General features: G+C 62.6%; 101 protein-coding genes and 14 pseudogenes (1 of these 115 running past the window's edge). 51 read left to right on the top strand and 64 right to left on the bottom strand.

Features of this window, described 5'->3' with window-relative positions; genetic code table 11:
• Positions 1-681 carry the start of an acetolactate synthase 3 catalytic subunit gene (locus OKW28_RS34595; RefSeq protein WP_429452101.1) on the bottom strand. 1,083 nt of this gene lie to the left of the window's left edge, so the window shows 681 of its 1,764 coding nt (coding positions 1-681); its start codon is at positions 679-681; its stop codon lies beyond the left edge, outside the window.
• A gap of 356 nt (positions 682-1,037) precedes the next feature.
• Here OKW28_RS34595 and OKW28_RS34600 point away from each other — a divergent pair, with 356 nt between their 5' ends.
• The 11 genes from OKW28_RS34600 (at position 1,038) to OKW28_RS34650 (ending at position 11,596) form a co-directional block, all read left to right on the top strand.
• Entirely contained in the window at positions 1,038-1,601 is a 564-nt protein-coding gene (locus tag OKW28_RS34600) for an RNA polymerase sigma factor (RefSeq protein ID WP_090803748.1), read from the top strand.
• Positions 1,598-2,029 (top strand): DUF3619 family protein, encoded by a 432-nt coding sequence (locus OKW28_RS34605; protein ID WP_429452103.1) that lies wholly within the window; start codon positions 1,598-1,600, stop codon positions 2,027-2,029. The genes OKW28_RS34600 and OKW28_RS34605 overlap by 4 nt, the downstream gene beginning before the upstream one ends.
• A gap of 16 nt (positions 2,030-2,045) precedes the next feature.
• Positions 2,046-2,813, top strand: coding sequence for a DUF3106 domain-containing protein (locus OKW28_RS34610; protein WP_429452104.1), 768 nt, complete (start codon positions 2,046-2,048; stop codon positions 2,811-2,813).
• 21 nt (positions 2,814-2,834) lie between these two features.
• Positions 2,835-3,359 (top strand): RDD family protein, encoded by a 525-nt coding sequence (locus OKW28_RS34615; protein WP_429452106.1) that lies wholly within the window; start codon positions 2,835-2,837, stop codon positions 3,357-3,359.
• A gap of 770 nt (positions 3,360-4,129) precedes the next feature.
• Entirely contained in the window at positions 4,130-5,071 is a 942-nt protein-coding gene (locus tag OKW28_RS34620; RefSeq protein ID WP_429452108.1) for a UDP-2,3-diacylglucosamine diphosphatase, read from the top strand.
• A gap of 48 nt (positions 5,072-5,119) precedes the next feature.
• Complete coding sequence (locus tag OKW28_RS34625; RefSeq protein ID WP_184059774.1) at positions 5,120-6,151, top strand: glycosyltransferase family 4 protein; 1,032 nt, start codon at positions 5,120-5,122, stop codon at positions 6,149-6,151.
• A gap of 20 nt (positions 6,152-6,171) precedes the next feature.
• Positions 6,172-6,855, top strand: a complete 684-nt coding sequence (locus OKW28_RS34630; RefSeq protein WP_429452110.1) for a diacylglycerol kinase — start codon at positions 6,172-6,174, stop codon at positions 6,853-6,855.
• Positions 6,856-7,135: 280 nt separating this feature from the next.
• Positions 7,136-7,861, top strand: coding sequence for a TetR/AcrR family transcriptional regulator (locus OKW28_RS34635; protein WP_018419991.1), 726 nt, complete (start codon positions 7,136-7,138; stop codon positions 7,859-7,861).
• Between the two features lie 2 nt (positions 7,862-7,863).
• Positions 7,864-8,451 (top strand): TIGR00730 family Rossman fold protein, encoded by a 588-nt coding sequence (locus OKW28_RS34640; RefSeq protein WP_429452112.1) that lies wholly within the window; start codon positions 7,864-7,866, stop codon positions 8,449-8,451.
• Between the two features lie 65 nt (positions 8,452-8,516).
• Positions 8,517-9,263, top strand: a complete 747-nt coding sequence (locus OKW28_RS34645; RefSeq protein WP_429452116.1) for an SDR family oxidoreductase — start codon at positions 8,517-8,519, stop codon at positions 9,261-9,263.
• 281 nt (positions 9,264-9,544) lie between these two features.
• Positions 9,545-11,596: an ArnT family glycosyltransferase gene (locus OKW28_RS34650; protein WP_429452118.1), complete on the top strand. Its 2,052-nt coding sequence runs from the start codon at positions 9,545-9,547 to the stop codon at positions 11,594-11,596.
• A gap of 54 nt (positions 11,597-11,650) precedes the next feature.
• Here OKW28_RS34650 and OKW28_RS34655 read toward each other — a convergent pair whose 3' ends face one another.
• The 15 genes and pseudogenes from OKW28_RS34655 to OKW28_RS34725 form a co-directional block, all read right to left on the bottom strand.
• On the bottom strand, positions 11,651-12,295 hold the full coding sequence (locus OKW28_RS34655) for a DUF924 family protein (protein ID WP_429452120.1): 645 nt from the start codon (positions 12,293-12,295) through the stop codon (positions 11,651-11,653).
• Positions 12,288-12,701 carry a group II truncated hemoglobin gene (locus OKW28_RS34660; protein WP_429452122.1) on the bottom strand — a complete coding sequence of 138 codons (414 nt, stop codon included), beginning with the start codon at positions 12,699-12,701 and terminating at the stop codon, positions 12,288-12,290. Before OKW28_RS34660 ends, OKW28_RS34655 begins: the two co-directional genes overlap by 8 nt.
• 37 nt (positions 12,702-12,738) lie before the next feature.
• Positions 12,739-15,230 (bottom strand): annotated as a pseudogene (locus tag OKW28_RS34665) (ABC transporter permease).
• A gap of 101 nt (positions 15,231-15,331) precedes the next feature.
• Complete coding sequence (locus OKW28_RS34670; protein ID WP_090805650.1) at positions 15,332-15,943, bottom strand: DUF4126 domain-containing protein; 612 nt, start codon at positions 15,941-15,943, stop codon at positions 15,332-15,334.
• A 232-nt stretch (positions 15,944-16,175) separates the two neighbouring features.
• On the bottom strand, positions 16,176-16,496 hold the full coding sequence (gene sugE / locus OKW28_RS34675) for a quaternary ammonium compound efflux SMR transporter SugE (protein WP_184072024.1): 321 nt from the start codon (positions 16,494-16,496) through the stop codon (positions 16,176-16,178).
• Positions 16,497-16,598: 102 nt separating this feature from the next.
• Positions 16,599-17,297 carry a two-component system response regulator KdpE gene (kdpE, locus tag OKW28_RS34680; protein ID WP_429452124.1) on the bottom strand — a complete coding sequence of 233 codons (699 nt, stop codon included), beginning with the start codon at positions 17,295-17,297 and terminating at the stop codon, positions 16,599-16,601.
• Positions 17,290-20,184: a DUF4118 domain-containing protein gene (locus OKW28_RS34685; protein WP_429452126.1), complete on the bottom strand. Its 2,895-nt coding sequence runs from the start codon at positions 20,182-20,184 to the stop codon at positions 17,290-17,292. Before OKW28_RS34685 ends, kdpE begins: the two co-directional genes overlap by 8 nt.
• A gap of 151 nt (positions 20,185-20,335) precedes the next feature.
• Positions 20,336-20,914: a potassium-transporting ATPase subunit KdpC gene (kdpC, locus tag OKW28_RS34690; RefSeq protein ID WP_429452128.1), complete on the bottom strand. Its 579-nt coding sequence runs from the start codon at positions 20,912-20,914 to the stop codon at positions 20,336-20,338.
• Positions 20,915-20,953: 39 nt separating this feature from the next.
• Complete coding sequence (kdpB, locus tag OKW28_RS34695; protein WP_429452130.1) at positions 20,954-23,065, bottom strand: potassium-transporting ATPase subunit KdpB; 2,112 nt, start codon at positions 23,063-23,065, stop codon at positions 20,954-20,956.
• A 93-nt stretch (positions 23,066-23,158) separates the two neighbouring features.
• Entirely contained in the window at positions 23,159-24,964 is a 1,806-nt protein-coding gene (gene kdpA / locus OKW28_RS34700) for a potassium-transporting ATPase subunit KdpA (RefSeq protein WP_429452132.1), read from the bottom strand.
• Positions 24,961-25,053, bottom strand: a complete 93-nt coding sequence (gene kdpF, locus OKW28_RS34705; protein WP_013088901.1) for a K(+)-transporting ATPase subunit F — start codon at positions 25,051-25,053, stop codon at positions 24,961-24,963. Before kdpF ends, kdpA begins: the two co-directional genes overlap by 4 nt.
• Entirely contained in the window at positions 25,053-25,163 is a 111-nt protein-coding gene (locus tag OKW28_RS34710; protein ID WP_018431541.1) for a hypothetical protein, read from the bottom strand. The genes kdpF and OKW28_RS34710 overlap by 1 nt, the downstream gene beginning before the upstream one ends.
• 180 nt (positions 25,164-25,343) lie before the next feature.
• Entirely contained in the window at positions 25,344-26,318 is a 975-nt protein-coding gene (locus tag OKW28_RS34715; RefSeq protein WP_429454552.1) for a quinone oxidoreductase family protein, read from the bottom strand.
• 46 nt (positions 26,319-26,364) lie between these two features.
• Positions 26,365-26,754 (bottom strand): methylglyoxal synthase, encoded by a 390-nt coding sequence (locus OKW28_RS34720; RefSeq protein WP_013088898.1) that lies wholly within the window; start codon positions 26,752-26,754, stop codon positions 26,365-26,367.
• Between the two features lie 86 nt (positions 26,755-26,840).
• Positions 26,841-27,620 carry an SDR family oxidoreductase gene (locus OKW28_RS34725; protein WP_429452134.1) on the bottom strand — a complete coding sequence of 260 codons (780 nt, stop codon included), beginning with the start codon at positions 27,618-27,620 and terminating at the stop codon, positions 26,841-26,843.
• A 216-nt stretch (positions 27,621-27,836) separates the two neighbouring features.
• Here OKW28_RS34725 and upp point away from each other — a divergent pair, with 216 nt between their 5' ends.
• The 14 genes and pseudogenes from upp to OKW28_RS34795 form a co-directional block, all read left to right on the top strand.
• Positions 27,837-28,487, top strand: a complete 651-nt coding sequence (gene upp / locus OKW28_RS34730; protein ID WP_026225693.1) for a uracil phosphoribosyltransferase — start codon at positions 27,837-27,839, stop codon at positions 28,485-28,487.
• Between the two features lie 600 nt (positions 28,488-29,087).
• Positions 29,088-29,816, top strand: a complete 729-nt coding sequence (locus tag OKW28_RS34735; RefSeq protein WP_018419973.1) for a YebC/PmpR family DNA-binding transcriptional regulator — start codon at positions 29,088-29,090, stop codon at positions 29,814-29,816.
• Positions 29,817-29,920: 104 nt separating this feature from the next.
• On the top strand, positions 29,921-31,204 hold the full coding sequence (gene purD, locus OKW28_RS34740) for a phosphoribosylamine--glycine ligase (protein ID WP_429452136.1): 1,284 nt from the start codon (positions 29,921-29,923) through the stop codon (positions 31,202-31,204).
• 293 nt (positions 31,205-31,497) lie between these two features.
• The gene (gene hemF, locus OKW28_RS34745; protein WP_429452138.1) at positions 31,498-32,421 is read left to right on the top strand and encodes an oxygen-dependent coproporphyrinogen oxidase; all 924 of its coding nucleotides are present in this window, start codon (positions 31,498-31,500) and stop codon (positions 32,419-32,421) included.
• Between the two features lie 43 nt (positions 32,422-32,464).
• Complete coding sequence (locus OKW28_RS34750; RefSeq protein ID WP_429454553.1) at positions 32,465-33,187, top strand: nicotinate-nucleotide adenylyltransferase; 723 nt, start codon at positions 32,465-32,467, stop codon at positions 33,185-33,187.
• 4 nt (positions 33,188-33,191) lie between these two features.
• Positions 33,192-33,641: a ribosome silencing factor gene (gene rsfS, locus OKW28_RS34755; RefSeq protein WP_018419969.1), complete on the top strand. Its 450-nt coding sequence runs from the start codon at positions 33,192-33,194 to the stop codon at positions 33,639-33,641.
• A 36-nt stretch (positions 33,642-33,677) separates the two neighbouring features.
• Complete coding sequence (rlmH, locus tag OKW28_RS34760) at positions 33,678-34,148, top strand: 23S rRNA (pseudouridine(1915)-N(3))-methyltransferase RlmH (RefSeq protein ID WP_429452140.1); 471 nt, start codon at positions 33,678-33,680, stop codon at positions 34,146-34,148.
• 255 nt (positions 34,149-34,403) lie between these two features.
• Positions 34,404-35,033: a Maf family protein gene (locus tag OKW28_RS34765; RefSeq protein WP_429452142.1), complete on the top strand. Its 630-nt coding sequence runs from the start codon at positions 34,404-34,406 to the stop codon at positions 35,031-35,033.
• A gap of 9 nt (positions 35,034-35,042) precedes the next feature.
• Positions 35,043-36,512, top strand: a complete 1,470-nt coding sequence (rng, locus tag OKW28_RS34770) for a ribonuclease G (protein WP_090803712.1) — start codon at positions 35,043-35,045, stop codon at positions 36,510-36,512.
• Between the two features lie 318 nt (positions 36,513-36,830).
• Complete coding sequence (locus tag OKW28_RS34775; protein WP_429452144.1) at positions 36,831-37,820, top strand: tyrosine-type recombinase/integrase; 990 nt, start codon at positions 36,831-36,833, stop codon at positions 37,818-37,820.
• Positions 37,821-38,318: pseudogene (locus tag OKW28_RS34780) on the top strand (ISNCY family transposase); the annotation flags it as partial.
• A gap of 68 nt (positions 38,319-38,386) precedes the next feature.
• On the top strand, positions 38,387-38,776 hold the full coding sequence (locus OKW28_RS34785) for a transposase (RefSeq protein WP_187639741.1): 390 nt from the start codon (positions 38,387-38,389) through the stop codon (positions 38,774-38,776).
• Positions 38,773-39,672 (top strand): integrase core domain-containing protein, encoded by a 900-nt coding sequence (locus OKW28_RS34790; protein WP_187639742.1) that lies wholly within the window; start codon positions 38,773-38,775, stop codon positions 39,670-39,672. Before OKW28_RS34785 ends, OKW28_RS34790 begins: the two co-directional genes overlap by 4 nt.
• Before the next feature lie 56 nt (positions 39,673-39,728).
• Positions 39,729-39,941 (top strand): annotated as a pseudogene (locus OKW28_RS34795) (ISNCY family transposase); the annotation flags it as partial.
• On the opposite strand, the pseudogene OKW28_RS34800 reads toward OKW28_RS34795, so the two are convergent.
• The 14 genes and pseudogenes from OKW28_RS34800 to OKW28_RS34865 form a co-directional block, all read right to left on the bottom strand.
• Positions 39,942-40,310 (bottom strand): annotated as a pseudogene (locus tag OKW28_RS34800) (MBL fold metallo-hydrolase); the annotation flags it as partial.
• A 73-nt stretch (positions 40,311-40,383) separates the two neighbouring features.
• Positions 40,384-41,781 (bottom strand): MmgE/PrpD family protein, encoded by a 1,398-nt coding sequence (locus tag OKW28_RS34805; RefSeq protein ID WP_429452146.1) that lies wholly within the window; start codon positions 41,779-41,781, stop codon positions 40,384-40,386.
• Between the two features lie 3 nt (positions 41,782-41,784).
• Positions 41,785-42,045, bottom strand: coding sequence for a DUF2783 domain-containing protein (locus OKW28_RS34810; RefSeq protein WP_429452148.1), 261 nt, complete (start codon positions 42,043-42,045; stop codon positions 41,785-41,787).
• A gap of 10 nt (positions 42,046-42,055) precedes the next feature.
• Positions 42,056-43,720, bottom strand: coding sequence for an FAD-dependent oxidoreductase (locus tag OKW28_RS34815; protein WP_429452150.1), 1,665 nt, complete (start codon positions 43,718-43,720; stop codon positions 42,056-42,058).
• 98 nt (positions 43,721-43,818) lie between these two features.
• Positions 43,819-45,513, bottom strand: a complete 1,695-nt coding sequence (locus OKW28_RS34820; RefSeq protein ID WP_429452152.1) for an MFS transporter — start codon at positions 45,511-45,513, stop codon at positions 43,819-43,821.
• A 195-nt stretch (positions 45,514-45,708) separates the two neighbouring features.
• The gene (gene fahA, locus OKW28_RS34825; protein WP_429452154.1) at positions 45,709-47,028 is read right to left on the bottom strand and encodes a fumarylacetoacetase; all 1,320 of its coding nucleotides are present in this window, start codon (positions 47,026-47,028) and stop codon (positions 45,709-45,711) included.
• Between the two features lie 2 nt (positions 47,029-47,030).
• Positions 47,031-47,669: a VOC family protein gene (locus OKW28_RS34830; protein WP_429452156.1), complete on the bottom strand. Its 639-nt coding sequence runs from the start codon at positions 47,667-47,669 to the stop codon at positions 47,031-47,033.
• Positions 47,670-47,690: 21 nt separating this feature from the next.
• Positions 47,691-49,511 carry an FAD-dependent monooxygenase gene (locus OKW28_RS34835; RefSeq protein ID WP_429452158.1) on the bottom strand — a complete coding sequence of 607 codons (1,821 nt, stop codon included), beginning with the start codon at positions 49,509-49,511 and terminating at the stop codon, positions 47,691-47,693.
• A gap of 3 nt (positions 49,512-49,514) precedes the next feature.
• The gene (locus OKW28_RS34840) at positions 49,515-51,032 is read right to left on the bottom strand and encodes an AMP-binding protein (RefSeq protein WP_429452160.1); all 1,518 of its coding nucleotides are present in this window, start codon (positions 51,030-51,032) and stop codon (positions 49,515-49,517) included.
• Positions 51,029-52,195, bottom strand: a complete 1,167-nt coding sequence (locus OKW28_RS34845) for an acetyl-CoA acetyltransferase (RefSeq protein ID WP_429452162.1) — start codon at positions 52,193-52,195, stop codon at positions 51,029-51,031. Before OKW28_RS34845 ends, OKW28_RS34840 begins: the two co-directional genes overlap by 4 nt.
• Positions 52,196-52,375: 180 nt before the next feature.
• Entirely contained in the window at positions 52,376-53,488 is a 1,113-nt protein-coding gene (locus OKW28_RS34850; protein ID WP_429452164.1) for a LuxR C-terminal-related transcriptional regulator, read from the bottom strand.
• Positions 53,489-53,779: 291 nt separating this feature from the next.
• Positions 53,780-54,232 (bottom strand): cupin domain-containing protein, encoded by a 453-nt coding sequence (locus OKW28_RS34855; RefSeq protein ID WP_429452166.1) that lies wholly within the window; start codon positions 54,230-54,232, stop codon positions 53,780-53,782.
• A 694-nt stretch (positions 54,233-54,926) separates the two neighbouring features.
• Positions 54,927-55,124 (bottom strand): annotated as a pseudogene (locus OKW28_RS34860) (hypothetical protein); the annotation flags it as partial.
• Position 55,125: 1 nt separating this feature from the next.
• Positions 55,126-55,515 (bottom strand): annotated as a pseudogene (locus tag OKW28_RS34865) (carboxylate--amine ligase); the annotation flags it as partial.
• A gap of 763 nt (positions 55,516-56,278) precedes the next feature.
• Here OKW28_RS34865 and OKW28_RS34870 point away from each other — a divergent pair.
• Positions 56,279-57,595 (top strand): MFS transporter, encoded by a 1,317-nt coding sequence (locus OKW28_RS34870; protein ID WP_429452168.1) that lies wholly within the window; start codon positions 56,279-56,281, stop codon positions 57,593-57,595.
• 328 nt (positions 57,596-57,923) lie between these two features.
• Here the strand turns inward: OKW28_RS34870 and OKW28_RS34875 are convergent, their stop codons facing one another.
• On the bottom strand, positions 57,924-58,469 hold the full coding sequence (locus OKW28_RS34875) for an SRPBCC family protein (protein WP_429452170.1): 546 nt from the start codon (positions 58,467-58,469) through the stop codon (positions 57,924-57,926).
• Positions 58,470-58,615: 146 nt separating this feature from the next.
• On the opposite strand from OKW28_RS34875, the pseudogene OKW28_RS34880 reads away from it, so the two are divergent.
• Positions 58,616-58,809, top strand: a pseudogene (locus OKW28_RS34880) (IS5/IS1182 family transposase); the annotation flags it as partial.
• A 42-nt stretch (positions 58,810-58,851) separates the two neighbouring features.
• A pseudogene (locus tag OKW28_RS34885) lies at positions 58,852-59,130 on the top strand (IS6 family transposase); the annotation flags it as partial.
• A gap of 31 nt (positions 59,131-59,161) precedes the next feature.
• Here OKW28_RS34885 and OKW28_RS34890 read toward each other — a convergent pair.
• The 3 genes and pseudogenes from OKW28_RS34890 to OKW28_RS34900 all read right to left on the bottom strand — a co-directional run.
• Positions 59,162-59,755, bottom strand: a pseudogene (locus OKW28_RS34890) (IS6 family transposase); the annotation flags it as partial.
• Positions 59,756-60,011: 256 nt separating this feature from the next.
• A complete protein-coding gene (locus tag OKW28_RS34895) occupies positions 60,012-61,397 on the bottom strand; it encodes an MFS transporter (RefSeq protein WP_429452172.1) in 1,386 nt (461 codons plus the stop codon).
• 90 nt (positions 61,398-61,487) lie between these two features.
• Entirely contained in the window at positions 61,488-62,654 is a 1,167-nt protein-coding gene (locus OKW28_RS34900) for a M24 family metallopeptidase (RefSeq protein WP_429452174.1), read from the bottom strand.
• A 175-nt stretch (positions 62,655-62,829) separates the two neighbouring features.
• Here OKW28_RS34900 and OKW28_RS34905 point away from each other — a divergent pair, with 175 nt between their 5' ends.
• On the top strand, positions 62,830-63,825 hold the full coding sequence (locus OKW28_RS34905) for a LysR substrate-binding domain-containing protein (RefSeq protein WP_429452176.1): 996 nt from the start codon (positions 62,830-62,832) through the stop codon (positions 63,823-63,825).
• A 16-nt stretch (positions 63,826-63,841) separates the two neighbouring features.
• Here the strand turns inward: OKW28_RS34905 and iolB are convergent.
• A pseudogene (iolB, locus tag OKW28_RS34910) lies at positions 63,842-64,649 on the bottom strand (5-deoxy-glucuronate isomerase).
• A gap of 16 nt (positions 64,650-64,665) precedes the next feature.
• Here iolB and OKW28_RS34915 point away from each other — a divergent pair.
• Entirely contained in the window at positions 64,666-65,007 is a 342-nt protein-coding gene (locus OKW28_RS34915) for a hypothetical protein (RefSeq protein WP_429452178.1), read from the top strand.
• A gap of 144 nt (positions 65,008-65,151) precedes the next feature.
• A complete protein-coding gene (locus tag OKW28_RS34920; protein WP_429452180.1) occupies positions 65,152-65,610 on the top strand; it encodes a hypothetical protein in 459 nt (152 codons plus the stop codon).
• Positions 65,611-65,835: 225 nt separating this feature from the next.
• Here the strand turns inward: OKW28_RS34920 and OKW28_RS34925 are convergent, their stop codons facing one another.
• The 3 genes and pseudogenes from OKW28_RS34925 to OKW28_RS34935 form a co-directional block, all read right to left on the bottom strand.
• Positions 65,836-66,219 carry a hypothetical protein gene (locus OKW28_RS34925; protein WP_429452182.1) on the bottom strand — a complete coding sequence of 128 codons (384 nt, stop codon included), beginning with the start codon at positions 66,217-66,219 and terminating at the stop codon, positions 65,836-65,838.
• Positions 66,220-66,391: 172 nt separating this feature from the next.
• Positions 66,392-66,481, bottom strand: a pseudogene (locus OKW28_RS34930) (cytosine permease); the annotation flags it as partial.
• A gap of 36 nt (positions 66,482-66,517) precedes the next feature.
• Positions 66,518-66,631: pseudogene (locus tag OKW28_RS34935) on the bottom strand (cytosine permease); the annotation flags it as partial.
• A 637-nt stretch (positions 66,632-67,268) separates the two neighbouring features.
• On the opposite strand from OKW28_RS34935, the gene OKW28_RS34940 reads away from it, so the two are divergent.
• From OKW28_RS34940 to OKW28_RS34950, 3 genes are all read left to right on the top strand, one after another.
• Entirely contained in the window at positions 67,269-68,489 is a 1,221-nt protein-coding gene (locus tag OKW28_RS34940) for an ABC transporter substrate-binding protein (protein WP_429452184.1), read from the top strand.
• A gap of 107 nt (positions 68,490-68,596) precedes the next feature.
• The gene (locus OKW28_RS34945; RefSeq protein WP_429452186.1) at positions 68,597-69,475 is read left to right on the top strand and encodes a carbohydrate ABC transporter permease; all 879 of its coding nucleotides are present in this window, start codon (positions 68,597-68,599) and stop codon (positions 69,473-69,475) included.
• Complete coding sequence (locus OKW28_RS34950) at positions 69,463-70,275, top strand: carbohydrate ABC transporter permease (protein ID WP_429452188.1); 813 nt, start codon at positions 69,463-69,465, stop codon at positions 70,273-70,275. Before OKW28_RS34945 ends, OKW28_RS34950 begins: the two co-directional genes overlap by 13 nt.
• On the opposite strand, the gene OKW28_RS34955 is transcribed toward OKW28_RS34950, so the two are convergent.
• Positions 70,262-70,384: a hypothetical protein gene (locus OKW28_RS34955; protein ID WP_429402550.1), complete on the bottom strand. Its 123-nt coding sequence runs from the start codon at positions 70,382-70,384 to the stop codon at positions 70,262-70,264. The genes OKW28_RS34950 and OKW28_RS34955 overlap by 14 nt on opposite strands.
• On the opposite strand from OKW28_RS34955, the gene OKW28_RS34960 reads away from it, so the two are divergent.
• The 6 genes from OKW28_RS34960 to OKW28_RS34985 all read left to right on the top strand — a co-directional run bounded on the left by OKW28_RS34960 (position 70,334) and on the right by OKW28_RS34985 (position 77,055).
• Positions 70,334-71,320 carry an NAD(P)-dependent alcohol dehydrogenase gene (locus tag OKW28_RS34960; protein WP_429454555.1) on the top strand — a complete coding sequence of 329 codons (987 nt, stop codon included), beginning with the start codon at positions 70,334-70,336 and terminating at the stop codon, positions 71,318-71,320. The two genes, OKW28_RS34955 and OKW28_RS34960, sit on opposite strands and share 51 nt — an antisense overlap.
• Positions 71,321-71,323: 3 nt before the next feature.
• Positions 71,324-72,493 carry an ABC transporter ATP-binding protein gene (locus OKW28_RS34965; RefSeq protein WP_429452190.1) on the top strand — a complete coding sequence of 390 codons (1,170 nt, stop codon included), beginning with the start codon at positions 71,324-71,326 and terminating at the stop codon, positions 72,491-72,493.
• A 50-nt stretch (positions 72,494-72,543) separates the two neighbouring features.
• The gene (locus tag OKW28_RS34970; protein ID WP_429452192.1) at positions 72,544-73,422 is read left to right on the top strand and encodes an AraC family transcriptional regulator; all 879 of its coding nucleotides are present in this window, start codon (positions 72,544-72,546) and stop codon (positions 73,420-73,422) included.
• A gap of 49 nt (positions 73,423-73,471) precedes the next feature.
• Positions 73,472-74,932, top strand: coding sequence for a xylulokinase (gene xylB / locus OKW28_RS34975; protein ID WP_429452194.1), 1,461 nt, complete (start codon positions 73,472-73,474; stop codon positions 74,930-74,932).
• 605 nt (positions 74,933-75,537) lie between these two features.
• Complete coding sequence (locus tag OKW28_RS34980; protein ID WP_429452196.1) at positions 75,538-76,029, top strand: RidA family protein; 492 nt, start codon at positions 75,538-75,540, stop codon at positions 76,027-76,029.
• A 156-nt stretch (positions 76,030-76,185) separates the two neighbouring features.
• Positions 76,186-77,055, top strand: coding sequence for a TIR domain-containing protein (locus OKW28_RS34985; protein WP_429452198.1), 870 nt, complete (start codon positions 76,186-76,188; stop codon positions 77,053-77,055).
• Between the two features lie 264 nt (positions 77,056-77,319).
• Here OKW28_RS34985 and OKW28_RS34990 read toward each other — a convergent pair whose 3' ends face one another.
• Positions 77,320-77,649, bottom strand: a complete 330-nt coding sequence (locus OKW28_RS34990) for an Abi family protein (protein WP_429452200.1) — start codon at positions 77,647-77,649, stop codon at positions 77,320-77,322.
• Here OKW28_RS34990 and OKW28_RS34995 point away from each other — a divergent pair.
• Positions 77,615-77,814 (top strand): annotated as a pseudogene (locus tag OKW28_RS34995) (IS5/IS1182 family transposase); the annotation flags it as partial. The gene OKW28_RS34990 and the pseudogene OKW28_RS34995 sit on opposite strands and share 35 nt — an antisense overlap.
• 34 nt (positions 77,815-77,848) lie before the next feature.
• On the opposite strand, the gene OKW28_RS35000 reads toward OKW28_RS34995, so the two are convergent.
• A complete protein-coding gene (locus tag OKW28_RS35000; RefSeq protein ID WP_429452202.1) occupies positions 77,849-78,775 on the bottom strand; it encodes a LysR family transcriptional regulator in 927 nt (308 codons plus the stop codon).
• 86 nt (positions 78,776-78,861) lie between these two features.
• Between OKW28_RS35000 and OKW28_RS35005 the strand changes: the two genes are divergently transcribed.
• Positions 78,862-79,677, top strand: coding sequence for a sterol desaturase family protein (locus OKW28_RS35005; protein WP_429452204.1), 816 nt, complete (start codon positions 78,862-78,864; stop codon positions 79,675-79,677).
• Between the two features lie 176 nt (positions 79,678-79,853).
• Here OKW28_RS35005 and OKW28_RS35010 read toward each other — a convergent pair whose 3' ends face one another.
• The 11 genes and pseudogenes from OKW28_RS35010 to OKW28_RS35060 form a co-directional block, all read right to left on the bottom strand.
• Entirely contained in the window at positions 79,854-79,994 is a 141-nt protein-coding gene (locus OKW28_RS35010; protein ID WP_429452206.1) for a hypothetical protein, read from the bottom strand.
• A gap of 71 nt (positions 79,995-80,065) precedes the next feature.
• Positions 80,066-80,443, bottom strand: coding sequence for a VOC family protein (locus OKW28_RS35015; protein ID WP_429452208.1), 378 nt, complete (start codon positions 80,441-80,443; stop codon positions 80,066-80,068).
• A 432-nt stretch (positions 80,444-80,875) separates the two neighbouring features.
• Positions 80,876-82,321, bottom strand: a pseudogene (locus OKW28_RS35020) (NAD-dependent succinate-semialdehyde dehydrogenase).
• 204 nt (positions 82,322-82,525) lie between these two features.
• Positions 82,526-83,440 carry a LysR family transcriptional regulator gene (locus tag OKW28_RS35025; protein WP_429452210.1) on the bottom strand — a complete coding sequence of 305 codons (915 nt, stop codon included), beginning with the start codon at positions 83,438-83,440 and terminating at the stop codon, positions 82,526-82,528.
• 9 nt (positions 83,441-83,449) lie between these two features.
• On the bottom strand, positions 83,450-83,785 hold the full coding sequence (gene fdxA / locus OKW28_RS35030) for a ferredoxin (RefSeq protein ID WP_429452212.1): 336 nt from the start codon (positions 83,783-83,785) through the stop codon (positions 83,450-83,452).
• The gene (locus OKW28_RS35035; RefSeq protein WP_429452214.1) at positions 83,785-84,558 is read right to left on the bottom strand and encodes an enoyl-CoA hydratase-related protein; all 774 of its coding nucleotides are present in this window, start codon (positions 84,556-84,558) and stop codon (positions 83,785-83,787) included. The genes fdxA and OKW28_RS35035 overlap by 1 nt, the downstream gene beginning before the upstream one ends.
• Positions 84,555-85,736: a CaiB/BaiF CoA transferase family protein gene (locus OKW28_RS35040; RefSeq protein ID WP_429452216.1), complete on the bottom strand. Its 1,182-nt coding sequence runs from the start codon at positions 85,734-85,736 to the stop codon at positions 84,555-84,557. Before OKW28_RS35040 ends, OKW28_RS35035 begins: the two co-directional genes overlap by 4 nt.
• Entirely contained in the window at positions 85,733-87,118 is a 1,386-nt protein-coding gene (locus OKW28_RS35045) for an FAD-dependent oxidoreductase (protein WP_429452218.1), read from the bottom strand. The genes OKW28_RS35040 and OKW28_RS35045 overlap by 4 nt, the downstream gene beginning before the upstream one ends.
• A gap of 36 nt (positions 87,119-87,154) precedes the next feature.
• Complete coding sequence (locus OKW28_RS35050) at positions 87,155-87,841, bottom strand: ABC transporter permease (RefSeq protein WP_429452220.1); 687 nt, start codon at positions 87,839-87,841, stop codon at positions 87,155-87,157.
• Positions 87,842-87,994: 153 nt separating this feature from the next.
• A complete protein-coding gene (locus OKW28_RS35055) occupies positions 87,995-88,828 on the bottom strand; it encodes an ABC transporter ATP-binding protein (RefSeq protein WP_429452222.1) in 834 nt (277 codons plus the stop codon).
• 3 nt (positions 88,829-88,831) lie between these two features.
• The gene (locus tag OKW28_RS35060; protein ID WP_429452224.1) at positions 88,832-89,863 is read right to left on the bottom strand and encodes an ABC transporter substrate-binding protein; all 1,032 of its coding nucleotides are present in this window, start codon (positions 89,861-89,863) and stop codon (positions 88,832-88,834) included.
• A 483-nt stretch (positions 89,864-90,346) separates the two neighbouring features.
• On the opposite strand from OKW28_RS35060, the gene OKW28_RS35065 reads away from it, so the two are divergent.
• The gene (locus tag OKW28_RS35065; protein ID WP_429452226.1) at positions 90,347-91,474 is read left to right on the top strand and encodes a porin; all 1,128 of its coding nucleotides are present in this window, start codon (positions 90,347-90,349) and stop codon (positions 91,472-91,474) included.
• A 145-nt stretch (positions 91,475-91,619) separates the two neighbouring features.
• The gene (locus tag OKW28_RS35070; RefSeq protein WP_429452228.1) at positions 91,620-91,943 is read left to right on the top strand and encodes a dihydrodipicolinate synthase family protein; all 324 of its coding nucleotides are present in this window, start codon (positions 91,620-91,622) and stop codon (positions 91,941-91,943) included.
• A 70-nt stretch (positions 91,944-92,013) separates the two neighbouring features.
• Here OKW28_RS35070 and OKW28_RS35075 read toward each other — a convergent pair whose 3' ends face one another.
• The gene (locus OKW28_RS35075) at positions 92,014-92,256 is read right to left on the bottom strand and encodes a hypothetical protein (RefSeq protein ID WP_429452230.1); all 243 of its coding nucleotides are present in this window, start codon (positions 92,254-92,256) and stop codon (positions 92,014-92,016) included.
• Between the two features lie 375 nt (positions 92,257-92,631).
• On the opposite strand from OKW28_RS35075, the gene OKW28_RS35080 reads away from it, so the two are divergent.
• The 3 genes from OKW28_RS35080 to istB all read left to right on the top strand — a co-directional run bounded on the left by OKW28_RS35080 (position 92,632) and on the right by istB (position 96,402).
• Positions 92,632-93,606, top strand: coding sequence for an IS5 family transposase (locus OKW28_RS35080; protein WP_429452232.1), 975 nt, complete (start codon positions 92,632-92,634; stop codon positions 93,604-93,606).
• A gap of 492 nt (positions 93,607-94,098) precedes the next feature.
• Positions 94,099-95,622, top strand: a complete 1,524-nt coding sequence (gene istA / locus OKW28_RS35085; protein WP_429446574.1) for an IS21 family transposase — start codon at positions 94,099-94,101, stop codon at positions 95,620-95,622.
• A 12-nt stretch (positions 95,623-95,634) separates the two neighbouring features.
• Positions 95,635-96,402 carry an IS21-like element helper ATPase IstB gene (gene istB / locus OKW28_RS35090; RefSeq protein ID WP_429446572.1) on the top strand — a complete coding sequence of 256 codons (768 nt, stop codon included), beginning with the start codon at positions 95,635-95,637 and terminating at the stop codon, positions 96,400-96,402.
• A 1,499-nt stretch (positions 96,403-97,901) separates the two neighbouring features.
• Here the strand turns inward: istB and OKW28_RS35095 are convergent.
• On the bottom strand, positions 97,902-98,861 hold the full coding sequence (locus tag OKW28_RS35095) for a GlxA family transcriptional regulator (RefSeq protein WP_429452234.1): 960 nt from the start codon (positions 98,859-98,861) through the stop codon (positions 97,902-97,904).
• 109 nt (positions 98,862-98,970) lie between these two features.
• On the opposite strand from OKW28_RS35095, the gene OKW28_RS35100 reads away from it, so the two are divergent.
• From OKW28_RS35100 to OKW28_RS35110, 3 genes are all read left to right on the top strand, one after another.
• Positions 98,971-99,276 carry a putative quinol monooxygenase gene (locus tag OKW28_RS35100; protein WP_187637994.1) on the top strand — a complete coding sequence of 102 codons (306 nt, stop codon included), beginning with the start codon at positions 98,971-98,973 and terminating at the stop codon, positions 99,274-99,276.
• An 89-nt stretch (positions 99,277-99,365) separates the two neighbouring features.
• Complete coding sequence (locus tag OKW28_RS35105; RefSeq protein ID WP_184070408.1) at positions 99,366-100,124, top strand: alpha/beta fold hydrolase; 759 nt, start codon at positions 99,366-99,368, stop codon at positions 100,122-100,124.
• A gap of 171 nt (positions 100,125-100,295) precedes the next feature.
• A complete protein-coding gene (locus OKW28_RS35110; RefSeq protein ID WP_429452236.1) occupies positions 100,296-102,020 on the top strand; it encodes a cytochrome c biogenesis protein DipZ in 1,725 nt (574 codons plus the stop codon).
• A gap of 606 nt (positions 102,021-102,626) precedes the next feature.
• On the opposite strand, the gene OKW28_RS35115 is transcribed toward OKW28_RS35110, so the two are convergent.
• Positions 102,627-102,875, bottom strand: a complete 249-nt coding sequence (locus OKW28_RS35115; protein WP_429445243.1) for a hypothetical protein — start codon at positions 102,873-102,875, stop codon at positions 102,627-102,629.
• 315 nt (positions 102,876-103,190) lie between these two features.
• Positions 103,191-103,508 carry a DUF4148 domain-containing protein gene (locus OKW28_RS35120; protein ID WP_429443982.1) on the bottom strand — a complete coding sequence of 106 codons (318 nt, stop codon included), beginning with the start codon at positions 103,506-103,508 and terminating at the stop codon, positions 103,191-103,193.
• 740 nt (positions 103,509-104,248) lie between these two features.
• Between OKW28_RS35120 and OKW28_RS35125 the strand changes: the two genes are divergently transcribed.
• A complete protein-coding gene (locus tag OKW28_RS35125) occupies positions 104,249-104,593 on the top strand; it encodes a BON domain-containing protein (RefSeq protein WP_429452238.1) in 345 nt (114 codons plus the stop codon).
• Between the two features lie 804 nt (positions 104,594-105,397).
• Here the strand turns inward: OKW28_RS35125 and OKW28_RS35130 are convergent.
• Genes OKW28_RS35130 through OKW28_RS35165 form a run of 8 tightly spaced genes read right to left on the bottom strand, consistent with a single transcriptional unit; the run spans position 105,398 to position 115,257 of the window.
• Positions 105,398-106,333: an electron transfer flavoprotein subunit alpha/FixB family protein gene (locus tag OKW28_RS35130; RefSeq protein WP_429452240.1), complete on the bottom strand. Its 936-nt coding sequence runs from the start codon at positions 106,331-106,333 to the stop codon at positions 105,398-105,400.
• 13 nt (positions 106,334-106,346) lie between these two features.
• Positions 106,347-107,096: an electron transfer flavoprotein subunit beta/FixA family protein gene (locus OKW28_RS35135; RefSeq protein ID WP_429452242.1), complete on the bottom strand. Its 750-nt coding sequence runs from the start codon at positions 107,094-107,096 to the stop codon at positions 106,347-106,349.
• Positions 107,093-108,733, bottom strand: coding sequence for a GMC family oxidoreductase (locus tag OKW28_RS35140; RefSeq protein WP_429452244.1), 1,641 nt, complete (start codon positions 108,731-108,733; stop codon positions 107,093-107,095). Before OKW28_RS35140 ends, OKW28_RS35135 begins: the two co-directional genes overlap by 4 nt.
• The gene (locus OKW28_RS35145; RefSeq protein ID WP_429452246.1) at positions 108,730-109,953 is read right to left on the bottom strand and encodes a CaiB/BaiF CoA transferase family protein; all 1,224 of its coding nucleotides are present in this window, start codon (positions 109,951-109,953) and stop codon (positions 108,730-108,732) included. Before OKW28_RS35145 ends, OKW28_RS35140 begins: the two co-directional genes overlap by 4 nt.
• Complete coding sequence (locus OKW28_RS35150; RefSeq protein WP_429452248.1) at positions 109,946-111,724, bottom strand: FAD-binding protein; 1,779 nt, start codon at positions 111,722-111,724, stop codon at positions 109,946-109,948. The genes OKW28_RS35145 and OKW28_RS35150 overlap by 8 nt, the downstream gene beginning before the upstream one ends.
• A gap of 12 nt (positions 111,725-111,736) precedes the next feature.
• Positions 111,737-112,918, bottom strand: a complete 1,182-nt coding sequence (locus tag OKW28_RS35155) for an acyl-CoA dehydrogenase family protein (RefSeq protein ID WP_429452250.1) — start codon at positions 112,916-112,918, stop codon at positions 111,737-111,739.
• Positions 112,919-112,938: 20 nt separating this feature from the next.
• The gene (locus OKW28_RS35160) at positions 112,939-113,763 is read right to left on the bottom strand and encodes an HpcH/HpaI aldolase family protein (protein ID WP_429452252.1); all 825 of its coding nucleotides are present in this window, start codon (positions 113,761-113,763) and stop codon (positions 112,939-112,941) included.
• A gap of 12 nt (positions 113,764-113,775) precedes the next feature.
• Positions 113,776-115,257, bottom strand: a complete 1,482-nt coding sequence (locus tag OKW28_RS35165) for an NAD-dependent succinate-semialdehyde dehydrogenase (RefSeq protein WP_429452254.1) — start codon at positions 115,255-115,257, stop codon at positions 113,776-113,778.
• Positions 115,258-115,343: the final 86 nt, after the last annotated feature.

Raw genomic sequence — 115,343 nt, forward strand, 5'->3', positions numbered from 1 at the left:
GTAGATATACGGACGCTTCGCCGACAGCAGCAGCGACACCGCCTTGCGGATCTGACCGGAGTGGCCCTTCGTGACCGGGTTGTATGAGCGCAGCGAAACGCTCTTGATCGGCTCGTATTGGCACGGCGTCTTCGACACGTCCTTCGGAATGTCGATCAGCACTGGGCCGGGACGGCCGGTACGGGCGATGTAGAAAGCTTTCTTGACGGTGGCGGCGAGATCCCGCACGTCCTTCACGAGGAAGTTGTGCTTTACGCAGGGACGCGTGATGCCGACCGTGTCGCATTCCTGGAATGCATCCTGACCGATCGCGGCAGTCGGCACCTGGCCGCTGATCACGACCAACGGGATCGAATCCATATAGGCGGTCGCGATGCCGGTCACCGCGTTGGTGACGCCGGGGCCGGAGGTCACGAGACACACGCCGACCTTGCCGGTGGAGCGCGCGTAGGCGTCCGCGGCATGCACGGCGGCCTGCTCGTGGCGCACGAGCACATGCTGGAACTTGTCCTGCTTGTATAGCTCGTCGTAAATGTAGAGTACCGAGCCGCCGGGATAGCCCCAGATGAACTCGACGTCTTCGTCGGCCAGTGCCTTCATGAGCACGGTGGCGCCGATAGAGTCTGCTTCGCGATGGGGGGTCGTATCCGACGTGGAGAATTCCGCGCTGGGCATATTCATTGATTCACCTTTCGAATTTTCGGCAAAAAATTGATCGGGTGCTCTCTGCCGGGCTTGTGGCTCGGGTTCAAGCGGCGCGTCCAGTTGACAGGCGGGCTTCTTGGGCCACACCTCAATTGAGACAACTCACTTATGTTGCGAACCAGCGACGATAGCTTCAGACGCGCTCGCGGTCAAGAAAATATTGCCGTTGGCTCGCGCGTAGGAGCGCGCGACCGGACGGAATGTCGACTGTCGTGCAAATGCAAGCTTGAGCAGGTTTCACCCCTTTCGGAGCAAAAGTTTGTTAGCATCCGCGAGTTTTACGACATTTTTCGACCGATTACGCGCACGCTTGCTGCGCCGACCCCAACCGGATGGCATCAGACAAGGAACTCGCCGATTTTCTGGCGGGCGTCGAAAGGCGCGCATTCAAGCAGACGGTCTACGCCGTGCGGGACGACGATGCGTCCCTCGACATCGTGCAAGACGCGATGATCAAGCTCGCCGAGAAATACGGCGACCGTCCGGCGGCCGAGCTACCGCTGCTGTTTCAGCGTATTCTGCAGAATGCGACGCACGACTATTTCCGCCGTGCCAAAGTACGCAACACCTGGGTTAGTCTATTCTCGTCGCTCGGCAACGCCGACGACGACGAGTTCGATCCGCTGGAAACCTTCGAGGCCGAGGCGGGTTCGGCTGGCGCCGAGAGCAACGAACAGAAGCTCGAACGAGAGCAGGTCCTGCAGTCGATCGACAACGAGATCCAGAAATTACCGGCACGTCAACGGGAGGCGTTTCTCATGCGTTATTGGGAGGATATGGATGTCGCCGAGACTGCCGCCGCAATGGGCTGCTCCGAAGGCAGCGTGAAAACGCACTGCTCCCGGGCCACTCACACGCTGGCGCAAGCGCTCAAGGCGAAAGGAATCACGCTATGAGCTCCCTTGAAAACACAGAACTCGAGTTTGCGCGTCAACTGCGCCGCGCGCTCGACGAAAACACCGCCAGCCTCCCTCCGGCCACCGTCGGCCGGCTCGCTGCCGCGCGTCGTGCCGCGTTGGCGCGCAAAAAGCCCGAAGCCGTCAGCGCGCCGGGGTTCGTGCCTGCGTTCGCCGGCATACCGGCCGGGATAGCGGGGCTACCACAGGGAGGCTTCGAGCCGCGCCGCCGCTGGCCGCTGCGCCGCTTCGCGCTCGCGTGGCCGCTGGCCGCGCTGGTCGTGAGCCTGATCGGCATCGCGTACTGGGAAGATCACCAGCGCACCGCCGAACTTGCCGATATCGATGCCGCCATGCTAAGCGACGACCTGCCGCTCAATGCCTATCTCGACCACGGCTTCAACGCGTATCTTTCACGCGCCCACTGAGCGGGAGATTCCTCGGGTGAGTTACAAGCGCGGCCTGGCCGTTGTTTTCGGATGCGCGATCGCGGCCCTGGTGTCGTTTGTCGCGACCTATCCGCGCTTTCATCCGAGCCCATCGTCGGCGGGCAATCCGTCGCCCGGCGTCAACGTCGCCGCGCCCGCGCCCGCCCCGGCACTTTCCGTCGAATTGCCCGGCCTGCCGGGCAGCAATAGCCCCCTCGCGTGGTCACGCCTGAGCGCCGCCGACCACGCCGCGCTGGCCCCATTCGCATCGCAATGGGATTCGTTTAGCGACGAACGCAAGCGAAAGTGGATCAAGATTGCGTCGCGATACGCAAAGATGTCGCCGGATGCGCAAAAGCGTCTGCATGAGCGCATGAGTGAATGGGTGCGCATGACGCCCGATCAGCGCCGCATCGCGCGCGAAAACTACCAGGTTTCGAAGGAGTTGCCGCGCGAAGCGCGCCAGAACGCGTGGAAAGCGTACCAACAACTGCCCGAAGAAACGAAGGAGCGACTCGCCGCGAGCGAACACAAGCGTCGCCCCAGCGTCGTCAGCGCGCCGCCATCGGCTCGCAACGAGATCAAGGGCATCGACCGGTTCGTGAATGCGCGCGAGCACGGCGCCAGTGCTGCCGCGGCGGCGAGCGCCGCGCCGGCTGCCTCCGCGCCGGCCACGGCCTCGCTGCCGGCAACGCCTGCGATTCCGGCGGCGGGCAGCTTCGTACCGGCGACGCCGGTGCCCGTGTCGCCTGCCGAAGCGCCGGCAATCTTCCACGGCTCCTGATTCCGATCCCGAACCCATTACGTGTCCCAGCCGCTCGCCACCCCCACCCTGGCTGCCGCCGCACCCGGCGGCACGGCGCCCACCGTCCGGCGACGGCTCGCGGCACTGCTCTACGAAGCGGTCATTCTGTTCGGCGTCGTGTTTCTCGCCGGCTATCTGTTCAGCACGCTGACGCAGCAGCGTAACGGGCTCGCGCATCACAACCTGCTCGCCGGCTGGATCGGCCTCGTGGTTGGCGTGTACTTCGTCTGGTTCTGGACGCACGGCGGCCAGACGCTGCCGATGAAAACCTGGCGATTTCGGGTTGTTGGCGCTGATGGCGCGCCGGTTTCGGTTGGGCGGGCGATTGCGCGGTATGTGTTCGCCTGGTTGTGGTTTTTGCCGCCGCTGGCGTTGCATCCACTTCTTGGGTTGCGGGTGCCGCAGACGCTTGTTATTGCGGGCGTCTGGTTCGCGGTGTGGGCCGCGAGTGGGCGTTTTGATCCGCAGCGGCAGTTTTTGCATGATCGGCTCGCGGGGACGCGGGTGGTAGCGGTTGGGCGCTAGCGCGCGTGGGCGATGGGCCGAATGCGTTGCTCTCCTTGGGCGGGGTGAGGGCGGGGCTTTTTTCGTTGTTCTGGCTTTGTTGGCCTTTCCTTGCTTTGTTATCGGTCTATTAGCGTTGCCCCTGTGCGGGGCGGCACCTACTTTCTTTGCTGCTGCAAAGAAAGTAGGCAAAGAAGACAGCTAAAACCGCAAACTCTTAAGCGGGTCCTCGGTCTGCATGAGGTAGTGGTGCATCTGGAATCCGTGCTCCCGCACATTCGGCGCCAGTGACAAGGCCGTCATTCTTCCGGCAGCGCTACGCGCGCCGAAACCCCTTTTCAAAAACCACCGGTTGTTGCGGCGCATCGCCGAGGCGCAGCCGAGGGTCCCCGCTGCGCGGGCAAAACCATTGGTTTCCCAGGCAGACCCGTCCGCGACGCACGTAGTGCGGAGTGGGAGGGATGACGGCTTTGTCACGAACGCGGAATGTGCGGAAGCCCGGATTCCAGATGCACCACTACCCCTTCCAAGCTAGGGGACCCGCTTAAGAGTTGGCGGTTTTAGCTGTCTTCTTTGCCTACTTTCTTTGCAGCAGCAAAGAAAGTAGGTGCCGCCCCGCACAGGGGCAACGCTAATAGACCGATAAGCCAACAAGGAAAGGCCAACCAGGCCAGAACAACGAAAAAACAGGCCCCGCCAAGGCCCCTCCGTAATAAGAACTTCTCATGACTGTCACGCCGAAGTCACGCGCACCCGGCCCAATACGGGCACCGCCACTCGACGCGTGAGCCATGGACCCCAATACGTCCGCGACTTCCCTGTTTCGTCAAACCGGACCAAGCGTCGACCCCGTCGCGTTCCGGCCCGCTCCGGGTTCTACTCATCACGGCCTGCCGCAGCCCGCGACGCCATCACTCGATGCCCGCGCCGATCATCCCGATGACGGCCACGACGATCCGCATCGCTATCGCACGATCTGGCTCTCGGATATCCATCTCGGCTCGAGCGGCTGCCAGGCGGGATATCTGCTCGACTTCCTGCGCCACAACGAATCGGAGTACCTGTACCTCGTCGGCGACATCATCGACGGCTGGCAGTTGAAGAAAGGCTGGTACTGGCCGCAGGCGCACAACGACGTCGTGCAGAAAGTGCTGCGCAAAGCGCGCAAAGGCACTCAGGTCATCTACGTGCCCGGCAATCACGACGAAGCCGCGCGCCAGTTCTGCGACCTCGCGTTCGGCGACATCCACGTACGCGGCGAAGCGTTCCACACGACGCTCGCCGGCAAGCGGCTGTGGATCGTGCACGGCGATCTGTTCGACGGCGTGATCCAGCACGCGAAATGGCTCGCCTATCTCGGCGACACGCTGTACACGATGATCCTCGTGCTGAACCGCTGGTTCAACCGCATTCGCAGCAAGCTCGGATTTCCGTACTGGTCGCTGTCGCAATACCTGAAGCATCAGGTCAAGAACGCGGTCAACTTCATCTCGTCGTTCGAACGCGTAATGACCGACGAAGCGCGTCGCCGCGGCTGCGACGGCGTTGTCTGCGGCCACATCCACAAGGCAGAGATGCGCGAGATCGATGGCGTGCTCTATTGCAACGATGGCGATTGGGTCGAGAGTCTGTCGGCGCTCGTCGAGACTTATGAAGGCGAGCTCAAGGTGATCTTCTGGACTGCGCTGCGCGCGCCCCAGGCGGGCACGCAAAAAGCCCGCGCCACTGCCTGAGCACTTCCACTCTCCACTTCCACAGGGCCCGCAGCGATGAACAACGCGATGAAGATCATGATCGTCACCGACGCATGGGAGCCGCAGGTCAACGGTGTCGTACGCACGCTGAAGAACACCCGGCGCGAACTCACCGCGCTCGGCCATCAGGTCGATCTGCTGACGCCGCTCGAATTCCGCACCATCCCGTGCCCGACTTACCCGGAGATACGGCTGTCGTTGCTGCCGCGCCGCCGGCTGCGCGAGCGCATCGACCGTTTCGCGCCCGACGCGTTGCACATCGCGACCGAAGGTCCGCTGGGCATGGCCGCGCGCGCGTATGCGCTCGAACACAAGCTGCCGTTCACGACCGCGTATCACACGCGCTTTCCCGAGTACGTGCAGGCGCGCTTTCGCATCCCGCTCGCGGCGACCTACAGGTTTCTCCACTGGTTCCACAAGCCGTCGCTCGCGGTAATGGCGCCGACCCCCGTCGTCAAGCAGGACCTCGAGAAGTTCGGCTTCACGAACGTCGTGCTGTGGACGCGCGGCGTCGATCTCGAAATCTTCCGTCCGATGGACTCGAAGGTGCTCAACACCGCGCGGCCGATCTTCCTGTACGTGGGACGCGTGGCAGTCGAGAAGAACGTCGAGGCATTCTTGCAGCTCGACCTGCCCGGCTCGAAGTGGGTCGCGGGCGAAGGTCCGGCGCTCGCCGAACTGAAGTCGCGCTATCCGCAGGTCAACTATCTGGGCGTGCTGTCGCAGGCCGAACTCGCGAAGGTCTACGCCGCCGCCGACGTCTTCGTGTTTCCGAGCCGCACCGACACGTTCGGACTCGTGCTGCTCGAAGCGCTCGCATGCGGCACGCCGGTGGCCGCATATCCGGTCACCGGCCCGATCGACGTGCTCGGCGACGGCGGCGCCGGTGCAATGCACGAAGATCTGCGCGAAGCGTGTCTGGAGGCACTGAAGATCGATCGGTCGCATGCGCGCGCATGGGCCGAGCGCTTCTCGTGGGCAGCGGCGTCCGCACAATTCGCCGCGCATCTGAAGCCACTGCGCGACACGGCGTATCGTGAGGAAAGCGCCGCTGCGTGATGCGGCGCGCGGAGCCATCCATGCGAAGCAGTCGATCCAGCGCCGAAGGCGCGTCGAACGGCGCACTGCGCGCCGTCGAGTCCACCCGCGACACCACCAGCATCGAACCGTTCGACGACGTACGCGAGCCGGGTATGACCGGGCATGCGGATACCGTGCATCGGGTGAACGGCGCGAGAACCACGACCGGCGGCGCCAGCGTCGCGGGTGGCGTGCAACCTGACGCCACCCACGGCACGACTCGCGACTCAAGCCACGACGCCCCCAACGAACCGCTCAGCCCCGACGACCCGCTCGCCCCGCTGCCCTTCAATCCCTACAAAGGCAACCGCGGCCTCACGCGCGCATGGCACGCGATGAAAAACTCGCTGGCCGGTTTTCGCGTTGCGATTCGCGAGGAAAGCGCGTTTCGTCAGGAACTCACGTTGGCCGCGATCCTGATTCCGTGCGGCCTCGTGGTGCCCGTCGATCCCGTGTCGCGCGTGTTGCTGCTCGGCTCGGTGCTGCTCGTGCTGATCGTCGAGCTGCTCAATTCGAGCGTCGAAGCGGCAATCGACCGGATCTCGCTCGAACGTCACGAGTTGTCGCGCCGCGCGAAGGATCTTGGCAGTGCGGCCGTGATGGTCGCGCTCGGCATGTGTGTGATGACGTGGGGAGTCATCGTCGGGCCGCTGGTCGTCGGCTGGGTTCGCGCGTGGCTTTGAGGTTCGATGCGGGTTGAAGCGCACGCTTCGCCACGCCCCACAGGATGAAAATCCGCGCAGGCGGTTGGGTATTAGAACGCTCGGTTTATAATCGTTTAACGGTCTCACAGGAAAGCGCTCGCGCAAACGGATCCGCGCCTCGCCTCATCCTGCCCTTTCGGGGGGCCCGCCGCGTGTCGGCGGGTTCGGGAGAGCTCAAAATACCAACCGCATCCGGGTGGAACACGCAGCAGCGGCACGCCGCCACGCGCCCAGCCCGGCATAACCAGGGCCGGACGACATGGAAGCCAAACCTCCCCGCCGCACGCGCGAACGGATTCTCGAACTGTCGTTGAAGCTGTTCAACGAAATCGGCGAGCCGAACGTCACGACGACGACGATCGCCGAGGAAATGGAAATCAGCCCAGGCAACCTGTACTACCACTTCCGCAACAAAGACGACATCATCAACAGCATCTTCAGCCAGTTCGAGCAGGAGATCGAGAAGCGTCTGCGTTTCCCCGACGACCATCGCGCGACCATCGACGAGATGTGGTCGTATCTGCAGTACATGGTCGATTTCACGTGGCGCTACCGCTTCCTGTACCGCGACCTGAACGACCTGCTCGCGCGCAACCGCACGCTCGAGACGCACTTCAAGCAGATCATCAGCCATAAGGTGCGCTTCGCGAGCCAGTTCTGCGAACAGCTCGTCGCCGACGGCGAAATGGTCGCGACGCCGCAGGAAATGCAGGTGATCGCGACCAACGTCGGCGTGATCGGCACGTACTGGCTGTCATATCAGTTCGTGATGAATCCGCGCAAATACAACGAGCAGGAAGCGATCCGCGAAGAGCTGCATCAGGTCAGCGTGCAGATCGTCTCGCTGATGGCGCCCTACCTGCGCGGCCGTTCGCGGCAGCTGTTCGACGACCTCGTATCGGGCACGCTGCCCAAGCGCGAGTTCTACGACTACCTGCCGCCGCGTGAAGGCGCCGCGCCTCGCAACGAATCGAAGGACAGTTGAGCATGAAGTCGGTGTGTGTCTATTGCGGCTCCTCGATGGGAGCCAAGCCGTTGTATGCGCAGGCGGCGCGCGCGTTCGGCCGTGCGCTGGTCGAGGCCGATCTCGCGCTCGTCTATGGCGGCGGCAAGGTGGGGCTGATGGGCGTGATCGCCGATACCGTGATGGCCGAAGGCGGCCGCGCGATCGGCGTGATTCCCGAGCTGCTCGTCAGCAAGGAAGTGGGGCATAACGGCCTGACCGAACTGCACGTGGTGCCCGACATGCATCATCGCAAGAAGATGATGGCCGAGCTGTCCGATGCGTTCGTCGCGATGCCCGGCGGCGCGGGCACGCTCGAGGAGCTGTTCGAGGTCTTCACGTGGGCGCAGCTCGGCTACCACGGCAAACCGGTTGCACTCCTGAACACCGACGGCTTCTACGCACCGCTGATCGACCTGCTTCAGCACACGGTCGACGAAGGCTTCTTGCGCAAAACCTATCTCGACATGCTGCAGATCGACGCCGATCCGCTCGCGTTGATCGGCAAGCTGCAACGCTACGCGCCGCCCGCGCGCGACAAATGGGCGGCGGTCCGAAGCGACGCGATCTGAATCCCGGGTCCGCCGAACCCGAGCGAAGCGCGCCGCGCACGCACCACCCCAACGACGAGGTTGCGATGACGAAAGCTGTTCTGATCACCGGCGGCAGCCGCGGCATTGGCCGTGCCACCGCGCGTCTGCTTGGCGCGCGCGGCTGGTGCGTCGGCGTGAACTACGTGCGTGACCTCGCCGCCGCGCAGCAGACGGTCGCAGAGGTCGAACACGCGGGCGGCCGCGCGGTGCCGATCGCCGGCGATGTCGCGAACGAAACCGACGTGACCGGCATGTTCGATACGCTGCAGCAATCCTTCGGCCGCATCGATGCGCTCGTCAACAACGCCGGCATCGTCGCGCCGTCGAGCCAGCTCGCCGATATGGACTTCGCGCGTCTGAAACGCGTGTTCGACGTCAACGTGCTCGGCGCCTATCTGTGCGCACGGGAAGCGGCACGGCGCATGTCGACCCAGCGCGGTGGCGCGGGCGGCGCGATCGTCAATGTTTCGTCGGCGGCGGCGCGGCTCGGTTCGCCGAACGAATACGTCGACTATGCGGGGTCGAAAGGCGCAATCGACACGATGACGCTCGGCCTCGCGAAAGAACTAGGCCCGCAGGGCGTGCGCGTGAACGCGGTGCGTCCGGGCCTGATCGACACCGAGATCCATGCGAGCGGCGGCAAGCCCGAGCGCGCCGCGCAACTGGGCGCGACCACGCCGCTCGGCCGCCCCGGCCGCGCCGACGAAGTCGCCGAGGCCATCGTGTGGCTGCTCAGCGACGCGTCGTCGTACGTGACGGGCGCGCTGTTCGACGTCGCCGGAGGCCGCTGAGCGAATGCCGCACGCAACGGGGCGCAAGCCTTAAATACTCGGCGCGGTCCACTACGGCCGCGCCTTTCCCGCCCGCTCCCCCTTTCCTATTTCTCCACGAACCCGCGTCGATTTCTCATGAAACCGGCACAGCCACGCATCGAATGCGCGCGCGTTCGTTCGTGTGTAATCTTCAGTAATAATGCGGCGCTACAATCGGCCAGATCGTATGCATCCGCAGGCGACGTAAGCAAAACATGGTACGAGGCCAACGCCGCCGCGTACGCTGACCAGAGACTTCCATGCAAGACAAGCAGTCCACGCGCTGGCGCGCGCACAGTGCCAACGCGACGGCCCCGACCTCGACCGCTCCAGCAGGTGGCGCGCACGAGGCCGCGCTTTCCGCCAGCACCGCGCACCCGTTTGCCGGCGCGCAGACCCAGCCGGCGGCCGGGGACCCCGCGGCTTCGGCCGCGGCGGTATACGGCGCCGACACCGCCCATCCATCGGGCTCCGCCGTTTCAGCCGACCGCGCAACGCGCGGCCTGCAGCGTTGGCGCGCGCTCGCGGCGATCCGCCCGCTGCTGTGGCTCGTCGCGCTGGCGATCCTGTGCGCGTGGCTCGCCCCCGGCATTCTCGGCCACGAACCGTGGAAGCAGGACGAAACCTACACATTCGGCATCGTCCAGCACATGCTCGATACCGGCGACCTCGTCGTGCCGACCAATGCCGGCCAGCCCTTCGTCGAAAAGCCGCCGATCTACGATTGGGTCGCCACGGGCCTCGCGTGGATGTTCGGCCGCTATCTGCCGCTGCACGATGCGGCACGGCTCGCGAGTGCGCTGTTCGCGGGCCTGACGGTGTATTACACCGCACGGGTCGCGCGTCGCGCGGTCGCTGCGTCGAGCTGGTTCGACCTGCGCGTGATCGGCACGCTCGCGCTGTTCGGCGGCACGCTCGTCGTCGTCAAGCACGTGCACGACATGATGACCGACGTCGCGCTGATGGCCGGCGCCGCGCTCGGCTTTTGCGGACTGTTCGAACTCGTACTCGTGCATCTGCGTGACGACCCGCGCGCCGCGTCGTATTTGCCGATGCACGCGCAAGCCGCCCGGCAGACCAAACCGCTCGATGCCCGCGAGCGGCGTCACGCGATCATCAGCGGCGCGACGATGTTCGGCGCGGGCGTGGGCGTGTCGCTGCTCGCCAAGGGGCTGTTCGTACCGCTCGTGTTCGGCGCCACCACCTGCGCGGCGCTGCTGCTCTATCCCGCATGCCGCAGCCGCGGCTTCGCCGGCGGGCTCGGCCTCGCCGCGCTCGTCTGCGCGCCGTTCGCGCTGATCTGGCCGATCTGCTTCTACCTGCGCTCAGAGGCACTCTTCAAGGTGTGGCTGTGGGATAACAACGTCGGGCGTTTCTTCGGTTTTTCGGTCGCCGAGCTCGGCTCCGAAAACGAGAGCCACCTGTTCGTACTGCGCACCGTGCTGAGCGTCGGCTTTCCGGTCGTACCGCTCGCGCTGGCCGCGCTCGCCGGTGGCGCATGGCGGCGCTGGCGCGATCCGCGCGTCGCGTTGCCGGTGCTGTTCGCGGGTATCGGTTTCGCGGTGCTGCAAAGCTCGGCGACGGTTCGCGAGCTATACATCCTGCCGTTCATCGCGCCGCTCGCGCTGGTCGCGATGCAGGGCGTCGAACGTTTGCCGGCGCGCCTGCATACCGGCTGGGATATGGCTAGCCGAGTGCTGTTCGGCAGCGCGGCCGCGCTCGCGTGGATCGTCTGGTCGATCATGACGACCCCCGCGAGCACGCATGCGTCGCTGCATCTGCTCGGCCGCTGGCTGCCGCTCGACTGGGTGCTGCCGATTTCGCCCGCGCTGATCGTCGGCGCGCTGCTGCTGACGATCGGCTGGCTGTGGCTGCTGCCGTCGTTCAAGTACGCGGGCAAATGGCGCGGCGCGCTCAGCTGGTGCGCGGGCGCGATGCTCGTCTGGGGGCTCGTCAGCACGCTGTTGCTGCCGTGGCTCGACTACGCGAAAAGCTACCGCTCGGTGTTCCGGGACCTCCGCGCGAAGATGGATATCCAATGGAACGACGGTGACTGCATGGCAAGCTCCGGACTCGGCGAATCCGAAGCGCCGATGCTCTTCTACTACACGGGCATCGTGCATCAGCCGAGCGAAGATCCGCGCACGACCGCCTGCACCTGGCTCATCGAGGAAAGCCGCCGCGACAACGCGCGGCCGCCGGCCGGCAAATGGCGGCTGTTCTGGTCCGGTGCGCGACCGGGCGATTCGGATGAGCTGTTGCGCGTCTTCGTGCGCACGCCGATGGCGGGCAAGCTGCACGGCGACGAGTAGAGCCGCGCAACGCGTCGCGCCGGCCGAGTGCCTCGCGCGCGCGTCCGCGTCGATTCAGAACGACGAACCGGGCTCGCGCAGGAACGCGATCTCCTCGTCGCTCGATTCACGTCCGAGCAACCCGTTGCGATGTGGAAAGCGGCCAAATCGTTCAATCGCTTTCGCGTGGCGCAGCGCGTACTGATAGTAGCCGTCACCGCCCGGCTCCGCCGCAAGCTGTTTGAACAGACGCAGCGACTCCTGCTGGCTCGCGAGCGTTTCATCGTGCTCGAACGGCAGATACGCGAACGCGCGATGCTGCACGTCCGGCAACAGCCGATCGGCGCCGCTCGCGATGATCCGTTGCGCGGTTTGCAGCGCCTTGCCGTCGGTCGCGAAGGCGCGCGGCGTATTGCGATGGCAGTTGCGGGAAAACTGGTCCAGAACGATGACGAGCGCCAACGCACCCAACGGCGTGCTCTGCCATGCGTCGAGCTCACCCGCGTTCGCCGCATCGATCAGGTTACCGAAACGTACGCGCAGCATCGTATCGACGGCGTCATCGCGCTTGAACCAGAGCTTGCGCTCCGTGCCGTGCTCCGGCGTGCCCGGCGCGCCGAACCAGCAGTCGAGAACCTCGCGCGCCTGCGGCGCGAGCGCCGCATAGTCGGCTTCGACCGAGTACGGTGCCGAGGTGGCGTGCGGCGGCGTGTCAGCCATTGCGGTTGCGCATCCAGTCGGCGGTTTCGAAGAACGAGCCGAGCAGGCGCTCGCGCAGCGGTTCCGGCAAGCCGACATCCTCCATCGCCCATGCCATGCACCTCAACCACTGGTCACGCTCGCTCGACGCGATCGCGAACGGCAGATGCCGCGCGCGCAGACGGGGATGGCCAAAGCGGTCGATGTAATGATCGGGACCGCCGAGCCAGCCGCACAAAAACCAGAATAGCTTGTCGCGCGAACCCTCGAGCGACGCCGGATGCAGCGCGCGAATCCCGGCGAAATCCGCCTCGAGATCCATCAGGTCGTAAAACCGGTCGACCAGGTCGCGCACGCGCGTCTCGCCGCCCACCAGTTCGAAGGCCGTCGGCTTGTCCGAGGACACTTCGTCGTTCAAATCGCTCATACCCTGCTCAACAGCAAAAAGACATCACCAGGAAAACTCACGCATCGCGCAGCGACTGCAGCGCTGGCCGCGCCAGCACATGCCGCAAACTCAGCCACCCGCCGACACCGGCACACGCGATGCCGGCCGCAACGCCCACCGGCAGCAGCCACGGATCGAAGGCCAGATAAAACTCGAACACGTGCGTGGCCAGCATCGAGCCGACGATCTGCGCGCCGAGCGCCGCCATCAGGCCGGCAAGCGCGCCGACCGCGACGAATTCGGCCACCTGCACCGCCCGCACCTGACGATGCGATGCGCCCAGCGCACGCAGCAGCGCGGATTCTCGCATACGCTCGTCGCGCGTTCCGGCGAGCGCCGCGTACAGCACCAGCACGCCGGCCGCGAGCGTGAAGGCGAACAGGAATTGCACCGCGCCGATCACCTGCTGCAACACGCGCTGCACCTGCGCGAGGATCGGGCCGGTATCGATCGCGGTCAGATTGGGATAGGCGGCGATCAGGCCATCGATCGTCGACTGTTTGTCCACCGGCAGATGGAAGCTCGTGATGAAAGTCGCCGGAAAATCCTGCAACGAAACCGGCGGCATCAGCACGAAGAAGTTGACCTTGAAAGAACCCCAGTCGAGCTTGCGCACGCTCGTCACCGGCGCCTCGACAGTCAGCCCCGTCACGTCGAAGCGCAGCACGTCGCCGGGCTTCACGTTGATCAGCTTCGCGAGACCCTGCTCGATCGAGATCTGCGGCTTAGTCGTCTCGCCGAACCAGGTTCCCGCGGCGATCCGGTTGTCGTCGGGCAGTTGCGTCGTGTAGGACAGGTTGAACTCGCGGTCGACCAGTCGCCGCGCATCCTCGCCCTTGAACGAATCCGGATCGACCGCCTTACCGTTGATCGCGACGAGCCGCCCGCGCACCATTGGCGACAGCGCCGCGCCGGCGATGCCGTGCGCGTCCAGATACTGCGTGACCGCGTCGCGCTGATCGGGCTGGATGTCGATGATGAACTCGTTGGGCGCATCGGGCGGGGTCGATTTGCGCCAGCCCTGCACGAGGTCGTTGCGCGTCATCGCGATCAGCAGCAGGCACATCAGGCCGATGCCGAGCGCGGTGATCTGCAGCGCGCTGGTACTGCTGCGCCGCTCGAGCGACGCCAGCGCATAGCGCCAGCCGATGCCCGCATTGACGCGCTCGCTGCGCACCACGCGCGCGCCGCGCCCCACAACGCGAGCCGCGCGATGCCGGCGAACACCAGCAGCCCGCCCGCGAATCCACCCGCGACGATGCCCCCGAGCTTCAATTCCCCCGCGGCGAGTATCAGCAGCCCCGCGAACAGCACGATGCCGAACGCGTAGGCGGCCCACGCAGTGCGTCCCTCCTCGCCCCATTCACGCCGCAGCACGCGCACCGGCGGCACGCGCGTGAGCGGCAACAGCGGCGGCAGCGCGAAGCCGAGCAGCAGCACGAGGCCGGCCGCGATGCCTTCGAGCGCGGGCCACAGCGTCGGCTGCGGCAGCACCACGTCGATCAGGCCGCCGAGCCACGTCAGCAGCGCGAGATGCCCGAGATAACCGAGCGCCACGCCGAGCACGCCGCCGAATACGCCCAGCCCGACGAATTCGAGCGTGAACAGCGCACGCAGCGCGGCCTGGCTCACGCCGAGACAGCGCATCGCCGCGCAGCCGTCGAGATGCCGGCGCATATAGCGGTGCGCGGCCATCGCGATCGCGACGGCCGCGAGCAGCGCGGTCAACAGCGACACGAGCGTCAGGAAATGGCCCGCGCGATCGAGCGTCTGACGGACCTGCGGCTGGCCGTCCTGCAGCGACTCGAGCGCGACGCCGCGCAGCTTGCCGCCGTCGACGCGCTCATGCGCAAACTGCGCGAAGCGCGCGACCGCGTCGTCTGAACCGGCGACCAGCAGCCGGTACGTGACGCGGCTGCCATAGGTGATCAGGCCCGTCGACGGTACGTCAGTGGCATTCAGCATCAGGCGCGGCGAAAAGTTGACGAACGAAAAGCCGCGATCGAGCTCGCGCGTGATCAGCGCGCCGACCGTGAAGTTGCGATTGCCGACCTTCACCGCATCGCCGATCTTCAGCTTCAGCGCGTCGAGCAGCTGCTGGTCGACCCACACGGTGCCCGGCGCCGGAATCGACGTCGCCGGATGATCGGCCGCACCCGGCGCCGCCGCGATGCGCAGCGCCCCGCGCAACGGATAGCCGGGCGACACCGCCTTGACGGCGGCGAGCCGCGACGCCGGCTGCGCGCCGGTCGAATTGATCATGCTGGGAAAGATCGCCGTGGTGGCGGTGCGCAGGCCCAGGGCGTGCGCCTCGGCGGCGAATTGCGGATCGACCGGATGATCGGCGCGCACGATGAAGTCGGCGGCGATCATGCGCCGCGCATCGCGCTCGAGCCCCTGATGCAGCCGATCGCCCAGAAACCCGACGCTCGACAACGCCGCGACCGCCAGCACGAGCGCGAGCAGCAACATCGTCAGTTCGCCCGCGCGCCAGTCGCGCGCCGTCATCCGCATGGCCTGGCGCAACAGATCGATGCCGCCAAGCCGCCGCGCTGGTCTCGTGTTGGCGCGCGTTCTTGAACCCGCCTTGGATCCTGGTAGTGCTTCGCTCAATCGTGCCTGCTCCTCGCAAATCGCGACACCATGTGCGTGGCCATGCCGCGAAAACCGCCCTGCACGCCACGCCACAATCGCGGCAATGCCCACGCCGCGAGCAGCAGGAAGCCTACCATCAAGACCAGAAACACGAGCGGCACGAACAGCGCAAGCAGTACGCCGCCGACCACGAGGCCGTCCTCGGCGGTCGACGTGACGACGTTCGACACCGGCTCCGGCGACAGGTTGATCAGCGCGCGGGTACCCGCCTTCGCGAGATGCGCGGTGCCGGCGAGCGTGCCGCCCGCGAGCGCGGCAACGCTCAGCAGCGTCGGATCGGCGTGGCCGAGCGCGCCGGCGGCCAGCACGGCGCCGGCCGGAATGCGGATGAAGGTGTGGATCGCATCCCACAGCGAATCGAACGCGGGGATCTTGTCGGCGAGGAATTCGGCCAGCGTCAGCACGGCCGCCGCACCGATCACCCATGGCGATGACAGCGCGGACAATGTGTTCGGCAAGTGAATCAGGCCAAGACGTTCGAACACGCCGGCCAGGAGGACCGTCAGATAGAGGCGCAGACCGCTGCCCCATGAAAGGCCCGCTGCAAGTGAAAGTGATTCAAGCATGGCCGCCTCCACGCGCTCAGTGCGTGCCAGGCGCCGCGGCGGGAACGAGCGGGCGTTCCGCGCCGAAGCCGTCAGGCTCGCCAGGCCGGCCGCGCCAGCCAGGCCGCGGGCAATCTCAAGGTCGTTTCTGTCTCATTATAGCTACGATAATTCGCAGAACGTAGAGCGGCGAAGCCTTCGCTGTGGCTTGCAGGCAATGGCGGCCGCGCCCCGAGCGGACGTGGCCGCCCGGTCAGTGCCCCGACGACAGCTTCAGGCCGACGAGGCCGATCACGATCAGCGACGCACTGGCGACGCGCGCGACCGTCAACGCCTCGCCCATCATCACGACGCCGAAGATGAACGCGCCGACCGCGCCGATCCCTGTCCAAACAGCATAGGCTGTGCCGAGCGGCAACTGGCGCATCGCGAGCGCGAGCAGCACGAAGCTGCCGAGCGCGGTCACGACCGTGAAGATGGACGGCCACAAGCGGGTGAAACCTTCGGAAGTTTTGAGACCGGCCGCCCACGCGACTTCGAGCAGACCGGCAATCAGGAGAAGAAACCAGGACATCGACACAGCTCCATGAAAAATGGGGCCGTCCCCGATGATCGATGCTGGCGCAAGGTCGTCCTTACGTCGGGAGATTATAACGAAGCGGCATCGCGGACGAATTCACACCGCACCCACCAGCCGGTACCCGACGCCCGTCTCCGTGACGATATGCTCCGGTTGCGCCGGATCGCGCTCGAGCTTGCCGCGCAGATGCGCCATGTAGATGCGCAGATAGTGGTGACTCTCGACGTGCGACGGCCCCCACACGTCGCGCAGCAACTGTCGGTGCGTGAGCACGCGGCCCGCATGGCGCACGAGCGTCGCGAGCAGCCGGTATTCGATCGGCGTCAGATGGACCGCGGCGCCGTCGCGCGTAACCTGGCGCAGCGCGAGGTCGACGGTGACCGCACCGAAGCGCACCTGCGGCGATTCGTTCGCGCCGCCGTGATTGCGCCGCCGCAGATGCGCGCGGATCCGCGCAAGCAACTCGGACACGCCGAACGGCTTGGTCAGGTAATCGTCGGCGCCGGCGTCGAGCGCGGCGACCTTTTCGCTTTCCTGGGTGCGCGCCGACAGCACGATCACCGGCAGCTCGCTCCAGCCGCGCAGCTCGCGGATCACGTCGAGGCCGTCGGTGTCGGGCAGGCCCAGATCGACGATCACGAGATCGGGCTTGCGCGTCGCTGCTTCGACGAGCCCCTGCTTGCCGGTCTCGGCGTCGTACACGGCGATGCCCTCGTCTTCGAGCGCCGTGCGCACGAAGCGGCGAATCTGCTTCTCGTCTTCGATCAGAACGACGGTGATGCTCAGGTCACTCATGGGTGGGTCGGGTGAGCGGGTTGAGGTCGGCGGCGGTGTCGGTGTCGGTGGCTGCGCCTTCGTCTTCGAGCGTATCAAACGTCTCGGGTGCGTCGGGCGGCGTCTTGACCGGCAGCGTGAACCAGAAGCGCGCGCCCTCGACGCGGCTATCCGCCGCCATCCGGTTGAGCGCGCCGATTGTACCGCCGTGCGCCTCGACGATCGCGCGGCAGATCGCGAGCCCAAGGCCGATGCCTGGTTTCGCCGACTCCTTCTCGCCGCGCGTGAACTTCTCGAACACGCGCGCTTCCATGCCGGCGGGCAGGCCGGGGCCGTTGTCGTCGATCGTGATGCGCACGAACGGCGTGCCGTCCGCGTCGATCTGCTGCGCGCCGATCGCGAGCGGCGTGCCGGACGCCGTGTATTTGGCCGCGTTCTCGAACAGGTTCGAGAACAAGCGCTCCATCAACACCGCGTCGAGATGCAGCAGCGGCAGATCGGCGGGCAGCGTAACCTGCACCGGATGACCCGCGAGCACACGCTTGCACGCTCGCAGCGCGGCGCCGACGGTCTCCTCAAGCAGCGTCCATTGCTGGTTCAGTTGCAGGCTGCCGGCCTGCAAGCGCGCCATGTCGAGCAGATTCGTGACGATGCCGGTCATGCGCAGCGCTTCTTCGTGGATTGCGTCGACGAGTTCGTCGTCACGCCGCGCGGCGGATTGCGCGTCGGTCCGCAAAGAAACATCCGCCTCGCCTTCTGTCCGCCCCTGTCCCGCCTGCCGCCCCTGCGCGAGCATCGACGAAAACCCGACGATCGTCGTCAGCGGCGTGCGCAGATCGTGCGAAATCGCCGACAGCAGCGAATTGCGCAGCCGCTCCGACTCCATGTTGACGAGCGCATCGCGCGCGATATCGACGTAGTGCACCCGTTCGAGCGCGAGCGCGATCTGCGCGGCGAACGCATCGAGCATGCGGCGCTGTTCGGGCACGGTCAGCTCGCGCTCGTCACGCACGACCACCGCGAGCACGCCGCGCGTGCGCATCGGCGCCTTCAGCGGCAGATACAGCGCCGCGGCGGCCGGCAGCGTATCGGTGCCGTGGCCGGCCGGCTTCTGCTGATCGTAGACCCACTGGCCGACGTCCAGATCGAGCGCGTCGCCTTCGAGCGTGATCGCCGCGTCGGGGTCCTCGATCTTCTGTTTGACCTGGTCGGCGCTGTCGGGCAGCAGGATCGCGACACGCGCGCCGAACACCTCGCTCACGTGCCGGGTGCCGATGCCGACGATCTGCTCGGTCGCGAGCGCCGCGGCGAGCTCGCGCGCCATCTCGTACATCGCTCCGGTGCGCTGCTCGCGGCGTCGCGCGACGCTCGCCTCGTGGCGCAGGCTCGAAGTCAGATGGCTGATCACGAGCGAGGTCAGCAGCATGCCGAAGAACGTCAGCAGGTATTGCGTGTCGGAGACCGACAGCGACATGCGCGGCGGCACGAAGAAGAAATCGAACGCGGCGACGCTCGCGAACGACAGCACGACACCCGGCCCGCGCCCGATCTTCACCGCGGTGAAGATCACGCCGAGCAGATACAGCATCACGAGGTTGGTCAGATCGATGCGGTCGATCAACTGGCTCGACAGCAACGTGATCGCCGCGCCGATCGCGAGCGCGAACGCGTACGCGCGCGGCGGCGAGCGACGCTCGCGGGCCGCGCTCAACGCCTCGCGCCACGCGTTCGCGGTCGTGTTCAACAGCCGCCGCTGCTCGCCGCCGTCGCGCTCCGACGACACGCGAATCAGCGTGAGATCGAGATCGCCGCTCTTCTCGGCGATGCGCTCGCCCAGCGGCCGGCGCAGCCAGCGGCTCGCGGCCGTGCGCGACGATGCGCCCGCCACCAGCTTCGATACGTTGCGCGCCTGCGCGTAACCGATCAGCGCGTCGAGCGCATCGGTGGCGGCGAGCGTCGCAGTTTCGGCGCCGAGTTCGGCGGCGAGCTTCAGCGCGTTCAGCGTGCGTTCGCGTCGGGCGTCGGGCAGGCGCTGCAACGCGGGCGTTTCGACATAGACCGCGAGCCAGTCGGCCCTCAGACTCGCGGCGAGGCGCGCCGCCGAGCGCACCAGCGCCGGCGCTTCGGGACCAGGACCGACGCACACCAGCAGCCGCTCGCGCGCCTGCCAGATACGCTGGATCGAACGATCGGCGCGGTACTCGCGCATCTGCGCGTCGACCCGATCGGCGGTGCGGCGCAGCGCGAGTTCGCGCAGCGCGATCAGGTTGCCCTTGCGAAAGAAGTTGCGCACCGCGCGCTCCGCCTGCTGCGCCATGTAGACTTTGCCGTCGCGCATGCGGTCGAGCAGTTCCTCGGCCGACAGATCGACGAGCGTGACTTCGTCGGCATGGTCGAACACGCGATCGGGGACCGTCTCCCACACGCGGATGCCGGTGATCTGGCCGACCACGTCGTTCAGACTCTCGAGGTGCTGCACGTTGACGGTCGTATAAACGTCGATGCCCGCATCGAGCAGTTCGTAGACGTCCTGCCAGCGCTTCAGATGGCGCGCGCCGTGCACGTTCGAATGCGCGAGTTCGTCGACGAGGATCAGTTGCGGCTTGCGCGCGAGCGCGGCGTCGAGATCGAACTCGCCGAGCTTGCGGCCGCGATACTCGATATGCACGAGCGGCAGCACGTCGAGCCCCGCGAGCAACGCGGCGGTTTCGCTGCGCCCGTGCGTTTCGGCGATGCCTACCAGCACGTCGACACCCTCTTCCTGGCGGCGGCGCGCGGCCTGCAGCATCGCATAGGTCTTGCCGACGCCGGCCGACGCGCCGAAGAAAATCTTCAGCCGGCCGCGCTGGCGTTTTTCTTCGTCGCGCTGCAACTTGTCGAGCAGTTCGTCAGGATCGGGGCGGTTCATGCTCAGTGGTTGTCATAGTCGTGCGAGCGGCGGTGTCTGCATGGTCGCACGGCCCGCGCCGACCCGCAAATGGCGGCGCGGCGCCACGCGGACGCCGCTGTTTCAGCGATGAACCGCAAACGCGGCTGGTGCGTCGTCGATGCGTTCAGTCTCAGCCGCGCTTCATTTCATCGAGCGCGAGATTGAGCTTCAGCACATTCACGCGCGGCTCGCCGAGCACGCCGAACTGGCGCCCCGTCGTGTAGCGCTCGACGAGCGCCTGCACGTCGTTCGGCGCGAGGTGACGGGCCTGCGCGACCCGCTCGAGCTGATACGCGGCCGCGGCCGGACTGATCTCCGGATCGAGCCCGCTGCCCGACGACGTGACCAGATCGACCGGCACCGGCTTCGACATGTCGGTGCCCGCCGCCTTCAGCGCCGCGAGACGGCCCTTGATCTCGTCGAGTAGCGCGGGGTTGTTCGGCCCGAGGTTCGAGCCGCCCGAGCTTTGCGGGTTGTACGGCATCGGGCTCGTCGCCGACAGCCGGCCCCAGAAGTACTGGGGCGCGTCGAACTGCTGGCCGATCAGCTGTGAGCCGACCACCTTGCCGTTCTGCTCGATGAGGGTGCCGTTGGCCTGTTCGTGGAACGCCGCCTGGCCGAACGCGGTCATCACGGCGGGATATGCGAGTCCTGTGACCGCGGTCAGCACCGCGAAGATCACGATCAGCGGACGGAACAGATTTTTCATGATGGGTCTCTTTCCCTTTTCATCACATGGTCACTGCGCTCAAACCCAGCCGAACGCGGCGAGCACCATATCGATCAGCTTGATGCCGATGAACGGCACGATGATCCCGCCAAGGCCATAGATCAGCAGATTGCGGCGCAGCAGGATCGCAGCGCCTAGCGCGCGATAGCGCACGCCCTTCAGCGCCAGCGGAATCAGCAGCACGATGATCAGCGCGTTGAAGATCACCGCCGACATGATTGCCGAGGTCGGCGTCGCCAGATGCATCACGTTCAGCGCATTCAACGCCGGATACGTCGACGCGAACGCGGCCGGGATGATCGCGAAGTACTTGGCGAGGTCGTTGGCGATCGAGAATGTGGTCAACGACCCGCGAGTCATCAACATCTGCTTGCCGATCTCGACGATCTCGATCAGCTTGGTCGGATTCGAATCGAGGTCGACCATATTGCCGGCCTCTTTTGCCGCCTGCGTGCCGGTGTTCATCGCGACCGCGACGTCGGCCTGCGCGAGCGCGGGCGCGTCGTTGGTGCCGTCGCCGGTCATCGCGACCAGACGCCCTTCGGCCTGGTGCGCGCGGATCGTCGCGAGCTTCGTTTCGGGTGTCGCTTCGGCGAGGAAGTCGTCGACGCCCGCTTCGGCCGCGATCGCGGCGGCGGTCAGGCGGTTGTCGCCCGTCACCATCACGGTCTTGATGCCCATCTTGCGCAGTTCGGCGAAGCGCTCCTTGATACCACCCTTCACGACGTCCTTCAACTCAATCACGCCGAGCACGCGCGCGCCCTGCTCGCCTTTCTCGGCGACCACCAGCGGTGTGCTGCCGCGTCGCGCGACATCGGCGACCGCGTTGCTGACTTCATTCGGGAAACGGCCGCCGTTCGCTTCGACATAGTGCTTGACCGCATCGGCCGCGCCCTTGCGGATTTCACGGCCATGAGTCCCGCAGGGAGTCCCTTGAGGAGACAGATCGACGCCGCTCATGCGGGTCTGCGCCGTGAACGCGAGAAACACCGCATGCAGCGAGGCCATATCGCGCTGACGGATATTGAAGCGCTGCTTCGCGAGCACGACGATGCTGCGGCCTTCCGGCGTTTCGTCGGCGAGCGACGACAGCTGCGCGGCATCGGCAAGCGCCTCTTCGGTCAGACCTGGCGCCGGCAGAAACTGCGACGCCTGGCGGTTGCCGAGCGTGATCGTGCCGGTCTTGTCGAGCAGCAGCACGTCGACGTCGCCGGCCGCTTCGACGGCACGGCCCGAGGTCGCGATCACGTTCGCCTGCATCATGCGGCTCATGCCGGCCACGCCGATCGCCGACAACAGTCCGCCGATCGTCGTCGGGATCAGACACACGAGCAGCGCGGCGAGCGCGGTGATCGTCACCACGTGGCCCGCTTTCGCGGCTTCGACGGAGAAGATCGAGAACGGCAGCAGCGTCGCGGTGGCGAGCAGCATCACGATGGTCAGCGCGACGAGCAGGATGGTGAGCGCGATTTCGTTCGGCGTCTTCTGACGCTTCGCGCCTTCGACCATCGCGATCATGCGGTCGAGGAACGCCTCGCCCGGATTGGCCGTGACGCGCACGACGATCCAGTCCGACAGCACCCGCGTGCCGCCCGTCACCGACGAAAAGTCGCCGCCCGACTCGCGGATCACCGGCGCCGATTCACCGGTGATCGCCGATTCGTCGACCGAAGCGACGCCCTCGATCACTTCGCCGTCGGCCGGGATCACGTCGCCGGTCTCGACCAGCACGACGTCGCCACGGCGCAGATCGGTCGCGGTCGTGATGCGGATCGGCGACTTCGGATGCGGCTCGTTGAGCTTCTTCGCCATCACGTCTTTCTTCGCGCTGCGCAGCGACGCGGCCTGCGCTTTCGAGCGGCCTTCGGCGAGCGCCTCCGCGAAATTCGCGAACAGCACCGTGAACCACAGCCACAGCGTGACCGCGAGGATGAAGCCCGCGGGCGCCTCGGCCTGACCGCCGAGCGCGGCGATCCACAGAATGGTCGTCAGGATGCTGCCGACGTACACGCAGAACATCACCGGGTTGCGAAACTGCGTGCGCGGCGTCAGCTTTTTAAAGGAGTCCACGATCGCCGGGCGCAGCAGCGCCGGGTCGAACATGGACCGGGTAGCGTTATGTTCAGTCATTGAATCCTCGAATGTCCGTGGGCGCTTGCAGGCTTGCGGCGTGCAAGCGCCTGTTCGGTCGTTGGCTCCGCGGCCGTGGGTCACTGCCGTGGGTCAGTGCACGCCGATCATCATCAGTTGCTCGACGCCGGGACCGAGCGCGAGCGCCGGGACGTAGGTCAGCGCGCCGACCAGCAGCACCGTGCCGAGCAGCAGCACGACGAACAGCGGTCCGTGCGTCGGCAGCGTGCCGCCGGTGACCGCGATGCGCTTCTTCGCGGCGAGCGAACCGGCGATCGCGAGCACCGGCACGATCGTGCCGAAGCGCCCGAACCACATCGCGATCGCGGTGAGCCAGTTGTAGAACGGCGTATTCACCGCGAGACCCGCGAACGCGCTACCGTTGTTGTTCGCCGCCGAGCTGAACGCATAGAGGATCTCGGAGAAGCCGTGTGCGCCGGGGTTTGCAATGCCGGCCTTGCCCGCCTCGCTGAGCACCGCGATCGAGGTGCCCACCAGCACGAGCAGCGGCGTGAGCAGCACGACGATCGACACCATCTTCATCTCGTAGGCCTCGATCTTCTTGCCGACATACTCAGGAGTACGCCCGATCATCAGTCCCGCGACGAACACCGCGAGCAGCGCGAACACGAGCATCCCGTACATGCCGGAACCGACACCGCCGAAGATCACTTCGCCGAGCTGTATCAGCAGCATCGGATACAGGCCGCCGAGCGGCGTCAACGAATCGTGCGTGTTGACAACCGCGCCGCACGAAGCCGCCGTCGTCGCGACCGTGAAGATGCCCGACTGCGCGATGCCGAAGCGCGTTTCCTTGCCCTCCGCATTGCCGCCCGCCTGCAGCGCGTTCGCCGACTGATCGACGTGGAGCGCCGTGAACGCGGGATTGCCGCTCTGCTCGGCGCTGATCTCGCCAAACACGCAAACGCCGAACGCGATCGTCATCGCCGCGAGCACCGCGACGCCCTGCCGGCGGTCGCCGATCACGCGGCCGAACACGAGCGCGAGCGCCGCCGGGATGATCAGGATCGAGAGGATCTGCACGAAGTTCGAGAACGGCGTCGGGTTTTCGTACGGATGCGCGGAGTTGCCGTTGAAGAAGCCGCCGCCGTTGGTGCCGAGCATCTTGATCGCTTCCTGCGACGCGACCGGGCCCATCGCGATGGTCTGCGTCTTCACGGGCGTGTCGAGCGTCACCGGATCGCCCTTCGCGTCCTTCACCGGATTGCCTTGCGCGTCGAGCTTCGGCGCGGCGTAGGTGGTGGTCTGCAGCGTCGGCACCTCCTGATATGCCTTGAAGTTCTGGATCACGCCCTGGCTCATCAGCAGGGCGGCGATGATCGCCGCCATCGGCAGCAGGACGTACATCGTCACGCGCGTGATGTCGACCCAGAAGTTGCCGATCGTCTGCGCGGTATGACGCGCGAAGCCGCGCATCAACGCGAACACGACGACGATGCCGGTCGCCGCCGACAGGAAGTTCTGCACGGTCATGCCGAGCATCTGCGTCAGATAGCCGACGGTCTGCTCGGGCGTGTAGTCCTGCCAGTTGGTGTTGGTCACGAAGCTGACCGCGGTGTTGAACGCGCTGTCGACCGACATCGCGCCGAACTGCTGCGGATTGCCTGGCAGCCACCCTTGCACGCGCAGCAGCACGTACAGGAACGCCGCGCCGAGCACGTTGAACGCGAGCGTGGCGACCGCGTAGTGCCTCCAGCCCATCTCCGCCGCTGGATCGACGCCCGCGATACGGTAAAGCAGCCGTTCGAGCGGCGCGCCGAAGCGCACCACGCGCGAACTGCCGTCCATCACGGCGCCGAGATAGCTCGCCATCGGCACCGCCGCGGCCAGTAGCACGACGATAAAAAGACTCGCCTGCAGGACATCGTTCGTGTTCATTCAATGTCCTCCGCGCGCAACAGCGCATACACGAGATATACGAACAGCAGCGCGGTGGACGCGCCGGCCAGCCACAGCATCCAGGTCATCAGCGCGCTCCTTGTCCGCGGCGCAACTGCATCAGCTTCTCGCAGCCGCCAATCAGCCCAAAGGTCAGCACGGCAAACAGCGCCAGGCCCCCGACATACAGCACATCCATTCTCGTTCTCCATTCACGGACTTTGGATGGATAGAACGGTATGCCGATCGGCCTAAAGGGCTGGTCAAAGATCGCGGGGTACGCGTAAAAATCGCGTAAACGGACAAGGCCGTTTCATTTCGCGATGAAACGGCCCTGATGGATGACGTGCAGCGCAGCCCGAGGCCGCGCTGCCACTTTTTATGGCAGCAGGATCGTCGACCCCGTCGTGCGGCGCCCTTCGAGGTCCGCATGTGCCTGCCCGACGTCCGGCAGCGCATAGCGCTGATTGATGCTCGTCTTGACCTTGCCCGAGCTCAGCACGTCGAACAGCTCGGCCGACATCGCCTCGTAGTCGCTGCGTTTCGCCATATAGGTGAAGAGCGTCGGTCGTGTAAAGAACAGCGAGCCGCGTCCCGCGAATTCCGACGAGTCGATCGGCGGCAGCGGACCCGATGCGTTGCCGAAGCTCACGAACAGGCCGAGCGGCGCGAGACAGTCGAGCGACTTTTCGAAGGTGTCCTTGCCGATCGAATCGTAGACGACCGGCACGCCCGCGCCGTTGGTGATCTCGCGTACGCGCTTCGTGAAGTTCTCGCGCGTATAGACGATCGCGTGATCGCAGCCGTGCGCTCTCGCGATCTCGGCTTTCTCGTCGGAACCGACCGTGCCGATCACCGTCGCGCCGAGCGCCTTCGCCCACTGGCACACGAGCAGGCCGACGCCGCCCGCTGCGGCCTGAATGAGGATCGTGTCACCGGCCTTCACGCGATACGTGCGGCGCAGCAGATATTGCGCAGTCAAGCCTTGCAGCATCACCGACGCGGCCTGCTCGTTGCTGATCGCATCGGGCAGCTTGACGACCTGCGCGGCCTGCAGCACGCGCTCCTGCGCATAAGCGCCGGGCGGCCGCGCGACATACGCGACGCGATCGCCGACCTTCAGACCGGTCACGCCCGAGCCCACCGCGCTGACCTCGCCGGCCGCTTCCATGCCGAGCCCGCCCGGCAGCGGCAGCGGATACAGACCGGTGCGGAAATACACGTCGATGTAATTGAGGCCGACCGCCGTCTGGCGAATGCGGATCTCGCCCGCGCCGGGATCGCCCACATCGACGTCGACCCATTTCATGACTTCGGGGCCTCCGGTTTTGTCGAATCGGATTGCCTTGACCATCATGTCTCCTTCATCTGTATGGATGTGGGTGCGGCGACGCGCGCGCTCACGCCTCGCCGGACAGGCGCAGCGTCAGCACGTCGAGCACCATGCGGGCGGTCGAAATGTTCGTCGCGCACGGAATGTTGTGCACGTCGCACGCGCGCACTAGCGCGTTGATGTCCGGCTCGTGCGGCTGCGGCGTCATCGGGTCGCGCAGGAAAATCACCATGTCGACGCGCCCTTCGGCGAGCTGCGCGCCGATCTGCAGGTCGCCGCCGTGCGGGCCCGACAGCATGCGCTCGACCGTGAGGCCGTGCGCGTCGCTGATGCGTCCGCCGGTCGTGCCGGTTGCGACGATCTCGCAGCGCGCGAGCGTGTCGACGTATTCGCCGGCCAGTTTGACGATGTCGTCCTTCTTGTGGTCGTGCGCGATCAGCGCAATGCGGGTGCTCATGACGTAAGACTCCTCAAACCCTTGTGACTATCGTTGTTGTGATGTGACGGATGTCGTTCGCGCGCGGCGGCTCGGTACATGCCTGCTCAGTACGTACCAGGATAGGCGCCGCCGTCGATCAACCAGTTCTGCCCGGTGATGTAACCCGCGTGCGTGCTGCACAGGAACGCGCAGGCGCGGCCGAATTCTTCGCGATTGCCGAAACGGCCGGCGGGGATCGTCTTCATGCGCTGCTTGCGCGCTTCGTCGATCGAAATGTTGTGCGTCTTCGCCTGCGCCTCGAACGTGACCGCGATACGGTCCGTGTCGAACAGGCCCGGCAGCAGGTTGTTGATCGTCACGCCGGTCGGCGCGACCTTACGCGCGAGCCCCGCGACGAAACCGGTCAGGCCGGAGCGCGCGCCGTTCGACAGACCGAGCACGTCGATCGGCGCCTTCACCGCCGAGCTCGTGATGTTGACGATGCGCCCGAAGCCGCGCGCGCTCATCGTGTCGATGGTCTGACGGATCAGCTCGATCGGCGTCAGCATGTTGGCTTCGAGCGCGCGGATCCAGTCCTCGTGCGTGAAGTTACGGAAATCGCCCGGCGGCGGCCCGCCCGCGTTATTGACGAGAATGTCCGGCTGCGGGCAGGCTGCGAGCGCGGCCGCGCGCCCTTCAGGCGTGGTGATGTCGCATGCGACGGTCTTCACCTCGACGCAGCTCTGCTTGCGGATCGCCTCGGCGGTCGCTTCGAGCGTTTCGGCGGTGCGCGCGACGATCGTCAGGTTGACGCCCTCGGCGGCGAGCGCTTCCGCGCAGCCGCGTCCCAGACCTTTGCTCGCCGCGCAAACCAGCGCGCTGCGTCCTGCGATTCCCATGTCCATGTGTATGCCCTCTTGGCGAAGTTTCTCCAGATTCTAGAAGAATCGGTGCCGGACTGTGCCGCGTCGCTGCAATCTCAGGTATCGCCGGGCGGTACTCTTTCGGTAAACTTGCGCGGTGGCGCGCTTTTCCACCGTTCGTCCGACCTTCGAGCGCGGACGGAGCCAACGGATGAGCGCGCCGAACCGATCCACCTTGCCGCCGCGCGCGAGCCCGCCATGACCCAGGACAGCCGTTTCCCCAATCTCTTCATCCTCGATCACCCGCTGATCCAGCACAAGCTGTCGCACATGCGCGACCGGGACACGTCGACGCGCACGTTCCGCGAACTGCTGCGCGAAATCACGCTGCTGATGGGCTACGAAATCACCCGCAACCTGCCAATGACCACGCGCCGCATCACCACGCCGCTCGTCGAGATCGACGCGCCGGTGATCGCCGGCAAGAAGCTCGCGATCGTGCCGGTGCTGCGCGCGGGGGTCGGCATGTCGGACGGCCTGCTCGAGCTGGTGCCGTCGGCGCGCGTCGGCCATATCGGCGTGTATCGCGCGGAGGATCATCGGCCGGTCGAATACCTGGTGCGGCTGCCGGACCTCGAAGACCGCGTGTTCATCCTCTGCGATCCGATGGTGGCGACCGGCTACTCGGCCGTGCACGCGGTCGATGTGCTCAAGCGCCGCAACGTGGCGGCCGAGAACATCATGTTCCTCGCGCTCGTCGCCGCGCCCGAGGGCGTGCAGGTGTTCCAGGACGCGCACCCGGACGTCAAGCTGTTCATCGCGTCGCTCGATTCGCATCTGAACGAGCATGCGTACATCGTGCCGGGCCTGGGCGACGCGGGCGACCGGTTGTTCGGTACGAAGAACTGACGCGCCGAGGGCCAGAGGGGGGTGGCCTGGCGATGCCGCCGCCCCGGAACCGGCCCCGCTTTCGCCCGCATCCGGCCCTCCCGGCGACACATCCGCGCCGCCTCCATTCATTTTCGCGTCGATTTCATTGCATTTGCGGCCGGTTTCGCGGCGCGGCCCCCTCTGCCGCACCCCCGCGGCATGATAAAATTCGCATCCGCTCGACGGAGCGACTCGACCCGCACGATCACTCGCGCCACCGCCTGCAATTTCGACTGGCGCCCCGCGCTTTCGCATCAGGTCATGCGGCGCCTGGCCGCACAAGCTGCCCCGCCGCGCGGCCGCCCTGCGGCCCTGCGGCCCCGCCTGGCCGGCCGGTCATGCATGAGCCGGCACGAACGCCTACCGGCGGGCAAGCGCGGAACGACGCGCGGGAACGGCCAGGCTGAGATCGGCGGCACAGGTGGCCACCTCGACGGGCCAACACGAGCGACAAGCACGAGCGGCCGGCAGCCTTTCACCTGACGGTTTGACATCGAGGCGCAACACGCGAGGCGCCAGACATCGCAACGACAATTGCACTATGCGTGCGCCCCGCTGGCGCGCGCGACGGAGAAAAGTATGGCGGGTCATTCGAAATGGGCCAACATCAAGCATAAGAAAGCAGCGGCCGATGCCAAGCGCGGCAAGGTCTGGACGCGGCTCATCAAGGAAATCCAGGTTGCGGCCCGTCTGGGCGGCGGCGAAATCGACTCGAACCCGCGTCTGCGGCTCGCGGTCGACAAGGCGTACGACGCCAACATGCCGAAAGACAACATCAACCGCGCGATCCAGCGCGGTGTCGGCGGCGCGGACGGCGCGAACTACGAGGAAATCCGCTACGAAGGCTATGGCATCGGCGGCGCGGCGGTGATCGTCGACACGATGACCGACAACCGCACCCGCACGGTCGCGGAAGTGCGTCACGCGTTCTCGAAGAACGGCGGCAACATGGGCACCGACGGCTCGGTGTCGTTCATGTTCGATCACGTCGGCCAGTTCCTGTTCGCTCCCGGCACCGCCGAAGACGCGCTGATGGAAGCCGCGCTCGAAGCGGGCGCCGACGACGTCGTGACGAACGAGGACGGCAGTATCGAGGTGCTGTGCCCGCCCAACGATTTTTCGAAAGTGAAGGCTGCACTCGAAACGGCGGGCTTCAAGGCCGAACTGGCCGAAGTCACGATGAAGCCGCAGACCGAAGTCGAATTCACCGGCGACGATGCCGTGAAAATGCAGAAGCTGCTCGACGCGCTGGAAAATCTGGACGACGTGCAGGAAGTCTATACAAACGCGTCGATCGCCGGCGAGTGATGGCGCGCCGGGCTCTGACATCGTTTGCCCTTGCTGTTGATGGTTTATTGCACGGCTGAGCACACCGCTCGGCCGTTTATGGTTTTCAAGTCTCGGGGATTCACATGAAGTTACTCGTCGTCGGTTCCGGCGGTCGCGAACATGCGCTGGCATGGAAGCTCGCGCAATCGCCGCGGGTCCAGCTCGTCTACGTCGCGCCGGGCAACGGCGGCACCGCTCAGGATGAGCGTCTGCTCAACATCGACATCACCGAGCCGGCCGCGCTCGCTGATTTCGTCGAAAAAGAACAGATCGCGTTCACGCTGGTCGGGCCGGAAGCGCCGCTCGCGGCAGGCATCGTCAACCTGTTCCGCTCGCGCGGTCTGAAGATCTTCGGGCCGACCAAAGAGGCCGCCCAGCTCGAAAGCTCGAAAGATTTCGCCAAAGCGTTCATGAAGCGCCACGGCATCCCGACGGCCGAGTACGAAACCTTCGCCGACCTCGCCGCCGCGCACGCGTATCTGGACGCCAAGGGCGCGCCGATCGTGATCAAGGCCGACGGCCTCGCCGCCGGCAAGGGCGTGGTGGTCGCGCAAACGCTGGAAGAAGCGCACGCCGCGGTCGACATGATGCTGTCGGACAACAAGCTCGGCGACGCCGGCGCGCGCGTCGTGATCGAGGAGTTCCTCGCCGGCGAGGAAGCGAGCTTCATCGTGATGGTGGACGGCAAGCACGTGCTCGCGCTCGCGTCGAGCCAGGATCACAAGCGTCTGCTCGACGGCGACCAGGGCCCGAACACGGGCGGCATGGGCGCCTACTCGCCCGCGCCGATCGTCACGCCGCAGCTGCATGCGCGCGTGATGCGCGAAATCATCCTGCCGACCGTGCGCGGCATGGAGAAGGAAGGCATCCGCTACACCGGCTTCCTGTACGCGGGCCTGATGATCGACGCGCAAGGCAACCCGAAGACGCTCGAATTCAACTGCCGGATGGGCGACCCCGAAACGCAGCCGATCATGGCGCGTCTGAAGGGCGACTATTCGAAGGTGGTGGAACACGCGATCGCCGGCACGCTCGACACCGTCGAGCTCGAATGGGACCGCCGCACCGCGCTCGGCGTCGTGCTCGCCGCGCACAACTACCCGGACACGCCGAGGAAGGGCGACCGCATCAACGGCATTCCCGCCGAAACCGCGGATTCGGTCACGTTCCACGCCGGCACCACGCTGACGGACGGCAAGCTGACCACCTCGGGCGGGCGCGTGCTGTGCGTCGTCGGTCTCGCGGATTCGGTGCGCACCGCGCAGGCGGCCGCGTACCAGACGATCAACCAGATCGCGTTCGACGGCATGCAGTACCGCCGCGACATTGGCTATCGCGCGCTCAACCGCAAGCACGACGGCAAGTAAGCTTCGCTAGCGCTGGACGCCGTGCGGGCGGCGCACTGCCGGCGCCACTGGCGCCGCAGTGCCGGCACGTTACACGACGCGCGCTACACTGAATCTTTCCCGCTCGTCGCGGCAGACGGGCCCGGAGCCCGCGAATCGACTGAAGCGGCAAGCCGCCTCTGATGTTCGCCTCCGGCAACCAGGCAATCCGAACCAGCGGTCCGAGTGCGCAGACACCCGGCGCGAACGCGGCCATCGCTTTCTTTCGAAGAACCCGCGGCACGACGAGCGTGCCGCCCTCAGCACCTGCATTCATGAGCAATTCGAGCTACGACGCACAAGCCGTGCGCACCTGGCTGCAAGGCCTGCAATCGCATATCGCGGACACGCTCGGCGCCTTCGACGGCACCGCGTTCGCTACCGACGCGTGGCAGCGCGCGCCCGGCGAGAAGCTGCGCGGCGGCGGCGTCACGCGGATTCTCGAAGGCGGCCAGTTCTTCGAGCGCGCGGGCATCGGCTTCTCGGACGTCGCGGGCGACGCGCTGCCGGGCTCGGCAAGCGCCGCGCGGCCGCAACTGGCCGGGCGCGGCTTCGAGGCGATGGGCGTGTCGCTCGTGCTGCATCCGCACAATCCGCACTGCCCGACCGTGCACATGAACGTGCGCCTGCTCATCGCGACGAGGGAAGGCGAAGAACCGGTGTTCTGGTTCGGCGGCGGCATGGACCTGACGCCCTACTACGGCTACGAAGAGGACGCGCGGCAGTTCCATCAGGTGTGCCGCGACGCGCTCGCGCCGTACGGCGCGGACCTGTACCCGCGCTTCAAGCGCTGGTGCGACGAGTACTTCTTCCTGAAGCACCGCAACGAGCCGCGCGGCATTGGTGGGATTTTCTTCGACGATTTCTCGGCGCCGGGCTTCGAGCAATCGTTCGCGATGCTCAAAAGCGTCGGTGAAGGCTTTCTCAAGGCGTACCTGCCGATCATCGAGCGGCGCCGCGACACGCCGTACGGCGAAGCCGAGCGTGCGTTCCAGGCCTACCGGCGCGGCCGCTACGTCGAGTTCAATCTGGTCTTCGACCGTGGCACACTGTTTGGGCTGCAGAGCGGCGGACGCACCGAATCGATCCTGATGTCGATGCCGCCCGTGGCGAACTGGCGCTACGACTGGCACCCCGAGCCGGGCACGCCGGAAGCGAGTTTGTACAGCGATTTCCTCGTGCCGCGCGAGTGGGTGTGACGCGCCACCTGTCTCGCTTACGGTCACGACAAAGGATCCTCACCTGAAGCCGAACGCTCACCCTGTCGCCCTGCCTCGCCGGATCGGTCTGCTGGGCGGCACTTTCGACCCGATCCACGACGGCCACCTCGCGCTGGCGCGGCGGTTCGCCGACGTGCTGCGGCTGACCGAACTGGTGCTGCTGCCGGCCGGCCAGCCGTGGCAGAAAGCCGACGTGTCGCCCGCCGAACATCGGCTCGCGATGACGCGCGCGGCGGCCGCGTCGCTCGCGATCCCCGGCGTGACGGTGCGCATCGCGACCGACGAAATCGAGCACGATGGCGCGACCTACACGGTCGAGACGCTGCAATGCTGGCGCGAGCGCGAAGGCGACGACGCATCGATCACGCTGCTGATCGGCGCGGATCAACTGGTGCATCTCGACACATGGCGCGACTGGCGGCGCCTGTTCGAGCTCGCGCATATCGGCGCGGCCACGCGGCCCGGCTTCGACCTCGCGTCGGTCGCCCCCGCGGTCGCCAGGGAAATTGCCGCGCGCCGTGCGCGCGCCGACGTGCTGCAGGCCACACCCTGCGGCCATCTGCTGATCGACACGACGCTCGCGTTCAACGTATCGGCCACCGACATTCGCGCGCATCTGCGCGAGCAGGTCAACCAGCGGCTCGCCCACGCGGGTGCGGGCGGCACAACCCAGGATCGGGCCGCGAGTCACGTCCCCGCCGCGGTGTGGGACTATATTCTTCAACATCATCTGTACCACCGGTAACTCCATGGATATTCGCAAACTGCAACGCGTAATCGTCGACGCTCTCGAAGACGTCAAGGCGCAAGACATCAAAGTGTTCAACACCAGCCACCTGACCTCGCTGTTCGATCGCGTGATCGTCGCGAGCGGTACGTCGAACCGGCAAACCAAGGCGCTCGCGTCGAGCGTGCGTGAAGGCGTGAAGGAAGCCGGCGGCGAGATCATCAGCACCGAGGGCGAGGATATCGGCGAATGGGTGCTGGTCGATTGCGGCGACGCGATCGTGCACATCCTGCAGCCGGCGCTGCGCCAGTACTACAACCTCGAGGAAATCTGGGGCGACAAGCCGGTGCGCATCAAGCTGTCGACGCCGAATCCGTTCGGCGGCGCGCGCGCAAGCGAGCCCGACGACGAGGAAGACGAGGAAGCGCCGGCCGCGAAGCCCGCGCGCAAGACCACGGCGCGCCGCAAGTAAGCGGGCCGTGTCTGCCACACCGCTACTGTCCTCGCGATGAAACTGCACATCCTCGCCGTCGGCCACAAGATGCCGGACTGGATCGCGACCGGCTTCGACGAATACGCGAAACGCATGCCCCCCGAGTTGCGCATCGAGCTGCGCGAGATCAAACCGGAGCAGCGCTCGTCGGGCCGTTCGGCCGAAAGCGTGATGGCCGCCGAACGGCAGAAGATCGAAGCCGCGTTGCCGAAGAACGCACGCATCGTCGCGCTCGACGAACGCGGCAAGGACTGGACCACGATGCAGCTCGCGGGCGCGTTGCCGGGCTGGCAGCAAGACGGCCGCGACGTGGCCTTTCTGATCGGCGGCGCGGACGGGCTCGATCCCGAGCTGAAGGCATGCGCCGATATGATGCTGCGCGTGTCGAGCCTCACGCTGCCGCACGCGATGGTGCGCGTGCTGCTGGCCGAACAGCTTTATCGGGCGTGGACCATCACGCAAAATCATCCGTATCATCGCGCGTAGGTGCTGGAGCCTCGCGCGGCGACGCCTGGCAACGATTCGTTGCTGCTGACGCGTCGCGGGCGCTCGGCTCCATACGCTTGAGCGCATTGTCGCCGCTTCATGCGATGATGCGCCCGACGCGCTGTGCATCGATGCCGCTAATGGATGCAGCGCATCGATCGGATCACCGGGTCAACCTCGCCCCGCTCACTCTTCCACGCCCACCCGCGTTCACCACCCCGCGCCATCCGTTTCCCGCTCCATCGAGACCCGTTCATGCCCACGCCCTCCGCTTCGCTGCATCCGTTCGTCTACCTCGCCTCGCAAAGTCCGCGCCGCCAGGAGCTGCTGCAACAGCTCGGCGTGCGTTTCGAATTGCTACTGCCGCGCCCCGATGAAGACGCCGAAGCGCTCGAAGCCGAACAGTCTGGCGAACACGCGCGCGACTACGTGCAGCGCGTGTGCATCGCGAAGGCGCAGGCGGCCCGCGCGCGGCTCCTCGACGGCGGTCACGAAGTGCGGCCGATCCTCGTCGCCGACACCACCGTCACGATCGACGACGCGATTCTCGGCAAGCCCATCGATGCCGACGATGCGGTCGCCATGCTCACACGTCTCGCGGGCCGCACGCACGAAGTGCTGACCGCGCTCGCCGTGATCGATGCCAATGGCGCGCTGCTGCCCGCGGCGTTGTCGGTCTCGAAGGTGCGTTTTGCTGCAGTGCACGCAGACGCGTTGCGTCGCTACGCGGCGAGCGGTGAGCCGCTCGGCAAGGCGGGGGCGTATGGCGTGCAGGGACGCGCGGCGGAGTTTATCGAGCATATAGACGGGTCCTATTCGGGTATCATGGGTTTGCCGCTTTTTGAAACCGCTGCCCTCCTGCGTGCAGCGCGCATCGACTTCTAGAACAACACCATGAATGAAGAAATCCTGATCAATGTCACGCCGCAGGAAACGCGCGTCGCGCTCGTTCAACAGGGCGCCGTCCAGGAACTTCATGTCGAACGAACGCTGTCGCGCGGCCGCGTCGGCAATGTCTATCTCGGCAAGGTCGTGCGCGTGCTGCCCGGCATGCAATCGGCGTTCATCGACATCGGCCTCGAACGCGCCGCGTTTCTTCATGTCGCCGACATCTGGCATCCGCGCATCGCCGGCGAAGCGCAACATCAAACACCGCATCAGCCGATCGAAAAGATCGTCTTCGAAGGTCAGACGCTGATGGTGCAGGTCGTCAAGGACCCGATCGGCACCAAGGGCGCGCGGCTGTCCACGCAAGTGAGCATCGCCGGGCGCACGCTCGTGTATCTGCCGCAGGAGCCGCACATCGGCATCTCGCAGAAAATCGAAAGCGAAGCCGAGCGCGAGGCCGTGCGTGCGCGTCTGACCGCCGTGCTGCCCGCCGACGAGAAAGGCGGCTACATCGTGCGCACGATCGCCGAGGATGCGACGAGCGAAGAACTGGCAGCCGACGTCGCGTATCTGCGCAAGACGTGGGCGACCATTCTGTCGCAGGCCCAGCGCATGCCGCCCACCAGCCTGCTCTACCAGGATCTGAATCTCGCGCAGCGCGTGCTGCGCGATTTCGTCAACGATGACACGTCGCGCATCCAGGTCGATTCGCGCGAGACGCATCAGATGCTCGCCGATTTCGCGGCCGAGTTCACACCGGCGGTATCGTCGAAGCTGCACCACTACACCGGCGAGCGGCCGCTGTTCGATCTGTACAACATCGAGGCCGAGATTCAGCGCGCGCTATCGCGTCGCGTGGATCTGAAGTCGGGCGGCTACCTCGTGATCGACCAGACCGAGGCGATGACGACGATCGATGTGAACACCGGCGGCTACGTCGGCGCGCGCAACTTCGACGACACGATCTTCAAGACCAACCTCGAAGCCGCGCATACCATCGCGCGGCAACTGCGGCTAAGGAATCTTGGCGGCGTGATCATCATCGATTTCATCGATATGGAAAACGTCGAGCATCGCGACCAGGTGCTAGGCGAATTGAAGAAGGCGTTGTCGCGCGATCGCACGCGGGTGACCGTCAATGGTTTCTCGCAACTCGGGCTCGTCGAGATGACGCGCAAGCGTACGCGTGAGTCGCTCGCGCATGTGCTGTGCGAGCCTTGCCCGATTTGCCAGGGCAAGGGGCAAGTGAAGACTGCACGCACAGTGTGCTATGACGTGTTGCGGGAGATTTTGCGCGAGTCGCGGCAGTTCAATCCGCGCGAGTTTCGCGTGGTCGCTTCGCAGCAGGTGATCGATCTGTTTCTCGAGGAAGAGTCGCAGCATCTGGCGATGCTGATCGATTTCATCGGCAAGCCGGTGTCGTTGCAGGTGGAGTCGAATTTGAGTCAGGAGCAGTATGACATCGTTCTGATGTAAGTCCACCGAAGTCCGATGAGTCCAGCGAATACAAACAAACTCTTTAAAATTCAAATACATATAAAGATATCCGTCCGGGTCAATCCGTTGCCATCCGTGCAGAGCGAGCCTAAAACGTTTAGCTAGATATGTAGCTACACAGAGGTGCGCTATGGCAACTCGCAGAACGAATGTCCTATCGGATCTCGAACTAAGGCGATGGATCCGGGAAAGGCGACCTCTCGCAAAAACTGACGGCGGTGGTTTGACCTTCGCCCTTTCAGCCACAGGCACTGCGTCTTGGGTACTCCGTTTCCGAATAGGCGGAAACCGGAAGAATTGACACTCGGCCGCTACCCCGATCTGACGCTGTCGGCGGCACGCAAGCTCGCGGCCGAAAAGCGCGTCGAAGTCCAGAAAGGCAACAATCCGGCGACCGAGAAGCGCAAGGACAGATCCCGGAAGAACTGGACGGTCCGCCAACTCGTTGCCGACTACCGTGAGAAGGTACTGGTCAATTTGGGATTGAGTACGCAGCAAAGCTATGGTCGAAATCTGAAGCGAACCGAGAACGTACTCGGTGCAATGCAGGTACGCGAAGTCGAGGCGGCGGATATCGTTGGGTTGATCGAGCGCGCCAACCTTGGATGGGTCGAGGCCAATACGCTGTTAATCGTTGCAAAAGCCATCTTCCGTCACGCCGCCGGCAAGAAGGTCATCAATGCAAATCCCGCAATTGGGGTTGAGCTGGTTTCGATCATTGGCCCCCGTCCTTCCATTCGGCAACGTCTTATGCTGACGACCAATGAGCTGCATGTGCTTTTGAACGCAGACATGAATCGCGAGAACCTGCTCTCGGTCAGCATTCTTCTCGCGACTGGCGTTCGTTCAGAGGAACTGTATAAGGGCCTCCGGACAAACGTATTCCTCGATGAAGCACGCTGGCATATTCCGGGCAGCAAGACAGGTACTGCAATGGACATTCCGCTGGCGCCGACCGTTGTAGACCGGTTCCGTGAACTACTCGCACTCAATACCCGCTCCCGCTATATTCTGCCCACCAGGGCGGCCAGTCGGGCGGCACGGCATGGTGGCGACGCCCATCTCAGCAAGGATGCCATCCGGGAAGCCATCGATTACTGGATCGACAACCACAAACCTTCGATACGCCGATTTACACCGCATGATCTTCGTTCGACCATGAAGTCTCATATGCGGAAGCTAAGGATCAGCCGCGACGTTTCTGAGATGTGTCTGAATCACAAGCTCCCCGGCGTCGAAGGAATCTACGATCAATACACTTACTATGGCGAGCGACGCCTCGCCTAGCCACGTGCCCGTCATGAGTGTCTGGGCGAACTGATCCAGATCGATGGCAGCGATCACCGGTGGTTCGAGGACCGGGCGCCGGCGTGCGCACTGCTGGCGTACGTCGACGATGCAACGAGCCGGCTGATGACACTGCATTTCACGGCCACGGAGTCGACCTTCAGCTACTTTGAAACGACGCGTGCATACATCGAACAGCATGGCAAACCCGGCGCGTTATACAGCGACAAGTACAGCGTGTTTCGCAAGACGGGGGCGAACAAGGATGGCAATAGCGTGACCCACTTCGCCCGCGCCATGTACGAACTGAATATCGACACCTTCTGCGCGAACAGCAGTCCGGCCAAGGGACGCGTCGAACGCGCACATCTGACGCTGCAGGATCGTCTCGTGAAGGAGCTACGGCTGCGTGACATCAGCACGGTAGCCGACGCCAATGCGTATGCGCCTGCGTTCATGGCGGCCTACAACGCGCGCTTTGCGAAGCCGCAAAAGAGCGTGCGGCGCCTCCGGTTTTTTTGGACACAGATTTGGGGTAAAACGTGTGATCCAAACTGGAGTGGTTGATGTTGAAGAAAACCAATGCGAATGCGGTTGCGCCAGAGGCGCTGGAAGGAGCGCGTAGCGCGACTGGAAGCGCCTCTGGCGCCGCCGAAGTCAAACGGTGGTCGACCGGCCGCAAACGTAGCGTGGTCCTTCGGTTACTGCGGGGCGAACCTGTTGACGCCGTGTCCCGCGAAGTCGGCGTGACGATCGCCGAGCTCGAGCAATGGCGTGAGCTGGCACTGGCCGGCATGGAGGCCGGCCTGAAGACACGGACCAGCGATCCACTGCAAGCGCGGCTCAATGACGCCGTGCGACGCGTTGGCGAGCTGTCCATGGAAAACGAGATTCTGCGCAGGGAACGTGAACTGCAGGCCCGTCGCCCTTTGACCGGTCGGAGATCGTCGACATGAGCCACGAGATCTCCGCCAGTGCAGGCAAGCCCTTTGGATTGCAACGGGTTTGCCAGGTGCTCGAATTCCCGCGCTCGACGATCTATGCCATCCGTGCCAGAGCGAGCACCAGGGTGACGCCGATGGTTCCGCGCAGGCGTGGACCGAAGCCGAAGATGCACGATGCTGACCTGCTGAAGGCCATCCGCGATGATCTCGCGGCTTCACCATTCAGCGGCGAGGGGCACCGCAAGGTCTGGGCGCGGCTGCGCATCGTGCACGACATCCGCGTCTCCCGGACCCGCGTCCTGCGGTTGATGCGCGAGCACCGGTTGCTCTCGCCGCACCGTCAGGCACGGGGCGAACCCAGCCTTCACGACGGCCGGATCACGACTGATCGCCCCAATGAGATGTGGGGCACCGACGGCGTGCGCATTGCCACCGTGGACGACGGCATGGTGTGGATCTTCTCGGCCGTTGATCACTGCGATGGCATGTGCACCGGCATCCATGCCGCGAAAATCGGTGACCGCTTCGCGGCCCTCGAGCCTATCTCCCAGGGGCTGCTGGGCGCGTTTGGCTCGGTAGCCGCCGACTCGGGCCGCGGGTTGTCGCTGCGCATGGACCACGGTTCGCAATACACCTCGGATGACTTCCGCGACCAGATCAGGTTCTGGGGCATCACGCCGAGCTACGCCTTCGTCGCCGAACCCCAGACCAACGGCGTCGCTGAGCGGTTCAACCGGACCATGAAGGAACAAGCTATTCATGGGCGCATCTTCAAGAACCTGGAGGAAGTTCGCGCTGCCGCCATCGCGTTCAGGGATCGATACAATCGCAACTGGCGCCTTGAAAAGCTGGGCTTCAAATCACCCCTCGAAGCCCGTCAGGAACGGCTGATGAAGCTGGCCGCCTGAGTTGCAAGAGCGTGTCCAAACAACCGGAGCCGGTACAGCCGCAAAAGAGCGGGTTCGATCGGGTGCTCACCTGGCGCGAACCGCGCAAGGTGACGAAGTCGCTGACGGTGCAGTACGACAAGGTCATGTACCTGCTGGACGACACGTCGGAGCACCGCAAGCTGATTGATCGATATATCGAGGTCTGCGTGTACCCCGATGGGCGTATCGAACTCCGGATGGACGGCCGTATTCTGACGTGCAGGCAGTACGACCGGCTGGCCGAGATCGCGTTCGATCTCCGACTTCATGTCCGCTTCGCCGCGCTCTACGATCAGCTCATAGGTACCGCGGCTGGCGATGATCTCCTGGGCCCCCTCCTTAAAGTAGGCCGACGCGCCCAGGACGCGCACGGCGTGATAGTGCGACAGCACCACATATTTGATCGGCTTGTCCGTCACCGACCGGATTTTTGCGATCAGTTGCTGTGCCATTGCGGGCGTACCGGTTGTGTCGATGATCAATACACCATCATCACCGATGATCACGCCCGAATTCGGATCGCCCTCGGCGGTGTACGCATAAGCGTTCTCCGACAGTTGCGTCCATGTAATTTCTTTGACTTCCAGGTCCCCTTGGGATGCGAATGCCTTTGCCATGCCAACTCTCCGTGTTCTGTGACGGATATCTAATGTGGGAAACAGCTGTTTTGTGCTAGCGCGGACCCCGAGGTCATGCGCCGCCGCGCTCCACCTGCATATGAGACAGGATGGCGTGCGCGTCGTCCTGCTCCTGGATAGTGTTCACGATCTGCACAAGCTGGTCAGCCTGCTGACCTGAGACCGGTTTAGCCGCATACTGCAGACAGTCCGTGAAACGCGCCAGATGGGCCTGCTCGGGCAGAGCGTTGCCTGGAAAACCCGGAGCAATATCGAGCGCCAGCTTCAGCCGACGGCCGTCGGCCGCTTCGACGTGAAGCTCGACTGCCGTATGGTGAAGCGCCTGCATGGTCTCATCGGAAATCACGTCGACCCGACCGGTGAATGCAAGTACCTCGGGATCGCGGATGCTCGACTCGACGAAGTGCTCGAGTCGCGATGCGCCCCGAACCAACGCATTAGCGACGCAGTATTTCGCACTGAACTGCGCGTTCACGCGAGGGTTCTCGCCTATTACGAAATCATGGCCAACAAGGCGGAACGCATACGGCGGCAGTCTGACCTCAATGCGACCGACGTTACCCGGTCCGATATCGAGTTCCTTGCGTGCGCGCAGCGCCAGCTCGGTCACCCCCTGCGTCAGGCCGCAACTGGGGTATTTTTTGAATACGGTGCTCATTACCTGCCACTGTTCTCCGAGTCCCTCGACAAACTCGTCGGCCTTGCGAAGCCCTCGGGCAAATTGGTGCGCATATCCGTAGACACCCGACAGGAAGCGGCCCGGTCCGGTGATACCGCATTTCGCGAGCTGCGCGCACATGACCCCGGTCTCGGCCACCCACCCCTGAATCAGTCGCACCGCGAGTGAGCCGTCGATATTGCTCTGGAAGCTGCCCGCTGCCCGGTTGAACGCCAAGGCCAGTGAGTGCAGGGTTTGCTGACGGTCCAGGCCGAGTATCCTCGCCACCGCTGCGGTCGCGCCAAAGACCCCGGCCACGCCCGTCGGATCGGCGCCATCGTAATCAGCCTCTGCCAGATTCATCCGGGAGGCGACCTCCGCCCCGATGAGCAGCGCGGATAGGAAGTCCCGGCCCGAGCAACCGCCGGCGAGCTCCACCGCGGCCAGTGCCGCGGGAATGAGCGAGGAACCGATATGCAGCCCGGGCGCCATCGCATCGCAAAAGTCCAATGCCCGACACATGACTCCATTTACCAACGCGGCACCGCTGGCTGATACGGAATCGCCATGAATGAACACTGTGGCACCGCCTGATCTGTCACGTTCCCTGACGAAGTCCAGAATCGCTGCGCAACCGTCCTCGGAGGCACCCGCGATCGCCGTACCTAGGGTCGTCAAAAGCATGTTGCGCACGACTGCGAGTGCCTCTTCCGGTGCATGCGAGGCATCAAACCCATGCACAAAATCCGTCAGACGCCATTCAGCCTGCATCAAATCATTGGATCCGCTCATGGATCAAGGCTCCGCGGAAGGTTCGAGGTTGCCGGTGATCTCCACTTTTCCCCTCGCGATACCAAGCGCCTCGCGCAGCACCGATAGATCGCCGATGTGGTTGGCCAGCAGCAGGATCAGCCGCGCGTTGAGCGTTGAACTCTGCTCATCGGTGAGGTCACGATGAGCATCGATGAGCGCCTCGTAAAAATCGTCGCCGGGAACGAACGAATAGAAATAGCGTTTGCCGGGTTCAGCAAAGTTGGGCCGTGTAGTCAGTGCCATTCTGAGTCCTTCAATCGTTGCACGTCGCGCGGGCGATCGCACTCCGTACCTTCATCGGGTCAAGCTCGCGCCAGCGTGCCGTGACATGCTGGTCGGGCCGCACAAGATAGACGCTCCCGGGAGCGAGATCGTATCGCTCGCGGACGCGCCCCTTGACGTCGATGAGCGTGGGAATGCCGCTAGGGGCGCTGCCACCTTCCGCCACCACAACTGCTTCGACCGGAATCGGCGCATCCGAAAGTTCGGCGAGCGCCTGAACAGTCGCCGCATCGAGCGCTGACGCGTCCTTCGTGAAAAGGAGCAGCGCGAAGCGGTCACCGAATGCACCGAGCAGCCATGATTGACCGCCACCGGTCACCGGCGCATCGGCCATCGGCGCCCCCGGCACCATGTTGCCGGCGAACGTCGACGCATCCGGCGTGTTAAGACTCGAGTCGATCAGGATGGTGGGCACCGAGAGACGGCCAGAGTTCACCAGCGCCCGTGCAAAAGGCTGCTCCCCCGCCAGTCCCAGTAGAGCATCACGGAACGTTTTGCTGATGTTGCTTTTCGGGGTAATGAAATCCGTCGAGCGCGTCGAGTTCCTGATGTTGTCGTCAGCAGCCAGCCCGCGCTCTTCCGTGTAGGTGTCGAGCAGCGCCGACGGCGCCTTGCCTTCCATAACGAGCTTGAGCTTCCATACCAGGTTGTCGGCGTCCTGTATGCCCGAATTGGCACCCCGCCCGCCAAAAGGAGAAACCTGATGCGCCGAATCGCCGACAAAAAGCACCCGGCCATGGTTGAAGCTGCCCATGCGCCGGCACTGGAACGTGTAGATGCTCACCCATTCGAGCTCGAACTCGCGGTCGTCGCCCAGCATCGCTTTGATGCGCGGGATGACATTCTCTGGCTTCTTTTCCTCTTCGGGGTCGGCCTGCCAGCCAAGCTGGAAGTCGATCCGCCAGACGTCGTCGGCCTGACGGTGTACGAGCGCCGACTGATTACGGTGAAACGGCGGATTGAACCAGAACCACCGCTCCGTGGGGTAGTCGGCGTTCATGACCACATCGGCAATCAGGAACCGATCCTTGAAGATTTTCCCGTCGATGTCCAACCCAAGGAGGGTGCGGATCGGGCTGCGCGCGCCGTCCGCAGCGACGAGCCATTCCGTATCCAAGGTGTAGTCGCCCGCAGGGGTCCTGACCTGAAGCGTCACCTCATGGCCCTGCGGCATAACGCCGATGACCTCGTTCTTGAAACGGATCTCGAGATTCGGTAACTCGCGAGCGCGTCGAAGCAGAAACTCTTCGAGGTAGTACTGCTGAAGGTTAATCATGCCGGGCCGATGATGGTCGGGCTCCGGGCTGAGATTGAAGTTAAAAACTTCCGTCTCGTCAAAGAATGTACGGCCGACGTTCCAAGACACGCCCTTTTCCATCATCAGCCCACTGCAGCCGAGTCGGTCGAAGATCTCGAGCGTGCGTTTGGCGTACGCCACCCCGCGTGAGCCGAGTGAAACAGTATCGTCGTTGTCCAGGAGAAGCACCGGCGTCCCCTGCGCGGCCAGGTCAATAGCGGTAGTGAGACCAACCGGGCCGGCGCCGACCACGACCACCGGGTAGCGCCCATGGGGAACGCCATTGAGCTCAGGCGGACGCACAAATTCGAATTTCTCGTACTGATAGGTACTATGCACTGTCAATGTCTCCAGATTACAACCTTGCGTAACCGCGCCGCCAGGTCCACGCCATGCAATGCCGACCCGGCGCCCGCCCGCCACGCCAACCCCTCGTGTCACGTCTCGTGCTTCAGTCTTCCCGTGCGTGCCGCCAGCATGAACGCCACGACAAGGATTGCGCCGATCAGAGCGGCCAGCCTGGGATAGGCCAATCCTGCATACATGTTCCCGTTCGCCGCGACGATCGCGAAAGCCGCTGCAGGAAGAAATCCTCCAGTCCAGCCAAAACCAATGTGGTAGCTCAGTGAAAGCGCGGTGAAGCGAATCCTGGCTGGAAACAGTTCGGTCATGGCCGCCGCCAAAGGTGCGTAGGTCATGGCTGCAAACGTGGCAAGGGCGACCAGCAGCAGGAAGACCATTGGCCGGTTCACACCGTGCGGCGGGGCCTTCTGCGGGTATCCGGCGGAGTCCAGTGCACCACGCAGCGAGGCTGCGAAAGCTTTAGCCTTTACAGCCGCGTCCGGCGCGCTGCCGTCGTAAGAAACGACGACCTTATCGCCCACTCTGATGATTGCACCGGCACCCGCGCTCGCTATCTCATTCGTGTAGCTGATGCCGGCGCGGACAAGCGCACTCTTCGCGAGATCACAGGACGTATGGAACTTCGACGTTCCGAGCGCATTGAATTGCGTCGAGCATTCGTGCGGATCGGCCACGACTACGACGGGCGCCGTCTCAATGGCGCGTTCCAGCGCCGGATTGGCAAAATGCGTCAGGCCGCGGTAGATAGCCGGATAACAAAGGACAACTAGAATGAAACCTGTGCAGATTACTGTCTTACGCTCGATCTTGTCGGACAGCACGCCGAAAGCGAGAAAAATCGGAACCGCCATGACGAGCGACAACATTGAAAGCAGATTGGCTGTTGCGGGCTCAACGCGCAACACCTCGGTCAGGAAAAATGGCGTGTAGAAAAATGCGCTGTAAAAAGTCACCGCCGCGCCAGGTCCAAGAGCGAACAGCGAACAGATCATTGCGACGATGTTGCGACGACCGGTGAACGCTTCCCTGAGCGGCGCGCGTGAAACCTGGTGTTCGTTGCGCAGCCGTTCGAATTCAGGTGATTCGCCCATGCGGGTACGCATCCACAACGACAACGCCAGCAAAACCAGCGATAGCACGAACGGCACACGCCAGGCCCATCCAAGAAAAGCCGCCTCGCCGAATGTAGAACGCGTGCCCTGCACGACCAGCTGAGAGAGGATCAGACCTGCGATCGGTGCAATCTGGAGCCACGACGTATAGAAGGCGCGCCGATTTGCCGGAACGTGTTCCGCGACGTACACCATCGCCCCTCCATTTTCGCCGCCCAACGCAAATCCCTGCACAAGCCGCAGCCCGACGAACATAACGGGGGCGAGGACGCCGACGGTTGCATATGTCGGCAGCAGACCGATTAGCACGGTCGCGAGTCCCATCAGGGCGACCGTCACGACGAAAACCCGTTTTCGACCGAGCCGGTCGCCTATGCCGCCGAAGACCATCGCGCCGAGCGGCCTGACGAGAAAGCCTGCCGCAAATCCGAGTAACGTAAAGATCAGCGACAGCGCCGGATTGACACCGGAAAAAAACTGCTTGCCAATCACGGCAGCCATAGTGCCGACGAGGAACAAATCGTACGCCTCGAAGCACGATCCAAGCGATGCAGCAACCACAATCTGGTAAAGGCTCGCGCCCGAGCGCTTCGCTGCGGAATGTTCAGGCAAAGCTGTGCCTGCCGCGAGGCTCGCGGCGGTTTGATCGGATCTCATTGTGTCTCCTCCATCCGGACGATGGTGGACCGGCTTTGGACCAAACCCTTTGGGCGTCCCGCTGGGTTGCCTTGTCCTTCACCGATCCGGGTGATACCTGGATAGCCGCTTATCTCTTATGGACAATGCGGTTCATGTTTTCCTGGCAGCTGTGGACCAAGACCACAGCCGCTCCTTACATCATCACGTCACCCATCACGGCCGGCGCGCGGGAAGCACCGTCGCGCGGCACTCTCCGAACCCAATGCGACGATACCCGTCTCGTTCGCACCATGCGCGCATGATGACCGTGTCGCCGTCCTCCAGGAATGTGCGGACTTCTCCGCTCGGCAACGTGAACGGATGCTTGCCGCCTTCCGTGAGTTCAAGAAGACAGGCGCGCGAAGCCGGATCGGGGCCTGAGAGCGTCCCGCTGCCGAGCAGGTCGCCTGGGCAAAGATTCGTCCCGTTCGATGTCTGATGTGCAACCAGTTGTGACATTGCCCAATAAGCGTCCGGATAACGCGAGACGGACAAACTCGCCGGAGGTGCGCCGCTGGTTCGCATCTGCGCTGACTGCAACAGGGTCTCGACCCGAATATCAATCGAACCGCGTGTCGCCAGCTCGGAACTCCAGAAGTGCGGCATCGGCGCAGGATCACCTTCAGGACGAGAGAAGCCGGTGCGGTACGGCTCGAGCGCATCGAGCGTCACGATCCACGGCGACAGGCTCGTGAAAAAGCTTTTCGCAAGGAACGGCCCCAACGGCTGGTATTCCCACGACTGAATGTCGCGCGCGGACCAGTCGTTCAACAGGCAAATGCCGAATACATGCGAGTCAGCATTCCGGATGTCAATGGCCGTGCCGAGTTCGTTTCCTTGTCCGATGAGTACACCGAGCTCGGCTTCGTAATCAAGCCGCCGGCTGGGCGCAAATTCCGGCTCGGCGCTGCTCGGGTCTTTCAACTGACCGGTTGGCCGGCGGAAATCCTGTCCCGACACACGAATCGAAGACGTACGGCCGTGATAGCCTACCGGCAGCCAGCGATAGTTTGGCAAGATTGGATTGTCGGGCCGGAACAGACGGCCGACGTTTGTCGCATGGCTGAGCGATGAGTAAAAGTCGGAAAAGTTTTCGATGCGCGCCGGAAGAGCGTATTCAGCGTCCGCCTGCGGAACGAGGCATTCGGAAACCTCCTTCCGCTGAGGACAGTCCTCAGATAGCAGGAACGACACAGCCGAGCGCACAGCGCTTCGCTTGTCGGGCGATAGCGCCATGTAATCGTTGAGCGGCGCACGTGCAGCCGCCTGCGCTGCCTCACGCGCTTCTGCCGGAAAAAGATTCCTTGCCAGAACAGCGCCTACATCGAGGATTTGATCGCCGATCGCGATGCCGCCGCGGAAATTTTCATTTCCCGAAGGCCGCCGGAATACGCCGTGGGGCAGGTTCTGAATTGGAAAATCCGTCGCGCCGTCATTGGCTGAGCGGACCCAGCTCTTCCGTGAAGCGTCATGGGTGTGATTGGAACGGGTCATGTTCAATTATTTCCTTCCGCAGAGGTCTCGTAGCGCTTGCGCTTGATCTGTCCGATCAACTCAATCATGGCGGCGGAGACGTCCCGACCTTCGGCTTGCGCCGCTGCTTTCGCGGCGAGCCAATGATTAAGATCTTCCTGCGCCTGGGTAGTGTGATGGTTCCATGCAGGATCGATCGGCGTCGTCAATTCGAGCCGGTAACCGTTTGGGTCTCTGAAATAGATGCTCTGGATGATGCCCTTGTGATCGACGGGTCCGAGTACATCCACGCCCTGGCTTACCAGCCATTCCTTCCAGCGCATGAGTTCGTCCGTGTCGCTCACTTCAAGCGCGATGTGATCGAAGACGTCGTAGGCGGGATGGGACGGAGACGAAGGTAAAGGCAAATTGGTGCATTCGAAGAACGCCATTGTCGACCCGTCTGCCATCCTGAAAAAGATGTGGAAATACGGAAAGGCGTCACCCGTGGACGGCACGTGATCATCCATGATCGTGCTCGCGAGTTCCATTCCAAGGATACGACCGTAAAAATCGGCGGTGGCCCCCACGTCATGCGTGACGCGGGCATAGTGATTGAGCATATTAGGCCGCAGTCCCAGCTCGGAGGCCGAGCGGCGCGATGCTAATGTGGAAGTTTGCATATCGACTCCTATCTGTCGTAGTTAGACCAGCACGGAGGCGCGATCGATGACTTGTGCCAGCACGTCCGTCAGGCACTGCGCGAGATCGACACCTACTGGAGCGGTTGCACAGCGCCACGCGACGTGCTGATCCGGGCGCAGCAGGATCGCGCCGTCATCCTCGATTTCGCGTACGTTGCGCCATTCGCCCGAAGGATCGCTTAGTTGTGCGTCCTCGGCGATGACGACCACATCAACAGGCATACCAAGCGTGTCGGTAGTTTTTCGTGCCGCCGTTTCCCAGACGTCGGGGCACCCGGTAATCAGCACAAAGCGATCAACGCGTGCGAGATCAAGGCTGGAAATTCTCTGCGAGCCGCGCGCGAGCCACGCGTGCGCGATGCGATGGCCGGGGCGCGTGGTCGGAACGAAGCGTTGGCCCAGCGGGTCGCGGGGCGGAAGCGACGTGTTGTCGCTGACGAGCGCACCCCTGTCGTACCGGATGCCGATTTCGAGGTCATGCGCCTGATATTCTGTCCGGTGCACCTTCATCAGTTCGTTGAATCGGGCACGTCGTGCCTCTGCGTCGTCGCCCTCGGCGAGCAAGGCCTTGAAGTTTGCCTCGCTGCCCTGCGGATCGCCCGGCACGATTCCGATGGCTGCATTCGTCACTTGATAATTTCCGAACGTGAACAGTGCCCAGTGGACGTTGCGCTCGGCGACCGGGCGACGTTCGCTCTCATAGCTATCAAGCAACCCGGCTCCGGCCCGGCCCCGAATCACGGCAGCCAGTTTCCATGCCAGATTCTGTGCGTCGTGCACGGCTGAGTTCAGGCCGAGCCCCGTCGTGGGCGTATGTCTATGTGCGGCATCGCCTGCCAGAAAAACGCGGCCAAACCGATAGCGATCAGCCAGCACACCCTGCACGATCCACTTGCCGACGCTGAGCACGCTAACGTCGAGATCAGGAATCTTCAACAATGCGCGGATGCGCGGCACGAGCGTAGCCGCCTCGTAATTTTCGCTGCTGCGGGGCTTGAAACTGAAGTGGAACATCCATTCTTCTGAGCGACGGTCGAACCGCGTCGGGCCCAACTTACCCAGCACGCCGCTACCCCATGCTTTAGTGTCGCCTTCGGGATTCGCAAACCAGAACGTGCTGACGTTGTCGTCGTCGATATAAGCCGACAGATCTGCCGCGAAGTAGACGGTCACCATCTCCAGCAGTTCGGGCGTACCTTCAAGACGCGCACCGACGCACGGACCGACCGATTTTCCACCGTCGGCAGCGACGACGTATTGAGCGCGAACCTGATAGGTTTCGTCAGCGATACGGTCACGCACGGTCGCGATGACCTCGGTCTCGCATTGCTCGATCGACAGCAACTCGTGACCGAAGCGCATCTGCGCACCACCCATCTGCTCCGAATGCGCCTTGAGCAGCGGCTCAAGGCGCACTTGCGGATAAACGGTGCTCTGGCACGGACTATCTTTCTGATAAGTAGACGCCAGGGAACCGCCGCCCCAGGCTTCGAGTTCGTAAAGCGTCTTGCGGTCCCAAGGGCGATCGCCGCCCAGACTCGTGCACCAGCGCATCTTGCTGACGTATTCGATCGGCAATGAGCGCGCGTAGATGGCGTCGGCAAGGCCGTATTGACGGAACACCTCCATCGTGCGCTGATTCAGGTACCGCGCCTTCGGCATCGGCGACTGCTGCGGGTGCCTCTCGATCAGCAGCGATTCAACGCCAAGGTTGGCCAAAAAAATAGATGTGCTCAGCCCGCAACCGCCTCCACCGACGATCAGTACCGGTACATTGACTTGTTTCAAGATTGCTCTCCTCATCCTCAGAAGCTTGCGCAACGGCTACTGGCCGAGCCGGGCGCGCAACTCCGTTTTCAATACCTTGCCGTAACTGTTTTTTGGCAACTCATTGGTGAACCGGTAGTGTTTCGGGCGCTTGAAGCGTGCAATGTGCTGCACACACGAGGCGTCCAGTTCGTCGCGGGTCGTTTGACGGCCCGCGTGAAGCACCACGAAAGCCACGGGCACCTCACCCCATTCGTCGTCTCGCTGTCCCACTACCGACACTTCCGACACCGACGGATGAGCCAGCAACGTTTCCTCTACCTCTCGCGGATAGATGTTGGAGCCACCCGAAATGATCAGGTCCTTCGATCGGTCCTTCAGCGTGAGAAACCCGTCCTCGTCGAGACTGCCGGTATCGCCCGTGTAGAGCCAGCCGTTGCGGATCGCGTCGCGCGTAGCGGACGCATTGTTCCAGTAGCCAGGCATGACGGCGGCGCCGCGCACAACGACTTCGCCTGTTTCTCCTTTCGGGGCGGAGCTTCCATCTCGCGCCACGACGTCGACTTCGACGAGCGACTGTGCGACACCCACCGAAGCGGCACGGGCCAACCAGTGAGCATGCTTCCGGTCTGAGAGATGGTGACGTCCGAGTGCGGTAATTGTCATCGGGCTTTCGCCCTGCCCATAGATTTGCACGAGGCGCGGACCCAACACTTCCAAGGCCTGCTGCAGGTCATTCACGTACATCGGTCCGCCGCCATAGATGATCGTCTTGAAGCCGGCGGGATCGGCATCGACCGCGCGGAAGTGATCGACAAGCCGTTTGACCATCGTCGGTGCGGCGAACATAGCGAGAGGTCCGACACGCGCAGCCAGAGCAGCAAGCTCCTCGGGCTCGAATCCACCCGACCGCGGCACCACGTGACGCGCGCCGCGCAAGATGTACGCATAGTGGTAAAGTCCGGCCCCGTGGGACATCGGCGCTGCGTAGACCATCGCGTCTTCGGGGCTGACATCGTCCACGTCAATGCAATAGCACGCGGTCATCGCCATCAGGTTCCGGTGAGTTTGCATGACGCCTTTCGGTCGCCCAGTTGTTCCGGATGTGTAGAACAACGACGCGAGATCGTCGGGCTGACGGTGATGCAGGTCGGTCGGTGCATATTCGACCGCATGCAGGTATTCGTCCGAGCCGAACACGACGCAGCGCCGCTTACCGCATTGCAGGTCGCTCAATGTCGACAGCAACTCGCTCGAAACGAACAGCACGTCGGCCCCGGCGTCATCCAGGATGTACTCCAACTCTCTGGGATGCAGCTTGCAGTTAGCAGGCACGGAAACGGCACCTGCCCAATAGATGGCCTGAAGCACCTCCAGATATTCGGGACGATTGGCGGAGTAGATGGCAACCCGAGCACCGGGCTGTACGCCGCATTGCTCGTTCAGGAAACCCGCTAGCGCCGCCACGCGTGTCGCAAGTTGCCCGTATTCGAGCCAGGGTTCGTCGCCGTGCAGAACCGCGAGCCGCTTGGGAAAGATCGCTGCCGTGCGCTGCAGCCACCGGGCGATGTTCATCGGCTGCGCTCCAGAATGCTGACATAGCTCGCCACCGCGGAGCCTCCCATGTTGAAGACGCCGGCGAGTGAGGCATCGGGAACCTGCATTGCGCCTGCTGTATTGGTCAATTGCATCGCAGCAATCACGTGCATGGACACGCCCGTGGCGCCGATCGGGTGGCCTTTCGCTTTGAGCCCGCCAGAAGCGTTGACCGGAAGTCGCCCTCTACGGGCAACGACCCCTTCTTCGATAAGACGATGGCCCTGGCCAGCAGCGGCCAGGCCCATCGCTTCGTAGCTGAGCAACTCAGCGATCGTGAAGCAATCGTGAACCTCGGCGAACGACAGGTCGTCAACCGCGCAACCGGCACGCTCGAGTGCGCCGCGCCAGGCACGCTTCGGACCTTCGAACGACGCAGCATGGCGGCGCCCCAGCGGCAGATAGTCGTTGACCTGCACACGGGAACGAATCGATATCGCACGAGGAAAATCGGCGGCCGCATCGCTCGAGGCAAGCACCAGTGCCGCAGCGCCATCGGAGATTAGCGAGCAGTCTGTCTTGCGCAGCGGTGGCGCAATCATCGGATTTTTTTCAGATACGGTATTGCAGAACTCAAAGCCGAGATCTCGCCGCATATGCGCCCACGGATTGTCGACGCCGTTCGCGTGATTTTTTGCGGCTATACGCGCGAGCGCCGACGAATGGTCTCCGTACTCCGCGAAATAGTCCTGCGCGATTGAGGCGAAGATTCCCGGGAAGCCCCCGGGCGGATTTCCCGCCTCGCCCGAGTATGCGCAGTTACCAAGAATGCGCGTAACATCTTCGCCGGATACATCGGTCATCTTTTCGGCGCCGATTACCAGCGCGGTACGCGCACGGCCCGCCTCAATCGCATCGCATGCCGAGTAAATTGCGGCGGCACCCGACGCGCAGGCGTTCTCAACACGCACCGCCGGCTTCCATCGCAGCCCGTCGCTGCAATTGAGCGTCAGTGACGAAGCGAAGATGTCCGGGACAAGACCGCCATTCAAATTGCCCAGCCACGTGCCGTCGATTTCTTCGCCTTGCAGGCCCGCATCCTTCACGGCTTCGCGGCCGGCCCGCACGATCAGATCCTCAAGGCTTGCGCCGTCGAATCGGCCAAACGGCAAGTGCGCCCAGCCTACAATCGCCACTCCCATCGCGTTCTCCCGTCAGTGTGCATTTGGGAAATTTACCCGCGTCATCACCGAGAGGGCAGTCGTCGAATTACATTAGGGTGAACACCGGTAAGATGCGTCCTAACTTCCTTTCATTAATCCGCGTTTCTCCGGGCATAGAACTTACAACGTGGCAATGTGGCGCAGAGGTGGTGCAGAAGGTCACCGATCGCGCCCGAGTAGCTTGCCGATCAGTTCTCCCGTCGTCATGGCTGCATACTTGCGCATAAGCCGGGCACGGTGTGCTTCAACCGTTCGATGACTAATTTGCAGCTCGCGCGCGATCTGCTTGCTGCTTTTTCCCGTCACCAGCAGTTGCGCGACCTCGCGCTCGCGCCGAGTCAGGTCGCGGGTCACCCGACGGACCGACGAAATATCCTCGAATGCCCAAATCGCAGTTGCAAATGGATCGTTGCGGTTCATTGAGCGCCCGGAAACGTGGCACCAGAACGGGCTGCCATCAAGCCTTTGCATGATGCGCTCATCGGAATAGAAGCCCGTCTCCTTCATCACCAGCCATGCGCGCTCGCCGATGTGTCGAAACTCGTCCTGGGAGGGGTAGAGGTATTCCAGCGAGCGTCCAGCCAGTTGGTTGGGCGCACACCCAAATATTTCACCGAACGTGTAGTTGCAAGACACGATGACTCGCTGCCTGGACAGGAGCAGGCCAACGGGTGCCATGCGAAACGCCTGCGCAAGATCGTCAAGCAGATACGGCGACTCACCGGAACCCACGTCGGTAGCCAGTCTGTCATCACTGGAACCCTGTCCTTCCTGGTTGACGGTGGGCGCCGCCTTTATGGAAACGACTTCGGATCCAGCAGAAGGAGGTGCGGTACGAGATTGTCCGTGGGATCCGGATCGTTTTACCGGCCTGTTCATGTTCTGCCATATCCGGCCGACAGTGGAGGCGGAAACGTTAGACTCTCGTGCGACGTGGCGGGCACTGCTTACTGCCGTGACACCGTCGGGCTTGCGAGATGCAATCGCGGCCACCGTCGCTTCGCCGATTCTTTGGGGAGCGCCGCTGCGAGGAAGATCCGTCAAGCCCTGCAGGCCATCCATGATGAACCTTCTGCGCCATTTGGAGACTGTGTGCGCCGTCGACTGAACGCGAGCGGCCACAACCGCATTGTCCAACCCCTCTGCACAGGCCAGGACGATTCGGGCGCGAAATGCCAGCGCTGGACTAGTGCCGCCGCGCTGCGCGAAGTCGTTGAGCGCTGTTCTGTCGTCGGGACTTAACGACAGATGCAGTTTCGGCCTTCCTTTCATCGCCTGGGCTCCAGCCGCCGGACAGGTCAATCCGACAGACGACTTCTGTAACGAACATACCAAGCATCATACCTGTTGAACTGATGCATAGGCGCGATCCAGCCGTCGGACTTTCGCGGTCTCTGTTGCGTGCACCGTCGGCTTCGCCAAGGAAAGCTGGACAAGCAGAACATTGTCGCTGCCGCATGCCGCGTGGTTGGTTAGAACCGTTAGCTTGCATGGTAAGCACGACTTCAGGTCATGCTTACTGCGTCTCAGTGGGCCTTCGAGCCAAGCGGTATGTCGTGCAATTCAGCCGAGGATCTTTAAACCTTCAGGAGGCTCGCACGGTATTGTTCCCATCTTGGCCGGCACTGAAATTTCCAGGAACTCGAAATCTTCCGAGATTGCCGTTTCATTGTGTTTGAGACCAGGTGGAATATAAAGCGATTCTCCAGCGCCAACCCGAATAACTCGACCATCTTCGAACTGAAGATCTATCCAGCCTCGGAGGGTGAAAATAAACTGCGTTTCGCAAACATGGTAATGCCAACCGGTCTGCTGCATCACGCCCGTCGCCACGGTCACCTGCGCCCTCATTCGACCGTCTGTGGCGTCGGAAACACCGAGGTCCCGATAATTGAAGAATGTTCGGCGACCTGCTACTAGTGGGGCTGTTTCCGTCGTAGCGTATGCGAGTTTCTCTAAAAGATCTGCGGAGACGTTTGCGGCCTCGGGGGAAAGGGTACCGCTGAAGTGTTCCATTGAATGTTCCTTGATTTAGCCGGTGAGTGCCCAGATGTTCTCGCCAAAGCGAGCTCAAACTTTCGCGACCTCTAAAGCCAGCGCAAGAGTGTGAGTGGCTCACAGGGCAGCGCGTGTCTCTTCATTGACCCTCCATCGAATTTACTGGCCTGGGTGGAAGGCAAACAGTCGCAGAATTACATCAGGGAAAACCCTATTAATTCTTGCGTTATCCGCTACAGGCAATTCGGTGTACTTCTTCGGAACGCCGAATGGATGTGTGACGGAAGGGCATTTGCTGTTGAGGTGAGGGGCGTAACATTGGACGCATGAGCGCTCGAAGGTAGCTTGGGCGACGGCGTCCTCTAAGCGTTGACGAAGGGGATTCGGGGATTCAACTCTTGGAGCATTGGTTCCGCCTTCGGGCATTTCTGCCGATTCCGTCGCTGCGTCTGGGACACGCGATCGACTGCTTGGGAAACGGGCGTCCGGGTTGAGAGACGGTGGATGGCGGCTACAGGGTCGTCAGCTGCCCGTGGCGGGGGGTACAGTTTTGATCTGCGTCATTTGCAGCAGCTAATGTGGGCACGTGTGAACGGTCAGATGGAGTTAATTTTGGCCGAAAACAGCATGGTTTACAGGTTCGGCCGGTTTCAACTGCAGGTCGCTGCAATTGGGCCGTCAGGACGGCCTGGCTTGGCCGTCGACAGAGACCTCAACCTGCGCGCTGCGAGGGTGACGACGCGCCCACCATGAGGCTCGGCATGAGCCGATCCACGTAATCGGCGATCGGAAAGTCGAAGGTGCCGCGCAGATTGATACCTTCCAGCGACGTTGGAGCGATGCTGCGCAGGTGTTCGGGGAACACGGGCTGGCCGCCGAGCTTCTCGATCGTGTCGAGCGCGCGTTGCATGGATGCCGCCGTGGTGAGTCAGCGTCATCGTCGGCGCACGGAAATGCGTCGAGTCTCTGATCGAGAAGTAGACCTCGTGCTCTGCGGGCACACCGGCCTCGAAGGTGACACCGTTGACCTTGGCCACCGCGTTGCCAATGCGGTGCTCGACAAAGTACAGCCGTTCCTTTTCCTTCAATGCGGTCTTGAGGTCAGCAGCCTTGCCGATCAGCCCGGACTTGCCCTTCTTGCCGACGCCCCCCTTGAAGACCGGCTTAATGAACACCAGGCCGTACTTGTCGATCAGTGCGCGGATCTCTTCTTCGCTCGCGTCGGGCCCGAGCACTTCAGCGGTCGGGAAGTCGACAAACTGGAGCATTTTGGCTCCGTGCAGCATGCCTGTGACTTGCATGATCACCTCGCAGTGGAGAAGCGCTGGTTCGACATAGCGCGACAGGATAATCAGCAGGGTCGTGACGGTAATCGCCCCGCCGATCCGGGTCGCCATCGGGCGAACGGCATCCGCGTCGTGCGATTGACCGCCGTCAGGATGCGCTTTCCGATCTACGCAACTATGAGACCGAAGGAGGCGAACCTTACCATCACTATACGGAGGTACTCGTCGGAGACGCGGTTGGCGATCGACCGATAATTCTGCTTATACAGCTCGCTATCGACTTTCTGGATTGTCAAAGACACGCCTCATGCGTGCCGTGATGGCTGAACGGGTTGTCCGCAGCCTGGCTGAAGTCCGCACTCAATAGCATCGTGCGCATAGCATTCAGGGCGTAGCACTGCGTGCGCTGCGCGGATAGCGCGTCTACCCCTACCGTACAGTCGTCAAACGGCGCCTATTGCGCGTTTGTCAGTACGCGCCTCCGCACGAGTTTGCGCGGAAGATTGCGGCGGCAATGGCGAAAGTTCGTGTCGAGAAGTATGCTGAATATGCATGGTCACCGTTCATGGTGCGCTCCCCAGACGCAATGGCATCTACCGCGGCGCGGCGTTGCTGAAATCGGCAATCGAAAAGCGACAGAAGAGCGGTGCACAGGTGGGATTGGATTGACGCTGTTAGCGGTTCGTTTTCAAAGTGCGGTGCCGTCAGGTCAGCAAGGCAAATGCTCCGGAACTGCCGGCTCACAAGCCAGACAGACAAACGCAAGGAGACAGTAATCATGAACCCTTCAACCAGCATGGTGGCAGACGCACCCGGACCGTCCCGCTCCAAGGTCGGCGCCGTTTTGCGCGTCACCAGCGGTAACTTCCTCGAACAGTTCGACTTCTTTCTGTTTGGCTTTTACGCCACCTACATTTCGAAGGTGTTTTTTCCGTCGAGCAGCGAGTTCGCCTCGCTGATGTTGACGTTCGCCGTGTTCGGCGCGGGATTTCTGATGCGGCCGTTAGGCGCCATCGTGCTTGGTGCCTACATCGACGAAGTCGGCCGTCGCAAGGGCCTGATCGTGACGCTGTCGCTCATGGCGAGTGGCACGATACTTATCGCCGCGGTCCCCGGCTACGCAACGATCGGCATGCTGGCGCCGGCACTGGTGCTGACCGGCCGGCTGCTACAGGGCTTCTCGGCTGGCGCCGAACTGGGCGGCGTGTCGGTCTACCTGGCTGAAATGGCGACGCCAGGCCACAAGGGCTTTTATACGAGCTGGCAGTCGGCAAGCCAGCAGGTCGCGATTGTAGTTGCAGCGGGGCTCGGCTATGGACTCCACAGCTGGATGTCCGCGGCGAGTATCGGTGTGTGGGGCTGGCGCATCCCGTTCTTTATCGGCTGCGCGATCGTACCGTTCCTGTTCGTGTTGCGCCGTTCGCTACAGGAAACCGAGGAGTTCAAAGCGAGGCAGCACCATCCGAAGACAAAGGAAGTCCTCGCGACGATGATGGGGAACTGGCAAATCGTGTTCGCCGGCATGCTGCTGGTTGCGATGACGACCACCACGTTCTATCTGATTACCGTCTACACGCCGACGTTCGGCCGGGCCGTCCTGAAACTCAGCACCGCCGACAGTCTCGTCGTTACGCTGTGCGTTGGCGTTTCCAATTTCATCTGGCTGCCGATTGGCGGTGCGCTGTCGGATCGTATCGGACGCCGGCCGCTTCTGATAGGGATCACGGTGCTTGCCGTTTTCACCACCTATCCGGCGCTTTCGTGGCTGGCGGCGGCGCCGAGCTTCCTCCGGATGCTGATCGTCCTGCAGTGGCTCTCATTTTTCTTCGGCATCTACAACGGGGCAATGGTCGTCGCGCTGACCGAAGTGATGCCGGTCAGTGTCCGCGTGGCGGGGTTTTCGTTGGCATACAGTCTCGCGACGGCGCTCTTCGGCGGATTTACACCTGCGGTGTCGACATTTCTGATTGAGGTCACGCATGACAAGGCTGCACCGGGATACTGGATGAGCTTCGCGGCGTTGTGCGGGCTGGTCGCGACGCTTGTGCTGTATCGTCGCGGTGGCGCGGTGGAACGTTCGGCGAAAGTGGTTTGACGGTAGCCGGTCGCCGGTAGCTCAGGCGATAGACGTCATTCCCGGCGCCCGGCGTCGAAGTGGTCTCGGATGCCCCTAACGCGCACGGAACTTGGCAGTCGTACTTTCGATTTTCCGACGCTGTAAACGGCGGCCAAGGCGTGCGGATTCAACCGGTAGCGAGGGACGACTGTCTCTTCATGGCCGCGCGCTGACTCGGAACCGGTTTCGCATATGGCGCCCCTCTTGCGCTTCGATGGCCCTCACGAATGGCCGCTAGCAGACTTGTACCCAAGGATTCAGTCTGGTCGTGAAAACGCCACGTAGTAACGCCAGCCGAGCGACATTGCTAACGCTGCGGCGACGCTTCCACAAGGCTCTTAAGTCGCAAGACTGCCGTATCCGATTCAGACTGAATCCGCGCGCGCAGCACGGACCAGTTCAATATCGCGAACCACAACGACGGCGCGCGATAAGTGAATTCACGTTCAAAACGGGTCCCGCTCATGGTCGATGTCAGCGAATAAGCGACGGTGCCGGCCGGTCTGCCGTCAATCGTTCCTGCTATCACCCACTTGCTCGGACGCACACGTGCGGCGACTGTCCACACAGCGCGACCACGCCTGCCCGCCACCCTGAATTCCTCCGTTACCTGCTCGCCCACATCGAGCGAATGTTCCACCGAACCGCTGACCGCGAGCGATGACGGATGCCAGATTGGCCAGTGAGCCGGCGTCGTGACATAGTCGAACACGACCGTGGGAGGGCGTTGTATCGACGCAACCGTAACGATGCGCGTGTCGAACCCGATTCGCTGCGGCAACGGGATAAAGAGCACCGAGATGGCGACGAGCACCGCCAATATTGTGGTGACGAACCGCGTACGGATTTTCATAGCGCCTTGTACTCTCCGCTGTCACAGGCGAAGCTATTTTACGGCGGAGTGGAAAGGACGGCGATCGGGTAGCCGTCGACCCAGCTTGTGTGAAAACGCACGCTGATCGCCTAAACTGAAGTAACGCATTCAGGTCGAACGGGCACATGAAGCGATTCATTGAAGGCAAAGACCGTAAGCAAGCTGTCTTGCTGCCCGAGTATCTTGAGGACTATGTGTCCGAGGACAATCCAGTGCGCGTAATCGACGTCTTTGTCGATGAGCTTGATCTTCATGAGCTCGGCTTTGACGGAACCGCTCCCGCAACGACGGGGCGCCCCCCTCATATCATCCATCCGTACGGCGTTGTCACGTTAGCGCGCTGGTCAGCTAAGATGACGTGATGAAGAAGACGAAATCGCTCTACCATGGCCATCGATTCCCGGCGTCAGTCATCAGCCACGCGGTTCGGTGGTATTTCCGCTTTCAACTCAGCCTTCGCGACATCGAGGAGCTACTGTTCGAGCGCGGCGTGGTTGTCAGCCATGAATCGATCCGGCGGTGGACGGACAAGTTCGGCGCCAGTTTTGCGCATCAGGTCAGGACTGCCCGTCGCAAACCGCGCAGCACATGGCATCTCGACGAAATGTTCGTGACGCTGCGCGGCGAGCCCTGGCTGCTGTAGCGTGCAGTCGATGAGCACGGCATTGAACTCGACAGCCCAGCATCGGTCGGGTGATGCGTTTGATGGCCCGATGGTCCTGCTCGACCACGTTATTCAGGTACTTGACTTGACGAATCGTAATGGGCGTCTCTCGCTCGGCGTTGACCGCGTGCAACGCAGCCAGATTAGAGCCGCTTTTATCGATGGTTACCGTCTCGGGTACACCGTTCTGAGCGATCGACTTTTCAAAGAAGCGCCGCGCTGCCACCTTGTCGCGCTTGGCTCTGAACAGGAAATCGATGGTTTGGCCCGCCTTGTCCACCGCCCGGTAGAGGTACTGCCACTGGCCTTTGACTTTGATATATGTTTCGTCCATCCGCCAGCTCTTGCCTACCGGCTTCTTGTGCTTACGGAGCGTCTTCTCGAACAGCGGCACCAACTTGATCACCCAACGATGCACCGTGGAATGATCAACCTCAATACCGCGCTCGGCCATCATTTCTTCGAGATTACGCAAACTCAGTGAGTAGGCGACGTACCACCGCACGCATAGCAACATCACATCGAGCGGATAGTGAAGGCGCTTTAGCACTCGGGTGATGCCCGCAGCAAGCGTCTTTCGCGGTGTTTGGGTCTTCTTCATCGGCCAGCCAAAGCATATTTGTCAGGCTCGAATACTACCTCTCCCGTCTTAACGCGACAAAACCGTTTGATACGGTTAGCCCGCCAACCCTTTATCAGCCCGGGTTGCAGCTGATCCGCCTGGTCTCATTGCGGTCATCCGAGCCATCGTCGTACAGTTCGTATCCGTCAGCGCATCCCGTCTTGAACGCACGTACGCGCGGTGCGAAGGTGTAGCCATCGTAACGACGGAGCAATGCGATGGAGAACACCAGCGCTCAGCGCGACAAAGGACGCGGCGAATGCGCGCACGCATGCGCACACAGCGCGGTGGCCGCTTCATCTTCCGGCTCCGCGGACAGATCCCGCCTGAAAGTCTCGGCGAGGAAAAACGCGCACACCAGGCTCAGCAACCCCGTCGCCGCGATATAGATCGAAATGGGCAGCGTCTGGCCATACGTGGCGAACAGATAAGTGGCGATCAATGGCGTCGGCCCTGACGTGATGATGCCGGCGATCTGATACGGCAGCGACGCACCCGTATAGCGCACCCGCGTACCGAACAGCTCCGCAAACCACGTCGATTGCACGCCGTACACGGACGCCTGGCTTAACGCGATACCGCAGACGTACGCCACGAGAATCAAGGTCGGATTGCGTGTCTCGAGCAACGGAAAGAACGCGAATCCGTAGATCGCCACGAACACCGCCCCGAACATGAAGACGGTCCGGCGTCCGATCAGATCCGACAGTTTGCCGAACAATGGCAGCGTGATCAGCGCGAAGGCGCAGCCGAGAATGATGGCGTTCAGCAGGAGTCCGCGCGGCAGGCCGAGCCGCGTCGTGCCATAGACCAGCACGAACACGTTGATCACGTTGAAGGTGATATCGACCGCGAAGCGCGTGCCGATCGTCAGCACGAGGTCTTTCGGATGCCGGCGCAGCAATTCGATCAGCGGCGCCTTGACGACTCGCTTGCTCGCCTTGATCTGTTCGAATACCGGCGATTCCATGACGCGCAGCCGGATAAACAGGCCGATCGCGATCAGCGCGACGCTCAGCAGGAACGGCAGGCGCCATCCCCAGGTATAGAACGCGTCCGACGGCAGACTCGACACGGCTTTGAACACCGCGGTCGAGAGCATCAGCCCGAGGGGCACGCCCAATTGCGGGAACGCGCCGAAGAAGCCACGCTTGCTGGCCGGCGCCGTTTCTACCACCATCAGCACCGCGCCGCCCCATTCGCCGCCGACGCCAAGTCCTTGCAGAAAGCGCATCGCCACCAGCAGGATCGGCGCCCAGACGCCGATCGAGGCGTAAGTCGGCAGCAGCCCGATCACGAAGGTGCCGACGCCCATGATCGTCAGCGTCGCGACGAGGGTCGTCTTGCGTCCGATGCGGTCGCCAAAGTGCCCGAAAAACACCGCACCGAAAGGCCGTGCGAGATAGCCGACCGCAAAACTCCCGAACGCCGCAATGGTGCCGACCACCGGATCGAACGAGGGGAAGAACAGCTTGGCGAACACCAGTGCCGCAGCGGTGGCATAGAGAAAAAAGTCGTACCACTCGATGGCGGTCCCGACCACCGAAGCGACCAGCACACGGTTGACGGCCGAACGGCTGATAACCGGCGCGTTGCCGGATGAAACGGGCGATGTGTTCATGTCTCCTCCCTTCTCTGGGAATCTATGTTTTCAAGCTGCTGCGTGTCGGCGGCGCGGGTCCGCCGGCACGTTACGATAAATTCACTGTGCTCACCAGTGCAGTTCCATCGGGAACTGGTCGAGCGTTTCGACGCCGCCCGAGGTCAACCGCACGATACGTTCCGTGCGCAAACCGCCGACGTTCGGCACCGTGATGGTCGCCTTCAGGGTAAAGACCATGTTTTCCTGCAGCACGGTCCTGTTGCCCGGCCCGATCCACGGCGCTTCTTCTTCCGGGTCCATGCCGGTGCCGTGACCGGTGCCATGGCCGCGCGCTTCGCTCGAGTATTGCTCGTAGTTCGATTTCACCAGCGCCTGCTGGATCACCGCATTCAGTTCCATGGCCGCCATGCCGGGACGCGCGGCGGCAAGCCCCGCTTCGACCGCGCGCGCCGCTGCCGCGACGATTGCCATCTTCTCGGGATTCGCCGGACCGTAGGTGAAACCGCGTCCGCCATCGGCCACGTACCCACGATAACGCGCACCGATGTCGGTCATGATCAGGTCGCCCGGTTGCAGGATGCGGTCGGTGGGACGCGCCAGGTTATACGCCGAGCGCGGACCGGATTGCACCATCGAATCGAACGCGGTCCGGTCTGCTCCTCCCGCGAGCATCGCGCGGTCAGCGATTAGAGCGAGTTCACGCTCGGTGTAGGGACGGCGGTCGACGAGCGCATCGCGAATCGCGGCCATCGCCGAATCGGTCAAGGCGGCGGCTTTGCGCATCAGTGCGACTTCGGCGTCGCTCTTGATCGCCTTGATTTCGGCTAGCACCATCGTCGGTTCAAGTTTCAGTTCGCCGAGACCGGCGTTCAGGCGCTTCAACAGATCCGCAGGGATATAGGCGGCGCCGGCGAGGCCGACCGTGCCGCTGCGATGCCGCGCCGAAAATGCCTGCACCTGTTGCGTGACTTCACGCAGGCTGCGCACTTCGAAGGCGGTCACGCTCGTCGCGTAGTCGAAGCATTGATCCGACACGAACAGCACGGGGTCGCCGTCCACGGGCAGCAGCAGAATCGCGTTGGCGATGTCCGATACGCCGTCGAGCGGACGGAATTCGGTAAAGTAGCCGATGTTCGCGCCACGCCAGCAATCGCCGAAGGCAAGCAGGCCGACCAGCCCTGCCTTGTCGAGTGCGCTGCGGACCTTGGCGACGCGGCCGAGGAACTCGTCGGTGGTGATGCCTTCCGGCGGGATGTCTGTGGTACGAGTGTTCATTACTTCTTCGTCTCCTGTGTGGCTGCAGGATGCAGCCCGCCTCGATGCCCATGAAGGGAATTCGCCCCGCCTTGGAATGCAGGCCGTCCTCTGCATAGTAGAATCGATCGATATGCTTTTATAATGAAAAATAACTCATAATCTATATCGAGAAGGAATACGTGGAGATAATATCGTGACCGCAGCCATTCATTCGGACACCGGCGCAGGGGCCATCGCGACGAGCCGCTTCGACCCCACGCGTCTCAAGACACGTCAATTGGCCCTGATCGTTCAGCTCGATACCCATCGCTCGGTATTGCGGGCGGCGAATGCCGCGCACATGACGCAGCCCGGGGCGACCAAGTTGCTGCGTGAACTGGAAGAGACGATGGGTGTGGAGCTGTTCGAACGGCATCCGCGCGGTGTCGAGCCCACCTGGTACGGCGAGGTGCTGATCCGCCATGCACGCGCCGTGCTGGCGGAGTTGCGGCACGCGTACGACGAAGTGTCAGCGCTCAAAGCCGGCCTGACCGGGCAGGCGATGATCGGCACCGAGGTCACGGCAGCCACCAACCTCGTGCCGCAAGCGGTGGCGCTGCTCAAGAAGCGCTTCCCGCGGATTCGCGTCAACATCGAGATGGAGTTCAGCGAGGTGCTGGTGCAGCGTCTGCAGGAAGGCAAGCTGGATATGATCGTCGCGCGAATCCGCAATCCGGACGACCTTGCGGAGCTGCACTATGCGCCGCTCGCAGAAGCACAGCACGCGCTGTTCGCACGCGTTGGCCACCCGCTCATCAAGCGCAAGGCTCTCAGCTGGAACGAACTGGCGCCGCAAACGTGGATCTTGCCGCCAAAAGGCAACGTCATGCGCAATCAGTTCACGCAACTGTTTCTCGAACGGAAGCTCGCGTTGCCGACGGATGTGGTCGAGAGCTCGTCGCTGCCTGTCATCACGAGTCTGCTCCAGATAAGCGATATGATCGCGCCGCTTGCGCGCGAGCCGGTGCGGCCTTATTGCATTGCCGGTGCGCTCGAACCGCTACCGTTCGAACTCGATCTGAAGCTAGGACCGGCGGGCATCGTCACACGGCGCGGCGACAGGCTCTCGCCGGGCGCGCGGGCGATGCTGCAAGCGCTGCGCGAGGCCGCGGGATTCGACACCCAAGGCCCCGACGCCGACAGCGACTGACTTACCGCAACGGGACTCAGCGCGCGCCGTCCACCGCGACCCTTGCGCCGGGTTGTAGTAACCATTCATGAGCCGGCTCGTTATGTACGTGCCAGGCGCGGCGCGGACCGGCCATTACGTTCAGGTAGTAGAGGTCGTAGCCGTGCGCGGCGGCAACCGGGTGATAGCCGCGCGGCACCAGCACGACATGCTTGTCGTACGCCGCGAGCGTTTCGTCGAGACTGCGGTCGTCGGTATAGACGCGCTGAATCGCGAAGCCCTGCGGCGGCGAGACGCGGTGGTAATTGGTTTCCTGGAGATAGGTCTGCTGCTCGCCATTGTCGGTATCGTGCCGACGCGGCGGGTAGCTCGACCAGTTACCTGCGGGCGTCACCGATTCCACCACCAGCAAGCTCTCCCTGCTCGGTTTCCGGAAGGATGTGGCGCATGTGACGCAGATTGGCGCCAGCGCCACGGGTTTCCTGCCTTACCTCGTCAGGTGCAATGAAGCGCGGCGGCAGACCGCCCTTCGCGGGCGCGGAGCAGACGCCGAGTTCGACGTCGTCCGCGGCCACGATCGTGTAGCGCGTATGCGGTGGCACGTACATGGACCACGGCGCGCCATCGAACGGCGACATCCGAGCGCCGATCGCGCGGCTCGCGAGCCCTTCGCAACCGACTGTTGCGTGCCCCCTGACGAGCACGACCACGACTTCGCGATCGCCCGTCTCCTGTGTAACCGTGGCGCCAACCTTCAGGTCGAAAACATCGAAGCCGACGTATTTCCAGCCGGGGCTCGTCGGCGACGAAACCTGGTGGCGGGAGGCGATCGGCTTTCTGCTCACGCCTTCGCATTGAAATATGAAAGCACGCTCCGTCCCGTCGAGCTGGAAACGCATCTATGTCCTCGATGCGAAGAGCAGGCCTGTCGAGGTGTTCGACCGCGGCGAGTGGTCGCGCTGGATGACTGAGAACGAACTGATCTTCCGCCGCACGCTGCTGGACGAATCCGGCGTGACGGTCACGACCCGCTTCCGAGGTGTGTCCGAACCGAAAACCGGGGAGGTTTCGCTGTTCGTGACGCGCATCGCCGGAATGGAAGCGCGAGACAACAGGAGCTACGGAGCGCGTACGCTCGATGAGGCGCTGGAGCTGCATGAGCGCATCGTGCAGAAAATCCTCCGGATGCTGACCGCGCGGTGATCGCCACAGCGCGACGATTCTCCGCGAGACGCAAATGCCACAGAAGGCGCAAGGGCGTGTAGATTAGGATCTTGTTGCGACCCGCCACCGTGTCTTCGAATCGGTCGCCATCCGAGTCAGTCCTGAAGTTGCACAGGAGCCGGCATGAACACGAAGCACAGCAAGAAAGGTCATCTCGAAGCCGCGGCGTCACACCACGAGCAGGCCGCGCGACATCACCGCGAGGCGTCGCGGCATTTCGAGGACGGTCAAGACTTTGCCCACGCCGCACATCAGGCGATGATGGCCCATGGCCACACGTTGCATGCGATCGATCAGGCACACGACGCTGGCGCGCACAGCGCCAATACGCCATCAATAACGCCTCCATCGACCGGCTCAGGCGCAAGTGCCGCGGACGTGGCAAAACATCATGCGGCGGCCGTGGAGCTTCACACGCAGGCGGCGCAGCATATGCGCCACGCCGTCAAGCTCTTCGATCAGGATCGTAGCGCGGTCTCCCACGACGCACAGCTAGCGCTCTCCCTTGCACTGCGCGCTTTGTCCCATGGCAACGAAGCAGCCAGACTATTTGTCAAGCTCGCTGCCAGTGGTGCATCGTGAGTTAAGGCCGGTTGAATTCAAGCCAGTCACATCTTATTTGGTGGAGTATTCGGAGTGGTGCGGTATCCGCTTATACCGATTCTTGAGCGCACCGAAAGCTGAATCGCTTTCTGCACGGCATGCACGCCGTACAGCACCAGGCTGTCGCGCGGATCTACGGTCGTGGGCCTGCCGCAAAGATCCGCGCATTGATAGGTATGGCGCAATCCAGCGCGCCACTCGCGACTAGGCCTGTCGCTCCAGCAGGTCTGTTGCGAAAGACTTCGCATGCGCTAAGGCCTCTTGTGCGTCGAGGAATACACCGAGCTGATCCCAGTGCTCTTCGACCGCGTACGTTCCTTTCATACCGAGTGCCCTCTGAACGCGCAATTGCGCAGCGTACCTGCCGTCCTCCAATGGTCGAGCAGTCGCTATTACCTTGTGCGGAAGGTCGGATCTTTCTGGCTGAACCAACTCGACAGGACCGCCAGGTACGCCGATATCTTTCAACTCGTTCCTGACTTTGCAGTCCGGGCAGTAGAAGCACCACCCCTCGTCCTCGTGATTGGATCTGACCTGCCCGCGAGCCAGCACGGCGCGACATTCAACGTTTTCGCAGATGAACGGCATAGCAGTTTCCGGAGTTGTTCGAAAGAAATCCTAGCATGTCCGCCGAGGGCCAACCATCGGCATTATTGCCGTGCCTGAGGCGAAGGAAAACCCTCTAGCGCGACCCGGCGAGGCCGGGTTACGCGGCCGCAGCGTCACCGTAGTCAGGTATAGAACGCCGCCGATCGCCACAGTAGGCGATCCAGGTCAAGCCAACGGCCATCAGCGCCCAGAACGGGACCCGCTCGCCGTCGACGCCGGCCTCCTTGGTTTTGTCGAGCACCCGCTCATGGGAATGCCGTGCCGAACGAGAAGCCGTCGGACCGGCGCAGTCCTGGAATTTGCGCACCGTCTCAATGCCATTCTGGATGATGAGCAAGTGCAGCGCCCAAATGACTACTTGGCAGATCACCTCCAGACCGGAGTGGCCGAGCAAGCGTTGAAGGACGGTATGCCGGGCGATCGATCGATGGACCAGCGAGTCTGAACTGAATCTCCATTTCGACTTGCTCTGACATTCAGGACTGGCTGAGATCGACCCTCAACGGACGGTGGATCATGCGCTGCATAACCGGCAGCTTCCGGGTGTACAGCGGTCATTCACTCCTTCGAATTGCGTAGCAGGTCCTCTTCCATTGCGGGCACGCAAGTCCGTCGAAAACGACTATCCGTGAATGACCGCTTTCATAGCAACTCCGACCACAACTCGTTCGATGTACGCCGGAACAGACCTGTCCAGCACTCGTCACCTGTACTTTCGAGACGAAACAGCCATCGAAGCGACCTGCTGACTGGCGTCCTCCACGGCGTGGACACTTACGGGACCGCTTCGGTCACTGACACATTTTGTGCGCCGCACCCAAAGCGCGAGCAAAAAGTATCAGCGGCTTCCGCCTTTTGCAGTGGCTGGCCATTGGCCGCGACCACTACAGTTCTCCTCACCGTACGCCTGCTCTGCTCTCAATCGCAGCGCCCGTATGGCGTTGCCAAAGAACATTCCAAAAGCGGAGACGAGAGTGAAACCAATTCAATTGTTGACAGCTTGCGCGTTCCTAGGCGCAAGCCTTCCCATGCTAGCGACGGCACAGACCTGCAACGTTCCCGTGCTCAAGGTGCTTGCCCAGAAGAGCCTCGGCCTGACAGTCATGGAGAAGTCGCTGCCCGACTATGAAAAGCGCAGCGGCACCAAGATTGAAATCAACTACTTTGGTGAAAACGATCGTCGTTCGAAATCACGACTCGACGCGTCGACGGGCGCAGGTTCCTATCAGATCTATTACGTTGATGAGGCGAACGTCGCCGAGTTTGCATCAGCGGGCTGGGTCGTACCGCTGCTGAAGTACTACCCGAAAGACGCCGACTACGACGACTTCCTGCCGGGCCGGCGCGCGGTGGCAAGCTATAAGGGCGTCGCGTATTTCGCTCCGCTGATCGGCGGAGGCGATTTCCTGTTCTACCGTCGTGACCTTCTCGAGAAAGCGCATCTCCCAGTGCCGAAAACGCTCGACGAGCTCGTTGCGGACATCAAGAAGCTCAATGCGCCGCCTAACATGTACGGTTGGGTTGCACGCGGGCAACGCGGGTCGGGCATGAACGTGTGGCGCTGGGCGCCGTTCATGCTCGCCGAGGGCGGTACCTGGACCGACAAGAGCCAAGCTCCATCCTTCAATTCGCCGGGCGCGGTGAAGGCGACGCAACTGTATCGGGATCTCTTCAAATACGCGCCCCCGGGTTCGGCGACGTACGACTGGAGCAACGCGCTCGAAGCGTTCCGTTCCGGTAAGGTCGCGTTCATGATCGAATCGACGCCGTTCGCCGACTGGATGGAAGATCCGACCAAGTCTAGCGTGGCGGACAAGGTGGGATACGTCAGGCCGCCGGCACCGTTGCCGTCGGCTGCCTATGGTCATGGCCTGGCGATTTCTTCTGTCGGCGCCAAGGACGAATGCACGCGTCAGGCGGCAGGGAAGTTCATTGCCTGGGCGACGGGCAAGGATCAGGAGCAGGCCCGCCTTCGCGACAACGTCTTTAGCGACTACAACCGCTCGAGCACGATCAAGAGCGATTACTTCCAGAAGCACGTCAAGCCGCAGATTCTCGCTGGCCTGAACGATACCAACCCGGTGACAAAGGTCACGATCTGGTCAAGCCCGCAGTGGCCGGATATCGGCGACAACCTCGGTATCGCGCTGGAGGAGGTGTTCACGGGTACGCAGCCGGATGTTCAGGCAACGCTGAACGACGCCGTTCAGTACGCTCAGGACGCGATGGAACACAGCGCGAAGAAGTAACGCGCACGCCCCTTGCAGCACGCGTTGTACTGCGAGGGGCACCGCCGATCCAGTCGTGGTCTCACAGGAACACTGAATTCGCGGACTCTACGTTGTTGGAGAAGTCAATGTTCAATCGGGGTAAAACCAGCCTTCCGTTCGTATTTCTTGGCCCGCCTCTTGCCTTGATGGCGGTCCTCGGTCTAGTTCCCACTGTCGCGGCAATCAACCTCGCATTGAGAAATCGCGTGCTGCGCTATCCGGACAGCGAGTACGTCTGGCTGCGCAATTTCGCCCGGCTGTTCTCGGACAGACGGTTCCTCAATTCCATCGAAGTATCGGCGATCTGGGAAATCACCACGGTGGTCGGCGCGGTCGTGGTCGGCGTTCTGGTTGCGATCTATCTGTTCGAGCAGATGCATGGCCGGATGCGCAGCGTCATTTCGCTGTTGCTAATCGTGCCAGTGCTTCTACCGCGAGTCTCGGCGGCCTTCATCTGGAAGTTCATGTATTCGCCTCTCACCGGCATTCTCAGCTGGTTTCTTGGTCTGCTGGGAGTTGAGAACACGGCTTTTCTTTCCGATCCGCATCTCGCGCTGTACGCGGTGGCAGTCGTCGATATCTGGCAGTGGGGATTGTTCTTCGGGGTCGTCATATTGAAACTGCTTGAAACGCTGCCGCCCGAGCCGCTCGAAGCCGCCCGCCTCGACTATGCGCGCACCTGGCAGGTCTACGCGTATATCGCATTGCCGATGCTAAAGGTGCCGATCATGAGTCTGGTGTTCATCAAGATGGTCGAGTCGCTGCGCTCGTTCGATCTGGTCTACGTGATGACCAAGGGCGGCCCCGGGATCACGACTGAAACCCTCGACATGTACGCGTATTCGCAAGGCATCGGGTTGTCCGGAAAGGTCTCGTATGCCTCGAGTATGGCCGTGCTGATGATGGTCGCGACCACGCTGATTTTCACCTTCATCTGGAAGCGGGTGAACAAATGGGAAGACTGATTTCGCGAAGCACCAGTTGGTCGCTCGGCGCGGTGCTCGCCATAGTGGCCGTGTTTCCGATCTTCTGGGCGTTTCTCAATTCGTTGAAAAACCTGCTCGACATCGTTACGCCGACGCCGCGCTTCTTTTTTTCGCCGACACTCGACAACTACCGGCAGGTTGTATCGAGCCCCGAGGTACTCATCGGACTCGCCAACAGCCTTTCTATCGTCGGTTCTGCTGTCGTGTTGGGCGCGCTACTCGGCGTACCTGCGGCCTATGTCATCGCACGCTATCACCTGCCGGGCAAGCGCGACATTCAGTTCTTTCTGTTGTCGCTGCGGTTTCTGCCGCCGGTCGCAATCGCCGTCCCGTTGATCGCGATCTGGGTCGATGTTGGGCTGTATGACACGAAGCTGTCGATGGTGGTGACCTATCTGCTGGTCACGCTGTCGACCATCACATGGTTGTCCATTCCGGTATTTCGGCGCTTGCCGCGTGAGGTCGAAGAAGCCGCCACCTTGGACGGTTACGGCCCGTACGGGGTGTTCTGGCGCATTGCATTGCCGATCAGCGCAACCACGCTGATGGGTGGCATCGTGTTCAGCTTCGTACTGGTCTGGAATGAACTGATGATCGCACTCGCCTTGACGTCGTCGAGAAGCGCGACGCTGCCGGTCGTTGCCTCCGCGTTCACTTCGCTCGGGCAGGAGGTGCCGTGGGGCGTGATCAATGCTTCCACCGTCCTGCTCGCGCTTCCTCCGATCATTTTCGTCGGCGTCCTGAGCCGGCTGTTGAATTCAATGCTCAAAGGCAAGTAAGGAGATAGTTTTGAAAGCCCTCGTACTCGAAGAAGCGCGCCAACTCGCGCTGCGCGATATCGACCTGCCGCTCGAAGTCGGTCCTCGCGACGTCAAGATCAAGATTCATACGGTTGGCGTTTGCGGTAGTGACGTCCATTACTACACGCACGGACGCATCGGACCGTTCAAGGTCGAAGCACCGATGGTGCTTGGTCACGAAGCGTCCGGAACGGTGGTCGAAACTGGCAGCGAGGTCACGCATCTGCGTATGGGCGACCGCGTTTGCATGGAGCCGGGCATTCCGCAATTCGACTCGCCGGCGACGATGCGCGGCCTGTACAACCTGGACCCTGCGGTGCGCTTCTGGGCAACGCCGCCCATCCACGGTTGCCTGACGCCTTATGTCGTGCATCCGGCGGCATTCACCTTCCGGCTTCCCGACAATGTGTCCTTCGCGGAGGGCGCGATCGTCGAGCCACTGTCGATCGGGCTACAGGCCGCCAAGAAGGCTGCGATGAAACCCGGAGATGTCGCGGTCGTCATCGGCGCGGGGACGATCGGCGCGATGACGGCCCTGGCCGCACTGGCAGGCGGCACGTCGCGCGTCATTCTGGCAGATGTGATCAAGGAAAAACTGGCTCTCTTCGCCGACAATCCCGCAGTTACGACAGTTAATGTGCAGGAGCAACGGTTGGCCGATGTTGTTCGGGAAGTCACCGCGGGCTGGGGTGCCGACGTCGTGTTCGAAGCGAGTGGCAACGCGATGGTCTACGATGACCTGTTTGATCTCCTTTGCCCGGGTGGCTGTGCGGTCCTTGTTGGGATGCCGGTCGACCGCGTGCCGCTCGACGTCGTTGCCATGCAGGCGAAGGAAGCGCGCCTCGAATCGGTGTTCCGCTACGCGAATGTGTTCCCGCGCGCGCTGGCGCTGATCAGCTCAGGAATGATTGATGTGAAGCCGTTCATCTCGCGCAAGTTCGCGTTCGCCGACGGCCTCAGGGCGTTCGAAGAGGCGGCAGCAGGGCGCCCGAATGATGTCAAGATCCAGATCGAGATGGACTGAGCCATGGCCAAAATCGTCTGCAGAGGCCTCACGAAGCGTTACGACGGCGGGCCGCCGGTGCTGCATCCACTCGATATGGAAATCGACGACGGTGAGTTCGTCGTGTTGCTCGGGCCATCCGGATGTGGCAAATCCACGATGCTTCGCATGATTGCGGGTCTCGAAGGTATCACGGGCGGGGACCTTGCGATCGGTGACACCGTCGTGAACGACTTGCCGGCGCGCGAGCGTAACGTCGCGATGGTGTTCCAGAACTACGCCCTGTATCCGCACATGACAGTGTATGACAACGTCGCGTTTGGCTTGCGCCGGCTGAAGGTGCGGGCTGCAGAAATCGACCGTCGCGTGCGAGAAGTCGCTGCGATGCTGAACCTCGACGGGTTGCTCGATCGCAAACCGCGAGCAATGTCGGGCGGCCAGCAGCAGCGCGCTGCGATCGCTCGGGCAATGATCAAGACACCCGAGGTATTCCTCTTCGATGAGCCGCTGTCCAACCTCGACGCGAAACTGCGAGCCCAATTACGAGGCGACATCAAGCGGCTACACAAGCGCCTGAAGACCACGACGGTGTATGTGACGCACGACCAGCTCGAGGCCATGACGCTCGCCGACCGTGTGATCCTGATGCGGGGCGGGCGGATTGAGCAGGCCGGCACGCCATCTGATCTGTACCATTTCCCGGATACGCTGTTCGCCGCAGGGTTCATCGGCACACCCGCCACGAATCTCATATCCGGGACGGCCGAGCGAACAGGTGAAACGTGCTTCGTCCAGGTGCAGGGCCAGCGCTGGGCTCTTGTCGGGCCGCGTTTCGCAGGGCTGCAGCACCGCCAGGCGGTGAAACTGGCGATCCGGCCGAACTATCTGAAGGTGGCGTCCGCAGACGATGAGTTCGGCTCGCTAAGGCTTCGCGGCAAGGTGGAGCTGATCGAACTGCTGGGCGCGGAGGCGCTTGTCACGTTCGAATTCGCCGGCGAACGCCTGGCCGCGCTGGTGCCAGCGGGTGACCTACCCGAACTGGATAGCGTGGTAACGTTTCAGTTCAAAGTAGCCGACCTGCACGTTTTCGATGCCCAGACGGAGCAAAACGTCTCATTGCCTGTTCCTCAGAGCATCAGAACAACGCTCGCCGGTCCGCCACATCAAGAATTGGGTGTACAGGGAGCGGCTTAGCATTAACAAAAGAAGTCGCGGCGTCGAGACGGCCGAGGAGGAGAAGCGGTATGAATCCGGACCTGGAGTTGGTGCACACGCGACGGGACGAGTCGTTTCGTGCCTGGGCGCACGACTATCCGCATACGGTAGCGAAATGGCACTTTCATCCGGAGTATGAGATTCACGTCATCCGGGCGTCGACCGGCAAGTTTTTTGTCGGCGATTTCATCGGTGACTTCGCGCCAGGTAACTTGGTGATCACCGGGCCGAATTTACCGCACAACTGGATCAGCGAAGTCGGCGAGCGCGAAACCGTGCCGTCACGCGACGTGGTTCTCCAGTTTTCGCGTGACGCGGTCGAACGCATGGTGGCCGCGTTCACCGAATTGCACTTGATCGTCGGCCTGGTCGACGATGCAGCGCGCGGGATACAGTTTCCGGATGCGGTGGGCCTGGCCATTGCACCAATGATGCTGGAGCTTGCTGTTTCACACGGTTGTCGCCGCGTCGAATTGTTGATGTCGATCTTCGACAGGTTGTCGTCGTGCACCGAGCGCACCTTGCTGGCGGGACCCGCATACGATGTCAACGCGCATCGCTACATGCAGTCCACGATCAATCAGGTGCTCTCGTACATTCAGCAGAACCTCCCGGGCACATTGCGCGAAGCTGATGTCGCTGAGCTTGCCGGCATGAGCGTGAGCACGTTCACACGCTTTTTCCGACGACATACAGGGTGTACGTTTGTGCAGTACCAGAACCGGCTCCGGATCAACGAAGCGTGTGAACTGCTGATGTGTTCGACGCTTAGCGTGACGGAGATCTGCTATCGCGTTGGCTTTAACAATCTGTCGAACTTCAATCGTCAATTCCTTTCAACGAAGGCGATGCCGCCATCGAAGTTTCGCGCGCTGCATCAGCTTAACGAACACATGATTGCGGCTTGACGTTTTGCTTCGGCAAGACGAGCCGGCCGCAAGAACCAGGACGACACTCTTGACTTTCCTTGGAATCGACCTTGGGACCTCCGAGGTAAAAGCGCTACTCACAGACGACGAATCGCACACGATCGCCACCGGCAGTGCACGACTTGAAGTCGAGAATATTCACCCCCACTGGTCCGAACAGAGCCCGCAGGCGTGGTGGCACGCCACACTTGATGCAATCGCGCAGGTGCGGGCGTCCGATCCCGCTGGCTTTTCGGCGCTACGCGGAATTGGGTTATCTGGACAGATGCATGGCGCGACCCTGCTTGATCGCGCCGGTCAGGTGTTACGCCCGGCGATCCTGTGGAACGACACCCGGGCGTTTGCCGAATGTGTGGAGCTCGAAGCGCTGGTTCCAGAGTCGCGCTCGATTACCGGCAACCTTGCGATGCCGGGTTTCACCGCGCCGAAACTGCTCTGGCTGTCTAAATACGAACCGGCCGTGTTCCGCGCAGCGCACAAGATCCTGTTGCCGAAGGACTACGTGGCGTGGCGCTTAACTGGCGAGTTCGTCTCCGAGATGTCCGATGCGTCGGGCACACTGTGGCTCGACGTCGCGAAGCGTGACTGGTCGGACAGGATGCTCTCCGCGACCGGCCTTTCGCGTGATCACATGCCCAGGCTGGTAGAAGGCAGCGAGGCTGCGGCACAGTTAAACGATACATTGCGGCGCGAATGGGGCATTGCTAGCCCAGTGCTCCTTTGCGGCGGTGCGGGTGATAACGCAGCCAGCGCGATCGGCATGGGCGTCGCCGACGCCGGTAGCGCGTTCCTGTCATTGGGCACGTCTGGCGTGCTGTTTGCCGGAACTGACCGGTTTGCGCCGAATCCCGCGCAGGCGGTGCACGCGTTCTGCCATTGCTTGCCGGACCGCTGGCATCAGATGAGCGTCATCCTGTCGGCGGCTTCAAGTCTCGCGTGGCTGTCCGACGTGCTTAAGAAGGACGTCGCCGAGCTTGCCGGCTTGGCCGAGAAGGCCGACGCGCGGGGCGCACCGCTGTTCCTGCCGTACCTGAGCGGTGAGCGTACGCCTCACAATGACGCGAATGCAAAGGGTGTGTTCTGGGGGCTAACCGGCGCTCACGGTGAGGCCGACCTTGCGTACAGCGTGATGGAAGGCGTGGCTTTCGCGATGGCCGACGGTTACGCAGCGCTACAAGGTGCCGGGACGGCGCTGGGCACGGCGTCTTTCATTGGAGGCGGCTCGCGTAGCCGTTTCTGGGCGAAGCTTTGTGCAACAGCCACTGGCGTTGCAATGCGCCGCCATCATGGCGGAGATGTCGGCGCCGCTTTAGGCGCTGCACGGCTTGCGCGGTTGGCCGTCACGAAGGAGAACGTCAAGCAGGTGTGTACGTCTCCGGCAACGATCGAGGTATGCGAACCCGACGCAGGGCACCGGACCGTGACCCGGGACCGGCTCGCGCGATATCGCAGAATATACGCGGCGCTTAAAGACGAATTTTCCAGATAGATGTTCATCCAGATCCGTGTATCTCGGAGTTCCGGATTGAGATTGCTTATATCTTTGCCAGCCTTCCCGTCGCGCCGTTGCTTCTTTCTGTGTCCATGGCCAAGATTGCTGGCGAGGGTGCGCGAGGCGTCGTGAGAATCGCGGCGTTCGATCCCAACTTGCCTGTGGGCGATCAAGTATGGACAAGCGTTGCACCTGACTGTGGACGGTTGCGGCCAGGCAGTACGCGGCCATCTGGACGACCTCGGTCCGACGATACTCACAGTTGATAGCGGACGCTCACAGACGCCCACTTCCTTGTCCGGCTTTCAGACCAGGCTGATGACCTGCCTGCAGTCACGCCCCAACGAATGACCGCTGTCTGGGTTGACGCAGACGTTCAAACGTCCGCTCCACTCTGTGGATGAACGACCGAAACTGGCCGCGCTGCGTCAGTCCGGTCTTCGAACTCATCGGTCGAAATCGGTCACTGGAATTCAGCGGCCCAGAAGCGGCCAGTCGGCAGTGCGTACTCCCGACCCGCAACGGACCTTCGCCCGGCCTGATAACGGCCATTCGATGGCCATGTATGATGCCTTGCAACACCCCATCGTAGGAGTTTGGCAATGGTAGATGCAGTGAACCCGATGGAAGTTTGGGCGCCGTTCGGCACCTTCTCTATGGCGGTCATTCAAGGCGATGGCCGTATCGCTCACCTGAAGGGCCAAGTGTCGCTCGATCGACATGGACAAATCGTCGGGCAAGGGGACATCCGCGCGCAGGTAAGGCAGGTTCTGGAGAATATTCGCAGCGTCCTAGCGTCGATTGGTGGACAGATGGCGGATGTGGTTTCGATGGTTCACTATGCAACGGACATTGAGGCCTTTATGGCCACCGGCGACATTCGCCAAGAGTTTTTTGGTGCGCCGTATCCTGTCACGACGACCGTCCAGGTCCAACGTCTATACCGGCCTGAACTGCTAATCGAGATCGCGGCGATCGCCGAAATTCCCCGCTCGCGGTTTCGCCATCCTGGGCCGGGCAACCAGGCACTACGTGAGCGATTTCCTCGCACGACCAGGCTTGGCCGGCTAGCGCCCGACGACCAAGCGCGGTGATCGCCGCAGGCACGGCCTCCCATACAAAGGGCATAAGGCGACCCGAAGCCGTCATTCTCCGTAACGGCAGGAGGCGACTGCTTTGGGGGCAGAAGCTGCCAATGGGTTGGGTTACAGTAGGCGTTGTATATCCACATAGCAACCACAGGAGTGCGTATGAGCGAAACACCGCGAGTCTTCGTTGCTTCGTCTGCGGAGGCATTGCCAGTAGCGGAGGCGGTGAACATTCGCCTCGAACACGACGCTAAAGTAAAGCAATGGGACAACGCGTTTGAACTGTCATCTCTAACGTTGCCATCCCTGTTGGAAAGAGCCAAAAACACGGACTTCGCCGTCTTTGTGTTTCACAAGGACGACAAAACCATCATTCGCGGCAACACGTACAGTGCAGTCCGCGATAACGTGTTGTTTGAGCTCGGCCTCTTCATAGGGAGTCTCGGGATTGACCGATGCTTCGTCTTGGTTCCGAAGTCTGTAGAAGGCGACTTTCGATTGCCCACCGACCTGGCAGGCCTAACGGTCGCTTCGTATGACGATACGGTGGAAGACATGGTAGATGCCGTCGCAACCAGCTGTGCAAAGATCAAACAGGCCGTCCGGAAGATCCAGGCAAGCACCAGCCAAGCTCCAGTCCCGACTACCGCAGAAACGGCATCGGCCAGCGCGACGGAGCTTAAAACGGTGCAATCCGAACTGTGGCGAACGCGACTCGATCTGCAAAGGTCAGTCGAGCAACAAGCGCGAATGCAAGAGGGCATCGCAACCCATTTCTTCTCGATCGCTAAGCCGGCAACTGAGAAGGAGATCGCCAATTGGGAAGAGGGTGCCAAAGGCAGCTACTCCGATGTGCCGAAGCTGAGTCAACGCAATACCTTCTTCGTTGATCGGGACGTGATTGTTCCGGCGCTTTACGGTGCGCACTCAATATCGGTGATTGTCGCGGATGGTGTGAAGGTCTTTGGACTCGGTGAATGGAGTCACAACTCCATCTATTTCATGGATGGCTTCAGAAAGCTTGGTTCGTGACTCGTTGGCGTCTGACCTGAACTGTCCATCGAGCGGACGCGTTTCAGCGGGCTTCGACCGCTTCCAACCACCGCTCACGATGTCGGGCACCCGGATTGCTGCGGTCGCTCATCACACCAACTTAGAAAGTTATCAAATGACCGCACTTGGCCGACCTCTGACTGACGGCGATCGGCGGCACGCGACCCATTTGCGTCATTGCGGTCACCGCGCTAGCAACGTCGGTTCCCAACGCCTAATAGGTCGTTGAAGTTCTGTCGAAAGCTAGCGCTGTCGATGTACCAGTGCGGGCCGTAACTCCGGCTCGTGGTCGCAGATAATATTTCTGATGTAGATCTCGATCTTTTCTAGCGCTTGGCCGCAGAGTGCCCGCAGGTCGGTGTCGAAGTAGTACAGCGCCATGATGGCGCGAAGCTTTGTGTTGGCGACGAACTTCCCTTTGATGGGGGCGTTCTTGTGCTGGAAAGGCAGGCAAAAGCGCTGAACCTGTAATAACCAACGGTTTGAAGGATGCCGAACGGGTCCGACTTCTCGTCTTGTGTGACAACGAAGCCCCGACTCAGAATCCGCGCTGCCGCCAAAATCAAACCGCAAATACCAAATCGACTACGCGAAGGCGCTCTACAAGGAGCGCAACCTTGTCGATAGGTTCTGCACAAAACAAAACAGCTCCGCCGGGTCGCAACAAGATATGAAAAGCTCCTCGCCAATTACAGAGGCTTCGTCATCCTCGCCTCAATCGCAATTCTGCTCGAATAATTCGTCACTACGGCCTAGAAACGCCTCAATTACGTTACGTGCCTGAATCTGCGTATGTTTCCGATCCGCGGCGCATGGCGGCGAATTGCCGGTCCAGCAGCTCCAGCGCCAGCCGCGCGGCTGGCGAGGCGGTGCGGTTCGCCAGCCTGACGATCTGCAGGACCGCACTCGGCGGCACCCGCAGAATTTCCGGCAAAGCAAGCCGGACCGCCAACCCCGCCGCCATTTCTATCCGCAGCAGCTCGGGTGAAGCCAGCCAGATCATGTCGGTCTCCAGCATCATCTGCTTCAAAATATAGTAATTCTCACATTGCACGGTTGGACTTAAGGGAAAATGCTGCTCCGCCTTGCCGCCTCGCCGGAATCCCACGGAGCCAACGGGAAATGGCAGAAAATCTTCGGAGGTCAGCTCGCTCCGTCCGGCCAAAGGATGCCCCGCTCTGATATAGGCCCCCACGGTAATCGTCCCGATGCTGCGTACGCTAAGCATGTCCGGCAACGGCACCTGCCCTTCCGCGAACAGGCAGAATTCCAGCTGGCCCGCCAGCAGCGCCGCCACCAGGTCCGGCGCGGGGCGCACCACGCTTTGCACATGCAGCCGGGGCTTGGCGCGCGCCAAAGCAGGTAGCAGGTCGGGAAGCAGGATCGCCGCCGGCAGCGGCCCCATGCCAAAGCAAAGCTGGCCGGTCTCAGCCGTGCCCAGCTGGCGCAGGTTATGGTCAAATCCGCCCGCCGCCAGCAGCAGGCGCCGGGCCTCCTCCAACACTGCCTCTCCCAGAATGGTGATCGACATGCCAACCCGGGTACGGTCGAAAATTTTCAGCCCATAGGCCGCTTCCAGCCCGGCGATGGAGCGGCTCAGCGCCGGCTGGGTCAGCCCCAGCGCCTCCGCTGCGCGCGAAAGATTTTTGGCTTCAGCCACCGCGACGAGATGGCGCAACTGGCGCAACTCAACATCCATGAGTCGGAGTTATCCTAAATATACGTGGAATGAATTTTACTTATGGTGCCATTGTATCCATAGTTTCGGCACAGGAGGAACGAATCATGGATTACGGACGGTATTTGCTGCCTGCCTTTGCGCTGCTGCTTGGCATCGAGATCATCTGCGGCCGGCATAAGAAGATCTATTCGCGCGAGGATTGGCTGATCAATGTCATTACATTCGGCGCCGGCTTCATGCTGCGCCCGCTGGTGGCGATTCTTATCGGCTCGGTGGCGACCTTCGCATTGCCGGCTGAAAAGGGCGCGCTGGGCCATGTCAGTTTCGGGCTGGGTCTCGCGGGGGTGATCTTGGTGGCGGATTTCTGCTTCTACTGGGTGCATCGCTGGGCGCATGCAGCACGGCGTTGGCGGCACCCTTGGCTATGGCAGATCCACCGCACGCATCATTCCGGCAAATATTTGAATGTGGGGGTTATTTTTCGCATCCATCCGTTCTGGTGGTTCCTGCTGCCGACGAGCTGGGTGTACGGCTTTGCCGTTTATCTGGGGCTGGAGAAGGAGGTTGCCGTGGCGTCGCTGATCCTGGGCACCTGGAACGTTTTTACCCACAGCAACTTCCGCTGGGACGATAAGGTTCGCCGCATGCCGGTTCTGGGCCGGGTGTTCTGGGCGCTGGAACATGTGGTCGTGTCGCCCGGCATCCATCACACCCATCATGGTTTCGGCAAGGATGGCGCCAATTACCGCAATTTCGCGGTGATGATCTCGTTCTACGACTTGATTTTCGGCACTTTGCTCATTCCCGCGGGCCGGCCTGCGCATTACGGGCTGCCCGGCGAACAGGCGCACTGGCCCCAGCAGCTGCTGTCCCCCATCCTGGTCGAGCGCAAGGCGGGGCAAACTGCGCCCGGGGAATAGCGTGTGGGCTAGGCCGTAGTGACGAATTCCGTTTTGGGAGGATTGAACAAAACCGCTACGCGGTAATCGTTTAGAAACGCCATACGTTCACGCCGCGATTCCTTCCGCCTGTCGGCCAGAGCAGTCATTTAACGTTGTGATAACCGGCGCCGCCGTCTAGCGTGTTGATCGCGTTGTTAGGCACTGGGCCGGTGGCCGACGGCCGCTTCCCGGGTGTAGCCGACGTCCCAATGTCCGAGCGCCGGTGCAGGCGAATGACGCTTCATGGCCGACATGTGCCTGAGGCCGACAGGCAGCAGGCGACCCTCAAGCGACATTCGATTTTCTCGATAACGGACACTCGAAAGAGGCTCAATCCCATACCTCACGAGTCCGCTCGATCGAAGGGTTAGGCCTCGGGTTGGTGGCAAACCGCTTCGATGTTGTGCCCGTCCGGACCAATGACAAAAGCCGCATAGTAGTTCGCGTGGTAGTGCGGGCGCAAACCAGGCGCACCATTATCTTTGCCACCCGCTTCCAGAGCCGCGCGATAGAAAGCGTCCACTTGCTGGCGATTCTCCGCCATGAAGGCCAGATGAAGTTGCGCCGGCTTCTCCTCGGTTTGGTACAGGCACAATGAAGTCTTATCTCCCGGCGGGCTAAGCTCGACACCGTACGTCGGCGGCCCCTCCGAGACAACAGCTACGCCGAGCGGTTCGAGTGCCTTGAGGAAGAACGCTTTGCTCGCTGCATAGTCACTGACTCCGAATTTGACGTGATCGAACATGAGTTCTCCCGCAGAGTGTGGGCCAATTATCGCGGATCTATACGGCCTCGTCGATCGGCCGAAATTGGCTGAGTGATGCCTCATGCGGATCGCATATCGTGTTCGACCTTGGACGGCGGCGATCGGCAGCACGCGACCCCATCCGGACATTCGAAGTAACTCAACGAACGACTCTGGTCGGCCCAAAACCGGACGCTCGGTTCTAACGACAGCCCGACGCGGCACGCTCTGTCGCGCTGGCAACACAGCAATTTTTTCGGGCCACTGCCTATCCATCTCTGCCGGCCTATAGACCGGGAAAATGCGGCAGATGATTGCCCACAGCGAACGAAAGCAACCACGGAGTGGCCGTAGATATCGGATCGCACCCGCATCGGTCAGATAGTCACACTTCGAACTGCGCGGTTTCAGGCAACGCGCTGACTATGGCCGCTATACCGCCATCACCGATACTGCCTTGGTGACCAGATAACCTTCCATGGCTTCCGGGCCGCCTTCTGAACCGTAGCCCGAATCCTTCACGCCGCCGAACGGCATTTCTGCCGAAGGCGTGGCCGGCTGGTTGATCCACAGCATGCCGACTTCCATCTGCTGCGACAGCAGATGCACGTTGCCGAACGACTTCGTAAACGCATAGCCCGCGAGGCCGAACGGCAGACGGTTGGCTTCGGCGATCGCTTCTTCGAGCTTGTCGAAGCCGCGAATCGCGGCGATCGGGCCGAACGGTTCGTTGTTGAACACATCGGCTTCGAGTGACACGTCGGTCAGCACGGTCGGCGCGAAGAAGTTGGCTTCCGAGCCCACCCGTTCGCCGCCCGTCGCGACCTTGGCGCCGGTCTTGCGCGCGTCGTCGAGCACTTTGCTCATCGCGCTGAGGCGGCGCGCGTTGGCAAGCGGCCCGAGCGTCGTGACCTTCCGCGAGACCGTGGCCCAGCTTGAGGCTTTCGGCGTGCTTGACCAGCGCCGCGGCGAATTCTTCGCGGATGCTGTTGTGCACCAGGAAGCGGGTCGGCGAGATGCAGACCTGGCCTGCGTTGCGGAACTTCGCGCCGCCGGCCGCCTTGACGGCGAGCGCGACGTCGGCGTCTTTAGCGACGATGACCGGCGCGTGGCCGCCGAGCTCCATCGTCGCGCGCTTCATGTGCGCGCCGGCCAGCGTCGCGAGCTGCTTGCCGACCGGCGTCGAGCCCGTGAACGTGACCTTGCGGATCACCGGATGCGGAATCAGGTAGCTGGAAATCTCAGCCGGGTCGCCGAACACGAGGCCGACCGTACCGGCCGGCACGCCGGCCTCGACGAAGGCTTGCAGCAGCGCCGCCGGCGACGCCGGGTTTCTTCCGGCGCCTTGACGAGGAACGAACAGCCGCTCGCGAGCGCCGCGCTCAGCTTGCGCACGATCTGGTTGACCGGGAAATTCCACGGCGTGAACGCCGCGACCGGGCCGATCGGCTCCTTGAGCACCAGCTGCTGCGCGGCGAGGTTGCGCGACGGCACGATCCGGCCATACACGCGGCGGCCTTCGTCGGCGAACCATTCGATGATGTCCGCGGCGGCCAGCACTTCGCCGCGCGCTTCGGCGAACGGCTTGCCCTGTTCCTGCGTCATCAGGCGGCCGATGTCCGCGGCGCGCTCACGCACGAGGGCGGCGGCACGGCGCATGACGGTTGCGCGCTCGTTGGCCGGCACCTTGCGCCAGGCTTCGAAGCCGCGCTGCGCGGCTTCGAGCGCGCGGTCCAGATCGGCGATGCCGGCGTGGGCCACCTTGCCGATGGCCTGGCCGGTGGCCGGGTTGACGACGTCGAGCGTCTTGCCGCTGGCGGCGTCGCACCATTCGCCGTTGATCAGAAGACGGGTATCGTTATAGCTCAGGGTGGCCATGCTGGGTTCCTGTAGGTGGCAAAACAATAGACCGCCATTCGCGCGCAAGCGGCGTCGATCGGTCTGCCGAAAAAGACGAGTTGATCCACGTACGCGCTCATGCGCCGCCCGCGACGGGCGCGCTGCGCCGTTTCTGGAGCCCGTATGGGCAATCAAGGCGACTGCATGCCCAGGTCCATAATTCGTCGCCCTTTGCCTGATGGATCAAGTCTCGCGTAGAGTCAGTTCGACATGCTTGAGGCGCCGTATGATTCGCTCGACGAACTCCAACGTCACGTGCGGCAAAGCGCGCTGATTCGGGACGATGATGCCGACAGTGAGCGCGTTCGCGTTTGCATCGTCGAGCGGACGCCAAACCACGTCGCCGCGCGACAGTTCGTCGAGGAAAGCCAGTTTGGAAAAAAACGAAATGCCCCGGCCGGACGCGATCAGCCGCTTGAGGAGTGTCGTCGAGTTGCAGGTCACGCTGGGTTGCAACGTTTCCCAGTACTCGGGGAAGTCGGTCGTGACAACGCCCTGGATCGGCGAGCGGCCTTCGAGTCGTAAAAACGCATGGTTGCGGCACTCGTCGAAGCTGATGCGCTCCTTCTTCGCGAGCGGATGCGAAGACGCCATCACCACGCCCGGCGGTAGCGGCACTTCCGCCACAACATCGAGGCCCGCGGGCAGCTTGGTGATGTACGAAATGCCGATGTCGTACTCGCCGCTCACGAGCCGCGGCGGCACATCGTGCGGAGGCACCGCAACGATCGAATAGGTCACGGCCGGATAGACGTCCGAGAATTCCTCGACCGTGGCTGGCAGAAAGTCCACGAACAGCGAGTCCATCGCCGCGACCGACACGTGCCCCTTGCGTTCGCCCTTCAGGTCGTCGAGTTCGCTGCGCATCAGATGGAAATCGTTCAGCGTCGCGCGAATGTGCTGTAGCACGCGTTCGCCGGCCGCGTTGAGGCGAATGCCGTTCGGCAGCCGATCGAACAGTTCAGTTCCCATCTCGGCTTCGAGCTTGAGGATTTGCCGGTTCACCGCGCTGGACGCGACATAGAGGTTCTGTGCCGCCTTGCGGATCGAACTGCACCGCGCCACTTCGACAAAATATTTCAGGACATTCGCATGCATCGTTTTTTCTCAATTCGTGGCCCGCACCGGCCACGCCGCGACCTCGGGATGATCGCAGGCTACCCTACCGACTTCGCACGCGCCACCCGGTGAACCGAGTGCGCTCACCCGGGTGTCGAAGAACTCACGGTTCACGGCGGCGAACGACGCCTCCGCAGGCGGGAGTTCTTCGTCGTGAAAGATGGCCTCGGTCGGGCACACCGACACGCACACCCCGCAATTGATACATTCCTCGGGATGAATGTAGAGCGTGCGCTCGCCTTCGTAGATGCAGTCGACCGGGCAGCATTTCACGCATGCGCCGTCTTTCACGTCGATGCAGGGCGAGGTGATGACGTAGGCCATCAGCTTCCGCTCCAGCAAGGCTTGCGCTTTTCCTGGAAGGCGCGCACGCCTTCGTGCGCGTCCTCGGATTGAAGCGCGGCAACCAGCGCGGGCAGCCGCAGCGCCTGCGCTTCCGCCGCTGACAGCGTGGAGGTGCGCCTGACCACCTGCTTGATTGCCTGCAACGACAGCGGCGCGCATGCAAGCACGGCTTCGACCCATCGCTGGACAGCGGCATCGAGTTCGGCGCGCGGCACGACCTCGTTGACGAGGCCCATGTCGAGCCCCTCGCGTGCGGAGACCCGCCGGCCGGTCAAAAGCATCGCCATCGCCTGACGGTATGGAATCTGACGTTGCAGCAGTGTCATGCCGCCGTCGAGTGGCATGCGGCCGACAAGCGCCTCGGGCAAGCCGAAACTCGCCTTGTCGCACGCAATCACGAGATCGCACCCCAGCACCATTTCGAAGCCGCCGCCGAGCGCATAGCCGTTGACACGCGCGATCACCGGCACGTTCAGGGTCTCGCGCAGCGCGATGCCACCGAACCCGCCGGGACGCGGCGCGGCCCAGTATTCAAGGCCGCTCGTCGACGGATTCTTCAGGTCCGCGCCGACACAGAACGCCCGCTCGCCCTCGCCGGTCAGAACCACGACGCGCACGTCGCGGCTATGCTCCAGCTCGGTCCAGATGCGTTGCAGTTCGGCTTCGGTCGCGAGGTCGACGGCGTTGAGCGCCTCCGGCCGCACGAGCGTCACGGTGGCAACATGCTGATCGATCACAAGACGGACGCTCATGCCGCCTCCGTGGCGACGCCGCCGCGCAATTGCTGAAGCACTTCCTCGGTGTGCTGTCCGAGCTTCGGCGGGGCGCGCAGCAAGCCAACCGGCGCGAGCGACAACTCGATCGGACTGCCGATGAAACGCACGGGCTGCCCTTCGCCTTCGCCTTCGATGATCAACTGGTTGTGCAGCGTCTGCGGATCGACGAGCGCTTCGCGCAGATCGCGCACCGGCGCGCATAACAGATCCTGCTCTTCGAGCCGCGCCAGCCAGAAGCTCCGCGTGCCGCTCGCGAAGCGATCGCGGAAGATGCCCTGCAGCACCGCCTTGTGGGCGAACTGCTGTTCGAGGTTGCAAAAGCGCGGATCGGTGGACAGGTCGTCGATTTGCAGCGCTGCGCAGATGTCGCGCAACGGGTTCGCCTTGAAGGCGCCGACCAGAACGAGCGCACCGTCCTGCGTATCGAACACGCCTGAGAGCGGCATCGCGGCCCAGTTCACTTCCGAGTCGGCCATCATGATCATCGCGGCTTCCTGCATCTGCATCGCGAGCATCGAGTTGTAAAGCGAGACGTTGACCTTTTGCCCTTCGCCGGTGCGCTCGCGATGCAGCAACGCGAACAGAATGCCCTGCACCATGTGCATGCCGGCCGAATAGTCGGCGAGCGCCGTCGGGTACACGGAGATGGGCAGCGAGTCGTCGGCGCGACGCGCCATCACGCCGCTCATCGCCTGCGCGAGCACGTCCTGTCCACCCTTGTGCGCATACGGGCCGGTTTCTCCGAAGCCCGAGCCCGCCGCGTAGATGATCCGCGAATTGAGGCGGCGGCAATCTTCATAGCCGATACCCATGCGGTCCATGACGCCTGCGCGAAAATTGCTGACGACCACATCGGCCTCTGCGATCATGGTCTTGAGCGCCGCCATCGGCCCAGCGTCGCGTAGATCGAGCGCCACGCTGCGCTTGTTGCGGTTCAGACTGCAGAAGATGGGGTTGTCCGCACCGGCCACCGGCTCGAACGTCGAGCGGCTCAGGTCGCCCGCGCCCTTTCTCTCGATCTTGATCACATCCGCGCCGTAGTCCGCGAGCATCTGGGTGCAGACCGGGCCCATCATGACCTGCGTCAGATCGATGACACGCACGCCGGAGAGCGGCAAGTCGTGGGTCTTGTTCGTGTTATGTGCGACGCTCATGCTGCCTCCCTCGCATCGACGTGAACGGCAAGCGGCGGAACGTCGGCATTTCGGCCGGTTTGATCACCGGGATCCGCGCCCTGCGTGCGCAGTGTTTTCTGCAGCGCGCGCACATCGACGTTGCGCACCGATACACCCGCACCGAGCGCAAGCGCGGCGGCGACGCCGGCGGCTTCACCCATGGCCATGCACGGCGGAATCTCGCGCGACATTTTTTGTGCCTGCGACGTCGCCGAGTAGTGCCGGCCCGCGACCAGCAAATTGTCAATCTGCTTCGGCAACAGCACACGGTAAGGCATGTAATAGTCGCGTCCGCGTGCAATGCTGTCATCGAAACGGGTGCGCTGCGCGAGATCTTCCTTGGTCATCACATATTCGCCTTCGAGCAGGCGCGTCTGGCGCACGCCCGTCTGCGGCGCGACGTCGATCACGTAAGCGTGCTCGAAGCCGGGCAAGTTCTCACGCACGAAATCGACTGCCGCGTGAATGTGCTTGCGGCCCTGCACTTCCGCACGTGTCAGGTCCTCGGGCTTGAGGCCGTCGAGACCTGCCATGTGCGGGCAGTTGCACCACACGACGCCCGGCAGCGGCGTCTTGAGCCACCAGTAACCCCACGAGCCGCCGAGAATGCGCTTGATCTGGCGATCGAGCGCAACAAATGCTTCCGGCTCTTCGGCTTCGAAGCGCTCGGCCGCGTCGGTATCCACGCCGCCGAGGCGGAACACCGTCGTCGTAATATAGGTGCCGCCCACATGCGGGACGCCGGCCGACGCCGCGACATCGAGGTCGCCGGTCGCGTCGATCACGACATCGGCGAGGATTGCTTCACGGCCGTTTTTTGTATCGCAGATGACTCCCTTTACCCGGCCGTCTTCGACCAGCGTGCGTGAGAACCACGAGTGCAAACGTAACTGAATACCAAGCGACTCCACCATTTCAAGCGCGACGCGCTTCATCGCGTCCGGATCGAACGCAGCCGCGAAGCACACGGGATGCGGCGTCTTCTGGCTGTGAAAATCGAACGTGCCCCAGCGGCCCCACTGGCGATACGCGGCGGGATCCTCGCCCCATTCGTGCGAACGCGGGAACGTCGCGAGCTTGCGCGACGCCATGCGCTCAATGAAGGTCATGCAGGTGCCGCGCACCGAAATTTCCTGAAGGTGGTTGTCCCACATGTCGTCGAGCACCAGCACCATGCCACCCGAAGCAAGACCGCCGAGGTGGTTGTAGCGCTCCAGCAGGATCACCTGCGCGCCGTTGCGCGCCGCGCCGATCGCCGCCGACAGGCCCGCGGGGCCACCGCCGACCACGACGACGTTTGCTTTTGCCGCCACGCGCACATCGCGCGCGGGTTCCTGAATCCACTCGCTGATCATATTCATTTCGTCTCCTATCGGAATGGGGTGTGTCGCTCGTTATCAAAGGGCGCCGTCGGGCTGCCACCGGATGAGCCAGCGCTCGAGCACGGCGATTACGAGGAAAAAGAGGCCAGACAGGACGGCGCTCATGATGATCGCCGTGTACAGCAAAGCCGAATCGAAGCTGTAAGTTGCCTGAATGATCATCGCGCCGATACCTTGCGTCGCGCCGATCCATTCGCCGACCACCGCACCGATCACGGACATGGATGCGGCGATGCGCAGCGCGGAGAACAGATAAGGCAATGAGGCGTACAAGCGCAGCTTGAAGAAGATCTCCCGCCTGCTTGCCGACAGGATCTGCATCAGTTCCATCGCCTGCGGATTCACCGCCTGTAGTCCGCGGACCATGTTCACGAGCGTCGGAAAGAAGCAGACGATTGCCGCAATCGTGATCTTCGGCTCCAGACCGTTGCCCATGATCAGCACGAGGATCGGGGCTTTTGCGACCACTGGGATCGAGTTGATCATCACCGCGACCGGGTAGAAGATGTCCTGCAATGTCTTGTTGTGCACGAAGACGGTAGCAAGCAGGATCGCCGCGAAATTGCCGATCAGGAAGCCCCCGGCCGCCTCGATGGCGGTCGGCATCAGGTTCTGAAGCAGCACGTCGCTCTTACTGAAAAGCGTTTGCAGCACGAGTAGCGGTGATGGTGCGATAAACGGCTTGACATGAAAGCCCGCCACGATCGCCCACCACGCGAACAGCAACCCGGCGACACCGATCGCCGGCAGGATGCGAGCGCGCCAACACTCGCTGACGACGGCGCGCGAGCCAGGCCTGCGCTTCAGGATCAGCCGTCTGGGACGACAGGTTCAATTGCATTTCGGACGTGGCCATCAGCAGGTCTCCAGTACGCGCCGCAGGTAGGCGGCGAGTTCAACGAATTCGCGGCTCTCGCGAATATCGAGCGTGCGGTCTTCAGGCAGCGTCACCGGCACGATCTCCTTCACCCGGCCAGGGTTGGCCGCCAGCATCAGCACGCGCTGACCGAGAAACGCCGCTTCGTAGATGCTGTGCGTGACGAAGAGCGTCGTGAGGCCCATCTCCTTCCACACACGGCGCAGTTCTTCGTTCAGCCGGTCGCGCGTGATTTCGTCGAGTGCGCCGAACGGCTCGTCCATCAGCAGCACTTTCGGATCGCTCACGAGCGCCCGCGCAATCGCAACGCGCTGCCGCATGCCACCCGACATCTCATGCGGGTAAGCGTCCTCGCGGCCCTTCAGACCCACGAGTTCGAGCAGTTCGCGCGGCGTGGCGCGGCCCGCACGAGCCTTGCCGCCCGCAACTTCAAGCGGCAACTGCACGTTCTGGATGGCCGTGCGCCACGGCAGCAGCGCCGCGTCCTGAAACACAAAACCGATGTCACGGCGCTCGCGTGCCATTTGCGGCGCGGCGCCGAGCACACTGATCTCGCCGCGGCTCGGCTTGATGAGGTCGGCGACCACCCGCAGAAACGTCGACTTCCCGCAGCCCGAAGGACCCAGCAAGGTAAGGAATTCACCCGCGGCGACGTCGAGGCTCAACCCTTCGATCGCCGTCACGCTGCGCCGCTCGGTGAAGAAGCGCACGTTGATGTTGCGGCAGCTGATCGACAGCCCCGCGTCTGGCGACGCGCCGAAGGGCGAACCGGACCGCTCCGCGCGCGGCGGATTCATAGTGGCAGCATGCATGGATTACACCGTGAGGCGAGAAGATTCGGTGGCCTTGAGTACGTCCATCGTCATGACGTCCTCGACCTTCGGCTGATGAGCACGGAATTGTCCTAGCTGCCCATACATCGTGATCTGCTCCTCCCAAACCTTCGTGTCCATCGTGCCCCACCCCTGGGTCTTGGTGGTCTGGTCGAACGCATAGCTCATCAGCAAATCGATGGCGACCCGCTCATCGGCACGGTTCAGGTTCGGATATTCCTTGACCAGCAGATCGACGGCCTGGTCACGATGCGCATTCGCATACGTCCAACCGCGCGCCGTTGCTCGCAGAAAGCGCGCGACGGTGTCGGGATGATCCTTCAGCGTATCGGTCCTCACGTAGTACGGCAGCGCATAGAGGCGCACACCCGTATCCCACAGACGCAAGTCGACACGTTCCGCCCCGAGCGGCTTGAGCGCCGTGGTGTTGGTTTGCCAGCCCGTCACCGCATCCACCTGGCCGCTCAGAAGCGGCATCATGTCGGCGCCGATCGGCACGATGTTGACCTGGCTTTCCGGGATCCGGTTCTTCGCCAGCAGCGCCTTGAGAAGCACCATGCCCGTGGACTGGATGCCGATACGCTTGCCGATCATGTCGTGCGGCGTACGGATCGGATTCTTCGCGAGCGAAAAGAAACTGTAAGGATGCTGCTGAAGCCCGACCGCGATGCACTTGATCGGCAGGCCCTCGGAGACCGCCAGCATGATCGACGGGCTTGATGAAATCTCGCCGGCCTCGAAACGACCCGAGGCCACGATCGCGACGCCATCGATGTTCGGTCCGCCGGGCTGGATATGGAAATCGATCCGCTCCTGCTCGTAGTAGCCGAGGTGTTTTGCCACCACTTCGCCAACCTGGTTGCCGCCCGGCACCCAGCCGAGTTGCATGTTGACTGTTGTCCTGTCGCCGGCAAACGCACGCACCGAAAGCAGTGAGCCCGTTGCAGCCATGCCGCCCGCCGCAAGTGTCATGCACAGCAAACGCCGGCGAGCGGCATTCTCGATTACTGACATCTTTACCTCCGATGGTCCTTCACGGGTTCAAGAATCCGGCCTCTTTTGTCCGCGGTCTTGCCGGTTGAACCCATTCTCAGCAACCAAAAGTGTCCCCACAAGCATCAATTTTGGCGCCCAGTGATGCCAAAATTAGAGCGGTAGTCCGACGCGGGGTTTGTGCGATAGGTGCGAGACCGTGCGCGATTCGTGCACCTTCGGCGCACAGACGCGCGAAAAATTAGTTCACCCGGAGTCAAATTCAGTGCTAGGCGGCGCGAATTTTGTTCCGCAAGAATCTGCTCGAAGACGGTGGAAGCGCTGATTTTTGCCCACCGAGTTGCAAGCCGCGTTCACATTCAAGCCGCAGTGACTCAGGCGTGCAGCGGAGCAGGATGAAGTTCGCAGAAGCGTCTTTCAGCCAGCCATTCACTTCGTCATCCTAATTTACTGAGCGGTTCACATACTAATTTTCACGTTTGCATACAAGCACCCAGGGGAATCATGAATCGACGTGTCTTTGTTGCCGCCGTAACCGCACTTGCCTGCCAGGTCGCATCCGCCCAAAGCAGCGTGACGCTGTATGGCCTGATCTCTACCGGCATCGTCTATGCGAACAATCAGAAAGGAACCGACAAGCAGGGGCACGCCACGTGGCAGTTTGCAAGCGGGCCGATGCAGACGCCTCGCTGGGGCATGAAAGGCGTGGAAGATCTCGGCGGCGGCCTGAAGGCGATCTTCACGCTGGAAGGCGGCTACAACGTGGGCAACGGCACCCTGTCGCAGGGCGGCCGGCTATTCGGGCGGCAGGCTTTCGTCGGTTTATCGTCGAACGCGTTTGGCACGGTGACATTCGGCCGCCAATACGACGAAGCCGTCACGCTATGTGTGTTCTCATCGGCCTGCCAGTTTGCCGCTTACGGCGCGCCTATCGGCGACAGCGACAACGTGTTCGACACCTTCCGCATCAACAACGCAGTGCAGTACAAGAGCGTCGAATACCGTGGCCTCCAGTTCGAAGGGCTGTACGGTTTCTCGAACAAGGCAGGCGGCTTCTCGGACAACAGCGCGTACAGCGCGGCCGCGCAGTATAAGAACGGACCGCTGTCGCTTGGGGTGGCGTACCTTCAGGTCGATATGCCGAATGACCCCAACAATCCCAACGGCGCGGTGGTCGGCGATTACGGGTTCTCATCACCGTTCGTCACGAATCCGGCTACCGCTGCCGGCGTAAGCAAGCAACGGATGTTCGGCGCGGGCGGCGCATGGGCGTTTGGATCAGCGAACCTTTCGCTGCTCTATACCAATGTGCGATTCGAATATCTCGATGCCTCCCGCCTCACGCTTCAGAACGCTCAGATTTCATTGACCGATTACGTGCGTCCCGATCTGATGCTCGGCGCCGCGTACATCTTCACGACTGGACAATATCATCCGCAGGACAATAGTCCGAAGTGGCACCAGGTGAACGCCGGTGTCGACTACCTGCTAAGCAAGAGGACCGATTTGTTCCTTGTCGGCATTTACCAGAAGGCAGCCGGAGACGCGCAATACGCGCAGATCTACACGCTGTCGCCGTCCACCACCAAGACGCAGGTTTCCGCGGTGATCGGCATGAGGCATAAGTGGTGAGCTTCGGACCAAACGGAGAGCGAGCCACCGCGCCCTTCCCCCGCGAACCGCGCCTTTTTAACATCATCTTTAAAGAAGATTGAATGATCGATGCGCGATCGGCGCGCCTGCGTGGTGTGCTTGCCCCTGTCGTGAGGCCTTTCGCATGAACCTGGATGCGAACGTCGGCGCGTTTGTGCGTCACTGCAAATGGCTACTGGAAAAAGGAGCCGGTCTCGCGATCTTCGGCACCAACTCCCAAGCGAACTCCCTTACAGTTGCGGAGCGGATCCGGTTGGCTGACGCGTTACTGGATGCGGGCCTGCCCGCGTCCTCGATGATGCCCGGAACCGGAACACCGTCGCTCGTCGACACCGTACTCCTTACACGGCACGCAGTCGATGCCGGCGCGGCGGCGTGTCAGTGCCGCCACCCTTGTTCAATAAGAAAATCAGTGAACACGGACTGTTTGCCCACTACGCAAAATTGATCGAACGAGTCAGCGGCGCGTACCTGTCGCTTTTATCCGTACAACATACCCGCGCTATCCGGCGTGCCCATCACGCCTGAACTGATTGAACGATTTTCCATCCGCTATCCGAATACCGTTGCTGGGTGAAGGATTCGTCCGGCGATTGGAGCAACCAAAGAGCGATGATCGGCGTCTTCGCAAAAGAGGGCCTCGAAATCTGCCCTCCGAGCGAGGCGCTGCTGAGCGCAGTATTGCCGCTTGGCGCAGCGGGATGCATCAGCGCGACGGCAAACGTCAATCCAACATCGCGCAACTCTGCGAACGCTGGCAAGACGAATATGCGTCCTCATTGCGGGAAATGGTGACCTGCATAAAACTGTTCGAAGCCTTTCCGTTGATTCCCGGAGGTTGCCGAGCAGTGGCGCAGCAATATCAAAGGGCAGTTCATCGCTCTCGAGCGGACGTTCGCCGACAGATCGCGAGGGATCGTTCCTGGCCGCACACGGTCCGATCCTGAACCGACGACGGCGGCTGTCGATCGGCCCGACCGCACTCGACAGAAGACGACCGATCCCGGGGTTCCGGCTAGAAGCGCACGGTGCATCGCGCGACAGGATGTAGGGCATTAGGGCAACACTGATTAAGTCCACCAATCTGGCACGTCAAGCGTTATAGAGATCGGATTAAACGAGGAAGGCAGAACAGGATGAAACAGCAGACGCTGGCGATGGCAGCCGATCAAGGTGCGGGTTTCGAGACCCACCGCAAACGCACGCGGCGCGACGAGTTTCTCGACACGATGAATGCGATCGTGCCATGGTCGCAGTTGTGCGCGGTGATCGAGCCGCATTATCCGAAGCGCGGCAATGGCCGCCCGCCAATTGGTCTGGAGCGCATGCTGCGGATCCACTTCGTGCAGCACTGGTTCAATCTGGCCGACTTCGCTTGCGAAGAGGCCCTCTACGACAGCGCCAGCCTGCGTCGCTTTGCCGGAATTGACCTGGGTTGCGAAGCTGTGCCCGATGCGACGACGCTGCTCAAATTCCGGCGCCTGCTGGAGACGCACAAACTGGGCGAGCAATTGTTTGCCGAAGTCGGCCGGGTCCTTCAGGCCAGCGGCATGAAGCTCAAAAGCGGCACCATCGTGGACGCGACGATCATCGGCGCGCCGAGCTCGACGAAGAATGAGCAGAAGGCGCGCGACCCCGAGATGCATCAGACCCGCAAGGGTCGCCAATGGTATTTCGGCGCCAAGCTGCACATCGGTGTGGACAGCCAGAGCGGCCTGGCGCACAGCGCGGTGCTCACGCCCGCCAATGTGCACAAGCATCCACTGCCGCAATTGCTGCACGGGCAGGAGCGGCGCGTCTACGGCGACAGCGCCTATGCGAGCCAGAAGGCACTGATCCACAGCAAGGCGCCCAGGGCGCGCGACTATACCAATCAGCGCACGCGCCGTGCGGGCGGCGAAGTCGACGAGGTGCAGCGCGGCAAGAACCGCAACAAGTCGAAGATCCGGGCGCGAGTCGAACACGTCTTCGCGGTTGTGAAGCGCCTGTGGGGATTTACCAAGGTGCGCTATCGAGGGCTGGCAAAGAACGCCAACCGGGCGTTCGTCGCGCTCGCACTGGCGAACGTCTACCTGTCGCGCAAGAAACTGATGGCACCGGTACGCCCATAGTGGGCGAAAGGCGGGCAAAGTGCCCGCCCAACAGGCCTGCGAGGGCCGAAAAGCAAGGGCTTAAGCTCGGCCTCATCACTTGGCGAAGTTCAAATCGCTGACACGTCGCCGATTTACCCGCTTGTTCAGCTTTGCCTTAGGCCGATTGAGCGCATCTGCTGCTTTGTCACAATCCTTTGGAATTTCTCTGAATCTCAGCGTTGCAGCGCCTGGCGTAGACGAATGTCAGATCCGAAGTGTCTCGATCCAGGGCTTCGAAAGTACCCCAATCCTCGCTTGGTTCACTGAGGCGGTCACATAACAGTTCGATAACTGCATCCGGAGTGCGTATTTCGGACGAACGTGACCGGCCGTTTCGGGATGGTGACCGGCGATTCCGGCAACGTGACCGACGATTTCGGGAACGTGAGCGGTCGGACCGGAAGACAGGATCGGCGTTGCGCATGACATCAACCACGCGGGCTATGCTCGCCGGCTTTGGCCGGAGAGACCATGCCCGCGCACCGGATGAACATGCGCATGATCAAGGACGTTTTACGACTTAAATTTGACGGCGGCTTCTCGCACGACCGGATCGCCGCGTCGCTGGGCATTTCCAAGGGCGGGGTCACGAAGTACCTCGGACTGGCCGGCGCCGCCGGACTCGACTGGGCCAGCGCCAGCGATATGGACGAAGGCGAGCTCGAGAGGCGGCTGCTCGGCAAACCCACGGGGCCAGCGGCCTACGCGCAGCCCGATTACGGGCGTATCCATCAGGAACTGCGCCGCAAGGGCATGACGCTGACGCTGCTGTGGGAAGAGTACCAGGCTGAGTTCGCGGACCGGCAAACGTACCGCTACACGCAGTTCTGCGAGCATTACAGGACGTTTGCGAAACGCCTGAAGCGCTCGATGCGGCAGATTCATCGTGCCGGCGAGAAGCTGTTCGTCGACTTCGCCGGCCCCACGTTGCCGCTGACCACCGGACGCCGGGCACACATCTTCGTGGCCGCCATGGGCGCCTCGAGCTACACGTTCGCGTGCGCCACGCCGGCAGAAACGATGGAGGACTGGCTCGGCGGCATCGCACGCGCGCTGACGTTCTATGGAGGCGTGCCGCAACTGATCGTGCCGGATAACCCGCGCGCCATGATTGCCGATCCCGACCGCTATGAACCTCGGGCCGGCGACACGGTGCTGGACTTTGCGCGCCACTACGGCACCTCATTCCTGCCGGCTCGCGTTTATCGCCCACAGGACAAACCGAAAGTAGAGGTGGCAGTCCAGGTCGTCGAACGCTGGATCATGGCGCGCCTGCGTCATCACCGCTTCGCTTCGGTCCAGTCGGTCGACGACGCCATCCGTCCGCTGCTGAAGAACCTGAACGAGCGCCCGTTCCAGAAACTGCCGGGCTGTCGCGCCAGCGCGTTCGCACAACTGGACGCGCCGGCACTGTCGCCGTTGCCGGCGCAACCTTGGGAACTCGCACGCTTCAAGACGGTGACTGTTCACATCGACTATCACGTCGAGATCAACAAACACCGCTACAGCGTGCCGCATGCGCTGGTCGGCCTCAAGCTCGATGCGCGCATTACGGCCGGTGCGGTTGAACTGTTGCATCGCGGTCGCCGTGTCGCCAGCCACGCCCGTAACGATCGCGCCGGCGACTACACCACCGTCGTCGAACACATGCCGGCCGCACACCGCGCCCACCTCGAATGGACGCCGCAGCGATTGATTCACTGGGGCCAACAGATCGGCGCGGCAACCGGCGTGCTCGTCACCCGGCTACTGCAGGAGCAGCGTCATCCGGAACACGGTTATCGGGCTTGCCTCGGATTGCTCTCGCTCTCACGTCGCTACGGCCGTGTACGGCTTGAAGCGGCCTGCGCGCTGGCGCTGGAACTGGGCGTACACCGCTACCGCCATGTGCGCGACATCCTGGTCAACAACCGCGACCGCGCTGCGTCGGCCACACCTGCTGACTGGATCAGTCCAAGCCACGCGCATGTACGCGGCCCCGGCTACTACCAATAAAGAGAACCCGCCATGATGATGCAACAGACACTGACACAACTGCGCACCCTGAAGCTCGAAGGCTTCGCTGACGGACTGGAAGAGCAATTGACGCAGCCCGGCGCGGCCAGTCTGAGCTTCGAGGAACGCCTGTCCCTGCTGGTCGACCGGGAAGCCAGCTGGCGCGATGATCGCCGTCGTACCCGACTGCTCAAGCAGGCGCGCCTCAAGTATCCGCAGGCCGCCATTGAAGATCTCGATACTCGCGCCGGCCGGGGCGTGGATCCGCGCACGCTCATGAGCCTGGCGCTCGGTGACTGGGTCGAGGCCGGCTACAGCCTGCTCATCAGCGGGCCCACCGGAGCAGGCAAATCGTGGCTCGCCTGCGCCCTCGCGCAGTACGCCTGCCGGCGGGGGCATTCAGCTCTATACCTGCGTGTCCCGCGACTGAACGAGGAATTGCGAATCCTGCACGGCAACGGCGGCTTCACCAAATGGCTGCTGCAGCTTGCCCGTGTTGACGTCCTTCTACTGGACGATTGGGGCATGGCGCCGCTTGACGCGATGGTTCGAAACGACCTGCTGGAAATGATCGACGATCGCTCGGCCGGCAGAGCGACGATCGTCACCAGCCAGTTACCGATTGAGCACTGGCACGGCTGGATCGGCGACGAGACCATCGCCGATGCGATGCTCGACCGTCTCATGCAGCGTCATCACCGGATCACGCTGACCGGCGAATCGCTCAGAAAAGCCCCCCTCAAACCCAACATCATGGAGCCCGAACTCGACCAGAACTGACAAGGAAACCTACAATCGATATCGCGCAACGCTTATCCCGCCAAATCGGTCACGTTCCCGAAATCGGCGGTCACGTTCGCCGAAATGCGCACGGAGCGGGTGCACAGTTCATGTGCGGCTTGTGCGACATCAGAAACGTCTGCATCGTCTCGGGTTGTTCCAGGTTGAGCGGAACGTGCCACGGTAGCCGGCCAGATGTTCCATCAAACTGGACATACAAGACCGGCGGAGCTTTGAAGTGCGTGTGGAACAGCCCATGTACATGGATCGCGAAACGCTCGAAATAGTCCTCTACGCGCGACTGCAAGCTTGCGTGGGTATAAAGGAGGGTCGCGCTAGTGGTGGCTTCCAGACGAAATGTAACGAACCTCGCTTCCCCTTCTTGCGAAACCACCCCAACTCCGTACTGCCCTATCGCCTGAAACGTGGTCGCGCGAGGCGGAGTATAAAAGTATCGATCGACATAAGAGACGGGTTCCCAATCGTCATCATCATCGCGGAAGTTGCCCGCGCGAGAACTCGCGTACGCTGGATTGTTGGGATTCAATTGATTGGATCTGTTGTCCCTATCGCTTTTGCTCGACATAGTGTGCCTCCGCATCCGGTTCTGGGAGAAACAGCATATGCGTCCAACCCGGCGAGCTCAGTCTTGCGTCTGGCTTGCGAAAATCACCCTTTCGGATCCTTACGCATCAGGGAGTTGTGCAGTCCGTGAGTCGTCCGTCTCCAGGCCTCGTCGGCCATTTGCTGAGCCGATTTCACGGTATGTTCGATCCGATGCTTACTCTTCGGCGCTTGCGCAATCGCTGAAGTCAGACCGGAAAGTGTCCGTCGGACAGTCCTGGTGACCATAACTCACTCCGCGTTCTTGTCCACGTGTTAAGTCTAGGCCGTTACGTGAAGCGCGCGCTACTGTACGTTTGAACAGTACCTTGGTGAGCCCATCATGGACATCCGGGAGCGCCACAGGCGACACGTCAAGAGCATCATTCGTCGTCTTCATCGTCTCGTTTCATCGGAGTAATGAGCCCCTGGCCTGTATCGATCCCGAGCCGTTCCAGCGCCTTGGCAAGGTCGTCAATTTCGCTGGCGAAATCCATCTGCCACTCCTCGCCTTCACTGCGCACAGTCAGCGAGTGATGCGCAACAGACGCGTAACGCGCGCGGTGGATCCGCCTGCACGACGACCGAGGTGTTCCTCAACTGTTTCATGAAGTGATCTGCGCCCGTATGTCCGCACCGAGCCCAACAACTCCTTGGCAGTGTAGGTGGGCTAGCCGAGATTACATGTTATTGGCGATCGTGGCACCTGTCCGGACGAGCGCTCATGACCGACTACTGCCCGATGCCGAAGGCCGTGAAGCGGTCTTCCCTGCTTACTCTGAATGACGGCCGTTTCCAGGGCGAAGCCGTCATTCGACCCCTCGCTTCAGCTGGCAAATCCTCCCGGTGGGATCGGTCGAGCACGACCACCGGCATACTCCATTGGTCGATAAGACTCATGACGCCCGCAACTCACGGACCCCCTTACCTATACGCCGCCGCAGCAGCGTGCGCAAGGTGACGCCGTCGGCGTAGCCGACCTGCTCGGCGATGCGATCCACGCTGGCCTTGCTCGTTTTCAGCAGATGAACGGCGCGCTCGACCCGCAGATCCTGGATGTACTCGATGGGCGTTTTACCGAGCACTTCATTCAGACGTCGCGTCAATGTCCGCTTGCTCGTCGCCAATGCGTCCGCGACGTCGTCGAGTGCGATTGCCGTGGCGAGGTGTTCGCGCACCCAGCGGTCGAAACGCTCGACGAGCGGGTCCGAATGGGCCAGGTGATCGGAGATCGCAAAGGCAGACTGCGACGGCCGCGAATCGAATACGAGGTACTTGCCCACGAGCGCCGCAAGCTCCGGGCTGTTGTTGCGGATCAGCCAGAGCGCCAGGTCGAGATGGCTCAGGGCGGCCCCCGCCGTCACCGTGTCGCCGCTGGGAACGATAATGCGATGCACATCCAGGTGCACGTCGGGGTAACGCTGCCGGAACACCGGTGAGAGCCACCAGGTGGTGGTGGCTTCACGCCCATTGAGCAAGCCGCTTTCGGCCAGCACGAAGGTACCCGTACAGGCGGCTCCGATATGTGCGCCGGCACTGTGCCACGCGCGCAATGCACCAAGCGCATCGATCACGTCGGCCCGGCCGAGCGAAGGCACGAGCAGGTCCGTCGTCGTCCTGTTGAGAGCCGGTACAACAACCCAATCCGGGGCGGGTCCGTCTGTCGTATCGCGGACGGGCACCTGCAGCCCGAGCGCGGTGCGCACCTCTGGCCGCATCCCCGCAACAGTGATTTCGAATCCCGGCGTGGCCATCCCGGTCGCGCGCGCCAGTTCGTTGGCCGTCGTCAAGGCATCGAGCACGGTGGTGAGGCCGGTGTCGAACACCCCCTCGAGCGCAAGGACAAAAATCCGCATGGCCGAATCGATACCAAAGTTGTCGATTGCGACAGTATTTCCCGGCGCGCTCCGTTTGTAAAGTGTCACTCACCGGGTGAATGGATCACGCGGATACCGGAGAGCAAAGATGATCAAGAAAGCACTATTCGTACGACTTGAAGCCAGGCCGGGAAAGGAGCAGGCGGTAGCAGACTTCCTTGACGCCGGCCTTGAGATGACGAATCGGGAGGCGACCACACCGATCTGGTTCGCCCTGAAGCTCTCGCCGACGACGTTCGGCGTCTTCGACGCCTTTGCGAGCGAAGAGGATCGCCAGGCACACCTTGCCGGCGACATGGCCAACTCGCTGATGGCGCGAGTCGGGGAGATGCTGGCAAGTCCGCCGTCGGTCGAGCTGATCGACGTTCTGGCTATGAAGCACGAGCTGGCCTGATTCCCGGTTATCTATCACCGATCAATCCTCGCCCGTCAAGCGTGATTGCGCGAAACGACGGGCAACTACAGACAATCCTGGAGAGTAAAATGTTTGCACTGCGAAAGAACCTGGCGATTGCCGCCCTGATTGCCCTGGGCGCCACGATGGCTCACGCCGAGGCAAAGGCGGCTGCGAAAGATGTTGTCATCGTTCACGGCGCACTGGTGGATGGCTCCGGCTGGCGGGCCGTCCACGACATCCTGGTCAAGGATGGTTACCATGTGGCGATCGTGCAGGAGCCGCTCACGGGCCTTGCAGAAGACGTCGATGCCGCCAGGCGCGTCATTGATCAGCAGCAGGGCCCGGTTGTGCTGGTCGGCCATAGCTATGGCGGCTCCGTGATCACGGAGGCAGGTGCGGACCCGAAGGTCAGCTCGCTCGTCTATGTGGCCGCACTGCAACCCGACGCCGGCGAAGCCAGCGGTCAGCTGTTGCAGAAGTTCGCCGCGCCCAACGATGCGATGCGGGCGACGCCGGACAAGTATTTCTTCCTCCCGCCGGCGAAATTCCGTGAGAACTTTGCAGCGGACGTCTCGCCATCGGACGCGCAATTCCTGGCGGACTCGCAGGATCAACTCGCCGAGAAAGCGTTGGGCGCACCGGTCTCTGTGGCGGCATGGCGAACCAAGCCCAGCTACGCCATCCTGACTACCCAGGATCATATGGTGAGCCCCCAGCTTCAGCGCTGGATGTATCAACGCTCGGGTGCCAAGGTGACCGAAGTGAGCGCAAGCCACGCTGTCTTTATCTCTCAGCCGGCCGCGGTCGCGCGAGTGATTGAGGTTGCCGCGAAGTCGACGAACTGACCGGTAATCGTCTCGATGGGGCACCTGTCGGCTTGGCGCCGACGGCCGACACCGTCGCCAGTCGGCCCGCCCCCATCGCAGATACCCACGTGGGTTGTCAAATCGCGGCAATCGCGGGTGGATGTCGCTCAGCTCGGCACTTACCCCTAACCCTTCACGGATGTCGCCACCATGCTATTACTGATCCTTGCCTACCTCGGCGGTGCACTGACCATCCTCAGTCCGTGCATCCTGCCGGTGCTGCCTTTCGTATTTTCGCGAGCAGACCGCCCGTTCGCGCGCAATGGACTGCCGATGCTGGTGGGCATGGCGCTGACTTTCGCCGTGGTCGCCACGCTGGCCGCCGTCGGCGGCGGCTGGGCCGTCCGCGCCAACCAGTACGGCCGCTTCGTCGCCTTGGCGGTGCTTGCCGTGCTTGGCCTGACGTTGCTCTCGGAGCGCGTCGCGGAATGGATCACCCGTCCGTTCGTGGCGCTCGGCAACAAGCTCACCGAGCACACCGGGAGCCAGGACGATTCGGTGCTCTCGGCGGCCGGGCTGGGCGTGGCCACAGGGCTGCTGTGGGCGCCCTGCGCCGGCCCGATCCTGGGCCTGCTACTCACGGGCGCCGCTCTCAAGGGCGCCAGCGTCCAGACGACGTTGTTGCTGCTGACCTACGCGGCGGGCGCGGCGACCTCGCTCGCGCTGGCGCTGCTGATTGGCGGACGCGTCTTCGCCTTGATGAAGCGCTCGCTGGGCGCTGGCGAATGGGTGCGCCGCGCCCTGGGCGTGCTGGTGCTGGCAGGTGTGGCCGCCATCGCGCTGGGGCTGGATACCGGGCTGCTGACACGCGTGTCGCTGGCCAGCACGGGCGGCATCGAACAGAAGCTGATCGACGCGGTGCGTCCTGCACCTCTCGTGCAGATCGCTGTGAAGGCCGGCGACACGCTGCCGGTGGAAGGCGATCTGCCCACGCTCGATGGCGCCACCCAGTGGCTCAACAGCCCGCCGCTCACGGCGCAGTCGCTGCGGGGCAAGGTGGTGCTGGTCGATTTCTGGACCTACTCCTGCATCAACTGCATCCGCGCGCTGCCCTACGTGCGGGGCTGGGCTGACAAGTACAGGGATTACGGCCTGGTGGTGATCGGCGTGCACGCACCCGAGTTCGCGTTCGAGAAGGATCCGGGCAACGTCATCCACGCCGTGAGGGACCTGGGCGTGGACTACCCGGTCGCAATCGACAACGGTTACGCCATCTGGAAGGCCTTCGGCAACGAGTACTGGCCCGCGCATTACTTCATCGACCCGCAGGGGCATATTCGTCACCACCACTTTGGCGAAGGCGACTACCAGCAAAGCGAGGACGTGATCCGCCGGCTGCTCACCGAGGGCGGCCAGAAGGACCTGCCGGGTGGCTACGTGCAACCGAACGCGCAGGGCGCACAGGCCGCCGCCGGCTCAGGCGATGCCAGTCGCTCGCCGGAAACCTACGTCGGCTACGCACGCGCGCAGAACTTCGCCGGCGGCCAGATGACGCAGGACACGACCTCGACGTATCATGCGCCCCCGACATTGATGGCCAACCAGTGGGCGCTCGACGGGCGCTGGTCGGTGAGCGACGAAAATGCGCGGCTCGACAGCCCCAACGGACGTATCGTCTATCGCTTCCGTGGCCGCGACCTGCACCTGGTGCTGGGGCCCGGCCGCGACGGCCAGCCCGTGCGCTTTCGCGTGCTGATCGACGGCAAGGCGCCGGGCGCCGACCGCGGCACGGACATCGATGCGTATGGCTACGGCACGGTCACCGGGCAGCGCCTCTACCAGCTCGTGCGGCAGGCCAATGGTAGCGGCGAACGCACCTTCGAAATCACGTTTCTCGACCCTGGCGTGCTGGCTTACGCGTTCACGTTCGGCTGAGTCCCACCGTTGCCCAATGCCCGTCTCTATGCACCAACGCCGTCACGCATGCGACTGCAGGCCGAATGGCCGTATTCTGAGTCGAGCCGACGATTGATCGTCCGGGCCAACCCGCCAGCCAGTGACCGTTCATGGCCGAACCCGGTCCGATAGCTGAATTGAGAACCGCTTGCCGGCCCGCAGCGGAGGATCGTCGCAAGTCGACCCGACCCGGAGCAGCCCTTCGATCCGGCGCGAACTCAACGTCAGTTGCCAATGGTGTAGCGGCCGCTCGTTAGACATGTGGGATGGCAAGTGATCGGTCAAACGGGATTTCATGCTCTTGGACTGCAGCCGGTCATCCATGTCTGATCCTGGCGATCACGAACAATGGTTCGGACCGCCTAGCAGCGGATCAACGTCGCATCTCAGCGGTTGGCGAGGGCGGCCCGTTGAAATGGCTGACTATAGAGATAGGACATTCGGAAGTAACGTCGAATATGTGCGCATGGGGCATCCACATTGGAGCCGACGCCGAGCGATTCGAAGCAGTTGCCGTAAATCTATTCGAACTGCAATTGCCCATTTTTTTTATTTCTTGCCGCTTTGTCGAGCCCGTTATGCACTTCAAGCTGCACGCCGATTATCGGTCATTGAGGGTCGCGCGATCCGGGGCGGAAATACGCACCAGCAACCGTCGTCGTGCCGAAAGAAAAAGATTGCATGCGAGCCGTTCGGCGCTGATGCCTCGACCTGCACGTAGCGCCTCCGGTCTTCCCGTATATGCCCAAACTGGAGTACGCGAATTTGCGTGTGCGGAGCGGGCGCAAGCCACTTTTCCACCAGATAATGCAGGGACTTCTCGGCAGTGTTCATGACCATCTCCTTCGATCGCGTCCCTCAGCCTGCTAGCGGCTCAAGCGCTGCGACCTGAGCACAATGCGACGGGATGATTAAAGCGTAGGGCCGGACGTCAATTTACGATAGTTAATGTTTTTTACGATAACGATAATATGTTATTTATACGTCCGTCTTTCAGACGGACGTTGCACTGCCCTAACCGGGCGGGTCGCACATTTCTGACTCCGCTCGCCGACGCGATTGTTCGACTCGAAGCATCCCGCGTGAACGATCACGCCCTTAGCAGGCCGAGGTAAAATCGCCGATCATAGCTCGCAGGACATCCGGGCATCAGTGACCGAAGTAGATCGAGTGAGTACCTTCGGTCGCCGTTGGCGCACCCGCCTGCGAGGAGCCATCCGACACTCCGCCTTCGCCTGTGCTCCCCGACATCGTGACGTTCTGCGCTTGAAGCCGCGCCTCAGCCGCCTGGATATCTGCCGGGTAGTGCACATCATTGGCGGCCGGCCGGTACCCGGCGTGTTCTAGCCGAACTAGATCAGCGCGCACTTCGGCACGTGACAACGGCGCGGTAGCGTCCTGTGCAAAAGAGACCGCGGGAGCGACAAGTACGCCGGCAACCAGCGCTGCATAGATAAGAGCCTTCATAGTGAATCACCTCCTGAATTTAGGGTATGAGGAGCTTCACGCGCGATGATTGAAGCCTCCGATCTCACCATCTCGTCGGAAACGGGAGTGAGTAAGCTTCATTCTGTACAACGAAGGTTGATGCACGCTGACGCTCACATTACATTGATGTCATGTTCGGATTGCCTGCGAAGCGTAACCAGCAGAAATCATCGGCAAGAGATACGTTTGGCTGCAACCGTCGAATGGTCTATCGAACGCTTTTTGGCCACGCTTGCGATGCGGCAATCTGAACTGTCGTTTGCTAGATCAGGGACGACCATCGCGACGTAGTTCGGGAGGGTCAAACACGCTGTTACTGAAGCACCCGCGCGGTGAAAGCGGGTGCTCGACACGGGCTGCGGATGCGGGGGGCGAGTTCCTGCTTCGGCCGGAAACGCAATGATGGTGTCTTGAATCCGAACGTCTGTTGGCAGGGGCGGAGAAGACGTTCGAATGTCCGTTTGGAAGCTCGGACCAACGACCGTAGTTGGCCGAACTGAGCCGTACCACCCGCCTTACCGGCCCGCGACCTCGCGCCACTTCCCGGCCGAACTGAGCAAAAGACTCGCCTCGCAGCATGAACAGAGTTGGCGGAGTCGGCTCGGTCGCAAGTTCGCCACCCTGCACTATCATGGTGGACTCGACGAGGGCGCACATGTGCACCTCGAAGCCAACCCGAATGACGCCCGCTGTTCACGAATCAGGATCTCATAGCCGACATGCGAGACGTGCCACACATCAAAAGCCGGTTGCTGATGGTCGCGGCATTCGCGCTCCCCGCGTTCGTGTTCATCAACGGCTGCAAGTCGACAGCGACGCAGGCCGTGACCGCGCCGGGGAAGGTCGCCACTGACGACGCTGCGCTCGCCGCCAGGATGAAGCAGGCGCTCGTCGCAGACCCAGGGCTGAGATCCTTGCCGATCAGCGTCGCCACGTATCGAGGCGTCGTGCAGTTGTCAGGATACGTGGATGCAGAGGTACAGATTCAGCAAGCGCTTGCCGTGACGCGCGGCGTGGCGGGGGTGCAATCCGTGAGCAACGATCTACACCTGAGGCCGCAATAACGCGCGCTCGCCGGAAAACAGATGACGGACGAGACAGCGATGCCTGGGGTGCGCGCGACCAGCGGTTCCGTCAAAGGAACAGTGCGTCTGCGCCTTGACGGGCATTCCCCTGCGCTCTATCACGTTCGCCGGTTTCGGGGCCGACCGTGATCGACCCGGAACGGTCACAGCAAATGTCTGTGTATCAACGGCTGCTAGCAAGGGACCAGCGGACGCCCAACGTCTGACTGCTGCACTGGGGGCTGCAATATCCGATCGTGCAGGGGGGTGCTCCGAAATACCATCGTGTTATCGCATTATTAACGGGTGCCCCGTTTTATACCCCATAGCCGAGTGGGTGCAACCTTATGGAATTTGGCTGGTGCAGTGCGCAGCGGACTTCGGCTACCCCCTTCGGCGCCGCGATCTCTGGACATAAGGCCAAAGCCGTCAATGCTCAACCCGCGCTATTTACAACTCTTTTGTAGTTTGCATAACGATGCCTAGTGGAAATTCGCGGGATCGATGTACAGGTGCCTGCTGACGCGTTTGACGGTTGCAACCCGGTCTACGACGAAAGAGATCCACGCGAGGCTGGATGCATGGCACACCGGCGTCAAGTTCCAAGATCTGTTCATCGCAGATGACAATGAGGCGAACAACGAAGCGTTCCGCAGGATCGGCGAAAGGGCCCAACCGCTCCATCTTCGGGTATATGGGGGTCTGCTGTTCATATTCCCGTCGGTCGGATATTGGCCTACAACCTCAAGTGGGTCGTGAACACACTTAGCCGCAACCTTAGTCGTGTGAGCGATGAGGGCTTAGCTACTTCAGTGCATCGCGAAGTTGGGGCACGACCGTGAACAGATCGCCAACGAGGCCGTAATCGGCCACGCTGAAAATCGGCGCTTCTTCATCCTTGTTGATCGCGATGATGACCTTCGAGTCCTTCATGCCGGCCAGATGCTGGATCGCACCCGAGATGCCGACCGCGACGTACAGTTGCGGCGCGACGATCTTGCCGGTCTGGCCGACCTGATAGTCGTTCGGCACGAAGCCCGCGTCGACCGCCGCACGCGATGCGCCCAGTGCCGCGCCGAGCTTGTCGGCCAGTGGCTCGAGCACCTTCATGTAGTTCTCGCCATTGCCCAGACCACGGCCACCCGACACGATGATCTTTGCGCTCGTCAGTTCCGGACGATCGAGCTTCGTCACTTCGCGGCTCACGAACTGCGAGAGGCCTGCGTCGGCTGCCGCTTCGATCTTCTCGACCGCTGCGCTGCCGCCTTCGGCCGCAACGGCATCAAAACCGGTCGAGCGCACGGTGATGACCTTGATCGGGTCAGCCGATTGCACGATCGCGATTGCGTTGCCCGCGTAAATCGGACGCTCGAACGTGTCGGCGCTATCCACTGCGGTGATGTCGCTGATCTGCGCGACGTCGAGCTTCGCGGCGATACGTGGCGCGATGTTCTTGCCGTAAGCAGTGGCCGGCGCGAGGATGTGCGAATAGTGCTTCGCGATGTTCAGCACCGTTGCTTCGACGTTTTCCGCGAGGCCTTCGGCCAGTTGCGGCGCGTCGGCGAGCAGCACCTTCGCGACGCCGGCGATCTTCGCTGCCGCATCGGCGGCAGCCTGCGCGCTGTGACCCGCGACCAGCACGTGAATATCACCGCCGATCTTCCGAGCCGCTGCGATCGTGTTCAGCGTCGCGGCCTTGATCGACGCATTGTCGTGTTCTGCAATTACCAGGTTCGTCATTTCTTGGGTCTCCTCACAGCACCTTCGCTTCGGTCTTCAGCTTCTCGACCAGCGTCTTCACGTCCGGCACCTTCACACCGGCCGAGCGCTTCGGCGGTTCGGCGACTTTCAGCGTCTTCAGACGCGGCGTGACATCGACGCCGAGATCTTCGGGCTTGATCGTTTCCAGCGGCTTTTTCTTCGCCTTCATGATGTTCGGCAGCGTTACGTAGCGCGGCTCGTTCAGGCGCAGATCGGTCGTGACCACGGCCGGCAGCGTCAGCGACAGCGTTTCCGCGCCGCCGTCCACTTCACGCGACACCGTCGCCTTGCCGTCCGCCACGACAAGCTTCGACGCGAACGTCGCCTGCGGCAGATTCGCGAGCGCGGCGAGCATCTGGCCGGTCTGATTGGAGTCGTCGTCGATCGCCTGTTTGCCGAGGATCACCAGTTGCGGCTGCTCCCTGTCGACGAGCGCCTTGAGCAGCTTCGCGACTGCGAGCGGCTGCAGGTCTTCGTTCGATTCGATCAGGATCGCGCGATCCGCGCCGATCGCGAGCGCGGTGCGCAGCGTTTCCTGCGCCTGCGCAACACCCGCCGACACGGCGATCACTTCGGTCGCGACGCCCGCTTCCCTCAGACGCATGGCTTCTTCAACCGCGATTTCGTCGAACGGATTCATCGACATCTTCACGTTCGCGATGTCGACGCCCGTGCCGTCCGACTTGACTCGAACCTTCACGTTGTAGTCGACTACTCGCTTTACACCCACCAGCAGTTTCATATCGTCTCCTTCGAATACGTCGACGCCGCGTGCGCCGCCATCGGCGAACGGATCATGTCCGCTGCGCGCTCAGCCAGCATTAGCACCGTCGCATTGGTGTTGGTCGAGGTTATCGACGGCATCACCGAGCCATCGACGATGCGCAGGCCTGTCATTCCGCGCACCCGCATTTCAGAATCAACAACGCTCATTGCGTCATCGCCCATCCGGCACGTGCCAACCGCGTGGTACACAGTTGAGCCATTGTCACGCACGTATTGCAGCAGCGCTTCGTCGGTCTCGGCCTGACGGCCCGGTACGGTTTCATCGACGATATAACGGGCGACCTCGGGCTGCGCGAAGATCCGCCGGCCAATCTTGAGTCCTTCCACCATCGTGTTACGGTCGAGTTCAGTGCTAAGGTACGATGGTGCAATCGTCGGCGCTGCCGTGATCTCGCTGCTGGTGAGGTGCACATGCCCACGGCTTTCCGGGCGCATCTGCCAGACGCCACACGAGACACCGGGCTCCGACTCCAGCACGCCAATCCGTCCCGCGACGAAGCTGCCTGGTGCGATGACGAACTGCACGTCGGGACGCGTGGCGAGGCGCGTCTGCGCAAAGCCGCCGACGATCGCCGCGCTATAGGTCAATACGCCGGTCCCTGACACGACGTAGCGCATCAGCTCGCGCGCGAGAGCAAGTCCGTGCGAGCGCTCGTTCGCGGTACCCGCGCCGCGCACCCTATAGCCGAGCCGAACGACATAGTGATCCTGCAAATTGTTGCCCACGCCCGGCAACGCGATCCGCGTTTTAATGCCTGCATTGTCCAGCACATCCTTGTCGCCGATGCCACTCATTTCGAGCAGCCTCGGCGTGCCGATCACACCCGCGCTCAGAATCACCTCGCGGGTCGCGCGAATCTGCACCGGAATGTCCGCGCTCGTCGTCCCATTGATGCCGCTCACGTGCGTGCCGCTCACCTCGAGCCTGGACACCTGAAGGCCGGTCACCACCGTAAGATTCGGCCGCGCCATTGCCGGCCGTAGATAACCCCGCGCTGCACTCGACCGGCGACGTCCGTCGCGCGTTTGCTGGTAGTACCAGATCGACGGACCGCGCGTGTCGCTGTTTGGATCATCGACGAAATCGAGACCCGTCTTCTGGGCGGCCTGGACGACCGCACCGCAAATCTCCGGCGGGTTGTTCACCCGGCTGACCTGGATCGGACCGTGAGTGCCTCGTTGCGGGCTGCTGCCCTCGGTCCACGTTTCGGAGCGGCTGTAAAACGGCAGACAGTTGTCGAAGTTCCAGCCATTCGCGCCCGACTGCTCCCAGCTATCGATATCCTCCGCAAACGGGCGCACATATAGCAGGCCGTTGATCGCGCTGGACCCCCCGAGTCCGCGTCCACGCGGAAACAGGATTGCACGGCCGCTCGTCTCGGCGTCGGCCTGAGTGTGATAGCGCCATGTCACAGTTGGATGATCGAGCAATCGCACGAAGCCGGCCGGCACGTGGATGAACGGGTGACGATCGCGCTTGCCGGCTTCGACCAGAATCACTTTGATGTTCGGATCTTCGGTCAGGCGGTTTGCAAGCACGCAGCCCGCCGTCCCCGCGCCGACGATCACATAGTCCGCTGTGTACGATTTCATGACTTCGCTCCGGCAGCGACCAATTCACGACCTTCGAGTGCTGCGATCTCCTCCTCGTCGAAGCCGAATTCGGCAAGTACTTCAGCCGTATGTTGTCCGAGCGTAGGCGGCGGATGGCGGTAGGCGACGGGGCTGCCGTGAAAATTCACCGGACTCGCGATGTTCGTTACCCTACCCGCGACCGGATGCTCAATCTCGACGACCGCATGGTTATGCGCGATCTGCGGGTCCTGCGTCAGCGCGGTGTGATAGTCCTGCACGATCGCGCATGGCACGTCCGCGGCGCTCAGATGCGCTACCCAGTATTCCGCGGTATGCAGCAGAAAGTGCTGCTCGAGGATCACGTCGAGTGCATGCCGATTCGCAGTCCGCGCGGTGTTGCCGGTGAAGCGTTCATCGCTCAGCAATTCTTCGCGGCCCAACGCGCGGCAAAGGTTCTGCCAGAATTTCTCGGTGAAGCAGGCCGCAAAGAAATAACGGCCATCGGAGCCCTGATAGTTGCGGTACGGCACCATCGTCGGATGGCCGCTACCGAGACGCTCGGGCGCTTTGCCGCTTCTCAGCGTCTCGCCGTCTCGCGGGATGGTGCTGAAAAGCGCAGCCGACAGCAGCGACGTATCAATACGCTGACCTTCGCCATGCCGTTCGCGATGTAACAACGCGGCCGAAATACCAAACGCGAGCAGCGCCGCCGCGCCGAAGTCCGGCAACGGCGCACCGAGCCGGACTGGATTGCCGCCAGCTTCACCCGTCATGTCCATGAGACCGGCCACTGCCTGTACGATCGGATCGTTCGCGGGCCATGCGGCGTAGGGACCGCTTTGTCCGAACGCCGACACGCTGGCGTAGACGATCTTTGGATTGCGCGCCTTCACGGCCGCGTAGCCGATGCCGAGCCGATCCACCGTGCCCGGCCGGAAGTTCTCGACGACCACATCCGCCTGCTCCGCCATGCGCAAAAACGCATCACGCCCTTTCGGCGACTTCAGGTCGAGGCGGATGCTGCGCTTGTTGCGGTTCTGCGAGAGGAACTGCACGCTTTCGCCTTGGACGAATTGATTGCCCAGATTGCGCGAGAGGTCACCCGCCATCGGCTCCTCGACCTTGACCACGTCCGCGCCGAGGTCGGCGAGCAGCACAGTACCGACCGGACCAGCGGTCATGACGGTGAGATCGAGAATGCGGTAACCCGACAACGGGCCGACTTGTTGCTTATCCATGATGTGTCGCCTGCAAATGCGATGCGTCCGTGAATTCGGCACGCGGGTAATCGAGCACGTCGAAGGCGAGACGGAACGGGTCGGCCTCACCACGCGTGATGGTCGACGCATGGCCGAAACGGGCGTCGTCGCGCTGGGGAAAGTCGGTGCGGTAGTGGCTGCTGCGCGATTCGCGCCGCTCGATACACGCCTGCAAGATGACTTCGGCAGTGGTCGCCATGTTGTCGATCGTCAACGCATCGATCACTTGCGGCGGCGTGGCGGCACCCCCCGCGGCGAACTGCGCGCGCGCCTCGCGAGCGGCGGCTAACGCGATGTTCAGACCGCTTTCCGTCTTCTCGACGAGGCAATGCGCCTGCATCGCCGCGCGCAGAACGGAGGCGATACGTTGAGCGTCGAACCAGACATTCGGTTTTAGCGCTGTTCCGAGGCGCGTTGCGAGCGGCGTTACCTCGGGCTTCCCCGGCGCGCCACTGTCGCGCACAAATGCGGCCGCGCCGACGCCTGCGCGATGACCGAAAACCTGACCTTCGGCAAGCGAGTTGCCGCCCGGACGATCCGGGCCGCGCACGCCGCCCGCGAGTTCCCCTACTACGAACAGCCCCTCGATGGTCGACATCGCGTCGGTGTTGATCATCCGCACGCCACCGTTCAGGCATTGGAACGCAATCCCGACGTCGAGCGGATCGCGCTTCGGGTCGAGTCCCTTCGCGCGCATCCAGCGCAGGGTGTTGGGAATAGTGGCCGCCAACCGCTCCTCTGGGATGTCGGCGAACGAGAAGTGCACCGCACCGCGTTCCGTACCTCTGCCCTGAGCGATTTCCGTTGCGATCGCGATATCGATGTAGCGCGATTCATTCGAGATCGTGAACGGGAACACTTTCTCGTCCATCGCGGCTTCGGGCGTCACGCCTACCGGCAGGTAGTCCGCGAGGAATTCATGACCGTCGCGATTGAGCATCCTCGGATGCAGAATGAAGCAGGACTTGCTGAAGAGTTGCACGTAAGGGTGCACCATCGCCGGCCCGAACTGGTGGAACTCCATGTTCACAAGTTCGGCGCCATGGCGGAAGCAGACGGCCTGGCCGTCACCGGTCATTTCTGCTGTCGAGACTTGCTGCGAGAACAGACCGTGCGCACCGCCGGTGCCAAGCACAACGGCGCCCGCGGAAACCTCCAGCAGCCGCCGCGAAGCCAGATCCATCGCAACCACGCCGCTCACGCGCCCACTTGAATCACGCAGAAGGTCGATCAGCGCCACCGGCTGACGCGTCTCGACGCCGAGCTTCCTGGCTTCGTCCGCGAGCGCGCTCACGAAGGCTTTGCCGGTTTTTCCCTCCACGCCGAGCGCGCGCGCATACGTGCCGAAGTCGCTGCGGATGAGTTTATAGCCATCGCTGACGCGGTCGAACGGCACGCCGAGTTCGATCAGGTCAGCAATGCGCTTCGGTGCGTCCTCCGCCAGCACGCGCACCAGCTCGCGGTCGATGAAGCCGCCCGCCGGACGCATCGTGTCTTCGTAATGCACCGTGGCGCTGTCGTCGGCGCTGCCATAGCCGGCCGCTCCCATGCTCATGATTTCGCTCGCGCCGTGCACCGTGCTGCCGCCCTGCCCGACCGGCGCCTTTGCCAGCAGGAGGACCTTCGCACCCGCCTGGGCCGCCGACACCGCCGCACGCGAAGCCGCGCCGCCACCGCCAACCACTACTACGTCGGCTTGCGCGTAGTCGACGCCAAAGCCGAGTTTCTCCAATGTCTGAACTGCCGTCACGTCTGTCTCCGCTTACGATTTAAGCGCGCGCGCCACGATGTTGCGCTGGATTTGATTGGTGCCACCGAAGATCTGGAACATCTTGGCTTCGCGGTAATGGCGCTGCATCGCGTATTCGGCGGAGTAGCCATTGGCGCCCATGATCTGGATGCCGTCGGTGGCGACCTGCACGTACGTATCCGATGCGAGGTACTTCGCCTGCGACGACTCGACGTCGCACGTTTCGCCTTGTTCGAGCAGTTTGGCCGCGCGAAATGCCATCATGCGGGCGGCATCCACGCGCGTCTGCATGTCGGCGAGCAGGTGCGATACCGCCTGAAAATCGATGATCGACTGCCCGAACTGCTTGCGGTCGTTCGCATACCAGCGCGCAAGATCGATCGCCGCCTGCGCGCCACCCACACACATCGCTGACAATGCGATGCGTTCCTTCGACAGCACTGTGGTGAGCTTTTTCCAGCCCACGTGCAGGCCGCCCACGATCATTTCCTTTGGGACGCGGACGCCGTCGTACACCACTTCGCAGGTGCGAATGGCGTGGCCGCCGAGCAGATCGATCGGATTGATCGTGAGGCCTTTAGATTCCTTCGGTACCAGAAAGAGGCTGATCCCGTCGTGCTTCTTCGCTTCTGGATTGGTGCGCACAGCGGTCAAGATATAGTCGGCCTGCATCGCGCCGGAAATCCACATCTTGGTGCCGTCCAATATGAAGTCGTTTCCGTCAGCCACGCCGCGCGTCGTCAGCGAGGCAGCATCCGAGCCGGAGCCGTTTTCGCTGAGGGCGAAGGCGAAAAAGGCACGGCCTTCAGCCAGCTTCGGCAACAACTCGCCCTTGATATCGTCTGGCGCGAAACGCGCCAGCGCGCCGCCCACCATGTTCACGTTCGCATTCCAGAAGCGCGCGAGCGCGATCGTGTGATACGCGACGATCTCCAGATAAGCGGCCATGTCAAGATAGCCACCGACGCCGCCGTACTCTTCGGGCAGCGTGATGCCGAACCAGCCCTGTTCGGCGGCCACCTTTACGAGTTCCTCTGGGAAGCGCTTTTCTTCGTCGCACTGGCGGACATATTCCGGCGACGCATGGCGCGTCAGCACACGATTCACTGAATCGCGGAACTCGAATTGATCGGCGTTCAGATACGGTTTAAGGTCGCGCCGGTTGACCAGATTGCCTGCGTATTCGGGATTCACTCTGTCTCCTCCTTGTCCGATCAGGACACCTTGCGTTGCGCCACGACTTCTTCAACTTGCCCGAGCGGAATTGCACGCAACATTCCCGAACGCGACTTCGCCCCCGTCATCAGGAACGCAAGATCCGAGCCGCAGAGAATGAAACGCGCGCCTTTCCGCACGTACGCGGTCATCAGTGCTTCGTCGTACACCCCGCCCACGCCCGGCACCTTGCCGTGCCAGTGACATGCGGCGCACACGGCGTCGATGGCGGCCGCCACACGCATATGGCCAAGTTGCCCAGTAATACCGAGATCCGCCGCGAGATCGGTCGCGCCGACCAGCAGCACGTCGATGCCCGGCACCGCCGCGATCGCGTCGGCGTTCTCGAGCCCTTCGCGGGTTTCGATCATCGCCACCACCAGCACCTCGTCGTTGATCGCGCGAACCACATCGGCGATCGGGAGAGACTGGAAGCCGACCTGTGGCAGCATGCCAGGGATCGACCGTCCGCCGGCAGGCGGGAAGCGGCACATATTGGCGATCCGCGCGGCCTGTTCGGGCGTACTCACGTGCGGCACCACGATGCCCATCGCGCCGGTATCGAGCAGTCGTGTGGCGTGGAACGGCTCGTGCCCTGGCACCCGGATGATCGGCGTCACACCGCCCACCAGCGCGGCGGCGCAAATCTGTGCGGCCGTGTCGATGTCCATCGAGTTGTGTTCCATATCGATGAACAGCCAGTCGAAACCGGCCGTCTGCGCGATCTGCGCGATGTCGACGGTGCGGGCCTGGCGCAGGCCCATGCCGAGTGCCAGCTCACCCGCGGCCAGTTGCGCTTTTGCGTGATTCTTGATGCTTTGCATGATGGATTCCATTCAGGCGGTGGCGTCGAGCGGCTCGTCGTTCGCCAGTTCGAGGTTGATGAATTTCGTGTCCATGTAGTCGCGGATCGCGTTCGGGCCGCCTTCGCGTCCGAACCCGCTGTCCTTGCTGCCGCCGAATGGCGTCTCCGCCGTCGACGCCACGAACGTGTTCACGCCGACCACGCCGGCCTGCAAGCGTTCGGTGGTTTCCAGCGTGTTGCGCATCGAACGCGTGAAGACATAGGCCGCAAGCGCGAACGGCAGCCGGTTCGCCTCGGTGATGACTTCGTCCATCGTCGTGAACGGGGTGAGCGTGCCGACCGGGCCGAACGGCTCGTCGTTCATCAGACCAAGGTGCGGAGCGGGGTTGGCGACGAGCGTCGGCTCGTAGAACCAGCCGCGGCCGAATTGCGATGGACGCCGGCCACCGCATAGCACGCTGGCGCCTTCGCTCACGGCTTCATCGACGAGGCGTTCGATCGCCTCGCGGCGTTTCGACGTGGTCAGCGGACCGAGATCGGTGTTCTGCTGCAACGGATCACCGACGCGTAGCGATTCCGAACGCTCGACCAGCGCCTTCACGGTCTTGTCGAAGATCGATTCGTGGATATAGAAGCGCGTCGGCGATGCGCAAACCTGGCCCGCATTGCGGAACTTGCCTAACGACGCGAGATGCGCGAAAGCGCCAATGTCCGCGTCGCGATGCACGATCACAGGTGCATGGCCGCCGAGTTCCATCGTGACCTTCTTGAGGGTCTTCGCGGACATTTCGACGATCTGACGGCCGATGGGCACCGAGCCGGTGAAGCTGATCTTCGCCACGCGCGGATCGGCCATGATCGTCGGCGTAATCGCATCGGCTTTGCCGATCACCAGATTGATCGCGCCCTCGGGAAACCCTGCGTCGACGAAACAGCGCACCAGTGCCATCGTCGCGCCGGCCGCTTCGTTTGACGGCCGGATCACGATCGCGTTGCCGCCGGCCAGCGCCGGGCCCATCTTGCGGGCCAGCAGCAGCAGCGGGAAATTCCACGGCGTGAAAGCGGCGACCACGCCGAGCGGCTCGTAATGCACCAGATACCGTCCGCCCTTGACGCGACTTTCGTATGACATGCCGAACACGCGGCGTGCTTCGTCGGCAAACCAGTCGACCGACTCAGCGGACGCGTTAACTTCCCCACTGGCCTGCGCGATTGGTTTGCCGGTTTCCAGCGCCACGATTCGTGCGAGTTGCGGCGTGCGTTCGCGGATGAGTGTTGCGGCCCGGCGCAGTAACGCTGAGCGCTCCCACGGTGTGAGCTTGCGCATTGCGGCCGAAGCCTCGGTCGCGGCGTCGATGGCCTCGGTGACCTGTGCCTGCGTAGCCAGCGGCATATAGCCCAGCCGCTGTTCCGTCGCCGGATTGATCGAAAGCTGGCCGTTGTCAGCCGTCGCGGCCTGCCAGCGACCGCCGAGCAGCAAGCCGTGCTCGCGGTAGTGCGCTTCTAGTTCCATTTGCCTCCTCCTGATAGGTATCGCGGACATTTCCCGACTTTCCTAGGTGCTTTCCCGGGGTGCCATCTTGCATGCACTCTTTTTCT

It is taken from the genome of Paraburkholderia sp. 40 (assembly GCF_050434105.1).
Classification (GTDB): Bacteria; Pseudomonadota; Gammaproteobacteria; order Burkholderiales; family Burkholderiaceae; genus Paraburkholderia; species Paraburkholderia tuberum.

Coding starts and splice junctions, on each gene's coding strand:
- OKW28_RS34600 (WP_090803748.1), top strand. CDS start 1,038: ATGGCATCAGACAAGGAACTCGCCGATTTTCTGGCGGGCGTCGAAAGG.
- OKW28_RS34605 (WP_429452103.1), top strand. CDS start 1,598: ATGAGCTCCCTTGAAAACACAGAACTCGAGTTTGCGCGTCAACTGCGC.
- OKW28_RS34620 (WP_429452108.1), top strand. CDS start 4,130: ATGGACCCCAATACGTCCGCGACTTCCCTGTTTCGTCAAACCGGACCA.
- OKW28_RS34625 (WP_184059774.1), top strand. CDS start 5,120: ATGAAGATCATGATCGTCACCGACGCATGGGAGCCGCAGGTCAACGGT.
- OKW28_RS34630 (WP_429452110.1), top strand. CDS start 6,172: ATGCGAAGCAGTCGATCCAGCGCCGAAGGCGCGTCGAACGGCGCACTG.
- OKW28_RS34635 (WP_018419991.1), top strand. CDS start 7,136: ATGGAAGCCAAACCTCCCCGCCGCACGCGCGAACGGATTCTCGAACTG.
- OKW28_RS34640 (WP_429452112.1), top strand. CDS start 7,864: ATGAAGTCGGTGTGTGTCTATTGCGGCTCCTCGATGGGAGCCAAGCCG.
- OKW28_RS34645 (WP_429452116.1), top strand. CDS start 8,517: ATGACGAAAGCTGTTCTGATCACCGGCGGCAGCCGCGGCATTGGCCGT.
- OKW28_RS34650 (WP_429452118.1), top strand. CDS start 9,545: ATGCAAGACAAGCAGTCCACGCGCTGGCGCGCGCACAGTGCCAACGCG.
- OKW28_RS34655 (WP_429452120.1), bottom strand. CDS start 12,295: ATGGCTGACACGCCGCCGCACGCCACCTCGGCACCGTACTCGGTCGAA.
- OKW28_RS34660 (WP_429452122.1), bottom strand. CDS start 12,701: ATGAGCGATTTGAACGACGAAGTGTCCTCGGACAAGCCGACGGCCTTC.
- OKW28_RS34670 (WP_090805650.1), bottom strand. CDS start 15,943: ATGCTTGAATCACTTTCACTTGCAGCGGGCCTTTCATGGGGCAGCGGT.
- sugE (WP_184072024.1), bottom strand. CDS start 16,496: ATGTCCTGGTTTCTTCTCCTGATTGCCGGTCTGCTCGAAGTCGCGTGG.
- kdpE (WP_429452124.1), bottom strand. CDS start 17,297: ATGAGTGACCTGAGCATCACCGTCGTTCTGATCGAAGACGAGAAGCAG.
- OKW28_RS34685 (WP_429452126.1), bottom strand. CDS start 20,184: ATGAACCGCCCCGATCCTGACGAACTGCTCGACAAGTTGCAGCGCGAC.
- kdpC (WP_429452128.1), bottom strand. CDS start 20,914: ATGAAAAATCTGTTCCGTCCGCTGATCGTGATCTTCGCGGTGCTGACC.
- kdpB (WP_429452130.1), bottom strand. CDS start 23,065: ATGACTGAACATAACGCTACCCGGTCCATGTTCGACCCGGCGCTGCTG.
- kdpA (WP_429452132.1), bottom strand. CDS start 24,964: ATGAACACGAACGATGTCCTGCAGGCGAGTCTTTTTATCGTCGTGCTA.
- kdpF (WP_013088901.1), bottom strand. CDS start 25,053: ATGACCTGGATGCTGTGGCTGGCCGGCGCGTCCACCGCGCTGCTGTTC.
- OKW28_RS34710 (WP_018431541.1), bottom strand. CDS start 25,163: ATGGATGTGCTGTATGTCGGGGGCCTGGCGCTGTTTGCCGTGCTGACC.
- OKW28_RS34715 (WP_429454552.1), bottom strand. CDS start 26,318: ATGGTCAAGGCAATCCGATTCGACAAAACCGGAGGCCCCGAAGTCATG.
- OKW28_RS34720 (WP_013088898.1), bottom strand. CDS start 26,754: ATGAGCACCCGCATTGCGCTGATCGCGCACGACCACAAGAAGGACGAC.
- OKW28_RS34725 (WP_429452134.1), bottom strand. CDS start 27,620: ATGGACATGGGAATCGCAGGACGCAGCGCGCTGGTTTGCGCGGCGAGC.
- upp (WP_026225693.1), top strand. CDS start 27,837: ATGACCCAGGACAGCCGTTTCCCCAATCTCTTCATCCTCGATCACCCG.
- OKW28_RS34735 (WP_018419973.1), top strand. CDS start 29,088: ATGGCGGGTCATTCGAAATGGGCCAACATCAAGCATAAGAAAGCAGCG.
- purD (WP_429452136.1), top strand. CDS start 29,921: ATGAAGTTACTCGTCGTCGGTTCCGGCGGTCGCGAACATGCGCTGGCA.
- hemF (WP_429452138.1), top strand. CDS start 31,498: ATGAGCAATTCGAGCTACGACGCACAAGCCGTGCGCACCTGGCTGCAA.
- rsfS (WP_018419969.1), top strand. CDS start 33,192: ATGGATATTCGCAAACTGCAACGCGTAATCGTCGACGCTCTCGAAGAC.
- rlmH (WP_429452140.1), top strand. CDS start 33,678: ATGAAACTGCACATCCTCGCCGTCGGCCACAAGATGCCGGACTGGATC.
- OKW28_RS34765 (WP_429452142.1), top strand. CDS start 34,404: ATGCCCACGCCCTCCGCTTCGCTGCATCCGTTCGTCTACCTCGCCTCG.
- rng (WP_090803712.1), top strand. CDS start 35,043: ATGAATGAAGAAATCCTGATCAATGTCACGCCGCAGGAAACGCGCGTC.
- OKW28_RS34785 (WP_187639741.1), top strand. CDS start 38,387: ATGTTGAAGAAAACCAATGCGAATGCGGTTGCGCCAGAGGCGCTGGAA.
- OKW28_RS34790 (WP_187639742.1), top strand. CDS start 38,773: ATGAGCCACGAGATCTCCGCCAGTGCAGGCAAGCCCTTTGGATTGCAA.
- OKW28_RS34805 (WP_429452146.1), bottom strand. CDS start 41,781: ATGAGCGGATCCAATGATTTGATGCAGGCTGAATGGCGTCTGACGGAT.
- OKW28_RS34810 (WP_429452148.1), bottom strand. CDS start 42,045: ATGGCACTGACTACACGGCCCAACTTTGCTGAACCCGGCAAACGCTAT.
- OKW28_RS34820 (WP_429452152.1), bottom strand. CDS start 45,513: ATGAGATCCGATCAAACCGCCGCGAGCCTCGCGGCAGGCACAGCTTTG.
- fahA (WP_429452154.1), bottom strand. CDS start 47,028: ATGACCCGTTCCAATCACACCCATGACGCTTCACGGAAGAGCTGGGTC.
- OKW28_RS34830 (WP_429452156.1), bottom strand. CDS start 47,669: ATGCAAACTTCCACATTAGCATCGCGCCGCTCGGCCTCCGAGCTGGGA.
- OKW28_RS34840 (WP_429452160.1), bottom strand. CDS start 51,032: ATGAACATCGCCCGGTGGCTGCAGCGCACGGCAGCGATCTTTCCCAAG.
- OKW28_RS34845 (WP_429452162.1), bottom strand. CDS start 52,195: ATGGGAGTGGCGATTGTAGGCTGGGCGCACTTGCCGTTTGGCCGATTC.
- OKW28_RS34850 (WP_429452164.1), bottom strand. CDS start 53,488: ATGAAAGGAAGGCCGAAACTGCATCTGTCGTTAAGTCCCGACGACAGA.
- OKW28_RS34855 (WP_429452166.1), bottom strand. CDS start 54,232: ATGGAACACTTCAGCGGTACCCTTTCCCCCGAGGCCGCAAACGTCTCC.
- OKW28_RS34870 (WP_429452168.1), top strand. CDS start 56,279: ATGAACCCTTCAACCAGCATGGTGGCAGACGCACCCGGACCGTCCCGC.
- OKW28_RS34875 (WP_429452170.1), bottom strand. CDS start 58,469: ATGAAAATCCGTACGCGGTTCGTCACCACAATATTGGCGGTGCTCGTC.
- OKW28_RS34895 (WP_429452172.1), bottom strand. CDS start 61,397: ATGAACACATCGCCCGTTTCATCCGGCAACGCGCCGGTTATCAGCCGT.
- OKW28_RS34900 (WP_429452174.1), bottom strand. CDS start 62,654: ATGAACACTCGTACCACAGACATCCCGCCGGAAGGCATCACCACCGAC.
- OKW28_RS34915 (WP_429452178.1), top strand. CDS start 64,666: ATGAAAGCACGCTCCGTCCCGTCGAGCTGGAAACGCATCTATGTCCTC.
- OKW28_RS34920 (WP_429452180.1), top strand. CDS start 65,152: ATGAACACGAAGCACAGCAAGAAAGGTCATCTCGAAGCCGCGGCGTCA.
- OKW28_RS34925 (WP_429452182.1), bottom strand. CDS start 66,219: ATGCCGTTCATCTGCGAAAACGTTGAATGTCGCGCCGTGCTGGCTCGC.
- OKW28_RS34940 (WP_429452184.1), top strand. CDS start 67,269: ATGCTAGCGACGGCACAGACCTGCAACGTTCCCGTGCTCAAGGTGCTT.
- OKW28_RS34945 (WP_429452186.1), top strand. CDS start 68,597: ATGTTCAATCGGGGTAAAACCAGCCTTCCGTTCGTATTTCTTGGCCCG.
- OKW28_RS34950 (WP_429452188.1), top strand. CDS start 69,463: ATGGGAAGACTGATTTCGCGAAGCACCAGTTGGTCGCTCGGCGCGGTG.
- OKW28_RS34955 (WP_429402550.1), bottom strand. CDS start 70,384: ATGAATCTTGATCTTGACGTCGCGAGGACCGACTTCGAGCGGCAGGTC.
- OKW28_RS34965 (WP_429452190.1), top strand. CDS start 71,324: ATGGCCAAAATCGTCTGCAGAGGCCTCACGAAGCGTTACGACGGCGGG.
- OKW28_RS34970 (WP_429452192.1), top strand. CDS start 72,544: ATGAATCCGGACCTGGAGTTGGTGCACACGCGACGGGACGAGTCGTTT.
- OKW28_RS34980 (WP_429452196.1), top strand. CDS start 75,538: ATGGTAGATGCAGTGAACCCGATGGAAGTTTGGGCGCCGTTCGGCACC.
- OKW28_RS34985 (WP_429452198.1), top strand. CDS start 76,186: ATGAGCGAAACACCGCGAGTCTTCGTTGCTTCGTCTGCGGAGGCATTG.
- OKW28_RS35000 (WP_429452202.1), bottom strand. CDS start 78,775: ATGGATGTTGAGTTGCGCCAGTTGCGCCATCTCGTCGCGGTGGCTGAA.
- OKW28_RS35005 (WP_429452204.1), top strand. CDS start 78,862: ATGGATTACGGACGGTATTTGCTGCCTGCCTTTGCGCTGCTGCTTGGC.
- OKW28_RS35010 (WP_429452206.1), bottom strand. CDS start 79,994: ATGTCGCTTGAGGGTCGCCTGCTGCCTGTCGGCCTCAGGCACATGTCG.
- OKW28_RS35015 (WP_429452208.1), bottom strand. CDS start 80,443: ATGTTCGATCACGTCAAATTCGGAGTCAGTGACTATGCAGCGAGCAAA.
- OKW28_RS35025 (WP_429452210.1), bottom strand. CDS start 83,440: ATGCATGCGAATGTCCTGAAATATTTTGTCGAAGTGGCGCGGTGCAGT.
- fdxA (WP_429452212.1), bottom strand. CDS start 83,785: ATGGCCTACGTCATCACCTCGCCCTGCATCGACGTGAAAGACGGCGCA.
- OKW28_RS35035 (WP_429452214.1), bottom strand. CDS start 84,558: ATGAGCGTCCGTCTTGTGATCGATCAGCATGTTGCCACCGTGACGCTC.
- OKW28_RS35040 (WP_429452216.1), bottom strand. CDS start 85,736: ATGAGCGTCGCACATAACACGAACAAGACCCACGACTTGCCGCTCTCC.
- OKW28_RS35045 (WP_429452218.1), bottom strand. CDS start 87,118: ATGAATATGATCAGCGAGTGGATTCAGGAACCCGCGCGCGATGTGCGC.
- OKW28_RS35055 (WP_429452222.1), bottom strand. CDS start 88,828: ATGCATGCTGCCACTATGAATCCGCCGCGCGCGGAGCGGTCCGGTTCG.
- OKW28_RS35060 (WP_429452224.1), bottom strand. CDS start 89,863: ATGTCAGTAATCGAGAATGCCGCTCGCCGGCGTTTGCTGTGCATGACA.
- OKW28_RS35065 (WP_429452226.1), top strand. CDS start 90,347: ATGAATCGACGTGTCTTTGTTGCCGCCGTAACCGCACTTGCCTGCCAG.
- OKW28_RS35070 (WP_429452228.1), top strand. CDS start 91,620: ATGAACCTGGATGCGAACGTCGGCGCGTTTGTGCGTCACTGCAAATGG.
- OKW28_RS35080 (WP_429452232.1), top strand. CDS start 92,632: ATGAAACAGCAGACGCTGGCGATGGCAGCCGATCAAGGTGCGGGTTTC.
- istA (WP_429446574.1), top strand. CDS start 94,099: ATGCCCGCGCACCGGATGAACATGCGCATGATCAAGGACGTTTTACGA.
- istB (WP_429446572.1), top strand. CDS start 95,635: ATGATGATGCAACAGACACTGACACAACTGCGCACCCTGAAGCTCGAA.
- OKW28_RS35095 (WP_429452234.1), bottom strand. CDS start 98,861: ATGCGGATTTTTGTCCTTGCGCTCGAGGGGGTGTTCGACACCGGCCTC.
- OKW28_RS35100 (WP_187637994.1), top strand. CDS start 98,971: ATGATCAAGAAAGCACTATTCGTACGACTTGAAGCCAGGCCGGGAAAG.
- OKW28_RS35105 (WP_184070408.1), top strand. CDS start 99,366: ATGTTTGCACTGCGAAAGAACCTGGCGATTGCCGCCCTGATTGCCCTG.
- OKW28_RS35110 (WP_429452236.1), top strand. CDS start 100,296: ATGCTATTACTGATCCTTGCCTACCTCGGCGGTGCACTGACCATCCTC.
- OKW28_RS35115 (WP_429445243.1), bottom strand. CDS start 102,875: ATGAACACTGCCGAGAAGTCCCTGCATTATCTGGTGGAAAAGTGGCTT.
- OKW28_RS35120 (WP_429443982.1), bottom strand. CDS start 103,508: ATGAAGGCTCTTATCTATGCAGCGCTGGTTGCCGGCGTACTTGTCGCT.
- OKW28_RS35125 (WP_429452238.1), top strand. CDS start 104,249: ATGCGAGACGTGCCACACATCAAAAGCCGGTTGCTGATGGTCGCGGCA.
- OKW28_RS35130 (WP_429452240.1), bottom strand. CDS start 106,333: ATGACGAACCTGGTAATTGCAGAACACGACAATGCGTCGATCAAGGCC.
- OKW28_RS35135 (WP_429452242.1), bottom strand. CDS start 107,096: ATGAAACTGCTGGTGGGTGTAAAGCGAGTAGTCGACTACAACGTGAAG.
- OKW28_RS35140 (WP_429452244.1), bottom strand. CDS start 108,733: ATGAAATCGTACACAGCGGACTATGTGATCGTCGGCGCGGGGACGGCG.
- OKW28_RS35145 (WP_429452246.1), bottom strand. CDS start 109,953: ATGGATAAGCAACAAGTCGGCCCGTTGTCGGGTTACCGCATTCTCGAT.
- OKW28_RS35160 (WP_429452252.1), bottom strand. CDS start 113,763: ATGCAAAGCATCAAGAATCACGCAAAAGCGCAACTGGCCGCGGGTGAG.
- OKW28_RS35165 (WP_429452254.1), bottom strand. CDS start 115,257: ATGGAACTAGAAGCGCACTACCGCGAGCACGGCTTGCTGCTCGGCGGT.